This is a genomic window from Paracraurococcus lichenis, from assembly GCF_030657435.1.
Lineage (GTDB): Bacteria > Pseudomonadota > Alphaproteobacteria > Acetobacterales > Acetobacteraceae > Paracraurococcus > Paracraurococcus lichenis.
In genome coordinates, this window is sequence record NZ_JAUTWS010000024.1 from 1 (window position 1) to 89,157 (window position 89,157).

At 73.2% G+C, this 89,157-nt stretch carries 88 protein-coding genes and 1 pseudogene; 50 read left to right on the top strand and 39 right to left on the bottom strand.

Translation table 11 applies throughout. The annotated features are described in order from the left end of the window. Nucleotides 1-120: 120 nt before the first annotated feature. Both Q7A36_RS22045 and Q7A36_RS22050 read right to left on the bottom strand, forming a co-directional pair. Complete coding sequence (locus Q7A36_RS22045; protein ID WP_305105910.1) at nt 121-669, bottom strand: PEP-CTERM sorting domain-containing protein; 549 nt, start codon at nt 667-669, stop codon at nt 121-123. Between the two features lie 460 nt (nt 670-1,129). Next, a complete protein-coding gene (locus Q7A36_RS22050) occupies nt 1,130-2,107 on the bottom strand; it encodes a Bug family tripartite tricarboxylate transporter substrate binding protein (protein WP_305105911.1) in 978 nt (325 codons plus the stop codon). Nucleotides 2,108-2,235: 128 nt separating this feature from the next. Here Q7A36_RS22050 and Q7A36_RS22055 point away from each other — a divergent pair, with 128 nt between their 5' ends. Then, a complete protein-coding gene (locus Q7A36_RS22055; RefSeq protein WP_305105912.1) occupies nt 2,236-3,186 on the top strand; it encodes an alpha/beta fold hydrolase in 951 nt (316 codons plus the stop codon). A gap of 90 nt (nt 3,187-3,276) precedes the next feature. Continuing rightward, nucleotides 3,277-3,621, top strand: coding sequence for a hypothetical protein (locus Q7A36_RS22060; protein WP_305105913.1), 345 nt, complete (start codon nt 3,277-3,279; stop codon nt 3,619-3,621). 117 nt (nt 3,622-3,738) lie between these two features. On the opposite strand, the gene Q7A36_RS22065 is transcribed toward Q7A36_RS22060, so the two are convergent. The 3 genes from Q7A36_RS22065 to Q7A36_RS22075 all read right to left on the bottom strand — a co-directional run bounded on the left by Q7A36_RS22065 (nt 3,739) and on the right by Q7A36_RS22075 (nt 8,383). Further along, the gene (locus Q7A36_RS22065) at nt 3,739-4,593 is read right to left on the bottom strand and encodes an NUDIX hydrolase (RefSeq protein WP_305105914.1); all 855 of its coding nucleotides are present in this window, start codon (nt 4,591-4,593) and stop codon (nt 3,739-3,741) included. 461 nt (nt 4,594-5,054) lie between these two features. Continuing rightward, nucleotides 5,055-6,770, bottom strand: a complete 1,716-nt coding sequence (locus tag Q7A36_RS22070; RefSeq protein WP_305105915.1) for a thiamine pyrophosphate-binding protein — start codon at nt 6,768-6,770, stop codon at nt 5,055-5,057. Between the two features lie 53 nt (nt 6,771-6,823). Then, complete coding sequence (locus Q7A36_RS22075) at nt 6,824-8,383, bottom strand: class I adenylate-forming enzyme family protein (RefSeq protein ID WP_305105916.1); 1,560 nt, start codon at nt 8,381-8,383, stop codon at nt 6,824-6,826. A 318-nt stretch (nt 8,384-8,701) separates the two neighbouring features. On the opposite strand from Q7A36_RS22075, the gene Q7A36_RS22080 reads away from it, so the two are divergent. After that, the gene (locus tag Q7A36_RS22080) at nt 8,702-10,699 is read left to right on the top strand and encodes a cache domain-containing protein (protein WP_305105917.1); all 1,998 of its coding nucleotides are present in this window, start codon (nt 8,702-8,704) and stop codon (nt 10,697-10,699) included. Between the two features lie 333 nt (nt 10,700-11,032). Further along, nucleotides 11,033-12,928, top strand: coding sequence for an ABCB family ABC transporter ATP-binding protein/permease (locus tag Q7A36_RS22085; RefSeq protein ID WP_305105918.1), 1,896 nt, complete (start codon nt 11,033-11,035; stop codon nt 12,926-12,928). A gap of 3 nt (nt 12,929-12,931) precedes the next feature. On the opposite strand, the gene Q7A36_RS41615 is transcribed toward Q7A36_RS22085, so the two are convergent. Both Q7A36_RS41615 and Q7A36_RS22090 read right to left on the bottom strand, forming a co-directional pair. Beyond that, complete coding sequence (locus tag Q7A36_RS41615; RefSeq protein WP_370655693.1) at nt 12,932-13,387, bottom strand: transposase; 456 nt, start codon at nt 13,385-13,387, stop codon at nt 12,932-12,934. Further along, a complete protein-coding gene (locus Q7A36_RS22090) occupies nt 13,293-13,727 on the bottom strand; it encodes a hypothetical protein (protein ID WP_305105919.1) in 435 nt (144 codons plus the stop codon). The genes Q7A36_RS41615 and Q7A36_RS22090 overlap by 95 nt, the downstream gene beginning before the upstream one ends. A gap of 368 nt (nt 13,728-14,095) precedes the next feature. Between Q7A36_RS22090 and Q7A36_RS22095 the strand changes: the two genes are divergently transcribed. The 4 genes from Q7A36_RS22095 (at nt 14,096) to Q7A36_RS22110 (ending at nt 16,500) form a co-directional block, all read left to right on the top strand. After that, entirely contained in the window at nt 14,096-14,362 is a 267-nt protein-coding gene (locus Q7A36_RS22095) for a hypothetical protein (RefSeq protein ID WP_305105920.1), read from the top strand. Nucleotides 14,363-14,526: 164 nt separating this feature from the next. Beyond that, entirely contained in the window at nt 14,527-14,832 is a 306-nt protein-coding gene (gene rpmB / locus Q7A36_RS22100; RefSeq protein ID WP_305105921.1) for a 50S ribosomal protein L28, read from the top strand. A gap of 66 nt (nt 14,833-14,898) precedes the next feature. After that, nucleotides 14,899-15,675, top strand: coding sequence for a sensor histidine kinase (locus Q7A36_RS22105; protein ID WP_305105922.1), 777 nt, complete (start codon nt 14,899-14,901; stop codon nt 15,673-15,675). Nucleotides 15,676-15,963: 288 nt separating this feature from the next. Continuing rightward, entirely contained in the window at nt 15,964-16,500 is a 537-nt protein-coding gene (locus Q7A36_RS22110) for a DUF3455 domain-containing protein (protein WP_305105923.1), read from the top strand. 796 nt (nt 16,501-17,296) lie between these two features. On the opposite strand, the gene Q7A36_RS22115 is transcribed toward Q7A36_RS22110, so the two are convergent. From Q7A36_RS22115 to Q7A36_RS22140, 6 genes are all read right to left on the bottom strand, one after another. Next, nucleotides 17,297-19,294, bottom strand: a complete 1,998-nt coding sequence (locus Q7A36_RS22115) for a DUF6212 domain-containing protein (protein WP_305105924.1) — start codon at nt 19,292-19,294, stop codon at nt 17,297-17,299. After that, nucleotides 19,291-21,996: a glycosyltransferase gene (locus tag Q7A36_RS22120; RefSeq protein WP_305105925.1), complete on the bottom strand. Its 2,706-nt coding sequence runs from the start codon at nt 21,994-21,996 to the stop codon at nt 19,291-19,293. Before Q7A36_RS22120 ends, Q7A36_RS22115 begins: the two co-directional genes overlap by 4 nt. Then, complete coding sequence (locus tag Q7A36_RS22125; RefSeq protein WP_305105926.1) at nt 21,989-23,155, bottom strand: glycosyltransferase family 4 protein; 1,167 nt, start codon at nt 23,153-23,155, stop codon at nt 21,989-21,991. Before Q7A36_RS22125 ends, Q7A36_RS22120 begins: the two co-directional genes overlap by 8 nt. Next, nucleotides 23,152-23,757 carry a 16S rRNA (guanine(966)-N(2))-methyltransferase RsmD gene (rsmD, locus tag Q7A36_RS22130; protein ID WP_305105927.1) on the bottom strand — a complete coding sequence of 202 codons (606 nt, stop codon included), beginning with the start codon at nt 23,755-23,757 and terminating at the stop codon, nt 23,152-23,154. Before rsmD ends, Q7A36_RS22125 begins: the two co-directional genes overlap by 4 nt. An 89-nt stretch (nt 23,758-23,846) precedes the next feature. Then, on the bottom strand, nt 23,847-24,662 hold the full coding sequence (locus tag Q7A36_RS22135) for a pseudouridine synthase (protein WP_305105928.1): 816 nt from the start codon (nt 24,660-24,662) through the stop codon (nt 23,847-23,849). After that, complete coding sequence (locus Q7A36_RS22140; protein WP_305105992.1) at nt 24,655-25,371, bottom strand: gamma-glutamyl-gamma-aminobutyrate hydrolase family protein; 717 nt, start codon at nt 25,369-25,371, stop codon at nt 24,655-24,657. Before Q7A36_RS22140 ends, Q7A36_RS22135 begins: the two co-directional genes overlap by 8 nt. An 84-nt stretch (nt 25,372-25,455) precedes the next feature. Here Q7A36_RS22140 and Q7A36_RS22145 point away from each other — a divergent pair, with 84 nt between their 5' ends. The 5 genes from Q7A36_RS22145 (at nt 25,456) to Q7A36_RS22165 (ending at nt 30,614) form a co-directional block, all read left to right on the top strand. Further along, a complete protein-coding gene (locus Q7A36_RS22145; protein WP_305105929.1) occupies nt 25,456-26,085 on the top strand; it encodes a TetR/AcrR family transcriptional regulator in 630 nt (209 codons plus the stop codon). Between the two features lie 107 nt (nt 26,086-26,192). Continuing rightward, a complete protein-coding gene (locus Q7A36_RS22150) occupies nt 26,193-26,762 on the top strand; it encodes a DUF2852 domain-containing protein (RefSeq protein ID WP_305105930.1) in 570 nt (189 codons plus the stop codon). Nucleotides 26,763-26,899: 137 nt separating this feature from the next. Beyond that, the gene (locus Q7A36_RS22155; protein WP_305105931.1) at nt 26,900-27,892 is read left to right on the top strand and encodes a TRAP transporter substrate-binding protein; all 993 of its coding nucleotides are present in this window, start codon (nt 26,900-26,902) and stop codon (nt 27,890-27,892) included. Nucleotides 27,893-27,896: 4 nt separating this feature from the next. After that, nucleotides 27,897-29,885 (top strand): methyl-accepting chemotaxis protein, encoded by a 1,989-nt coding sequence (locus Q7A36_RS22160; RefSeq protein WP_305105932.1) that lies wholly within the window; start codon nt 27,897-27,899, stop codon nt 29,883-29,885. A 288-nt stretch (nt 29,886-30,173) separates the two neighbouring features. Beyond that, on the top strand, nt 30,174-30,614 hold the full coding sequence (locus Q7A36_RS22165) for a nucleoside deaminase (RefSeq protein ID WP_305105933.1): 441 nt from the start codon (nt 30,174-30,176) through the stop codon (nt 30,612-30,614). Nucleotides 30,615-30,827: 213 nt separating this feature from the next. Here Q7A36_RS22165 and Q7A36_RS22170 read toward each other — a convergent pair whose 3' ends face one another. Further along, complete coding sequence (locus Q7A36_RS22170; protein ID WP_305105934.1) at nt 30,828-31,007, bottom strand: hypothetical protein; 180 nt, start codon at nt 31,005-31,007, stop codon at nt 30,828-30,830. A gap of 283 nt (nt 31,008-31,290) precedes the next feature. Between Q7A36_RS22170 and Q7A36_RS22175 the strand changes: the two genes are divergently transcribed. Together Q7A36_RS22175 and Q7A36_RS22180 are read left to right on the top strand one after the other, a co-directional pair. Continuing rightward, a complete protein-coding gene (locus Q7A36_RS22175; RefSeq protein ID WP_305105935.1) occupies nt 31,291-32,286 on the top strand; it encodes a Bug family tripartite tricarboxylate transporter substrate binding protein in 996 nt (331 codons plus the stop codon). 528 nt (nt 32,287-32,814) lie between these two features. Further along, the gene (locus tag Q7A36_RS22180; protein ID WP_305105936.1) at nt 32,815-33,948 is read left to right on the top strand and encodes a CBS domain-containing protein; all 1,134 of its coding nucleotides are present in this window, start codon (nt 32,815-32,817) and stop codon (nt 33,946-33,948) included. A gap of 198 nt (nt 33,949-34,146) precedes the next feature. Here Q7A36_RS22180 and Q7A36_RS22185 read toward each other — a convergent pair whose 3' ends face one another. After that, on the bottom strand, nt 34,147-34,413 hold the full coding sequence (locus tag Q7A36_RS22185; protein WP_305105937.1) for a hypothetical protein: 267 nt from the start codon (nt 34,411-34,413) through the stop codon (nt 34,147-34,149). 46 nt (nt 34,414-34,459) lie between these two features. Then, on the bottom strand, nt 34,460-34,921 hold the full coding sequence (locus Q7A36_RS22190; protein WP_305105938.1) for a DNA polymerase III subunit chi: 462 nt from the start codon (nt 34,919-34,921) through the stop codon (nt 34,460-34,462). A gap of 119 nt (nt 34,922-35,040) precedes the next feature. Between Q7A36_RS22190 and Q7A36_RS22195 the strand changes: the two genes are divergently transcribed. After that, complete coding sequence (locus Q7A36_RS22195; protein WP_305105939.1) at nt 35,041-36,138, top strand: methyl-accepting chemotaxis protein; 1,098 nt, start codon at nt 35,041-35,043, stop codon at nt 36,136-36,138. A gap of 240 nt (nt 36,139-36,378) precedes the next feature. On the opposite strand, the gene Q7A36_RS22200 is transcribed toward Q7A36_RS22195, so the two are convergent. After that, complete coding sequence (locus Q7A36_RS22200) at nt 36,379-36,909, bottom strand: ankyrin repeat domain-containing protein (protein WP_305105940.1); 531 nt, start codon at nt 36,907-36,909, stop codon at nt 36,379-36,381. 450 nt (nt 36,910-37,359) lie between these two features. Here Q7A36_RS22200 and Q7A36_RS22205 point away from each other — a divergent pair, with 450 nt between their 5' ends. Next, entirely contained in the window at nt 37,360-37,596 is a 237-nt protein-coding gene (locus Q7A36_RS22205) for a hypothetical protein (RefSeq protein WP_305105941.1), read from the top strand. Nucleotides 37,597-37,727: 131 nt separating this feature from the next. Continuing rightward, nucleotides 37,728-39,626 carry a sulfatase-like hydrolase/transferase gene (locus Q7A36_RS22210; protein ID WP_305105942.1) on the top strand — a complete coding sequence of 633 codons (1,899 nt, stop codon included), beginning with the start codon at nt 37,728-37,730 and terminating at the stop codon, nt 39,624-39,626. A gap of 149 nt (nt 39,627-39,775) precedes the next feature. Here the strand turns inward: Q7A36_RS22210 and Q7A36_RS22215 are convergent, their stop codons facing one another. Together Q7A36_RS22215 and Q7A36_RS22220 are read right to left on the bottom strand one after the other, a co-directional pair. Beyond that, nucleotides 39,776-41,194 (bottom strand): leucyl aminopeptidase family protein, encoded by a 1,419-nt coding sequence (locus Q7A36_RS22215; protein ID WP_305105943.1) that lies wholly within the window; start codon nt 41,192-41,194, stop codon nt 39,776-39,778. A gap of 24 nt (nt 41,195-41,218) precedes the next feature. After that, a complete protein-coding gene (locus Q7A36_RS22220) occupies nt 41,219-42,733 on the bottom strand; it encodes a leucyl aminopeptidase (protein ID WP_305105944.1) in 1,515 nt (504 codons plus the stop codon). Between the two features lie 106 nt (nt 42,734-42,839). On the opposite strand from Q7A36_RS22220, the gene cysQ reads away from it, so the two are divergent. From cysQ to Q7A36_RS22250, 6 genes are all read left to right on the top strand, one after another. Continuing rightward, a complete protein-coding gene (gene cysQ / locus Q7A36_RS22225; protein WP_305105945.1) occupies nt 42,840-43,610 on the top strand; it encodes a 3'(2'),5'-bisphosphate nucleotidase CysQ in 771 nt (256 codons plus the stop codon). Beyond that, nucleotides 43,607-44,581, top strand: coding sequence for an L-threonylcarbamoyladenylate synthase (locus Q7A36_RS22230; RefSeq protein WP_305105946.1), 975 nt, complete (start codon nt 43,607-43,609; stop codon nt 44,579-44,581). The genes cysQ and Q7A36_RS22230 overlap by 4 nt, the downstream gene beginning before the upstream one ends. Before the next feature lie 177 nt (nt 44,582-44,758). Beyond that, nucleotides 44,759-45,682, top strand: a complete 924-nt coding sequence (locus Q7A36_RS22235) for a heme-dependent oxidative N-demethylase family protein (protein WP_305105947.1) — start codon at nt 44,759-44,761, stop codon at nt 45,680-45,682. Nucleotides 45,683-45,736: 54 nt separating this feature from the next. Further along, entirely contained in the window at nt 45,737-46,951 is a 1,215-nt protein-coding gene (locus Q7A36_RS22240) for an acyltransferase family protein (RefSeq protein ID WP_305105948.1), read from the top strand. A 104-nt stretch (nt 46,952-47,055) separates the two neighbouring features. Further along, nucleotides 47,056-48,276, top strand: coding sequence for an ABC transporter substrate-binding protein (locus Q7A36_RS22245; protein ID WP_305105949.1), 1,221 nt, complete (start codon nt 47,056-47,058; stop codon nt 48,274-48,276). Further along, nucleotides 48,273-49,202 carry an NAD(P)-dependent oxidoreductase gene (locus tag Q7A36_RS22250; RefSeq protein WP_305105950.1) on the top strand — a complete coding sequence of 310 codons (930 nt, stop codon included), beginning with the start codon at nt 48,273-48,275 and terminating at the stop codon, nt 49,200-49,202. Before Q7A36_RS22245 ends, Q7A36_RS22250 begins: the two co-directional genes overlap by 4 nt. Nucleotides 49,203-49,255: 53 nt before the next feature. Here Q7A36_RS22250 and Q7A36_RS22255 read toward each other — a convergent pair whose 3' ends face one another. After that, on the bottom strand, nt 49,256-49,639 hold the full coding sequence (locus Q7A36_RS22255) for a VOC family protein (RefSeq protein ID WP_305105951.1): 384 nt from the start codon (nt 49,637-49,639) through the stop codon (nt 49,256-49,258). A 247-nt stretch (nt 49,640-49,886) separates the two neighbouring features. On the opposite strand from Q7A36_RS22255, the gene Q7A36_RS22260 reads away from it, so the two are divergent. The 3 genes from Q7A36_RS22260 to Q7A36_RS22270 all read left to right on the top strand — a co-directional run bounded on the left by Q7A36_RS22260 (nt 49,887) and on the right by Q7A36_RS22270 (nt 52,085). Then, on the top strand, nt 49,887-50,801 hold the full coding sequence (locus Q7A36_RS22260) for an alpha/beta fold hydrolase (RefSeq protein ID WP_305105952.1): 915 nt from the start codon (nt 49,887-49,889) through the stop codon (nt 50,799-50,801). A 32-nt stretch (nt 50,802-50,833) separates the two neighbouring features. Beyond that, nucleotides 50,834-51,586: a DUF7168 domain-containing protein gene (locus Q7A36_RS22265; protein ID WP_305105953.1), complete on the top strand. Its 753-nt coding sequence runs from the start codon at nt 50,834-50,836 to the stop codon at nt 51,584-51,586. A gap of 64 nt (nt 51,587-51,650) precedes the next feature. Then, nucleotides 51,651-52,085 (top strand): SprT family zinc-dependent metalloprotease, encoded by a 435-nt coding sequence (locus Q7A36_RS22270; protein ID WP_305105954.1) that lies wholly within the window; start codon nt 51,651-51,653, stop codon nt 52,083-52,085. Nucleotides 52,086-52,156: 71 nt separating this feature from the next. Here the strand turns inward: Q7A36_RS22270 and Q7A36_RS22275 are convergent, their stop codons facing one another. Continuing rightward, nucleotides 52,157-52,861 carry a hypothetical protein gene (locus tag Q7A36_RS22275; protein ID WP_305105955.1) on the bottom strand — a complete coding sequence of 235 codons (705 nt, stop codon included), beginning with the start codon at nt 52,859-52,861 and terminating at the stop codon, nt 52,157-52,159. Between the two features lie 133 nt (nt 52,862-52,994). Here Q7A36_RS22275 and Q7A36_RS22280 point away from each other — a divergent pair, with 133 nt between their 5' ends. Both Q7A36_RS22280 and Q7A36_RS22285 read left to right on the top strand, forming a co-directional pair. Then, nucleotides 52,995-54,059, top strand: a complete 1,065-nt coding sequence (locus Q7A36_RS22280; RefSeq protein WP_305105956.1) for a ketopantoate reductase family protein — start codon at nt 52,995-52,997, stop codon at nt 54,057-54,059. A 342-nt stretch (nt 54,060-54,401) separates the two neighbouring features. Then, nucleotides 54,402-57,005, top strand: coding sequence for a hybrid sensor histidine kinase/response regulator (locus Q7A36_RS22285; protein ID WP_305105957.1), 2,604 nt, complete (start codon nt 54,402-54,404; stop codon nt 57,003-57,005). A 138-nt stretch (nt 57,006-57,143) separates the two neighbouring features. On the opposite strand, the gene Q7A36_RS22290 is transcribed toward Q7A36_RS22285, so the two are convergent. Further along, entirely contained in the window at nt 57,144-57,527 is a 384-nt protein-coding gene (locus Q7A36_RS22290; RefSeq protein ID WP_305105958.1) for a c-type cytochrome, read from the bottom strand. Between the two features lie 55 nt (nt 57,528-57,582). Continuing rightward, complete coding sequence (gene htpX, locus Q7A36_RS22295) at nt 57,583-58,524, bottom strand: zinc metalloprotease HtpX (protein ID WP_305105959.1); 942 nt, start codon at nt 58,522-58,524, stop codon at nt 57,583-57,585. Nucleotides 58,525-58,607: 83 nt separating this feature from the next. Between htpX and Q7A36_RS22300 the strand changes: the two genes are divergently transcribed. Then, on the top strand, nt 58,608-58,931 hold the full coding sequence (locus Q7A36_RS22300; RefSeq protein ID WP_305105960.1) for a DUF1674 domain-containing protein: 324 nt from the start codon (nt 58,608-58,610) through the stop codon (nt 58,929-58,931). Nucleotides 58,932-59,144: 213 nt separating this feature from the next. Here the strand turns inward: Q7A36_RS22300 and Q7A36_RS22305 are convergent, their stop codons facing one another. The 6 genes from Q7A36_RS22305 to Q7A36_RS22330 all read right to left on the bottom strand — a co-directional run bounded on the left by Q7A36_RS22305 (nt 59,145) and on the right by Q7A36_RS22330 (nt 64,224). Beyond that, nucleotides 59,145-59,897 (bottom strand): Crp/Fnr family transcriptional regulator, encoded by a 753-nt coding sequence (locus Q7A36_RS22305; protein WP_305105961.1) that lies wholly within the window; start codon nt 59,895-59,897, stop codon nt 59,145-59,147. Nucleotides 59,898-60,189: 292 nt separating this feature from the next. Continuing rightward, nucleotides 60,190-62,121: an acetate--CoA ligase gene (gene acs, locus Q7A36_RS22310; protein ID WP_305105962.1), complete on the bottom strand. Its 1,932-nt coding sequence runs from the start codon at nt 62,119-62,121 to the stop codon at nt 60,190-60,192. Between the two features lie 158 nt (nt 62,122-62,279). Then, nucleotides 62,280-62,621 carry a hypothetical protein gene (locus tag Q7A36_RS22315; RefSeq protein ID WP_305105963.1) on the bottom strand — a complete coding sequence of 114 codons (342 nt, stop codon included), beginning with the start codon at nt 62,619-62,621 and terminating at the stop codon, nt 62,280-62,282. A gap of 306 nt (nt 62,622-62,927) precedes the next feature. Next, the gene (locus tag Q7A36_RS22320) at nt 62,928-63,293 is read right to left on the bottom strand and encodes a Rieske (2Fe-2S) protein (protein WP_305105964.1); all 366 of its coding nucleotides are present in this window, start codon (nt 63,291-63,293) and stop codon (nt 62,928-62,930) included. Beyond that, the gene (locus Q7A36_RS22325; RefSeq protein ID WP_305105965.1) at nt 63,290-63,784 is read right to left on the bottom strand and encodes a GFA family protein; all 495 of its coding nucleotides are present in this window, start codon (nt 63,782-63,784) and stop codon (nt 63,290-63,292) included. Before Q7A36_RS22325 ends, Q7A36_RS22320 begins: the two co-directional genes overlap by 4 nt. A 23-nt stretch (nt 63,785-63,807) precedes the next feature. Beyond that, complete coding sequence (locus tag Q7A36_RS22330; protein ID WP_305105966.1) at nt 63,808-64,224, bottom strand: EVE domain-containing protein; 417 nt, start codon at nt 64,222-64,224, stop codon at nt 63,808-63,810. Nucleotides 64,225-64,309: 85 nt separating this feature from the next. On the opposite strand from Q7A36_RS22330, the gene Q7A36_RS22335 reads away from it, so the two are divergent. The 7 genes from Q7A36_RS22335 to ccmI all read left to right on the top strand — a co-directional run bounded on the left by Q7A36_RS22335 (nt 64,310) and on the right by ccmI (nt 69,992). Continuing rightward, a complete protein-coding gene (locus Q7A36_RS22335) occupies nt 64,310-65,149 on the top strand; it encodes a heme ABC transporter permease (protein ID WP_370655694.1) in 840 nt (279 codons plus the stop codon). 148 nt (nt 65,150-65,297) lie between these two features. Further along, nucleotides 65,298-65,453, top strand: coding sequence for a hypothetical protein (locus tag Q7A36_RS22340; protein ID WP_305105967.1), 156 nt, complete (start codon nt 65,298-65,300; stop codon nt 65,451-65,453). Then, entirely contained in the window at nt 65,450-65,974 is a 525-nt protein-coding gene (gene ccmE / locus Q7A36_RS22345) for a cytochrome c maturation protein CcmE (RefSeq protein ID WP_305105968.1), read from the top strand. The genes Q7A36_RS22340 and ccmE overlap by 4 nt, the downstream gene beginning before the upstream one ends. Nucleotides 65,975-66,101: 127 nt before the next feature. Further along, the gene (locus Q7A36_RS22350; protein WP_305105969.1) at nt 66,102-68,066 is read left to right on the top strand and encodes a heme lyase CcmF/NrfE family subunit; all 1,965 of its coding nucleotides are present in this window, start codon (nt 66,102-66,104) and stop codon (nt 68,064-68,066) included. Next, on the top strand, nt 68,063-68,674 hold the full coding sequence (locus Q7A36_RS22355; RefSeq protein ID WP_305105970.1) for a DsbE family thiol:disulfide interchange protein: 612 nt from the start codon (nt 68,063-68,065) through the stop codon (nt 68,672-68,674). The genes Q7A36_RS22350 and Q7A36_RS22355 overlap by 4 nt, the downstream gene beginning before the upstream one ends. Next, a complete protein-coding gene (locus Q7A36_RS22360; protein ID WP_305105971.1) occupies nt 68,671-69,189 on the top strand; it encodes a cytochrome c-type biogenesis protein in 519 nt (172 codons plus the stop codon). The genes Q7A36_RS22355 and Q7A36_RS22360 overlap by 4 nt, the downstream gene beginning before the upstream one ends. Further along, nucleotides 69,186-69,992, top strand: a complete 807-nt coding sequence (ccmI, locus tag Q7A36_RS22365; RefSeq protein ID WP_305105972.1) for a c-type cytochrome biogenesis protein CcmI — start codon at nt 69,186-69,188, stop codon at nt 69,990-69,992. The genes Q7A36_RS22360 and ccmI overlap by 4 nt, the downstream gene beginning before the upstream one ends. 172 nt (nt 69,993-70,164) lie before the next feature. Here ccmI and Q7A36_RS22370 read toward each other — a convergent pair whose 3' ends face one another. After that, the gene (locus Q7A36_RS22370; RefSeq protein ID WP_305105973.1) at nt 70,165-71,331 is read right to left on the bottom strand and encodes a CaiB/BaiF CoA transferase family protein; all 1,167 of its coding nucleotides are present in this window, start codon (nt 71,329-71,331) and stop codon (nt 70,165-70,167) included. A 66-nt stretch (nt 71,332-71,397) separates the two neighbouring features. Here Q7A36_RS22370 and Q7A36_RS41620 point away from each other — a divergent pair, with 66 nt between their 5' ends. Further along, on the top strand, nt 71,398-71,613 hold the full coding sequence (locus tag Q7A36_RS41620; RefSeq protein ID WP_370655695.1) for a cysteine-rich CWC family protein: 216 nt from the start codon (nt 71,398-71,400) through the stop codon (nt 71,611-71,613). Nucleotides 71,614-71,927: 314 nt separating this feature from the next. On the opposite strand, the gene Q7A36_RS22375 is transcribed toward Q7A36_RS41620, so the two are convergent. Continuing rightward, the gene (locus Q7A36_RS22375; protein WP_305105974.1) at nt 71,928-72,932 is read right to left on the bottom strand and encodes a hypothetical protein; all 1,005 of its coding nucleotides are present in this window, start codon (nt 72,930-72,932) and stop codon (nt 71,928-71,930) included. A 361-nt stretch (nt 72,933-73,293) separates the two neighbouring features. Here Q7A36_RS22375 and Q7A36_RS22380 point away from each other — a divergent pair. Continuing rightward, a pseudogene (locus Q7A36_RS22380) lies at nt 73,294-73,682 on the top strand (IS630 family transposase); the annotation flags it as partial. 57 nt (nt 73,683-73,739) lie between these two features. Here Q7A36_RS22380 and Q7A36_RS22385 read toward each other — a convergent pair. The 3 genes from Q7A36_RS22385 to Q7A36_RS22395 all read right to left on the bottom strand — a co-directional run bounded on the left by Q7A36_RS22385 (nt 73,740) and on the right by Q7A36_RS22395 (nt 75,696). Beyond that, the gene (locus Q7A36_RS22385) at nt 73,740-74,042 is read right to left on the bottom strand and encodes a hypothetical protein (protein ID WP_305105995.1); all 303 of its coding nucleotides are present in this window, start codon (nt 74,040-74,042) and stop codon (nt 73,740-73,742) included. 220 nt (nt 74,043-74,262) lie between these two features. After that, nucleotides 74,263-74,718: a hypothetical protein gene (locus Q7A36_RS22390; RefSeq protein ID WP_305105975.1), complete on the bottom strand. Its 456-nt coding sequence runs from the start codon at nt 74,716-74,718 to the stop codon at nt 74,263-74,265. 105 nt (nt 74,719-74,823) lie between these two features. Beyond that, on the bottom strand, nt 74,824-75,696 hold the full coding sequence (locus tag Q7A36_RS22395; protein WP_305105976.1) for a helix-turn-helix transcriptional regulator: 873 nt from the start codon (nt 75,694-75,696) through the stop codon (nt 74,824-74,826). Nucleotides 75,697-75,798: 102 nt separating this feature from the next. On the opposite strand from Q7A36_RS22395, the gene Q7A36_RS22400 reads away from it, so the two are divergent. The 10 genes from Q7A36_RS22400 (at nt 75,799) to Q7A36_RS22445 (ending at nt 83,727) form a co-directional block, all read left to right on the top strand. Continuing rightward, nucleotides 75,799-76,503: an ABC transporter permease gene (locus tag Q7A36_RS22400; RefSeq protein WP_305105977.1), complete on the top strand. Its 705-nt coding sequence runs from the start codon at nt 75,799-75,801 to the stop codon at nt 76,501-76,503. After that, on the top strand, nt 76,503-77,225 hold the full coding sequence (locus Q7A36_RS22405; RefSeq protein ID WP_305105978.1) for an ATP-binding cassette domain-containing protein: 723 nt from the start codon (nt 76,503-76,505) through the stop codon (nt 77,223-77,225). Before Q7A36_RS22400 ends, Q7A36_RS22405 begins: the two co-directional genes overlap by 1 nt. A gap of 22 nt (nt 77,226-77,247) precedes the next feature. Beyond that, a complete protein-coding gene (locus Q7A36_RS22410; RefSeq protein WP_305105979.1) occupies nt 77,248-78,102 on the top strand; it encodes a substrate-binding domain-containing protein in 855 nt (284 codons plus the stop codon). Between the two features lie 70 nt (nt 78,103-78,172). Then, nucleotides 78,173-78,385: a TOBE domain-containing protein gene (locus tag Q7A36_RS22415; RefSeq protein ID WP_305105994.1), complete on the top strand. Its 213-nt coding sequence runs from the start codon at nt 78,173-78,175 to the stop codon at nt 78,383-78,385. A gap of 5 nt (nt 78,386-78,390) precedes the next feature. Next, nucleotides 78,391-79,431: an ABC transporter substrate-binding protein gene (locus Q7A36_RS22420; protein ID WP_305105980.1), complete on the top strand. Its 1,041-nt coding sequence runs from the start codon at nt 78,391-78,393 to the stop codon at nt 79,429-79,431. Further along, complete coding sequence (locus Q7A36_RS22425; RefSeq protein WP_305105981.1) at nt 79,428-80,456, top strand: FecCD family ABC transporter permease; 1,029 nt, start codon at nt 79,428-79,430, stop codon at nt 80,454-80,456. The genes Q7A36_RS22420 and Q7A36_RS22425 overlap by 4 nt, the downstream gene beginning before the upstream one ends. Further along, nucleotides 80,453-81,268 (top strand): ABC transporter ATP-binding protein, encoded by an 816-nt coding sequence (locus Q7A36_RS22430; protein ID WP_305105982.1) that lies wholly within the window; start codon nt 80,453-80,455, stop codon nt 81,266-81,268. The genes Q7A36_RS22425 and Q7A36_RS22430 overlap by 4 nt, the downstream gene beginning before the upstream one ends. A gap of 151 nt (nt 81,269-81,419) precedes the next feature. After that, nucleotides 81,420-82,436 (top strand): SMP-30/gluconolactonase/LRE family protein, encoded by a 1,017-nt coding sequence (locus Q7A36_RS22435; protein WP_305105983.1) that lies wholly within the window; start codon nt 81,420-81,422, stop codon nt 82,434-82,436. Between the two features lie 188 nt (nt 82,437-82,624). Next, nucleotides 82,625-82,855, top strand: coding sequence for a hypothetical protein (locus tag Q7A36_RS22440; protein WP_305105984.1), 231 nt, complete (start codon nt 82,625-82,627; stop codon nt 82,853-82,855). Between the two features lie 374 nt (nt 82,856-83,229). Continuing rightward, complete coding sequence (locus Q7A36_RS22445) at nt 83,230-83,727, top strand: cupin domain-containing protein (protein WP_305105985.1); 498 nt, start codon at nt 83,230-83,232, stop codon at nt 83,725-83,727. Between the two features lie 15 nt (nt 83,728-83,742). Here Q7A36_RS22445 and Q7A36_RS22450 read toward each other — a convergent pair whose 3' ends face one another. From Q7A36_RS22450 to Q7A36_RS22470, 5 genes are all read right to left on the bottom strand, one after another. Then, a complete protein-coding gene (locus Q7A36_RS22450) occupies nt 83,743-84,711 on the bottom strand; it encodes a tripartite tricarboxylate transporter substrate binding protein (protein WP_305105986.1) in 969 nt (322 codons plus the stop codon). Further along, nucleotides 84,704-84,880 carry a hypothetical protein gene (locus tag Q7A36_RS22455; protein WP_305105987.1) on the bottom strand — a complete coding sequence of 59 codons (177 nt, stop codon included), beginning with the start codon at nt 84,878-84,880 and terminating at the stop codon, nt 84,704-84,706. The genes Q7A36_RS22450 and Q7A36_RS22455 overlap by 8 nt, the downstream gene beginning before the upstream one ends. A gap of 137 nt (nt 84,881-85,017) precedes the next feature. Then, complete coding sequence (locus Q7A36_RS22460; protein WP_305105988.1) at nt 85,018-85,842, bottom strand: uroporphyrinogen-III synthase; 825 nt, start codon at nt 85,840-85,842, stop codon at nt 85,018-85,020. Next, on the bottom strand, nt 85,839-86,675 hold the full coding sequence (locus tag Q7A36_RS22465; protein ID WP_305105989.1) for a class II glutamine amidotransferase: 837 nt from the start codon (nt 86,673-86,675) through the stop codon (nt 85,839-85,841). The genes Q7A36_RS22460 and Q7A36_RS22465 overlap by 4 nt, the downstream gene beginning before the upstream one ends. 193 nt (nt 86,676-86,868) lie before the next feature. Continuing rightward, on the bottom strand, nt 86,869-87,447 hold the full coding sequence (locus tag Q7A36_RS22470) for a transposase (protein ID WP_305105990.1): 579 nt from the start codon (nt 87,445-87,447) through the stop codon (nt 86,869-86,871). A 487-nt stretch (nt 87,448-87,934) separates the two neighbouring features. Here Q7A36_RS22470 and Q7A36_RS22475 point away from each other — a divergent pair, with 487 nt between their 5' ends. Continuing rightward, complete coding sequence (locus Q7A36_RS22475) at nt 87,935-89,008, top strand: DUF6402 family protein (RefSeq protein WP_305105991.1); 1,074 nt, start codon at nt 87,935-87,937, stop codon at nt 89,006-89,008. Nucleotides 89,009-89,157: the final 149 nt, after the last annotated feature.

Sequence of the window (89,157 nt, forward strand, 5' to 3'; positions counted from 1 at the left end):
CTAGTTTGGTAACTGGATCTCGATGCAGTACGGATGCGATTTGCTGATGGGCATGCGCTGTCTCGCCGATGTCTATGCGGTGGCGGGAAGTTTTGAGCGCGCACGCCCATCAGTCGGAGTTCAGGCGACTCGCCGCCAGTAACAGCAACTCGCAAGCCCGAATAAAGCAGCACCCAACAATAATACCGACGCAGGTTCAGGGACACGAACAATGGATACCGCAGCCGAGAAACTCACATTGGCAAGCTCTGAGATTCCGTCTCCTATTTCAAAATGACCAACCCACAATGATGGATTTTGTTGCAAGTACATCGTGTAACCCCCTAAATACTGCGCGTACGTCGCGCCATACAGGTCTCCGTAAAATTCTGGTGTTCCCATATCTCCAGTGATCCATCCAAGTCCTGCCATGTTAATATATGATCTAGATACACCATCTATAATGACCGTAGTGGAGCCAGTCTGGTAATTTGATGAATCTCCAAATAAAACGCTGGATAAATGGAAGCTCTTGCCGGTCACATCGCCCAGTCCACCAAATTCTCCATTGTCAGAGCCCGATGAAATATAACCATCCGTGACCAAATATAGAGAAGCCTGCGCAGAGCGCATATCAACAAGAAAGAAAGAAAATAACCCAACAAATAGCGAAAGCGCTGACGCTCGCATGACACGAAACCTCTTTGAAGCACAAATCATTTTTGATTTGGTCGGGCCCCATTGTCAATACGTCATAAATGTTATATTGTATTCAGCTCCCCATAGGGCAATGTCTACTTGAATTTCTAAATGTCTGTCTCGAAAGAACGTGGGTGAAATGAGCCACTTGCCATTGGAGATTCATCGCAACAGCCCGCGGCCACATATAGGCCCAAACAACTCATTTTCAATCCGACTCAAATACAAGCCATTAAGAAATCATGGCATGTTCCTTTACAGACGTTTAGGACTTGAGGCGAATTAAATGCTTCAGCCTTGGGCTCCGAAACGGCTTCCAGCGGTGGGCGGTGAGCGTCCGACACGGCCCCTCGCTAGGAAAATCCTGCTTTTTTTGGAACGGAAGATCTGGAGAAATTATTCCAGTTCGAATCCTTAGGCCCGCCCGCGGCCCTCGTGCGGCCCGCGCCCGTCACGCCTTCGCCAGCCCCAGCTCGCGCAGCAGCACGGCCGAGGTCTCGGCGAAATTCGCCACGAACCCCGCGAAGGCCTGCGGCCCGTCCCAGACAGGCACGATGCCGCGGGCGCGGAGCTGGTCCTGCACCTCCGCCCGCGCATGCGCGCGCTGCGCCGCGGCCAGCAGCACCTCCCGCAGCGGCGCCGGGATGCCCTTCGGCGCCACCAGGGAGAACCAGTTGGCGTAGGCCCAGGGCAGGCCCGCCTCGCGCAGCGTCGGCACGTCAGGCATGGTGGACAGGCGCTGCTCGCCCATCACCGCCAGCACCTTCACCCGCCCGGCGGCGGCCAGCGACTGCGCCTCGATCGGCGATCCCGTGAAGACGCCGATGCCGCCCGCCACCAGGTCCTGCAGCGCCGGCGCGCCGCCATTGCTCGGGATCCAGCGGATGCGGTCCGCCTCCAGCCCCAGCGCGCGGCACAGCCCGGCCGCCGCCAGGTGCCAGGCCCCGCCGGTGCCGACGCCCGAGCCGGTGATGCGGCCGCGCGGGCTCTCCTTCAGCGCGCGGGCGAAGGCGGCGACATCGCCCCAGCCCGATTGCACCGAGACGGTCACGCCCGCCGGCAGCGCGGCGATGCGCGAGAGCAGGTCGAACTGCTCCGGCCCGAGATCGGCGAGGCCGAGCGTGCGGTAATTGGCGAATTCCGAGGTGCCGGTGCCGATCGTATAGCCGTCCGGCGCCGCGGTCGCGACCGCGGAATGCCCGGTGATGCCGCCGCCGCCGGTGCGGTTCACCACGTTCACGGGCTGCTTCAGCTCCTGCTCGAAGCCCTGCGCGAAGATGCGGGCGACGATGTCGGTGCCGCCGCCGGCGGCCCAGGGGACGACGAGGGTGACGGGCCGGGCCGGCCAGGCCTGCGCGCGCGCGAGCCCCGGCGCGGCGAGCAGGCCGGCAGCGCCCGCACTGCCCAGGAGATGTCGGCGCTGGATCATGTCGTGGTTCCTCCCCTTGCGCATAGCGGCGCGGTTGCGCGCAGGATGCGGGGAAGCCGAGACTGCGGCAATCCGCGCGCGGCTGCCGGCGCGGCAGGCCGCGCCGCGGGAAGGAGGGGACGGCCGCCATGGAGATCCGCCACCAGACGATCCTGACCAACGGCATCCGCATGCATGTCGCGGAGGCCGGCGAGGGCCCCGCGGTCCTGCTCTGCCACGGCTTCCCGGAGGCCTGGCATTCCTGGCGCCACCAGATGCAGGCGCTGGCCGAGGCCGGCTACCGCGCCATCGCGCCCGACATGCGCGGCTATGGCGAGACCGCGGCGCCGGCGGCGATCGCCGACTACACCCTCCTGCATCTCGTCGGGGACATGGTCGGGCTGCTCGACGCGCTCTCGATCGACCGGGCGGTGATCGCCGGGCATGACTGGGGCGCGCCGGTCGCCTGGAACGCCGCGCTGATGCGGCCGGACCGCTTCCGCGCCGTCGCCGGCCTCTCCGTGCCCTATGCCCCGCGCGGCCCGGTCAGCGCCTTCGAGATGCTGCGCCGCGCCGGCCGGCACCGCTTCTACCAACTGTACTTCCAGGCACCGGGCGTGGCGGAGGAGGAGCTGCAGCGCGACCCCGCATCGACCCTGCGGCGGACCTTCTGGTCGCTCTCGGGCGATGCGCCGGAGGGGCAGCGCTGGAGCCCCGACCTGCCGGAGGCCGGGTTCCTGGCGAGCCTCCACGAGCCCTCTGCCCTGCCCGCCTGGCTGCCGGACGCGGAGCTCGCGCTCTATGCCGAGACCTATCGCCGCACCGGCTTCCGCGGCGGGCTGAACTGGTACCGCAACATCGAGCGCAACTGGGAGCTGCTGGCCCCCTTCGCCGGCGCGCCCATGCCTGTGCCGGGGCTTTTCATCGCCGGCAGGCGCGACCCGGTCCTCGGCTGGAGCGGCCGCGCGCTGGAGGCGCTGCCGCGCGCGGTGCCCGACCTCCGCGGCACGGTGCTGGTCGAGACCGCCGGCCACTGGGTGCAGCAGGAGGCGGCGGCGGAGGTCAACCGCGCGCTGCTCGGCTTCCTCCAAAGCCTGTGACCCGACCGCCATAATCCGCCCGGGTCCCGCCATGATCCCGGCGCGATCGGGGCGTTTCCTCTCATGAACAGACCCAGGAGGGTCCCGACCATGACGTATCGCATCGCCGCCGCCGCCCTGCTCGCGGTCGCCCTCGCCGCCCCGGCCGCCCAGGCCCAGGGCTGGCACCGTGGCTATGGCCCCGGCCCGGGCTGGGGCGGCCCGCCGCCGCGCGCTTACCACCACCACGGCAATGGCGGCGCGGTCGCCGCCGGCATCATCGGCGGGCTGGCGCTGGGCGCGCTCGCCGCCGGCGCGGTCGGCGCCTATGCGCCGCCGCCCCCGCCGCCCGTCTACTACGCGCCGCCCCCGCCGCCGGTCGCCTATTACGCCCCGCCGCCGGCGGTCTATGCGCCGCCGCCGGCCGTGGTCTACCGGCCGGCCTGGGGCTGGTAGGGTCATACCGGCCAGCATAAATGCTGCCCGATATGACTTTATGATTGGCGCGCAGCCGCCACACCAACCCTGCGCGCGATACCGGCCTGCAGAAGCCACGACTTCTGCAGGTCGGTATCATGCCCCCTGCTCGAGACCGGCGCGGAGGCCCTGCCCCTCCGCGCCGGCCGGGTCGATCAGCCCTTCCCGCAGGAAGAGGTCGATCAGCACCAGGTTGACGTTGAACTTGACGTCGTCGGTGTCGCGCACCGCCTCGTAGACCCGGCGCACCGGCCATAGCTCGAAGCGCTCGACCTCGTCGTCATTGGGCCTCGGCACGAAGCCCTCGGGCAGGTCGAGGTCGAAGCAGTGCAGCAGGTCCCGCCGGATGCCGCCCTCCCCGCGCATGACATAGGAGACGCGGCCGACCCGCCGCGCCTGCCGGGCGAGGTCGGGCGGGACGCTCGCCTCCTCCCCGGCCTCCTTGACCAGCGTCTCCTCGATGCCGAGGCCGGCCGGGACGCCGCCGGCGATCAGGTTGTCGAGCTTGCCCGGCGCGACCGACTTGTGCTTCGCGCGCCAGCCGACCCAGAGATGCAGGCCATCCCGCCGCATCACCCGGCCGTTCACATGCACCCCGGCCGCCCGGATGCCGAAGGCCGGCAGGGCGCCGCGGTCGAGCCGGGCGAGGACCGGCCCCTCCTCGCCGGCGCGGACGTCGAAATCCTCGCCCCGCAGCCGGAAACGGCCCTGCTCCGCGAGGGCGCGGGCGATGGCGGCCAGCGCCTCGGTCCGCGCTGCGGGGCTGCGCAGCCGGCCGGCCAGCGCCGCGCCCCCGGCATCGACCTCGATGGCCTCCGGGAAGGCGCCGAGGGCGCGGACGAGATCGGGGCCGAGCCAGCCGACCTGGTCGCCCCCGATCCGGAAGGGCAGCAGCCCGGCCAGGGAGGGCAGGTTGTTGCAGGCGTCGATATGGCGCTGGAAGGGGCTCATGGGCGCGGGGAACACCGGGTGCGGGTTTCGGACGGATCGCCGGGAAACGCGGCGCGGCGGGATTCGAACAAAGGGGCGGGGGGAATTGCGGCGGGACGGTGGCGGCGCGGCATGCGGACGCGGCGGGTGACGGCCGCGGGTTTCTGACACTGCGGGGCGAGCCGCGGCGCATCCGGATGCGGCAGGCGCCCGTGGCGGGGGATCTCGATGGGGAGGGATGCCGAGGGCCATGGGACGCTCCGTCGCGGCGTAGGGCGGAGGATATCAGAAAATATTCCTAAATGCCAGTCGAAACCTGGCCAGCGCCGCGTCGGTCGGCGGCTGGCCAGCGGAGGTCGCAGCCGGCTCCCGTGGCATGCCGCAGGGCCGCGACATGCGCCACCCGCTGCGGCTCGGCGGGGACCGCGCGCCGGCCCCGTCCGCGACCAGGCCCGATCCCCGGCCCCGGCGCGACCCGCGCTTCAGCCGCCCTCGCGCCAGCGCCGCTCCGCCGCGTCCCAGGCCGCGAGCGGCTGCAGGTCCGGCACCCAGGCGAGGCCGGTCTTGGCATCCGAGGAGACCGCCTCCGGCGTCACCACGGCGTCGATCAGCGCGGGGCGGTTGGCCATGGCGCGGGCGATCGCCGGCCCGAGCTGCTCCGCCGTCTCCACCCGCTCGGCATGCATGCCGAAGGCGCGCGCCATGGCCGCGTGGTCGGCGAATTGCAGCGTGGTGCCGACCACCTTGCCATGCGTCACCTTCTGGTCGTGCACCTCGATCTGCCAGGCACCGTTGTTGGCGACGACGATCAGCACCGGCGCCTTGTGGCGGACGGCGGTGTCGATCTCGATGGCATTGAAGCCGAAGGCGCCGTCCCCGGTCGCCACCACCACCGGCCGCTGCGGGAAGGCCAGGCTCGCGGCGATGCCATAGGGCAGGCCGATGCCGATGCAGCCGAAGGGGCCGGGATCGAGCATGGTGGGCGCCGAGAGGCCGACGCGGGCGAAGCTGAGGAAGTCGCCGCCATCCGTCACCACGATCGCCTCCGGCCCCAGCGCCTCCTGCAGCGCCGCCAGCACGCGGTTCGGGTGCAGCCGGCCGTCGCTGCCATTGGGCGCGGCCGCCATGGAGTGCCGCAGCTTGCGCGCGCGCTCCTCATGCCCGGCCCGCAGCCCCGCCGCCCAGTCGCGGTCGAGCGCCGGCGCCCGGTTGCCCGCCGCCTCGACCAGGGCGCGCAGCGCCTCGGCTGGGGAGGCGAGCAGCTCCACCGCGCCGCGCCGGTTGTCCCGGAGCTCGCCCGGGATGTCGCCGATGCGGATGAATTGCGCCGCGCCGAAGACCGCGGGCGAGCCATAGGCGAGCTGGAAGTCGAGCCGGCGCCCGACGGTCAGCACCACGTCGGCATCGCCCATGACGGCGCCGCGCATGGCCGCGACCACCGAGGGGTGCGCGTCCGGCACCAGGCCGCGGCTCTCGCCGGTGTCGAGATAGGCGGCGCCGAGCCGGTCGAGCAGCGCCACCAGCTCCGGCCCGGCGCCGCGCGCGCCGCGGCCGGAGACGACCAGCACGCGCCGCGCCGACCAGAGCAGCTCCACCGCCTCCTCGACCCGGGCCGGGTCGGGGCGGGTCAGCGGCCGCGGCTTCGGGCGCAGATGCTCCTCGAGCTGCAGCGCCGCCGGCACCGGGGCGCGGAGCGTATCGGTCGGGACGTCGAGATAGGCCGGGCCGGGCTCGCCGCCCTCCCCCATGGCGCGGGAGATCGCCTCGTCCAGCTCGGCCAGCGCCAGCGCCGGCTCGCGCACCGTGCGGGCGTAGCGGGTGATGGGGCGGAGCAGCAGCGTGTGGTCGAGGTCCTGCAGCCCGCCGCGGTTCTCCTGCGGCCGCGGGCTGGTGCCGGAGAGCACGAGGACCGGGGCGCGCGAGACATGCGCGTTGGCGATGCCGGTCATGGCATTGGTGACGCCCGGCCCGGCCGTGACCAGCGCCACGCCGAGCTCCCCCGTCAGCTCGGCATGCGCCTGCGCCATGTGCACCGCCGCCCGCTCGTCGCGGACATCGACGATGCGGATACCCTCGGCGTCGAGCCGCATCCAGATCGGCATGATGTGGCCGCCGCAGAGGGCGAAGACCCGCTGCACGCCGCGCCGCTTCAGCAGCCGCGCGATGAGGCCGGCCACGCTGTCGGGATCGATTGCCATGCCGCGTCTCCTCGGGATCTCGTTGCCTCGCGCCGCGCCGGGCCGGCGGATCGTCAGCCGCCCAGAGTCGCGGCGAGCTGCGCCTTCAGCACGCGGTGCAGCACCTTGCCCGTCGCGTTGCGCGGGATCTCCTCGTCGCGGAGGAAGGAGCAGGAGCGCGGGCGCTTGTAGCCGGCGAGCCGCCCGCGGCTCCAGTCCAGCAGCTCCGCCTCGGCCAGCGCCGCGCCCTCGCGCGGGACGATGACGGCATGCACCCGCTCGCCCCATTTGGCGTCGGGCAGGCCGATCACGACGGCATCGCGCACCGCGGGATGCGCGGCCAGGACCGCCTCGACCTCGGCGGGATAGACGTTCTCGCCGCCGGTGATGATCATGTTCTTCTTGCGGTCGAGCAGGCGGATGAAGCCGCCCGGGCCGCGCACCGCGATGTCGCCGACCGTCAGGTAGTCGCCACGATAGGCCTCGGCGGTCTTCTCCGGCAGCTTCCAGTAGCCGTCGAAGGCATAGGGGCTGCAGGAGAAGAGCTCACCCGGCGCGCCATCCGGCACCTCCTGCCCGGCATCGTCGAGCAGGCGGATCGGCGCCGAGCCGACCACCTCCCGCCCCACTGACCCGAGCTGCTCGAACTGCTCGTCCGGATGCAGCATGGTCACCCAGCCGGCCTCGGTGGAGCCGTAGAGCTCGAAGAGGCCGGAATTGGGGAACATCTCCATCACGGCGCGCTTGGTCTCGGCCCGCGCCGGTGCCGAGGAGACCAGCAGCTTCTCCACCCGGCCGAAATCGCCGCCCGCCCGGGCGCGGCAATCGAGCATCATCTCGTAATGCGTCGGCACCAGCGAGGTGAAGGTCGTGCCCGTGCCCGCCAGCGTCCGCAGGCAGAGCCCGGCATCGAAGCTGGGGCGGGAGAAGATGCCGACGGCGGAGCCGCCGAAGAGGAAGGCCGAGAAGAAGTTCAGCGAATTGGCATGGCACATCGGCATGACCAGCAGCGCCTCGTCATGCCGGCGCAGGCCGAACTCCACCCGCGTCATCATGGCGAGCATGGACATGCCGCGATGGCCGCGGATGGCGCCCTTCGGATTGCCCGTGGTGCCGGAGGTGTACATCAGGCACCAGGGATCCTCCGGCGCGACGGCGATGCCCGGCGCGGCCGCGGCGGCCGCCTGGATCAGGTCCTCGTAGCCGCGCCAGCCCGCGGGCACCCGGCCGGCGCCGAGATGGACCAGCCGGTCCGCGGGGATGTGCAGGTCGCGGCCGATCTCCTCGACCGGCCCGAGCAGCCGGTCCTCCGCGATCAGCGCGGCGGCGCCGCAATCCTCGAGGATGAAGCGGATCTCGGGCGCGGTCAGGCGGAAATTGATCGGCACGGCCACCAGCCCGGCCTTGGCGGCCGCGGCATAGATCTCGGCCCATTCGATGCGGTTGTAGGCCAGCACCGCGACCCGGTCGCCCTTGGCGAGGCCGAAACCGAGCAGCCCGTTCGCCAGCCGGTTCGCCCGCTCCTCCCATTGCGCGAAGCTCATGCGCCGCTCGAGGTCGAAGGCGCCGATCCGCTCGCCCTGCAGGCGTGCCTGTACGCCGAGCATCTGCCCCAGGGTCAGGAGCCCGCCCATGCCTCACCTCGTGCCGCGCGACGTTTCAACCCACAGCCGTATCGGGCTGCCCCCTGATCCGACCCTGCCGGCACGGGCTTGTCCACCAAAACCGCGCCTGGCGGCCTGCCCGGCACTCCTGCCTGCCCCCCCTGCCCCCGGTCGAGGTCGGATGGAAATCGGTAAGGATCCCCGAATAACAGGAAGCAACCGCGGCAGGTTGATCTCCCGCAGGCCGACCGGCGCCGCAACGCCCAAGTCCAGGCGCCGCGATGCGCAGGTAAATGTCCCGGTAATGCTGTCATGCGCACACTGCACGGTTCGCAGAGGACGTCGCGCGTGTTGAGCAAAGCCAGGATTGGCCTTCGGATCCATCTCACCACGATGCTCGCGGTGGTCGGGCTGCTCGGGCTCGCAGGCCTGCAGGCGCTGGACCACGTCCGCGACCTCGAGCGCGACAGGGTGGCGATCCTGCAGAGCATCACCCAGGCCGCGGCCTCGGTCATTGCCGCCTACCACGCCGAGGAGACGGCCGGCCGCCTCGACCGGCCGGCGGCGCAGGCGGCGGCGCTCTCGGCCGTCCGGAAGCTCCGCTACGGGGCGGACGAGTATGTCTGGGTCAACGACCTCGCCTCGCGCATGGTCATGCACCCCGCCCGCCCCGAGCTCGAGGGCAAGGACATGGCGGGGTTCAAGGATCCGACCGGCTTCGCCCTGTTCCAGGCCTTCACCGAGACGGTCCGGCGGCAGGGCGCCGGCATGGTCGGCTATCGCTGGCCACGGCCGGGCGCCGACGAGCCGGTCGAGAAGCTCTCCTACGTCCAGGGCTTCGCGCCCTGGGGCTGGGTGCTCGGCACCGGGGTCTATGTCGACGACCTCCGCGCCGCGCAACGGCAGGCGCTGTTGCGGGCGATGGCCGAGGCGATTCCCGCCGCGCTGCTGGTCGGCCTCCTCGCCTGGCGGGTGGCGCGCGGCATCGTCCGGCCGCTCACGGCCGTCACCGCGGCGACGGAGCGGCTGGCCGCGGGCGAAGTCGAGACCCAGGTGCCCGGCCGCGACCGCGGCGACGAGGTCGGCATCCTGGCCCGCGCCGTCGAGACCTTCCGCCTGCAGGGCGTCGAGAAGCGCCGGCTCGAGGCCGCGGCCGCGGCCGAGCAGGCCAGGCGCGACCGGCGGCAGGCGGCGATGGACCGCCATACCCTGGACTTCGGCGCCACCGTCGCCGGCGTGATGGAGACGCTCCGCGGCGCGGCCGAGGAGATGCGCGGCGCCGCCGAGCGGATGGCGCGGGTGGCCGAGCAGACCCGCGACCGCAGCGCCTCGACGGCCGCCGGCGCCGAGGCGAGCGCGCACGACCTCGGCACGGTGGCCGCGGCGGTCGAGGAACTCTCGGCGAGCGTCGGCGAGATCGCGCGGCAGGTGACGCATGCCGCCGCCGCGGCGCAGCAGGCGGTCGGCCGCGCCCGGGCCACCGATGCCACGGTGCGCGGCCTGTCGGAGGCGGCCGGGCGGATCGGCGAGGTCGTGCAGCTTATCAGCGACATCGCCGGCCAGACCAACCTGCTGGCGCTGAACGCGACGATCGAGGCGGCGCGGGCCGGCGAGGCCGGCAAGGGCTTCGCCGTGGTGGCGGGCGAGGTGAAGACGCTGGCCGAGCAGACCGCCCGGGCGACCGAGCAGATCGCCGGCCAGGTGGCGGCGATCCAGGCGGCGACGCAGGAGGCGGTCGGCGCGGTGCAGGAGGTCGGCGCGGCGATCGGGCAGGTGGATGCGGTGTCGGCGGCGATCGCCGCGGCGGTCGAGGAACAGGGCACGGCGACGCGCGAGATCGCGTCCAGCGTGCAGGCCGTCGCCCGGCAGAACGGCGAGGCGACGCGGGCCATGCGCGAGGTCTCCGGCATCGCCGAGGATGCGGGCGGGACGAGCCGCTCGGTCCTGTCGGCGGCCGAGGGGGTGTCGCGCGTCGCCGGCGAGCTGCGCGGGGAGGTCGACCAGTTCCTCGCCGCCATGCGCGCCGACGAGAGCGAGCAGCGGCACTACGAGCGCGTCCCGGGCGGCGGCGCCAGCGCCCGGCTGCGGCCGGGGCAGGGCGGCGCGGCGGTGCAGGCCGAGATCCGCGACATCTCCCGCGGCGGCGCGGCGCTGGTCTGCGCGCTGGCGCTGCCGGCCGGGGCGGAGGTGGAGCTGGACCTGCCCGGAGCCGGCATGCCGGTCGCGGCCCGCGTGGCGCGGACCGATGACGGCGTCCTGGCGGTGACCTTCCGGCAGGACCCGGCGACGCTCGCATGCATCGACCGCACGATCGAGACCATCGCCGGCCGGGCCCGGGCGGCCTGAGCAGGGCGCCCGCGGTTCGCGTCCGGCCAGGCGCCTGAGCGGGCGCCGCCTGGCGGGATCCAGGCGGGTGGCAGCGCCTGCTGCCGGAAAGGGGTCCTGGTTCTTCGACGCGGGGCGGCGAAGGCGCTGCCGCTATCCCGGCCTCGGCCGGCACCGGGCCGCGGGCGGAGTGCCCTGCCCTGCCGGGCGGCGCCGCGGCCGCGTCCCGGGGCCCGGCACCGGCCGGGGTCCCGGCGCTGCGGGCCGCCCGGCCGGCAACCCCGCCCACACGGCCCGTTTCCCCTCCCCCCATTCGGCCCTATGTCCCGGGCCCGCCCCCGGAGATACTGCCCAGTGCGACGTGCCGCGCCCCCGACCTCCGACTTCGTGCCCGAGCGCTCCCACTGGCAGACCCTGGCGAACCTCCTCCCCTGGCTCTGGCCGGCGCAGGAGCCGGGGCTGCGCGCCCGGGTGGCCATCGCGGTCCTCTGCCTCGTCGCCTCCAAGGCGGCGAATGTCCTGGTGCCGCTCGTCTATGCCCGGGCGGTCGATGCGCTGGCACCGAAGCATGGCCCGGCGGCGCTGCTGGCGATCCCGGTCGCGCTGGTCATCGGCTATGGCCTGCTGCGCATGGCGAGCAGCGCCTTTGGCGAGTTGCGCAACGCCGTCTTCGCCAAGGTGCAGGCCCGCGCCGCGCGGCGCATCGCCCTCGCGGTCTTCGCCCACCTGCATGCGCTCTCGATGCGCTACCACATGGACCGGCAGACCGGCGGCCTCTCCCGCGTCATCGAGCGGGGGACGCGCGGCATCACCTTCGTCCTCAACTTCCTGCTCTTCAACATCATCCCGACGATCCTCGAGATCTTCCTCGTCGCCGGGATCCTCTGGGGGATGTTCAGCCTCTCCTTCGCCGCGGTCACGCTGGTGACCATCGCGGTCTATGTCGCCTTCACCCTGATGTTCACCAACTGGCGGCTCCGCTTCCGGCGGGAGATGAACCAGACCGACCAGGAGGCCAATACCAAGGCGATCGACAGCCTGCTGAACTATGAGACGGTCAAGTATTTCGGCAACGAGGCGCACGAGACCCGCCGCTACGACGAGAGCCTGACCCGCTACGAGCGCGCCTATGTCCGCTCCGAAACCACGCTGAACATGCTGAACTCCGGCCAGGCGGCGATCATCGCGCTCGGCCTCACGGCGGTCATGCTGCTGGCGGCGCGGGGCGTCACCGCCGGGCAGATGACGGTCGGCGACTTCGTGCTGGTGAACACCTACCTCATCCAGCTCTACATGCCGCTGAACATCCTCGGCTTCGCCTACCGCGAGATCAAGCAGGGCCTGACCGATACCGAGGCCATGTTCCACCTGCTGGCCGAGCAGCAGGAGGTCGCTGACCGGCCCGGCGCGCCGGAGCTGGTGGCCGGCCCCGGCGAGCTGGTCTTCGAGGATGTCCGCTTCGCCTACCGGCCGGACCGGCAGATCCTCAAGGGCGTCTCCTTCCGCGTGCCGCCGGGGCGGACGCTGGCGATCGTCGGCCCGACCGGCGCCGGCAAGTCCACCATCTCCCGCCTGCTCTTCCGCTTCTACGACGTGACCGGCGGGCGGATCCTGGTGGATGGCCAGCCGATCGACGGCGTGACGCAGCAGAGCCTGCGCGCCGCGATCGGCGTGGTGCCGCAGGACACCGTGCTGTTCAACGACACCATCCGCTACAACATCGCCTATGGCCGCCCCGGCGCCGCGGAGGAGGAGGTGGTCCGCGCCGCGCGGCTCGCGCAGGTGCACGACTTCGTCACGCGCCTGCCGGAGGGCTACCGCACCCGGGTCGGCGAGCGCGGCCTCAAGCTCTCGGGCGGGGAGAAGCAGCGCGTCGCCATCGCGCGGACCATCCTCAAGGACCCGCGCATCCTCATCCTCGACGAGGCGACGAGCGCCCTCGACACGCGGACCGAGCAGGAGATCCAGGCGGCGCTGCGCCAGGTCTCGGCCAACCGGACCACGCTGGTCATCGCCCATCGCCTGTCCACCGTGGTGGAGGCGGACGAGATCATCGTGCTGCAGGAGGGGCGGATCGCCGAGCGCGGCACCCATGCCTCGCTGATCGCCGCCGACGGCCTCTATGCCGAGATGTGGCGGCGGCAGTCGGAAGCGGTGGCAATGGCGGAAGCGGCCGCGGCGGCGCAGGCGGCGGCGGATCTCGACCAGCCGCGGGTCGGTCGCGCGGCGGAGGTTGCCATCCGTGGCTAGTGCTCAGAACCAATCAGAAGGTACATGCCACGTCGATAAGGGGCCGTTCAGGGGTGGGCGGCGCTCCACTGACAGCCCGTTAGCGAAGTCATAGGGTGGGCCGCCACTCTCCGTGGTCTTCACGCTCTGGGTGTCGACGATCGCCGCCATGGGGCTGGCCTCCCGCCCGGCGCTCTCGCGCAGCATCACCACAAGGCGGTGGCGGATGCTCTCCCACACGCCGTCCTGCAGGAAAGCGCGCGTGTACCGGTACACCGTGCGCCAAGGCGGAAAAGCCGGAGGCGGCGGCAGGTACCGCCACCGGCAGCCGGAGCGGACGAGGTAGCACAACCCGTCCAGCAGATTGCAATATCTGTCGAGCGCGCTACCACTCCCAGGGTCTGACCGTAGCACAAGAAAACTCGCGGAAAGAATTGTAGAAGCAATACAGCAACACTCTTTTTTGCTCGGTCCTACCATTTACGTATGTAAATGTCGTCTGGGCTCGGACTGGATAGAATGTCGTATTGTAGGTGGTGTTGGATATTCCCTCCTTACCAATGCCCCATGGTTCTGGATCGCCGACCTGCGTGGAGGAAATCTGCCATGCGTCCATGCGGTAATTATTGCTTGATGCGCTTCTGGCCATGGCGGCGACGTACCGATTCATCTCGGCAGTCACTGCGTCCACGAACATCTTGCCGTCGGGCATATTCCCTTGAGCTGCGGCTTGGCCTGGGTGGTCCCCGTTTCCTGGATTGAACGTTGCCATGATCGCTCCTCCAAGAGTCACCGCAATGAAATGGCGGCGGTCCTTCATGTCCGGCTCCGAACCTGACGTGCCCAGCCTAACAGTGCATGGTTGCACACTTCCAAGTCTTTGGTGTTCTTGCTAACCGAACGCAGCGGGGCTTGGCTTGCGGAACTGGCTATCGGTCAATGCTTGGCCGGAGCCGCATTTCCCAACCAACGCGCGATCAGCAGGCATCCACATGGCGGTATCCCTGGCGAAAACCGTTTGCAACGCCGCCTGAAGCGCCAGGATCAGCCCGTCAAACCAGCCCCCGTCATCCCTTCGCAAACACGCCCTGGGGCGCAACGCCCGGATGACGCAGGGTTGCCCTGCATGGCGAGGGGTTTCAGGCCGTCGCCCGCGCCCCCAATTGCCCAGCGACAGGAGGGCGCTGCATGCAACTAGACCCCCAGGGCGTGGCCCCGGACGACCTCAGCCATGCCGGATCGGTGGTGGACAAGGCCATCGAATACATGATGGACCAGAAGATCGCGCCCATTTCGGTTGCCTCGGCGCTGCTCGGCGGCGCGCTTGGCCTGCTCGCCCGCAGCATGGACGACCGTGCCATCGCCGGCGTGCTGCGCAACGCGCTGCTCTCGGTGGAATCGGGCGAGTTGCGGGAGATGCGGGACCAGCTTCCGGGCGGCCAGCAGGCGCTGTGACCTCGGCGGCCGCCAGGGCATGACGGGGGCCAGCCCTCCGATGCGCCGCGCGGCCGCCGGTCCTGCTTGACTTGCCGGGCGCCGCGCGCCATACGGCCCGACCTTCTTCGCCCACTCGCACGCGGCGGCCTCCGCCGCGTGCTGCCGTTTTCAGGAACTGCACCATGGCCCGCCGCTGCGGCATCACCGGCAAGGGCGTGCTGACGGGGAACAACGTCAGCCACGCCAACAACAAGACGCGTCGCCGCTTCCTGCCCAACCTGCAGGAGACGTCCTTCTTCTCCGACGTCCTCGGCAGCAGCATCCAGCTGCGGCTGACCACCAACGGCATCCGGACCATCGAGCACAATGGCGGCCTCGACGCCTTCCTGCTCGGCACGCCGAACCGCAAGCTGCCCGAGGAGGCGCAGTCCCTGAAGCGCCGCATCCAGCGCGCCCAGGCGAAGAAGGCCCAGGCCACCGCGGCCTGAGACCTTGGCCGCGGCGGCGGGGGCCTAAGGCTTCCTTCACGCGCGCCGGGATATGGAGCCGGGCTCATGCCCGGCTTTTTTCTTGCCCTGCTGCTGACCCTGCCGATCGCCGGCCTGGCGATCCGGCGGGCAATCCGCCTCTCCGGCCGCCTCGGGGCCGCCGAGGCCGCGGCCGGCGCGGCGCGGCGGCAGGCGGAAGGCCGCGGCCGCGGCCTCGCCCTGCTGGCGCGGGAGATCCAGGGGCCGGGCCTCGCGCTGCTCGCCGAGGCGCCGGCGCTGCCGGAGGCACCCGGCCGCGCGATCGCCGCCGTGGGGCAGCACCTGCTCCGCCTCTCCGACGACATCGCGGACTACCTCGCGGCGGATGCCGGCCCGCGCCGGCTGGCGCCGGAGGCGCTCGCGCTCGCCCCCCTGCTCGAGGAGGCGGTGGCGCAGGTCATCGCCCAGCTCGGCGCGGGAGGGCGCGCCTGGCGGCTGGCGGAGGGCTTCGCCGGCCTGACCCTGCAGGCGGATCGCCGCGCCCTGCTCGGCGCCCTGGTCCAGGTGCTGGCCCGCGCCGCCCGCATGACGCGGGAGGGCGATGCGATCGACCTGCGCCCGGTCGTCACCGGGGACGCCGTCTCGATCCTGGTGGAGGATGAGGGAGCGGGGCTGCCGGCCGCCGACCTCGCCGCCGGCGCCCCCGATGGCGAGGCCCCGGGAACCCGCGGCCTCGGCTTCGGCCTCGCCATCGCCCGCGCCCTGGTCGAGGCGCATGGCGGCAGCCTGCGGCTCGAGGCCCTGCCCGGCATCGGTGCGCGCGCCTGGCTCACCCTGCCGCGGGAGCGGCTGGTCGGGGGCTAGGGGAAGTGGGGACGAGGCCGCGGTTGCGGCCGCGATCCGGCCTGCCGGGCGGAAGCGCGGGAGACGCGCCGGAGCGGGCCCGGGGCCTTGGCCCGGCGATCACCCTCGACCGGGGACAGGACACGGCCGCGCTGCGCCGGCCAGGCAAGGGGCCTCGGAGGTGTGACCCCGGACCCCGCTGCTCCCGCAGGACTCCCGCCGCCCGCCACGTGTACGGGAGGGCTGCCCGGCGTGGAGGACCGGATCCGGGCCCCGACGCCTGGGCAAGGCCCTGGGAAGGATGCCGCCGTGACTGCCACCGCACCGCCTTCGGCGCGCCGGGCCGCCTGTCTCCTGGCGCTCGCCGGGTTCCTGATCGCCTCACCCGGATCCGCGCCGCGGGCGCAGCAGTCCTTGCCCGACGGCATCGCCGCACCGGGCACCCGGCCCGTCCTGACGGTGCATGCCGCCGGCGCGCAGATCTACGAATGCACGGCCGATGCCGATGGCCGGCCCGGCTGGCGCTTCCGGGAACCCATCGCGGCCCTGTTCGTCAACGGCGTGACGGCCGGCCGGCATTTCGCAGGGCCGAGCTGGCAGCTCACCGACGGGGCCCTCGTCCTCGCCCGGGCCGCGGCCAGCGCGCCGGGTGCGACCACCGAGGACATCCCCTGGCTGAAGCTGGCGGTCATCCCGGGGCAGGCGAGCGGACGGCTTGCCGCCGTGACCGTGGTCCAGCGCATCAACACCCACGGGGGTACGCTCGCCGGCCCCTGCGACACGGTCGGCGCCCTCAGGCCCGTGCCCTATTCGGGCGACTACGTCTTCCTGGCTCCGGGGGGCTGATCGCGACGCCTTCCGCAACCCTTTGCCGTCCGGCGCGGGCGGCCTCTTGCGGCCGGGCGGAGGAGACCGGCCTGGCCGGGATGACAGGCAGGCGCGGCGCCCGATCCGGCGGCGCCGGGTCGTGTCGGACGCCCACGGCATCCGCAGGCCGACCGCGCAGCGCGCCGAGGCCCCCGGCCCCGGCCCGCCATCCCGCGCGGGCGGCCAGCCGGGCCATCGTCTCCGGATAGGCGAAAACGCCGGGAAGGCCGCCGGCTTGGATCCACAGGACGGTCTCCCCCCGCGCGAAGCGGCCCTGGCGCGCGAGCCCGATCAGTCCGGCCATGCATGATGCCGAGATGGCATCCGATCCCCAGGCTGGCGCAGGCCGCGGCGACCTGCCGTGCGGCGTTCGACTGCACGACACCGCCGCAGACGACGCAATCGGCCCCCTCCTGCAGGGCGGCCGCCAAGTCGAATTCCAGCTTCCTGCCTTGTTGCCGCCGGCGCCGAGGCCCCTGCAGCCGTCCCGCTTCACCCGGAGGGAGGCCAGGCCGAGCATGGCGCCGAGGCGGCGCATCCGCTCCGCCCTGGTCGGCAGATAGGCCAGGTCCAGGCGGGGGCACCGGGCCGTGAGGCCGGCCGGGCTTGCTCCTGCGATCATCGGCGTCACCCGTTCGAGGAGCGCCATCATGTCATGGAGGCCCGATCCGGGGACAGGGCCGCGAAGAGCGCGGCCTAGCCGCCGGAAGCCGCAACCCTGCCCCGGCGCAGGCGCCCGGAGGTCGGCGTCCGGATGCCGACCCCGGCCGCCGCCCTACCCCCCGGCCACCGCCAGCCGCCGCGCGCTGGCGATCCAGCGCTCGTAATCCTCGGGATCGGTGGTCGCGTCCCGCGCCGCCGTGGCGACCGCCGAGGGCAGCAGCCGCAGCAGCGTCGCCAGCGTCACCCGGTCCCGCTCGCTCTCCAGCCTCGCGGCGAAACCGCCGGCCAGCGCCTCCTCGCCGATCTGGAGGAAGGGTCCCGCCGCATCGGCATCGCTCGGCGGCCAGTGCTCGAACACCACCGGCCAGTCCGGCCGCTGGCGGATCTCCAGCACCGGGCTACCGGCGCTGACGGCCAGCTTGCAGCGCAGGCGCGGCCAGGCATGCTCGCCGGCGCGGATGCCCTCCAGCAGCAGGTCGAGGTGGCGGTAATTGCCGCCATCGGCGGCGAAGCGCTCCAGCAGCCGCACCGCCGCCGCAGCCGGCGCGCCGGCCGGCCTGGCGGGCAGGATGCGCAGCGGCGGCGGCTGGCGGCGCGCCGCCTCGGGCGGCGGCTGCACGGCGCGCAGGCCGTGCAACCGGGCGATCTCGACCCGCAGCACCGCCTCCGGCGCCTCGGCCCGGTTGCGCAGCACGATCGCCACCCCGCCCCGCCGCGGCGGGTTCACCGGCAGGGCGAGCGCCAGGCGCAGCACCCCTTCGCCGAAGGCGCCGGCATGCCAGCCGGACCAGCGGGCGCCCGGCGCGGTGACGGAAAGGTCGCCCTCGGCGCTGATCGTCGTCCCCTCCGGCTGCAGCCAGAGCGCGGCCTCGAGCGCCGCCGCATCGCCGAGCGTGACGGCGAGTTCGGCCTGCAGCAGGTCCAGCCCGTTCAGCGGCACGGCGGGCAGCACCACCAGCGCCTGCTCGCCGCCCGCGAGGCTCGCCACCAGCCGCGCCGGCTCCCGGCCGATGGCGACGCGCTCCACCCGGCCCACCGGCACGCGCGCGGTCTGCCAGACCTGCTGCGGCATGTCCGCCGGCACGCCGGTGGGCGGGGCGGACAGGCCGATCGCCTCGGCATCCCAATAGGCGGCCTGCACCAGTCGCCGCCCCGGCTGGGCGGTCCAGAGGCCGAAGGCGAGCGCGCGGCTCTCGGCCGCGCCGCCGGCGACCGCGACGGCGGCGCCGGCGACCGCGACGGCGGCGCCGGGCATCGGCGGCTCGGCCGAGAGCGAGAGGGCGAGGCGGTCGAAGGCCCCGAGATCCGCCGCCACCTCCAGCCAGGCGGTCTCGCGCAGGGCCCCCAGCGGCTCCGGCAGGTCGAGGGTCAGCCAGCCCGCCACCAGCGCGCGCCCCGGCAGCAGCCAGGCGCCGGCGATGCGGCCGCTCTCGGCGCCGATGAGGCGGATGCGCAGCGCCGCCTCGGCCCCCGCCCGCGCCTCCTTGAGGTGCAGGGCGATGGCGGCCAGCCCCTCCAGCTTCGTGCCGAGCGACTGGCCGAGCGCCAGCCGGCCGCCATGGGCCGCGACGGCGTGCCCGCCGGCGGAGGGCTCGGCCGATGCGACCAGCACCGGCGGGGCCGGCGGCGGCAGATGCGCGCTCGCCAGCCGGAGCGCGGCCTGGGCGACCCGCAGCGCCTCGTGCTCCTCGCGCAGCGCCACCAGCCCCTGCAGGGTGGCGGTCGCCTCCTCGGCACTCGCCGCGAGGGCGGCGATGGCCCGGGCGGCGACCGCGGGCATCGCGGCATTGCCGGTCGCCGCCTCGATCACCGGCGGCAGGGCGGCCGGCGCCGTCTCCCGCCACCAGCCGAGCAGCCCGGCGCTGTCGTCCGCGGCGGCGGCGACGATGCCGAGCACCAGGCCGGGCGCCGCCGGCAGCGGCTGGCCGGCCTCCCCGGCGGCCTCGCCGAAGGGGTGCAGCAGCGGCGCCCCCTCCCCCGCCCGCACCGTCCAGAGCGAGAGGCCGGGCAGGGCCAGCGCCTGCGGCGCCTTGACCCCGGGCAGCACGATCAGCTTCGGCCTGCCGTCGCAGAAGGCGGCCAGGCGGCCCGCCGCCACCTGCGGGATCATGGCGCGACCCGGGCGCTGCCGCGCATCGCGGCGTCCGCGATCATCGGGACCGCCGCCGGGACGGGCGCCAGGACAGGCGCCGGGCCGGGCGCCGGCACCAGCGCCTCCAGCCGGTCCAGGAACTCACGCATGCTGTCTTCCCATGTCAGGGCGCCGGCCCGGGCGGCGGCGCGGGCGCCGAGCGCACGCAGCGCCGCCCGGTCGGCGGCCAGCCGCTGGATGGCCTCGACGAAGCGCTGGATGATGGCCTCCTCCGGCAGGTCGGCGGGCACCAGCACGCCGTCCTCGCCCTCCGTCACGATCTCCCGCACCGCCCCGACATCGGTGGCGGCGACGGCGCAGCCCATGCGCTGCGCCTCCAGGATGACCAGCGGCACGCCCTCGAAGCGGGAGGGCAGGACCAGCAGGTCGGCCCAGGCATAGAGCGCGTCGAGCTCCTCCGGCGCCTGCACCGGCGGCGCGACCGGCACACCGAGCAGGGGCCGCGCCCCGTCGGCCAGCACCTCCCGCCCGACGACGCGCCAGGCGACCTCCGGCATGTCGGTCGCGGCGAGGATGGCGGCGAGGCGGTCGATGCCCTTCTGCGCATCCAGCCGGCCGAGGAAGAGCACCCTGAGCGGGCCCGTCCGCTCCGCGCGGTCGCGCAGCGCCGCCGCGACGCGGTCCGGATCGGCGGCATAGCCCGGGGCATTGCGGACGAGGCAGAGCTTGTCGCGCGGCAGTCCCTGGCCGATGCACCAGCGGCGCAGCGCCTCCGAGATCACCAGCACGCCGTCATAGGCGTGCTCATAGGCGGCGAGGGTTTGCGGATTGCCGTTCGGCTCGCCCCAGGCGGTGCGCTCGACCAGGTGCAGCGCGCCGAAGGCCTTCACGCCGAGCCGCCGCAAGGGCGCCATCAGCGCATGGCAGCCGACGGCATGGGTATTGACCACCACGTCGCAGAGCGCCAGCAGGCCGAGCGCATCGGCGGCCGCCGGATCGCGGTCCATGCGGGAGGTGACGCCGCCGAAATAGCCGGTGTCGAATTCCAGCCGGTCCTCGCCGAGGCCCTGGAAGAGCGTGACGGTATCGAAGCTCTCGGTGACCTCGGGGCCCCAGTCCATGGACAGCGCGCCGGCGACGACCAGATGCGTCCGCCAGCCGCGCCCGCGCAGCACGCGCGCCTGGCGCATCACCACCTTCTCGAGGCCGGCGAAGGCGAAGAGCGGCAGCAGGAAGCCGATCTCGCGCCGCCCGGGCTCGGGCAGCAGCGGCAGGGTGGTACCGAGGCCGATGGCGGCGCGGGCCGCCATCGCCATGCCGCGGCGCGCGCCGCGCCAGTCCGTGCGCCAGGGGCCCGGCATGCGGGCCGTGGCGAGGTGCAGCCGGCCGAGCGCGGCGATCTCCGCCTGCAGCCGCCGCAGCGCGCCGCTGCCCGGCGCCGGCAGTGGGCCGGGCAGCGTCAGGCGCAGCCGGGCGAGGGCCGGCAGCGGCACCTCGCCGTCGAGGCTGACGACCTCGGGCGAGAGCGGGTCCTCGGCGAGGCGCACCAGCCGCTCGCCGGTGAGCAGCAGCAGGGCGCTGCGCGCGACCGGCGCCGAGGGGCCATGCCGCAGCTCGAGCTCGAGGCCGGCCTCGCCCGGGACGATCTCGAGGGCGACCAGCTCATGCTCGCGCAGCAGCCGCTCCGCCCACCAAAGCAGCATGGGCAGCAGGCGCTGCCCGCGGAGCAGGTCGAGCGCCTCGCCCTCGGCGAAGAGGCAGAGGGCCGGCGCATGGACCGCGCCCGGCGCGCGCGCCGCGGCGAGCAGGCGGCGGCGGAGCTCCGGCGCCGCGACCTCCGCCGCCCGGTCGGGGTCGAGGAAGAGCAGCGCGCCGGGCCGCTCCGCCTCGAACAGCGCGATGCGCGGCGCCTCCGCGGCCTCGAGCGCGGCGAGGGCGCGCGGGGTCAGCAGCGGCGCATGGCGCTCCCGCAATTGCCGCAGCAGGTGGTCGCGCTGGCGCTCGGCGGCGGCGAGCATGCTCTCGGGGCGGCGGCGGTAGAGGAAGCCGGCCTCGGGCAGGTGCTGGCCGCGGAAGCCGGCGCGGGCGCATTGCAGCCAGAAGTCCCAGTCCTCGAAGCCGGCCCGCATGGCTGTCGTGTCGAAGCGCAGGCCGCGCTCGAGGACCTCGCGCCGCACCAGGCTGCCGGCCTCGCAGTAGTTCTGCACGATGAGGTGCAGCAGCGAGAAGTCGCCGCCGCAGGCGTTGTTCTGCTCGGCGCCGAACTCGTCGATGTCGGGATAGAACCAGCCGGTCGCGACCGGTGCCGCCTGCAGCGCCGCCCAGGCGCGCGCCAGGAAATGCGGCCGCAGCCGGTTGTCGGCATCGAGGAAGAACAGGGCGCGGCAATTCGGGAAGGCGGCGAGCGCGAAGTCGATCCCGGTATTGCGCGCGGCCGAGAGCCCGCGGTTGCGCTGGCGCAGCAGGAAGACCCGGCCGGGACAGGCCGCGGCATAGTGCAGCGCGACGGCGGCGGTCGAGGGCGAGGGGCAGCCGTCGTCGACGACGACGGCGGCCAGCGGCGGCGCGTCCTGCTGCCCCAGCACGGCCTCGATCGCCTCGGGCAGCAGGCCGGGCTGGTTCCAGGCGGGAATGACCACGGCCACCGCGACCGCGGCCGGATCCTGGGGCAGCATCGCCCGCGGCATGGTCACGGGACGCACGGGCAGGGAATCAGGCAAGGATCGTCCGCATGAAGCTGGCGTAACGGCGGAGCATGGCGGCCTCGTCCTGATCGAAGACGAAGCGGAAGGCCGCGTCCACGGCGGCTCTGGCGGCCGCGGGATCGTTCAACCGCATGGCAGCTTTGCCTGTCAAGTCACTGACACCACCGGTTGGTGCCACGGCCGCCAGGCTCGACGCGTCGGAACCATAGCACTCCAGCGCATCGCCCGAGGCGATGACCGGGCACCGCCGCGCCGCGGCCTCGAGGAAGACGAAGGGGCAGCCCTCGTTCCTCGAGGGCAGCAGCAGCGCGTCGGCGGCGAGCAGCCAGTCCGGCACGTCCTCGACATGGCCCGGCAGGCGCAGCGGGCCGAGGCGGCGGCCGGCCCGGCTCGCTTCCAGCTTCGGACGCAGCGAGCCCTCGCCGAGCGCCGCCAGCGTCGCCCCGGCCATGGCCTCCAGCCGCTCGGCGATCTCCGGCAGCAGGTCGGCCCCCTTCGACAATTCGAGCCGGCCGGCGAAGACCACCAGCCGCGCCGCCGGCGCCAGGCCGAGCCGGCGGCGCTGCCGCAGGCGGAGCGCGGCGCGCAGGCCGGGATCCTCCCGCGGCACCGGGACGCCGTTCGGGATGACGGTGAAGGCGGCCTCGGCCAGGCCGAGCAGCGCGGCGCTGCGGGCGGCGACGGGGGCGGAGACCGCGACCCAGTGGAAGGGCGCGGCGGGCAGCGCGGCGATCACGGCGCGGGCGGCCGCGGGCAGGGGCGGCTCCGGGTCATGCGGCGCCAGGTGGTGGATGACCAGCGCGCCGCGGCCCAGCGCCAGCAGCCCGCGCATGAGGCCGAGGCCATGGGTCGGCCAGGGGAGCGGCAGGATGACCAGGTCGGGCCGCGCCGTGGCGACGAGGCCGATCACCGCCTCCTCCTGCGCGGCGAGGTTCGCCTCCACCGCCGCCTTGGGGCGCCAGGCGAAGGGGCCGGGCCGGAACCGCACCGCGCTGCCCGGCCCGAGCAGGCCGGCGAAGCCGGGCTGCAGCGCAGGCTCGAGCGCGATGGTCACCTCGGCGCCCCTGGCCGCGAGGTCGCGCGCGAGGATGGCGGTGTGCTTCTCGGCGCCGCCCAGCTCGGTCGAGGGCAGCAGCACGAGGGCGCGGGCGAGGCGGTGGTCGGGTGGCTTCACGCGGCGGGCTCCGCCTGCAGGATGAGGAGATGCGCGGGGCCATGCGCGCGCTCCGCCAGGACCGCGAAGCCCGGCGGCGGCCCAAGGGGCGAACCATCGGGGCGCGAACCATCGGGGGGCGCACCATCGGGGGCGGCGCCGTACTCGGCCGCGACCAGCGCGCCGGGGGCGATCCAGCCGGCGGCGCGCAGGCCGGCCAGCGCCGCCTGCATCAGCCCCTCCCGGTAGGGCGGGTCGAGGAAGACGAGGCCGCAGGGCATGGCGGCGCGCGGCGGCCTGGTCGCATCGGCCGGCAGGACGCGGCAGCGCGCCTCCTCCCGGCAGGCCGCGATATTGGCGCGCAGCGCGGCCAGCGCGGCCCGGTCGGTCTCGAGGAAGGTCGCCGCGGCGGCGCCGCGCGAGAGCGCCTCCAGCCCGAGGGCGCCGGTGCCGGCGAAGGCGTCCAGCACCTGCGCGCCCTCGATCCGCGCCCGGCCCGCCCAGGGGGCATGCCAGAGCATGTCGAAGAGCGCCTGCCGGACCCGGTCGGCGGTGGGCCGGGTCCCCTGCCCGGCCGGGGCCTGCAGGCGGCGGCCGCGATGCCGGCCGGCGATGATGCGCATGGGCTAGCGGGAGAGCGCGTGGCGGGAGGGCGCGCGCCCCCTGGTCTCGGGGCGGCCCATCCGCAGGACGTGGAGGCGCCGGAGCGGCATCACCCCTCCCCGCCCTTCTCCGCCGCCTTCGCCGCGCGCCGCCGCTGCTGCGCCGGCGTCTCGGTCTTCAGCCCGAGCTGCTCGCGCAGCACCTTCGGGTTCACCTCCTCGATCGCCCCGCGCGGCAGGCTGCCGAGCTGGAAGGGGCCATAGGCCGTGCGGATCAGCCGCGACACGTGCAGGCCGAGATGCTGCATGACGCGGCGGATCTCGCGGTTCTTGCCCTCGTGCAGGGCGACGGTAAGCCAGGCATTGGCGCCCTTGCGGCTGTCGAGCCCGGCCTCGATCGGCGCGTAGCGTACGCCCTCGACCGTCACGCCGCGGGCGAGGTCGGCCAGCGCTGCCTCGTTCACCGCGCCGTTCACGCGCACGCGGTAGCGGCGGAGCCAGCCATTGGAGGGCAGCTCCAGCCGCCGCGCCAGCTCGCCATCGTTGGTCAGCAGCAGCAGGCCCTCGGAGTTCAGGTCGAGGCGGCCGACCGAGACGACGCGCGGCAGGCCGGGCGGCATCTGCTCGAAGACCGTCGGGCGGCCCTTCTCGTCGCGGTGCGTCGTCACCAGGCCGGCCGGCTTGTGGTAGCGGAAGAGGCGGGTGCGCTGCGGCTCCGCGACATGGCGGCCATCGACGGTGACGAGGTCGCCCGGACGGATGAAGGTGGCGGGGCTCTCCACCACCTTGTTCTCGAGCTTCACCCGCCCCTCGGCGATCAGCTTCTCCGCGTCGCGCCGGCTGGCGATGCCGGCGCGGGCCAGCCACTTGGCGATTCGCTCGCCGCGCTCGGGCGACTCGCCGGCGTCCTCGGGCTCGTCAGCCACGGCAGGCCTGCACGAAGGCGGAAAAGATCAGCGGGTCGGCCGGGTCCACGGCGTATTCCGGGTGCCACTGCACGCCGAGGGCGAAGCGGTGGCCGGGATGCTCCAGCCCCTCCACCACGCCATCCGGCGCCACGGCATTCACCACCGCGCCGGGACCAGGGGTCGCGACGGCCTGGTGGTGCGCGCTGTTCACCGCCATGCGCGGCCGGCCGACGATGCTGGCGAGCAGGGTATTGCCGGCGATCGAGACCTCATGCCCCGGCTCCGTCCGCGGGTTCGGCTGCTCATGCGGCAGGGCGCCCGGCACGGCATCCGGGATGTGTTGCACGAGCGTGCCGCCGAAGGCGACGGCCAGGAGCTGCTGCCCGCCGCAGATGCCCAATACCGGCAAGTCCTTCGCCAGCGCGGCGCGGGTCGCGGCCAGTTCGAAGTCGGTGCGGCCCGGCTTCAGCGTCACGCTCGGGTGCAGCGGCTCCTCGCCCCAGAGGGCGGGGTCGACGTCGAAGGCGCCGCCGGTGACCAGCAGGCCGTCGATGCGCTCGAGGTACTCGGCGGCGAGGGCGGGCTCATGCGGCAGCGCGACGGGCAGGCCGCCAGCCGCGATCACCGCCGCGAAGTAGTTCTGCCGCAGCGCGTACCAGGGGAGCTTCGACCAGCCGCCGGCCGGCTCCGAATCGAGGGTCAGGCCGATCAGGGGGCGACGGGTCATGCCGCGAGATAGCCGCGCCGCCCGCGCCGCGTCCAGCGCGGCGGGGCTGGCGGCGCGGCGCTTCGCCATGTAATTGCTGCTCACATGACCTGGTCCGGACAGCGGCGCGGCTACCATCACGGCAACCTGCGGGAGGCGCTGGTGCAGGCCGCCGTGTCGCTCATCGCCGAGCATGGGCCGGCCGGCTTCAGCGTCGCGGAGGCGGCGCGGCTGGCCGGCGTCAGCCCGGGCGCGCCCTACCGGCATTTCCGCGACGCCGAGGCGCTGCTGGCCGAGGTCGCGCGGCAGGGCTTCGAGCGCTTCGCCGAGGCCCTCTCGGCGGCCTGGCAGGACGGCGCGCCGGAGCCGCTGGCCGCCTATGAGCGGCTCGGCCGCGCCTACCTGGAATTCGCCCGCACCGAATCCGCCTACTACGCCGCGATGTTCGAGACGCGGCTGGCGGCGGAGGACCATCCCGGGCTGCAGGCCGCCGGCGACCGCGCCTTCGGCGTGCTGCGGGAGGCGACGGAGCGGCTGATCGCCCGCGCGCCGGACATCCGCCGCCCGCCGGCGCTGATGGTGGCGCTGCATGTCTGGTCCATGGCGCATGGCATCGCCTCCCTCTTCTGCCGTCCCGACCGGTCGCGGCGGAAGCTGCCGATGACGCCGGAGGAGCTGCTGGAGGCGGGGCTGCTGATCTACCTGCAGAGCCTGGGGCTGGCCGGCGGGCCCTGAGGCCGCCGCGCTGTGCGGTCCGTCACGGCGGGCGCGCGGATTTCCCTTGAAACCGCGGGGCGCCAGGGCCAATGTAAGTATGTCTTGCATACACGAGGAGCATGCAGATGCCTGCCACCGCACAGCCTGGCGCTGTCCCGCCCGGCGCCTATGGAAACGCCGCGGCCGGACCCGCCGGCTGGGGTGCGCCCCCCTGGGCCTCGAACGGCCGCCCCGATCGCGGCTTCGACCATGGCTTCAACCATGGCTTCAACCCTTGGGCCTTCGTCTGGTCGGTGCCGAAGCCGCTGCTGATCGCGGCCATGGTGCTGGGCTTCATCGCCTTCTGGCCGATCGGCCTCGCGGTGCTGTTCTTCCTGATCGGCAGCGGGCGGATCGGCGGCCGCTGGTCGCGCCGCTATGCCGCCAATCAGGCGCCGGGTCCCTGGGCAATGCCGGGTGGCTGCGGCTGGCGCGGCTGGGCGCGGCAGGAGGCACCGGCATCCGGCAACCGCGCCTTCGACGAGTACCGGCAGGAGACGCTGCGCCGGCTGGAGGAGGAGCAGCGCGAGTTCGGCGAGTTCCTGGAGCGCCTGCGCGTCGCCAAGGACAAGGCCGAGTTCGACCAGTTCATGGCCGAGCGCCGGCAGCGCCCCGCCTCCCCGCCGCCGGCGCCGGAGCCGCCGGCCCAGGGCTGACGCGGCCCGCTGGCCGGAAGGCCGCAGGAATCCCCACGAAGCGCCGCTTCGTGGGGATTTTTGCATTGGCGCGCAGGTTGTTAATCTCTGTTCAACTCTAAGCCGACATGGCTCGCGCCCTTCACCAAGGGCCTACCATGCCTGACCCGACCAGACGCGGCCTGCTCGCCGGCAGCGCCGCGCTCGCCACCGCCCTCGCCCGCCCGGCTTCCGCCGCGCCGCGCAGCCTGCGGCTCGGCCACATCAACGGCGCGGGCTCGCAGCTCGGTGCCGCCTGCACCGCCTTCGCCGCCGCCGTCGCCGCCTCCCCCGTCCTCGCGCCCGTCCTCAAGGTCGAGGTGCACCCGAACGGAGCCCTGGGCGGCGAGGCGGAGATGGTCCAGGCCTGCCTCGACGGCACGCTCGACCTGGTCTTCACCACCTCCGTCGTGGCCGGCGCCCTGGCGCCGGAGGCCGGCCTGCTCGATGCCGCCTACCTCTTCCGCGACAAGGCGCATGCGCGCGCCGCGCTCGACGGCAGCATCGGCGAGGAGATCGCGGCACTGCTCGGCCGGAAGAACCTGCCGATCCTCGCCTGGGGCGAGAACGGCCCGCGGCATGTCACGGCGAACAAGCCGGTGCGCAGCCCGGCCGACCTGCAAGGCCTCCGGATCCGCGTGCCGCAGTCCGAGGTGATGCTGGCCGGCTTCCGGGCGCTCGGCGCCCTGCCCGAGCCGCTGGCCTTCCCGCAGATCTTCGAGGCCCTGCGCACCGGCCGCTTCCAGGCGCAGGAGAACCCCGTCTCCACCATCGTCGCGGCCGGGTTCGAGAAGGTGCAGAGCCACCTGTCGCTGACCGGCCACATCTACAGCGCCGCCTTCTTCGCCGCCTCCGGGGACCTGATGGAGGACCTCGACGAGGCGCAGCGCGCCGCGCTCCGCGACTGCGCCCGCGCCGGCGCGCGCGCCTCGCGCGAGGCGGTGGACACGGCCGAGCGCGATGGCGTCGCGAAGCTGCGGGCCGGCGGCATGACCATCGTCACGGATGTCGACCGCGCGGCGATGGCCGCCGCGGCGCGGCCGGCGCTCGAGGCGCTCGGCCGGCAGCACGGCGCCGACCTCATCCGCCGCATCCAGTCCCTCGGAGCCTGACACGATGCGACGATTGCGCTCGATCCCCTTCCGCATCGCGGGAGGCTTCGCGGTCCTGCTGGCGATGCAGCTCGGCGTCGCGGGCATGGTGCTGCTGAGCGACCGCGCCTCCGAGGAGGCGCTCCTCGCCGATACCGCGGCGACCCAGGCGATGACGCGCGTCACCGCGCTCGAGGCGTCGTTCGGCACCGCGCTCCGGCGACTCGATGCCTATCTGCGCAGCGCGGGCCAGGCCGAGCAGGCGGCCCTCGGCGAGGCGCTCGGCGCGCTCGAGACGACGGCCCGTGGCCTCGGGGGGGATGGCGGGACGGTCGGCCTCCCGGCGCTGGTCGGGACGGCCCGGACCGCCGTCGCCGCCGTCTCCGAGGCCGGCGAGATGCAGCGGGGGGCCATCGCCGGCCTGACCGCCGCGATCATCGCCAGCGGCAATGCCCTCGGCGCGCTGGCCGAGACGGCGGCGCGGACCGCCGGGCGGGAGCAGGCGGAACCGGCCACCGCGGCACTGGTGGCGGCCGGCCGGGCGACCGCCGCCGCGACCCGCTTCGGCATGACCGGCGTGGCGGCGGAGCGCGAGGCGGCCGCGGCCGACATCGCCCGGGCGCGGGAGGCGCTGGAGACGCTCCGCCAGCCGGATGCCGCCGGCGCGCGGCTGCAGCGCCTGGCCGGGACCTCGGCGAAGGCGCTGGAGGCACTCTCGCGCTCGCTCGCCGCGACGGCGGCGGCGCTCGAGGCGCGCGCGACGCGGCTCGAGGCGCTGGAGGCGGCCGAGGCCCGCGTCGCGGAGGCGGTGGGCAGGGCCAGGACCACCCTCGCGGCGGAGCGGACGAGCCGGCGCGGCGCGCTGCAGGCGGCGCTCGGCGCCATCCGGGCGACGACCCTCGCGGCGGCCGGCGCGGCCCTGCTGGCCGGCCTGGTGCTGGCCCTGCTGGTCGGGCGGTCGATCACCCGCCCGGTCGCGCGGCTGCAGGCGGCCATGGACCGCATGGCCGCCGGCGCGCTCGACACCGCGGTGCCGGGGCGCGAGCGGCAGGACGAGCTCGGCGCCATGGCGCTGGCGCTGACCGGCCTGCGCGACGCGGCCGCCCGGGCGCGGGAGCTGGAGGCGGCGGCCGCCGGCGAGCGCGAGCGGATGGAGGCCGCGCGCCGCGACTCGCAGCACCTGCTGGCGGCGGAGATGGAGCGCAGCGTGCAGGGCATCGTGGTCGCGCTGACCGGCGCGGCCTCCGAGCTCGGCCGCACCACCCGGGCGCTGGAGCAGACGGCCGATGCCACGGCCGAGGAGGCGCGGGCCGCGGCCGGCAGCACCGCCACCACCACCGAGAGCGTGCAGGCGGTGGCGGCGGCGGCCGAGGAGATGGCGACGAGCATCGGCGAGGTGACGCGCCAGGTCGCCGAAGCCGTGCGGGTCACCGGGCGGGCGCTGCAGGAGGCGCGGGCGACCGACGGCACGGTGCGCGGCCTTGCCGAGGCGGCGGCGCGCATCGGCGAGGTGGTGCACCTGATCAGCGACATCGCCGGCCAGACCAACCTGCTGGCGCTGAACGCGACGATCGAGGCCTCCCGCGCCGGCGAGGCCGGCAAGGGCTTCGCCGTGGTGGCGAGCGAGGTGAAGGAGCTCGCGGCGCAGACCGCCAGGGCGACCGAGGAGATCGGCGCCCAGATCGGCGCCATGCAGCAGGCGACGGAGCAGGCGGTCGGCGCGATCCGCGACATCTCCGTCACCGTCGCGCAGACCAGCGAGATCGCGGGCAGCATCGCCGCGGCGATCGAGCAGCAGGGCGCGGCGACGCAGGAGATCGCCCGCAGCGCCGCGCAGGCGGCGGCCGGCACGAGCGAATCCTCGGCGAGCGTCGGCCAGGTGACGCGGACGGTGGGCCAGGCGAGCGAGGCGATCCACGGCATCGTCGGCTCCACCGCCGAGGTGGCCCGCCAGGGCGAGGTGCTGAGCCGCGAGGTGACGGCCCTGGTCGCGCGCCTGCGCGCGGCGGCCTGAACCGGCCGGCGCCTGTCCCGACGCCTGCCGGCGGGCATGGCGCGCGGGCCGGAGCGGGCCGCCGCAGGGCGGCAAAGCCCGGAGGCGTGACGCCGCTCCGCAGGTTGGAGTCCCGGCGCATTCCCACGCTGCACGGCCGGCGTGGGAATGGGAGCGGCGGCGGTTCATGCCTGTCGGCATGAGCCGCTGTCGCGGGCCGGGGGTCCTGCCGGACGCGACGCGCGGCCTGGCGGCAGGGTGGTCCGCGGCGGCCTGCCGCGGCGCCGGCCGCCATGCGATGCTGCGGGCATGACGCCGATCGAGCTCGCCCTGGAGGAGGCCCGCGCCGCTGCGGCGCGCGGCGAGGTGCCGGTCGGCGCGGTGGTCACCGATGCCGCAGGCGCGGTGCTGGCGCGCGCGGGCAACGAGGTGGAGGCGCGGCACGACGCTTCGGCGCATGCCGAGCTGCTGGCGCTGCGCGCCGCGGCGGCGCGGCGCGGCAGCAAGTTCCTCGCGGACTGCACCCTGACCGTGACGCTCGAGCCCTGCCCGATGTGCGCCCAGGCCGCGAGCTTCTTCCGGCTGCGGCGCGTGGCCTTCGGCGCCTATGACCCGAAGGGCGGCGGGGTGGAGCACGGCGCCCGCGTGCTCGCGGCGCCGAGTTGCCACCACCGGCCGGAGGTGGTCGGCGGCCTGCGCGAATCGGACTGCGCGGCGCTGCTCCGGGGCTTCTTCGCGGCGCGGCGCTGAGCGGACCGGCGCCGGGCGGCGCGAATCGGCCCGGGACCTCCCTGGCCGGCGGCCTTGCCGGAGGGCAGGCCCGGCGCGGTCATGTCCGGGTCCGGCGGCGCGGCCTGCCGGCGTCCGGGATGCGGCTGGCATGGGACGCCCGGCCCCGCCCGGCGCGGCCGGCGGGCGGCCTGGCGGGCCTCCCTCAGCCGGCGCGACGGCCTCGCGCGGCGGTCAGGTCCTGGCCTCCTCGACGATCGCGATGGGCTGGGCCGGCGTCTCCGCTTCCTCCATCTCGGCGGGCGGCGAGTCGGGCTCCTCGGCCGCCGCGGCGGGCAGCGCCGAACTGGCGAGGCTGGCCGAGAGCAGCAGCCGCCGCAGGAAATCGCCCCAGGGATCGGCACGCTTCTCCATGCGCCTCACCTCCGGCCCGTGCTGATGGCGGTCATGGCAACGCCCGACATGCTTCGTTCCCCTGCCGTCGGCGCCAGTATTGCACGGTCCATGTGGCGCGATCACGGCAGAAACAATACTGAATGTTTCTAGGGCCCTTCCGGGCGGATCTTCATGTTTCACATGATCGTGAGCTTGATTGCTGAAAGGTTCATCGCTTCTTCGGAGCACCGGGGCGACGCCGGCCGTGGCGCAGGTTACAAGCCCTGCCGGATCGTCCGCCAACTCGAAGGAACATGCGTCCATGATCGCCCGCCGCCGGCTCTTCGCCGCCTCCCTGCTCGTCCCCGGGATCGCGCGGGCCCAGGCGCAGGCCGATCGGGGGGCAGCGCCCGACACCTGGCCGGCCCGCCCGGTCCGCATCCTCCTCGCCTACCCGCCGGGCGGGAGCACCGATGTGCTGGCGCGCACATTGGCCGAGCGGCTGGCGGTCGCGATCCCGGGACCGGGCTTCGTGGTGGAGAACCGGCCCGGCGGCGCGGCGGTGGTCGGCACCCAGGCGGCAGCGACCGCGGCGCCGGACGGCCATACCCTCGCCCTCGGCAACAACCAGACCCATGCGGCCAATGCCGCCATGGTGCGCGACCTGCCCTATCGTCCCGTCGAGGATTTCGCCGCCATCGGCCGCCTCGCCGAGGTGCACCATGCGCTGGTGGTGCCGGCAACCTCGCCGGTCCGGACGCTGGCGGAGCTTGCCGCGCGCGGGCGGGGCGGCGGGCGGCTGACCTATGCCTCCTCCGGCGTCGGCTCCGCCAGCCACGTCATCGCCGAGAGCTTCGTGCGGCAGGAGGGGCTGGAGGCGACGCATGTGCCCTATCGCGGCGGCGCCCAGGCCACGACCGACACGGTGGCGGGGGTGGTCGATTTCTTCGTCTCCACCTGGCCGCAGGTGATGGCGCTGGTGAAGGAAGGGCGGCTGCGGGCGCTCGGCATCGGCGCGCCGCGGCGGCTGCCGGAATTCCCGGAGGTCCCGACTTTCGCCGAGGCGGGGGCGTCCACCATGGCGGTGGATGCCTGGTTCGGCCTCTGGGCGCCGGCGCGGACGCCGGAGGCGATCATCGCCCGGCTATCCGAGGCGCTGCCGCGCATCCTGGCCGAGCCGGAGACCGCCGCGCGCCTCGCCGGGCTCGGCTTCACGCCGGCGCCGCTGCCGGCCGCGGAATTTGCCGCCTTCCAGCGGGCCGAAGTGGAACGCTGGCGTCGCCTCGTCGAGTTGACCGGCATTCGCCTGGAGGGCTGATCAACCCCAAGGTCACGGCTCGCCCACCGCAAACGGTCACTGGCAGAAGACCTGAAAAGGACCGGTATTTTTCTGGTCCTGTTTTCATTTCCGACTGGCGCCATATCGAGGAACTTAGGACGACAACTTTCCTCACTTGAGCTTCTTCATCGCTTTGACACAATTGACACGGATTTTTTAGCTGCGCTGCGGCACCGGCCTTGGGATGAATGCTGCATCGCCGCAGCAGGCGCGGAGCCTGTTGCGACGACGCCTGTGCCGCGGAGCCAGCCCCGCGCAGGACGAAGATCCCCGGGGACCGGGAGGCTCCGGGAGATCGTCTGGCCGCACCGCCACCCCGCGGCGGTGTCAGTGGACCTGCTCGACGCTGTCCCGGGACGCGAGCGGCCGGCGCATCGGCGCCGGTAGCCGCAAGGGGGACGCGCGAGCCGAAGACCAGAACCGATCCGGATGGCGTGGGCAGGCCCCTCGCCCCAAGGCGAGACGGCGTCCGGATCACTGCATGCTCCAAGAAGAAGGAAGCATCCAATGGCCGACACCAACAGCAAGTCCTCGCAGGACACCAGGACCGCCGCCGTCGAGGCGACGCAGCGCGCCGCCGGCGCCGCCAATGATGCGGGCCAGCGCGGCTTGGCCGCGGCGGGCGAGGCGGCCAGGGCCGCCGGCGGCATGGCGCAGCGCGGCGCGGCGACCGCGGCCGAGACCGCGCGGCAGGGCGGCCGGGCCTCGGCCGAGGCGGTCCGCCAGGGCGGCGCCGCGCTGGCCCGGACCGGGCAGGCCGCGGCCGAGGTGACCGCGCGTGGTGCGCAGGCCGGCGCGGAAGGCCAGCGCCTGCTGGCCGAGGAGGCCGCCGACCGCTTCGAGGAGATGGGCCAGCAGGTGGCCGAGGCGATCCAGCGCGGCACGCGCGAGATGCGCCGGATGATGGTGCTGCCGCACCTGGCCGAGGGCGGGTTGCGCGACATGCAGCAGGCGCTCAACGGCCTGGTCGAGGGCGTGGTCCGGACCAACCTGCGGACCATGCAGGAGATGGTCCGGCTGGCCAATCCCGGCGGCGTCGTCGAGTTGCAGCAGCGCTTCGCCGCCGAGTATCTCGGCGCGCTGATGGAGGGCGGGACCGTCATCCTGCAGGCGGCGCGGCGCACCGCCGACGAGGCCCTGCAGCCGCTCGAGCGGCAGCTCGAGGCGCGCCGGGGGCAGGCCGGGGCGCAGGGCGGCCGGGTGGCCGACGTGATGAGCCGCGAGGTGCGCGTGGCCAGCCCGGAGGACACCGTGCAGCAGGCGGCGCGGCTGATGCGGGAGGAGGACACCGGGGTCCTGCCGGTCGGCGAGAACGACCGCCTCGTCGGCATGGTGACGGACCGCGACCTCGCGCTCCGCGTCGCCGCCGAGGGCCGCGACGCCGCGAGCACCAAGGTGCGGGAGGTGATGACGCCCGAGGTGCGCTACGTCTTCGAGGACGAGGACCTGCACCAGGCGGCCGACAGCATGGCCGAGCAGCAGGTGCGGCGGCTGCCGGTGGTCAACCGCGACAGGCGGCTGGTCGGCATCCTCTCGCTCGGCGACATGGCGCGGGAGGGCCGGACGCCGCGCCTGGCCGGGCGCGCGCTCGGCGGCGTCGCGCGCGAGGGCGGGCTGCACACCCAGACGGCGGCGGAGTAGCGGCATTCCCCGGGGCGGCCAGCGGCCGCCCCGTCCCGCGCCCACCCCTCGGGGCGTGGTCATGCCGGCAGACGTCAGGACGTCTGCCGATGTCGGTATCGCAGGCAGGGTTGCCGGGTCCCTGCCGCAGCCGGGCCGCGATGGGGACCCGGTGCGGCAGCCGCGCGCCATGCCAGCCTGCACCGATGCCGGCCGCTGTCAGAGATACCGGCCGCGCTCCAGGATCTCGAGCGTGTATTCCCGGTAGGTCATGCCGAGTTCCTCGGCCCGCGCCAGGCGGCGCAGGGCGATCTCGCGCGGCGCCTTCCAGGCCTGCTTCACCTTCTTCCGCCAGACGTAGCCGCGCCAGGATTCCTCGGGGTCGAGCGGCGGGCCGTTGTTGTGGCCAGGGCGCGGCAGGGGTGCCGTGCTCTCGGGCAGCGGCGGCAGCGGGCGGCGGCGACGCGGACGTGGGAGTGGGCGCATGCGCGTGATCCTCCGGCAACGGTCGAGCAAGCGCCAGGCCAGCCGGTCATCCCGCCTTCCTCTCCCAGCCGCGCTGGCCCTGCTGCCAGTAGGAGAGCGCATGGCCCGCCGCCTTGGCCGCGCTCCAGCGCCGGCGCGCCGCCTGCACCGCCGCCTCGTCGGCGCCGTCGAAGAGGTCCAGCACCCGGTCGAAGAGCGCGAGGCGCGCGCTCTCGGCGCCGTCGACCAGGAACAGGAATCGGGCGCCGTTCGGCGCCCCTTCCTCCCCCACATCCTCGGCCGTCAGCCAGATCGGCTGCTGCGCCGCATGCCCCATCGCCTTGCTGCCATGCGGCAGCCAGTCCGGGTCGGTGCCGAGCCAGAGCGCCGAATCGAGCGCGGCCACCCGCTCCTCGCTGCCGCAGAGGACGAGGGCGCGGCCGCCCGTCGCCAGCACGCGGCCGAGCAGCTTCGGCAGCGCCTGGTCGAGCGGGGTGCGGGTCAGGTGGTAGAAGGCGATGTCGGTCATGCGGTGGCCAGGGCCAGCCTTACCACGGGACGCGCCCGGCGCGGAGCCGGGACGCAGGTTGCGGAACAGGCGGGCCGTTAGCGGTTTCGCAGCCTCTCCGGGGCGAGGAATGGCGCCGGTTGCAACAGGTCGGCGCGATGGACGGCAGCATTCTTCCCCAGGGCAGGACGAGGCCAGGGCGGCAGGAGGGCGGGGAGGCGACGCCCGAGCGGGTGCTCGCCCTCGCCGACGAGGCGGCGGGGCTGGTGACGGCGCGGCTGCGGGCCATCCGCGACATCACGCGGCAGACCCGCATCCTCGCGCTCAATGCCACGATCGAGGCGGCGCGGGCCGGCGAGAGCGGCCGCGGCTTCGCCGTGGTGGCCAACGAGGTCCGCGGCGTGGCCGGCGAGGTCGCCCGCCTCTCGGAGGACATGGAGAGCGAGTTGCGCGGCGCCTTCGATGCGCTGCGCGATGTCGGCCTGCGGATGGCGGAGACGGTGCGCGGGCAGCGGCTGGTCGACCTGGCGCTGAACGCCATCGAGATCATCGACCGCAACCTCTATGAGCGCACCTGCGACGTCCGCTGGTGGGCGACCGATGCGGCGGTGGTGGAGGCGGCGGCCGATGCGGCGCCGGCGCGGCTGGCGCATGCCGCGGCGCGGCTCGGCGTCATCCTCGGCGCCTATACGGTCTATCTCGACCTCTGGCTTTGCGACCTCTCGGGGCGGGTGATCGCCAATGGCCGGCCGGATCGATGGCAGGCGGCGGGCCTCGACGTCTCGGGCGAGGGCTGGTTCCAGGCGGCGCTGCGATCGGGCAGCGGCGAGGAATTCGCGGTGGCCGATGTGGCGCGGCCGGCCGCCGTCGGCGGCGCGCCGGTCGCCACCTATGCCGCCGCGGTGCGGGAGGGCGGGGAGACCCGGGGCCGCGTCATCGGCGTGCTGGGCATCCATTTCGACTGGGGCCCGCAGGCGGAGGCGGTGGTGCGCGGCGTGCGGCTGACGCCGGAGGAGGCGGGGCGGACGCGCGTGCTGCTGCTGGATGCGGAGGGGCGGGTGCTCGCCGCCTCCGACGGAAAGGGCGTGCTGGAGGAGCGGGTCCCGCTCGCGGCCGGCGGCCGTGAGTCCGGCTTCTACCGCGACGGCGGCCGCACCGTCGCCTTCCACCGCACGCCGGGCTACGAGACCTACAAGGGCCTCGGCTGGTACGGCGCGCTGGTGCAGGCGGCGGGGTAGCACCCGCAACCGCGAAGGCGTCCGTGGCGCCTTCGACGGCGTCGAAGGCGACCATTGCGTCGAGCCATGCGGCAGGCGCGGCGTCAAGGATGCGCCGAAGGCGCACCGCGCGTCGTTCTGAAGGCGCGCTACTCGCGCGACGCGCGGCTTCGTCCTTGACGCCGCGCCTGCCGCATGGCGTTTGCTTGGGGTCGCTCGACGGGGTCGAGCGCCCGCATCGGGCCCTCACGATAAGGGCGCTCAGCCGCCCGTCTCGGCGAGGCGCCCGGCGGTGTCGGCCGCGCCCATCTGCTCCGCCGCGGCGCGCGCCGTGTAGCCCGCACCGTCCTCGACCAGGGGATTGGCCCCGCGCGCCAGCAGCAGGTCCAGGATCTCCAGGCGATTGAACATGGCGGCGACCATCAGGGCGGTCCGCCCGCCCTCCCCGCGCCCGTCCACCGCCGCGCCCTTGTCCAGCAGCAGCCGCACGATATCGGCCGCGCCCTTGAAGGCGGCCGCGGCCAGCGGCGTCTGGCCACGGTCGTTCGCCAGGTCCGGATCGGCGCCGGCGTCCAGCAGCACGCGCACCGTCCCGGGATGCCCGTGATAGGCGGCCAGCATCAGCAGGCTGTCGCCCTTCTCGTTGCGCAGGTTCGGCGGCAGGCCGCGGTGGAGCACCGCGGCCAGCGCCTCGGCCTCCCCGCCGCGGGCCGCCTGGAAGACGCGGCGGGCGAAGGCCAGGGTCTCGGCGTCGAGACCCTGCTGCGCCCCCGGGGCTGCCGCCTCGCTCATTCCGCCGCCTGCTGGCCGGGCTGCAGGCCCTGCGGCGCCTCGCGCCGGCCGCTGGCATAGGTCGGGCCCTGGCGCGTGGTGAGGAAGGGCTGGTCGTCCTGCTGGCGCATGCATTCTCCCTGGAACATGCCGCAGGCCCGGGGGGCGGCGGCACGCGATGCGGTCGGGTCCGGGGCGGATGGGGCAGGGCCGCCCGGCCGGTTGCGGCCAGGCAGGGCGCGACCTCGGCCGCCGGTGGGTTGGCAAACGCCGCATACCGGGGAGGTTTCCACCGGGCGTCGAGCGTCATCGCGACAGAACACGCGAAACGTGAGCGGCAGCCGCGAAGAGGAACGGACCGGAATCGCAGGGAAGATGAAGGGCCGGCGCCCTCTGCCACCGGATGCGGACGCACTGTCCCATCCGCCGCTCTATGGGTCGAAAAGATAACCATTTCGTGATGACGCCGAGATGATCCATTCTGGTTTTGACCAAGTCCATGCGCCTATGCTGCTGCATGGGTGCAAAGAAGAGAGTATTTCGCAGAACATACCGGACCTGCTTTGCACCGAGGCGGAAACCGACCATCCCGGCTTCCTGACGTCTCTGGCATTATCGCGCGGCAGTCTTGTATTTGGCCATTCGTTTCGATGTCTTGGCTTCGACTGGGTGCATTCCATTCGGAAGGCAAGGCTGCCGGCAGGCTGATCGGCCGGCATTTCATGAGAGGCGGTTCGTCGAGGACCCGGCCGGAACGGTCCGGTGGCCGGCAGCGCCCCGCACGTCGCGCGGCGCCGGGCCCCGGCACCGTCGCGCCCGGCCAGGATGGGAGGACAGGCATGGAACGTCGGAATTTCCTCAAATCGGCAGGCATGGCGGCCGCGGCGGGGGCCCTCGCCGGCAAGGAAGGCATCGCCGGGTCCGGCGACGCGCCACCCGGCCCGGTGCCGGGGCCGCAGCCCAACATCCTGTTCATCCTCGTCGACGAGATGCGCTTCCCGTCGGTCTTTCCCGAAGGCGTCACCGATGCCGGCGGCTTCCTGCAGAAGTTCATGCCGAACGTTTATTCGCTCTGGCAACGCGGCGTGAAATTCGGGCAGCACTACACCGCCGCATCGGCCTGCACGCCCTCCCGCGGCGTCCTCATCACGGGCCTCTACAGCCAGCAGAGCTGGCTGATGCAGACGCTGACGAACGAGCCGGGCCAGGTCTCCGCCACGCCGCCGCTGAACCCGGCCTACCCGACCTACGGCAAGCTGCTCCGCCGGGCCGGCTACCAGACGCCCTATGTCGGGAAATGGCACGTCTCGTTCGAGGTGGTGACGGGCCTCGAGCCCTATGGCTTCCGCGGCCTCACCACGCCGGACCCCGTGGGCTACAACCTGCAGGGCACGGTGGGCCAGAAGCCCGGCACGCCCTACTACCAGTACACCTTCCTGAACGACGAGGACATCGCGCAGCAGGCCGTGCAGTGGCTCGGCCGCCGCCGCGCCGACGACCGCCCCTGGTGCCTGACCGTCAGCTTCGTCAATCCGCACGACCAGGAGTTCTTCTGGGCCGGCACCGAGTTCCAGACCTACAACAACCTTTTCCCCGACGGATCGGCGCTGCAGCCGGTCAAGAAATACTCGACGCCGGGCGATCCGCCGGTGGTCGCCTGGGACGACAACCCGCTGAAGTCGCCCGGCTCCTACGGCTACCCAGCGCTTCCCCCCAACTGGGAGAGCGCGGCGACGCTGCAGGCCAACAAGCCCTCCACCCAGGTCATGGGACAACTGGCCTCGGCCGCGATCTTCAGCGGCATCGCCCAGGAAACGCCCGACCAGACCGGCTTCTCGGTCCGGCGCTACCCGATCCCGGACAGCAGCGTGAACATCGGCTACGGCGTCGCGCCCTTCGGCTACTGGCAGCGCTGCCTCGACTCCTACACCGCCATCATGCAGATCGTGGACCAGCGCATCGGGGAGGTCCTGCAGGCCCTGCCGCGCGAGGTGGCCGACAACACCATCATCGTCTTCGCCTCCGACCACGGCGAATATGCCGGGGCGCATGGCTTCATGTCGGGCAAGATCCTGACCTGCTACGACGAGGCCTTCCACGTGCCTCTCATCGTCGTGGACCCGAGCCACCGCTTCGTCGGCGAGACGGAGACGCTGCGGACCGGGCTGACATCCTCGGTGGACATGCTGCCGCTCCTCGTCAGCCTGGGCAACAACGGCACGCAGGACTGGCTGTCCGGCCGCCTCGACAGCATCTACGGGGCCCGGCACGACATGCTGCCGATGCTCCGCTCCGCCTCGGCGCCGGGGCGGCCCTATGTGCTCCTGGCCTCGGACGAGCTCATTCCGGCGAAGTTCAACTTCAACGACTCCCCGATCCACATCGCCGGGATCCGCACGTCATCGGCCAAGCTGGCGACCTATGCGACATGGACGCCGCGGACGGGGCGGATCGAGCCGGGCACGGTCGAGCTGGAGTTCTACGACTACGCCACGCCCGAGGGCGTGGCGGAGCTGGCGAACACGCCCGGCGACGAGCGGGCGCAGCAGATGTCGCGCCTCCTGCTCGACGACCTGATCCCGAACGAGTTGCGCGCGAGATTGCCGGGCGCCCTCGCCGCTGCCCAGGACCTCTCGAAGGCCGCCTATCTCTTCACCGAGGCGCAGGCGCTCGACACGAGCGCGCCCACGCCCGTCCGCGACCTCCTCGCGGGGTTAGGCTACGGGCGGGAATTCTGAGGCCCGGCGGCCGCCCGCCGCGGCGGGCGGCCGTCGAAGCCGGAGGCCGGTCCGCGGCGATCCCGGGCCTGCGGCGGCGGATCCAGGCGGCCGGGCGTCCGCGTAAAGCCATATCGGCCAGCATGCATGCTGGCCGATATGGCGACGCTCTAGGGACCGTCCGGCGCCTCGAAGTGATGCGCCACCAGCGCATCCAGCAGCCGCGCGCCGAAGCCGCTCGGGCCCCGGGGCCCGAGCGCCTCGGCCTCCGCCCGCGCCGCGACGCCGGCGATGTCGAGATGCGCCCAGGGCGCCTCGCCGGCGAATTCGCGGAGGAAGGCCGCGGCATGGCTCGCATCCGGCAGCAGCCGCCCGCTGAGGCACTGCTTCAGGTCGGCGATGCCGCTCTTGAGGTCCTCGCGGTGCCGCTCGCCGATCGGCAGGCGCCAGAGCCGCTCGCCCACCGCCTCCCCGGCCGCCGCGGCCTGCGCCATCAGCGCCGCATCGGTGCCGAACATCCCGGCGCGGTGATGGCCGAGCGCGGTGACGACCGCCCCGGTCAGGGTGGCGAGGTCGAGCATCGCGGCCGGCCGGAAGCGGCGCGCGAAATGCAGCGCATCCGCCAGCACCAGCCGCCCCTCGGCATCGGTGTCCACCACCTCCACCGTGGTGCCGGCGCCGGTGCGCAGCACGTCGCCGGGGCGATAGGCCTCGGCGCCCAGGCTGTTCTCCGCCAGCGCCAGCACGGCGACGGCCGGCGCCGGGGAGCGCCGCAGGGCGAGGGCCAGCATGGCGCCGGCGCAGGCGGCGGCGCCGGCCATGTCGCCGCGCATCGCCTCCATCCCCTGCGCCGGCTTGATGCTGATGCCGCCGGTGTCGAAGCAGATGCCCTTGCCGACGAAGGCGATGGGCGGCACGGCGTGGCAGCCGCGCCAGCGCAGCACCGCCAGCCGCGGCGGGTTCGCGCTGCCGCCGCCGACCGCGAGCAGCGCGCCCAAGCCCTCCCGCGCCAGGCGCTTGCGTCCCAGCACGTCGACGGCGATGCCGTGCTCGGCCAGCGCCTCCAGACGCGCGGCGAAGGCGCGGGTGGTCAGGTGGTTGCCCGGCTCGGCCGCGAGGTCGCGCGCCAGCAGGCAGCCCCGCACCCCCGCCGCGGCCCGCTCCCAGAGCGGCTCGACCGCCTCGGGGCTGTCCACCAGCAGGTCGAGATGCGCGAGCGCCGGCCCCTCCGCCCGGCGGTGGCGGTCGAAGCGCCAGGCGCGCAGGCAGGCGCCGGCGGCGAGCGCCGCGGCGGCCTCGGGCGGCAGGCCGCGGGCATCGAGGGTGAGGCGCTTCGCCCGGCCGGCGGCGGCAACCGCCGTGCCGCCCGCCACCTCCCAGTCCAGCGGCCGGCGCGCCGCGCCGGTGCCGAGGAGCAGCACGCGGCCCTCGGGTCCGGGCAGGTCCGCCACCTGCTCCGCAGCGCCGGTGAAGCCCGCCGCCTCCGCCGCCGCCCGCCATTCGTGCGGCACGGAAGCGGCCGCGGCCAGCGGGATGGCGCGCGGGCCCGGCTGCTCCCGCGCTGCCCGCCGCAGCCTGACCTTCAGCATCACGGGCCCCGCGCGGGCGGCCGCCTATCCCTCGTAGTGCTCCGCGACCAGGCGGTCCAGCAGCCGCACGCCGAAGGCGGTCGCGCCCTTGGGCACGGTCGGCAGGTCCTTGCTGCTCCAGGCCGTGCCGGCGATGTCGAGATGCGCCCAGGGCGTGGGCCCGTCCTTCGGGCCGACGAAGCGCTGGATGAACTGCGCCGCGGTGATGGAGCCGCCGGGGCGGCCGCCGACATTCTTCATGTCCGCGATGTCGGACTTGATCTGCTTGTCGTAGGCATCGCCGAGCGGCATGCGCCAGAGCTGCTCGCCCACCGCCTTGCCGGCGGCCGTCAATTGCTGCGCCAGCGCGTCGTCGTTGCTGAACAGCCCGGCATGCTCGTGGCCGAGCGAGATGATGATCGCGCCGGTCAGCGTGGCGAGGTCCACCATGAGGCGCGGCGCGAAGCGGTCCTGGCAGTAGTGGATGACGTCGGCGAGCACGAGGCGCCCCTCGGCATCGGTGTTGATGACCTCGACCGTCTGGCCGCTCATGGTCCTGACCACGTCGCCCGGCCGCTGCGCATCGCCCGAGGGCATGTTCTCGACCAGGCCGACCAGCCCGACCGCATCGACCTTCGCCTTGCGGCCGGCGAGCGCCGCCATGGCGCCGATGACCGCGCCGGCGCCGGCCATGTCCCACTTCATATCCTCCATCCCCGCCGCGGGCTTGATGGAGATGCCGCCGGTGTCGAAGGTGACGCCCTTGCCGATGAAGGCGACCGGCTTGCCCGAGGCCTTCTTCCCCTTGCCGCCATTCCCGCCGGCGCCGTTCCACTGCATGACGACCAGCCGCGGCTCCTTCGCCGAGCCCTGGGCGACGCCGAGGATCGCGCCCATGCCGAGCTTCTTCATCTCCTTCGGGCCCAGCACCTCGACCGCGATGCCGAGCTTCTCGAGCTCCTTGCAGCGCTCGGCCATCTCCTCGGGGTGCAGGATGTTCGGCGGCTCGGTGACCAGGTCGCGCGCGAGGAAGACGCCGTCGGCGACGGCGCGGAGCGGCGCCCAGGCAGCCTTGGCGGCGGTGGCCGCGTCGCTGGCGATCTCGACCCGCTCGAGCTTCGGCCTGTCCTCCTCCTTCTCCGTCGTGCGGTAGCGGTCGAAGCGGTAGCTCTTCAGCAGCAGGCCCATGGCGAAGGCGGCGGCCTGCGGCGCGGCGAGGCTTTCCGCCGCCACCACCGCCTCGCGCTCGCCCGAGACCAGCGGCAGCGCGGCGCCGCCGGCGGCCTCCAGCCCCTCCGGCGTCAGGTCACCCGGCTTGCCGAGGCCGATGACGACCAGGCGGGCGGGGCCGCTGCCGCCCTCGACGGCCGGCGCCCAGATGGTGCAGCTCTGCCCCTTCCGGCCCTTGAAGGAGGCTGCGGCCAGGGCGCGGGCGACGGCGCCGTTGCTCGCGGCATCGATCGCCTGGGCGAGGCCCGCCAGCTCCGCATCCTCGGCGAGCGGCAGCACCAGCGCGCCGTGGCGGGGCAGGGCGGGCTTCACGAAGGCGATGTCGAGCATCCGGCTGAGGTCCTTCCCGTGGCGTTTCCGGGGCAGGATAGCACCCGGCCGCCCTGCCGCCAGGGCCGCGGTTCTGCCGGCGGCGCCGGGCTGCTACATCCCTGGGATGACCGATCCCGACCTGCTCGAGCTTGCCGCCGGCCTGGCCCGCCGCGCCGCCGCCGCCATCGAGGCCGTCCGGCGCGCCGGCTTCGCGGTGGAGCGCAAGACGGACGAGAGCCCGGTGACCGAGGCCGACCGGATCGCCGAGGCGCTGATCGTCGAGGCGCTGCGCGCGGCGACGCCGGACTGGCCGGTGGTCGCCGAGGAGGAGGTCGCCGCCGGCATCGTCACCGCCGCCGCGCCGCGCTTCTGGCTGGTCGATCCGCTCGACGGCACGCGCGACTTCGCCAAGGGCCGCAGCGAATACGCCAGTTGCATCGGCCTGGTGGAGCATGGCCGCGCCATCCTCGGCGCCATCGCCCTGCCCGCGACCGGCGAGGTTTTTGCGGGTTTGCTCGGCGCCGGGGCCTGGAAGGAGGACGCCGCCGCACCCCGCCGGGCCATCCGCGTCCGCGCCGTGCCGCCGGTGGGGCTAACGGTGCTGGCCAGCCGCACCTATGCCGATGACCCGCGCATGGCGCCCTTCCTCGCGGGACGGCCGATCGCGGAGCGCCGCGCGGTCTCCTCGGCGCTGAAATTCTGCCGCGTGGCGGAAGGTGCGGCCGATCTCTACCCGCGCTTCGGCGGGACGATGGAATGGGACACCGCCGCCGGCCAGGCGATCGTCGAGGCCGCGGGCGGCGCGGTGACGATGGTGGACGGCGCGCCGCTCCGCTACGGCAAGCCGGGCTGGCTGAACCCGGACTTCGTCTGCCACGGGGGCACCGGGACGTGACGGAGCGGCTGGGACCGGACGCGGTCGCGCGCGCCGCGGACCTCCTGCGGGGCGGCGCGCTGGTCGCCTTCCCGACCGAGACGGTCTATGGCCTCGGCGGCGACGCGACGAACGGGCAGGCGGTGGCGGGCATCTTCGCCGCCAAGGGCCGGCCGCATTTCAATCCGCTGATCTGCCACTACCCGGATGCCGAGGCCGCCTTCGCGGACGTGCGCGCCGACGACCGCGCGCGGGCGCTGGCGGCGCGCTTCTGGCCCGGGCCGCTGACGCTGGTGCTGCCGCGGCGTCCGGAATGCCGTGTCGACCTGCTGGCCGGGGCGGGGCTGGACACGCTGGCGGTACGGGTGCCGGACCATGCGCTGGCGCTCGCCCTGCTGCGGGATGTCGGGCGGCCGGTGGCGGCGCCCTCGGCCAATCGCTCCGGCCAGGTCAGCCCGACGACGGCCGGGCATGTGCTGGAAGGGCTCTCGGGCCGCATCGCCGCGGTGCTGGATGGCGGTCCCTGCCCGGTCGGCGTGGAGAGCACGGTGCTGGACCTGACCGGCACCGGTGCCGTGCTGCTGCGTCCGGGCGGCGTGCCGGCGGAGGCGATCGAGGCGCTCATCGGCAAGGTCGGCCGCGCGCTGCCCATCACCGCGGCGGCGCAGACGCAGAGCCTCCGCTCGCCGGGGCTGATGCTGTCGCATTACGCGCCGGGCCTGCCGGTGCGGCTGGGCGCGACGGGCGTCGCGGCGGACGAGGCACTGCTCGCCTTCGGCCCGCCGCTGCCGGGCGCCGCCGTCACCTGGAACCTGTCGGAGGCGGGGGACCTGCGGGAGGCCGCGGCGCGGCTCTTCGCCGGGCTGCGCTGGCTGGATGCGGAGGGCACGGCGCGCGGCTGCGCGCGCATCGCGGCCATGCCGGTGCCGGAGACGGGCCTCGGCGCCGCCATCAACGACCGCCTCTCCCGCGCCGCCGCGCCGCGCGGATAGCGCGGGCGCGCCATGCGCGCTCGACCCCATCGAGCGCACCTCGAGCGAAAGCCACGGTGCCGGAGCGGCATCAAGGACGCAGCCGCGCTTCGCGCGGTCGGGCGAAGCCCGATCCTTGACGCCGCTCCGGCACCGTGGCCAGGAGCATTGGTCGCCTTCTGGGACGAGGTGAGCAGGATGGAGTGCGACGCGAGCCTGCCCGAGGAGGTCGTCCACCTGCCCTTCGAGGACGGGCCCTTCCGCATGGCCATGGGCCTCGTCGCCTGCCCCGAGGCGGCCTGGTTCGAGATCGACGCACGCTATCCGGCCGAGATGGCGGAGCGGCGCGAGCTGCTCGCCACGCGGCGCGCCGATGTCCTCGCCGTGGTCCCGGGCAGCGAGGCGGCGCGGGCGGAGACGCTCGCCGTCCTCGCCGCGCACCTGCCGCGGCACCACCCCGCCTGGTTCCGCCGCGACGGCCAGATCCTGCACAACCGGCTGACCGGCGAGCGCTGGGACCTCGCCGCCCCGCCCTGCGACCCGCTCGAACTCGCGGGACGGCTGGTGCAGGAGGATCTCTGCCTGATCCGCCCGGAGGCCGACGGCCCGGTGCTGGAGGCCGGGCTGGTCTGCGCGCCGAGCCGCTGGCGACTGACCGAGAAGGTCGGCCATCCCCTCCTGCAGGTGCACGCCCCGGTGCCCCTCTACGCCGAGCGCCTGGGCGCGCCGGTGGACCGCTTCATGCACCACCTGAAGGAGGGCCGCATCGCCTCGCGCATGAACTGGTCCGTGGTGGACAGCCCGGCGCTGTTCCAGCTCGGTGGCAAGCACCGGACGGAGCGCGACCCCGGCATCACCGCCGCCAATGCCGGCGAGAAGCTGCACCTGCGGACGGAGCGCCAGAGCTTCCGACGCCTGCCCTCGACCGGCCGCGTGCTCTTCGGCATCCGCGTGCACAGCTACCCGCTCGCCCGCATCGCCGCCATTCCCGGCGCGGCGGCGCGCCTCGCCGCGGCGGTGCGCGCCCTGCCGGCCGAGATGGGCCGCTACAAGAGCCTGCCGGTCTACCGCGAGGCGCTGCTCGGCTTCCTGGACGCGGCGGCCTCCAGGACCTTGGGTTAATCAGCCGCAAAGAGAATCCGCCTATCCGGCGATCCCATCCAGCCCGGATCGCCGATGCCCACCCTCCCCGCCACCATGCCCCGGCATGGCTGGCTCGAAGCCCTGCGCGGCGTCGCCGCGCTGCAGGTCCTGTTGCTGCACCTCCTCGGCGCCTTCTGGCTTCCGCTCGTGACCGGGGAGGGCGGCGGGCCCGCCGCCTGGCTGGCCCGCTCCCCCCTCGCCCTGCTCTGGGACGGGGAGAGCGCGGTCTACCTCTTCTTCACCATGAGCGGGGTGGTGCTGGCCGGCGCCTTCGCCCGGCAGGTCGAGGCCTCGGGGGCCGCCTTCGCCGCGCGCCTGCTGCGCCTCGGCCTGCCCGGCGCCGCCGCCTGCCTGCTGGCCTTCCTGGCCTTCCACGCCTTCCCCGGGGCGCATCGCGCGGCGGCCGAGCGGCTCGGCGCCTCCTGGCTCGGCGGCAACTGGACGGGCGACGGCTCGCTCGCCTCCCTGTTCTGGGAAGCGGGGCCGGGCCTGCTGCTGCTCGGCTTCGACCCGGCGCTGGCGCCGCTGCCGAGCATCGCCTCGGCCTATAACGGTCCGCTCTGGACGCTGGCGATCGAGCTGCGCGGCTCCCTGCTGGTGCTGCTGCTGCTGCTCGCGCGGCGGCGCTGGCCACGGGCCTGGGCCTGGGGCGCCGCGCTCGCCCTCGCCTGGCTCTGGCGCAGCGCCTATGGCGGCTTCCTCGCCGGCGCCCTCGTGGCCCTCGCCGCGCCGCATCTGCCGGCCGCAGCGGCCCTGCGCCGGGCGGCGCCGGCCCTGGGGCTGGGTGGTGCCCTGCTCTCCTGGCTGGCGCTGCGCGAGTTGCCGGACGGGCTGGCGCTGCCGGGCGGCGGGCCGGGCTGGCCGGCCGCCCTGCCCGCCGCGGACCTGCTGCGCAGCCTCGGCGCGGCGCTCGGCCTCGGCGCCGTCGCGGCGCTGCCGGGGCTGCGCCGTTGGCTGGAGAGGCCCTGGCTCGCCGTGCTCGGCCGCCTCTCCTTCCCGCTCTACCTCGTGCACTGGCCGATGATCCTCGGCCCCGGCGCGGCCGCCTTCGTCGCGCTGGAGCCCCGGCTGGGCGGCGCGGCGGCGCGGCTGGCCGGCATGGCGGCGGCGGCGCTGCTCTCGCTGCTGCTCGCACTCGCCTTCCGCCCGGTGGACGAGGCGGCGATCCGCTGGTCGCGCCGGCTGCGCGCGGCGCTCGCGGCCCGGGGCAGCGTGATGCCGGCTGCGGCGCTGGCGCGGCGGCCCTGAGCGGGCCTGCCGCGCACCGCAGCGTTTCCCCCGGAGGACGGGTGGTCTAGCCTCCCCGGGCAAGGCGCGCGGCCCGACGCGCCGCAACCGCACAGGAGGAAACCATGTCCCACTGGAGGGGCGCCGCCGCGGCGCTCGCCCTCATGCTCGCGCCGCTTCTATGGCCCGGCGTGGCGCCGGCGCAGGTCTCGGACGAGGCCGTGCGCATCGGCGTGCTCACCGACCTCTCTGGCCCCTATGCCGATTTCGCCGGGCCGGGCTCGGTCCTCGCCACCCGCATGGCGATCGAGGACCACGGCGGCAAGGTGCTCGGCAAGGCCGCCGAGGTCGTCTCCGGTGACCACCAGAACAAGCCCGATGTCGGCGGTTCGCTGGCGCGGCGCTGGATCGACACCGACCGCGTCGACATGATCATCGACATGCCCAACAGCTCCGTCGCGCTCGCCGTGCAGCAGGTGGGGCGGGAGCGCAGCCGCATCATCATCAACAGCTCCGCCTCCACCACCGAGCTGACGGGACGGCAATGCTCCCCCGTGGGGTTCCACTGGACCTCGGACAGCTTCGCGCTGTCGAGCGGCACGACGCGCGCCGTGATGCAGCAGGGCGGGAAATCCTGGTACTACCTGACCGTGGACTACGAGGGCGGCTACGCGCTCGAGCGCGGCTCGGAAGGCGTGGTGAAGGCGAATGGCGGCACCGTGCTCGGCCATGCGCGGCACCCGCTGAACACCGCCGACTTCTCCTCCTTCCTGCTGCAGGCGCAGGCGTCGCGCGCGCAGGTGGTGGCGCTGGCCAATGCCGGCACGGACACCATCAACGCCATCAAGCAGGCCGGCGAGTTCGGCCTGACGCGGCAGGGCCAGCGCATCGCCGGCATGTTCGTCAACATCAACGACATCAAGGCGCTCGGCCTCGCCACCGCGCAGGGCGTGGTGACGGTGGAGGCCTGGTACTGGGACATGGATGACGAGACCCGGGCCTTCGCGAAGCGCTTCGCCGAGCGCAACCGCGGCACGCCGCCGAGCCAGTATCAGGCCGGCATCTACAGCGCGGTGCGGCACTACCTGAAGGCGATCGAGGCCGCGGGCACCGACGAGGCCATGGCGGTGGCGGCGAAGATGCGGGAGCTGCCGGTGAACGACGTCTTCACGAAGAACGGCCGCGTGCGGGCGGACGGGCGGCACGTGCACGACCTCTACCTGGTCGAGGTCAAGGCGCCGGCGGAGTCGAAAGGACCCTGGGACCTCTACAAGGTGCTGGCGACGGTGCCGGCGGAGCAGGCCTTCAAGCCGCTCGATCCCGCCTGCCCGCTGGTGAAGCCGTGAGCGCGCCTCTCGGCTTCGTCGGCCTCGGCGCCATGGGCGCGCCGATGGTCCGCCGGCTGCTCGGCGCCGGGCACCGCGTGCTGGTGCACGACGTGAACATGGCAGCCGTCGCCGCCGCCGTCTCGAAGGGCGCGGAGGGGCGCACCAGCCCGGCCGCCGTCGCGGCTGACGCGGAGGTGGTGCTGGTCAGCCTGCCGACGCCGGACGTGGTGCGGCAGGTCGCGCTCGGCCCCGGCGGCCTCATCGAGGGCAATGCCCTGCGGATCTATGTGGACCTCTCGACGACGGGCGCGCAGGTGGCGCGGCAGGTCGCGGCGGGCCTCGCGCCGCGCGGCGTCACGGCGCTCGACGCACCGGTTTCGGGCGGCGTGGCGGGGGCGGAGGCCGGCACCCTCGCGGTCATGGCGGCCGGCGACCGCGCCGCCTTCGACCGCGTGCGGCCGGTGCTGGAGGTCATCGGCGCCAATACCGTCCTGGTCGGCGAGCAGGTCGGGCTCGGCCAGACCCTGAAGCTGGTGAACAACCTGCTGGCCGCGACCACCTGGGCGGCGGCCTGCGAGGCGCTGGCGATGGGCGCCAAGGCCGGGCTCGACCCGGAGCTGATGGTGGGCGTGATCAACAAGAGCTCCGGCCGCAGCTTCGCCACCGAGCGCTTCGTCCCCGGCGCCGTGCTGACGCGCCGCTTCGACTTCGGCTTCCGGATGGAGCTGATGGCGAAGGACATGCGCCTCGCGCTGCAGGAGGCGGAGGCGCTGGGCCTCGTCATGCCGACCAGCCGCGCGGCGCAGATGCTCTACGGCCTCGCCATGGCGGGCGGCGGCGGCAAGGGCGACGTGACCGAGCTGGCGAAGGTCACGGAGGGCTGGGCGGCGGTGGAACTCGCCGCGGCGCGCCGGAACGAGGCCGGCGAGGGCCCGGGGGCCTGACCTCGGGCCGCCGGACCGGCAGGGCGGGGGCCGCCGCGTGGCCCCCGCATCCATCAGGCGGGCGTGCGCTCCAGCAGCTCGATGGTGATGTCCTGCGGGCCCTTGATGAAGCAGATGCGCACGCCGGGGCGGGCCTGCTTCGGCTCCATGGTGAACGCGACGCCCTTGGCCTTGAGGTCGGCCACCGCCTCGTCGAGGCCCTGCACCGCGAGGCCGAAATGGTCGATGCCGTTGTAGGGGGAGACGGGCGGCGCCGCGACGCGGTTGTCGGACTGCGAGATGAAGAGGTCGAGGCCGCCGAGCGTCATGTCGATGCGGGGCGCCTCGCCCGTGACGCGCCGCACCTCCTCGGCGCCCAGCTTGTCGCGGAACCAGGTGGCCGTCGCCTCCAGGTCCGGGCTGCGCAGGTGGATGTGATCGAAGCCGTAGCGGGCCATGGGTCCCTCCCCTCGTCATGTCGCCAGCCTGGAGCATTCCCGGGCTGACCGTGCCGCGTGAGAATGCTCCAGGCTTTTGATGTGTCGAGCGGATTCACGCCTCCGGGCGTTTCCACTCCGCGGCGATCCGCCCCGGCATGGCGGACGGGCCTGCCCGGGAGGCCGGTCCTTGCGGCAGCTCCCGCCCGGCCGCATCTGCCTGGGGCCTGCCGGAGCCCCCTGCCATGTCCCTCCCTTGCGCCCGCGCATGACGGCCGCGCTGCTCCTCCTGCTCGCTGCGCTCGGCGGCGCCGGCTGGTACCTCTACGATCCCGACAGGCCGCGCGCCGCGCTCGAGGCGCGCTGGGCCCCGCCGCCCTCGCAATTCGTCGACGTGCTCGGGGTCCGCCTGCATATCCGCGACACCGGCCCGCGGGAGGGGCCGGCGGTGCTGCTGATCCACGGCTTCGCCGCCAGCCTGCACACGTGGGAGGCCTGGGCGCCGCTGCTCGAGGACCGCTTCCGGCTGATCCGACTGGACCTGCCGGGCTTCGGCCTGACCGGCCCCGATCCCGGCGGCGACTACACCGATGAACGCTCGGCCGTCCTGCTGGCCGCGCTGCTCGACCGGCTGGGCGTGGCGCGGGCGGCGGTGGTCGGCAGTTCCATGGGCGGGCGGATCGCCTGGCGCTTCGCGGTCGCGGCGCCGGCGCGCGTGGCGAAGCTGGTGCTGATGGCGCCCGATGGCTTCGCCAGCCCCGGGCGGGACTACGACACCGTCCCCCGCGTGCCGGCGCTGATGCGCCTGCTGCCCTGGACCCTGCCGCGGCCGCTGCTGAAGCACGCGACGGCGGGCGCCTATGCCGTGCCCGGCGTGCTGACCGCGGCGGTGGTGGACCGCTACCGCGACATGCTGCTGGCGCCGGGCGTGCGGCAGGCGATCCTGGACCGGCTGCCGCAGACCGTGCTGCGCCGGCCGGAGCCGATGCTGGCCACCCTGCGCATGCCGGTGCTGCTGCTCTGGGGCGAGGAGGACCGCGCCGTGCCGGTCGCGCATGCCGCGGATTACCTGCGCGTCCTGCCCGATGCGCGCGCGGTGGTGCTGCCCGGCATCGGCCATGTGCCGATGGAGGAGGCGCCCGCGGCCTCGGCCGCCGCGCTGCGGCAGTTCCTGGAGGCTTGACCGCATCGGCCCTGCCCCGCCAGCTAGCGCGCATGGACCAGCAGACCGAACTCGCCAAGGTGAAGGCCCGCATCCGGGCGCTCGCCGCCCGGACCGTGGAGCGCGGCTGCTCCGAGGCCGAGGCGCTGGCCGCCGCCGCCAAGGTGGGCGAGCTGCTCGAGGTCTATGGCCTCTCGATGTCCGAGGTGGAGCTGCGGGAGGAGGCCTGCCTGCAGCGCCGCGTCACCGTGCCCGGGCCGCAGCGCCTGGCGTTGCGCTGGCTCTACCCGAGCCTGCTGCGGTTCTGCGAATGCCGCGGCTGGACCGACGGACGCGCCGATTTCGTGCTCTACGGGCTCGAGCCGGACGTGCAGATGGCGGAGTACCTGCTGAAGGTGGCCGAGGGCGCGCTGCGCTTCGAGGAGGCGCGCTACCGCGAGAGCCCGGACTGGCTGCGCAGCCGCGCGACGCCGCAGACAAGGCTGCGCAGCTTCCGCTACGGCTTCGCGGACCGGCTGGGCAAACGGCTGGAGGCGATGGTGGGCGAGCGCGAGGCGGCCGCCGAGGCGCGCCGCGCCGCGGCGCCGCCGGCGCAGGCGAGCGCCTCCACCGCCCTGGTGCTGGCCAAGGAGAAGAAGGTGGAGGAGGGGTTCCGCGGCCTCGGCGTACGGCTGAAGACCATCTATTCCACGGCGACCGTCCGCGACCGCGGCGCCTATGGCAAGGGCCAGGCCGCCGGCGGCCGCGTCGGCCTCGACCGCCCCGTCGGCCGTGGCCCGGGCGCCGGCCGCCTGCCGAGCGGCTGATGGCAAGGGGGGTCTCGAAGGGGGGCTCCGCCCCCTTCGCGGGGTCCGGGGCGGAGCCCCGGCTATGAGCCGCGGGGACACCGCGGCCCGCCGGTTGTACGCCTGGGAGGACGCCGAGGTCGCGCCGCGCGACCTCTCCCGCGTCCCCTTCGCGCAGTTGCAGGCGCTGGTCGACCATGTCTGGGCCGCCGAGGGGCTGCGCTTCCCGCCGCGCATTCGCCCCCTGCCCCGCCAGGCCCGCGCGACCGTCGCGCGCGCCACGCGCCTGGCGATCGAGGCGCCGGCGGAGCTCCCCACCTGGGTCCTGCTGCACGAGCTGGCGCATAGCCTGACCAGCACGGCCGAGGGCACGAATGACGGCCACGGCCCGCGCTTCGTCGGCATGTACCTGCATCTGCTGGTGCACCACGCGCGCATGCCGCGGGAGGCCTTGGCGGCTTCGCTCGAAGCGGCGGGCATTCCCTTCGATCCGGCCCCGCGGCCGGCCTTTTTCGGGTGATGCCGGATCGCGGACATGCTGGCGCATGGCAGCGCTCGCCGGTCAGCCTGGATGCGGCCCGGCGGGAAACGTCAGGCGCGCAGCCTGCGGTAGTGCAGGACCGTCTCGGCCTGCGTGCGGAGTTGCAGGCGCATCTCCGCGCCATCCATCCGGAACTTCTCCAGGACCCCGCGGCGGGCGAGCTCCGCCACGACATAATCGATGTTGGCCAGGAGGTGCGGCCCGCCGAAGCCGCCGCCATGGATGTTCGCGTCGATGCTGAGCGCCTTGACGAGCTGGAGATAGGTGAAGCGTCGATAGGGTCGATTGGCGTTGCCGCTGCCCACCATGTCGCCTTCCATCAGCGCGCCGAAACTCTTGTTCACCCCGGCGTCCACCAGCAGCATGCGGACGAGGGTGGTGACCGGCAGCCGGTCGTCCTCCAGGCCCGTCGGGGTCTGCACTCGCCCCTTGCTGAAGAGGTGGTCGACATTGTAGCGGCCCGGCACCGCCGCGATCGGGAAGCCGCAGACCTCCCTGGCGAAGGCGAGAAAGGGGCCCGTGTAGACCGGGCGGCGCGCGCGCACCCAGAGCTCGGCGTGACCGTTGCGGCGGACCAGCATCGCCTCCTCCCGGCCATAGCCCGGCAGCGCGGCCGCCGTGGCGCCGCGCTGCGAGGCAAGCTCCTCCAGCGCAGAGGCGCTGGTTGCCGCGCAGATGCACCAATCGTCATCGAGGAAGGATGCGATGGCCGAGGCATCCTGCTCCGCCAGGTAGGTCTGCAGCGTCTTCGCCATGGGTTCGCAGCCATGTTCGCGATCGCGATGCTACCGCAGGCATGGAAGTTGCGCCACGCGCGATCTCGACGGGCGCTGCCCGGGATGACGCGGCGGTGACTGAAGGATAGCCTTGCGCCGGGGAGGATCTGCCATGCGCCCAAGGATCGTGTTTGTGGGGGCCGGCGCGGTCGGCGGCTATCTCGGCGGGCATCTCGCCCGGCTCGGCCATGACGTCACGCTGATCGATGCCTGGCCGGCGCATGTCGAGGCGATCCGGGCGCAGGGGCTGCGGCTGACCGGGCTGGAGGAGAGCCAGAACGTCACCGTCGCGGTTCCGGCGCTGCACCTGTCGGACGTGCAGCGGCTGTCCCGGGAACGGCCGATCGACATCGCCTTCATCTCCGTCAAATCCTACGACACGGTCTGGGCGACGCACCTGATCGCGCCGCATCTCGCGCCCGGCGGCTTCGTCGCCAGCCTGCAGAACTGCATCAACGAGCCGGCGATCGCCTCGGTCGTCGGCTGGGGCCGGACCATCGGCGTCATCGCCGGCACCTATTCCGGCGAGTTGCACGCGCCTGGCGAGGTCATGCGCACCGTCCCGCTCGGCGGCACCCAGCGCGTGGTCTATGCGGTGGGCGAGCCGCATGGGCGGATCACGGCGCGGGTCGAGCAGGTGCGCGACATGATCGCGGCCATCGACAGCGTGCAGGCCACGACCAATCTCTGGGGCGAGCGCTGGTCGAAGCTCTGCGTCAACGTGATGCGCAACGGCGTCAGCGCGGCGACCGGCCTCTCGGGCAACGAATGCGACCGGGACGACCGCATCCGCCGCTTCTCCATCCGCCTCGGCGCCGAGGCCGTCCGGATCGGCCAGGCGCTGGGCTATGCGCTGGAGCCGATCCAGAAGATCGCGCCCGGGGTGCTGGCGGCGGCCGGCGCGGGCGATGCGGCGGCGCTCGATGCGGCGGAGGGGACGATCCTGGCCACCCTCGCCGCCGGCCAGCGCAGCGCGAAGCAGCGGCCCTCCATGGGGCAGGACATGCTGAAGGGCCGGCAGACCGAGATCGACCAGATCAACGGCTTCGTGGTGGCGGAGGGCGCGAAGGCCGGCCTCGCCGCGCCGGCCAATGCCGCCATCACGGCGATGGTCAGGCGGGTCGAGCGCGGCGAGATCGCGGCGCGGCCGGAGAACGTCACGGGCATCAATGCCTGAGCAGGCTGTCGCGGGTCGGGCCACGCTTCGTGCGGCCCGGCCCTTCGAAGCGAAAGCCTGCTCAGGGTTGTGTTGCGGCGCAAAACCTGAGGGATTTGCCGAGGCCGCCCGGCCTGTCCACCCCGGGACGGCCGTCGGCGGACCCTGTCCCCAGGGGGGAGCGCCATGCACCATCCAGGATTGAGTCATGCTTTCGCAGGCTAACGCTGAAGGCGAAAAGCCGGCTAGCTTGCCCACGTCCCCTGCATGTCCGATCCCGCCGCACCGCCCGCCGACCATCTGCCGCGCCCCGCTCCACCCGCCGGGGGCGGCAGGGCGGGCGCGCCCCGGAGGATCTGGTCCGTGCGCAGCCGCGGGCTGATCCTCGGCGGCGTCCTCCTCGCCCTCGCCATCCTCGGCGGCGCCGGGCTGATCCTCTGGCGCGCCCGGGAGGCGGCGATCGAGGAATGGAAGCTCCGCGCCGCCGGCCTGACCACGATCCTCGCCGAGCATGCCGGCCAGACCGTCCGCGCGGCCGACCTGGTGCTGCGGTCCCTGCAGCGGGAGGTGGACGAGGCGCAGATCGAGACCGGCGAGCAGCTCCGCGCCCGCATGGGCACGCGCGAGTTCTGGGAGCTGATGCGCAGCGCCACCAAGGGCGCGCCGCAGATCGACGTCGCCACCGTCATCGCCCCCGACGGCAACATCGTGAACTTTACCCGGAGCTGGCCGGCGCCGCCGATCAACCTGGCCGACCGCGACTACTTCCAGGCCGCGATCCAGCCGGGCTTCGAGGGCGTGACCATCTCCATCCCCGTCCCCAACCGCGGCACCGGCAGCCATGTCTTCTACCTCGCCCGGCAGCTCCGGAATCCGGCCGGCGCGCCGATCGGGGTGGTGATCACCGGCATGCGCTCCGACTTCTTCATGGACTTCTACAAGGCGATCCATGCCGGGCCGGACTATGCCATCTCGCTCTTCCGCGGCGACGGCATCCTGCTGGCGCGGGAGCCGCTGCAGGGCGACCATCTCGGCCGGTCCTTCGCCGGGCAGGCCGTGTTCCGCGACGTGCTGAAGCCGGGCGTTGCCGCCGGCGTGCAGGTCACCCGCAGCATCCGCCTGGTCGACGGCCGCACGGAGCTGCGCATCGTCTCGCCGCGACGCCTGCCCGATGTCCCGCTGGTCTCCAACGTGACGATCACGGAAGCCACCATCCTCAGCGACTGGGAGGAGACGGCGCGCTGGACCATCCTGCTGGTCGTGCCGGCCGCCCTGGTGCTGCTCGCGCTCAGCGTCATGCTGGCCCGCATGGTCGCGCGACGGGACGGGATGCTGGCCGAGGTCACGGTGGCGGGCCGGCTTGCCGAGCAGGCGAATGCGGGCCTGCGCCGGGCGATGCAGGAGGCCGAGGCGGCGAGCCGCGCCAAGACCGACTTCCTGGCCAACATGAGCCACGAGATCCGCACGCCGATCAACGGCATCATGGGCATGAATGCCCTGCTGCTGGAGACCGCGCTGACCGAGGAGCAGCGGAAATACGCGCTGCTGACACGCGATTCCGCCGATGCCCTGCTGACCGTCATCAACGACATCCTCGACATCTCCAAGCTCGAGGCCGGGCGGGTGGAGCTCGAGGAGGTGGAGTTCGACCTGGTCGCGCTGGTCGAGGACTGCGCCACCCTGCTCGCGCCGCGGGCGGCGGAGAAGCAGGTGGACGTCTCCGCCTTCGTCGATCCCCGCCTGCCCGGCCGCCTGCGCGGCGATCCGACCCGGCTGCGGCAGGTGCTGCTGAACCTCGTCGGCAATGCGGTGAAGTTCACCGAAGCCGGCTCCATCGCCGTGCAGGCCACGCCCGAGGCCGGCGGCGCCCTGGTCCGGTTCGAGGTGCAGGACACCGGGATCGGCATCGCGCCCGGGGTGCAGGCGCGGCTCTTCGACAAGTTCAGCCAGGCCGACAGCTCGATCACCCGGCGCTATGGCGGCACCGGGCTCGGGCTCGCCATCTCGCGGCAGCTCGTCCAGCTTATGGGCGGGACGATCGGGCTGGAGAGCGCGGCCGGCCAGGGCTCCCGCTTCTGGTTCACCCTGCCGCTGCGCCCGGCCGCGGCGCCGCTGCCGCCGGTGCAGCCGCTGCCGGAGACCTGGCAGGCGCCGCGCGTGCTGGTGGTGGACGACATCGCGCTGAACCGGGAGATCCTCGGCAAGCAGCTCAGGGCGCTCGGCGTCCCGGTCGAGGAAGCGGCCGATGCGCTGCAGGCGATCGCCGCGGTGGAGCAGGCGGCGGCCGGGGCGCGGCCCTTCGCGGTGGCGCTGCTCGACCACATGATGCCGGGCATGTCCGGCCTCGCGCTGGCGGGCCGGCTGCGGACCCTGCCGGGCGGCGAGGCGATGCGGCTGGTCCTGGTGACGTCGGCCGGCGTCCCGGAGTCCCGCCGCAGCCTCGGGGCGGTGGTGGACGCGGTGCTGGAGAAGCCGGTGCGCCGCGGCGAGCTGCTGGCCTGCCTCGGCCGCCTGACGGGGACCGAACCGCCGGTCCCGCCCGCCCCGCCCCCGCCGATGCCCGCGGCCGAGCCGGAGGCGCCCCCGGCCGGCCCGACGGTGCTGGTCGCCGAGGACATCCCGGTCAACCAGCTCGTCGTCGCGGGCATGCTGCAGAAGGCCGGGTTCCGCGTCCGCATCGCCGCCACCGGGGTGGAGGCGGTGGCGGAGGTCGAGGCGGGCGGCATCGACCTGGTGCTGATGGACGTGCAGATGCCGGAGATGGACGGCATCGAGGCGACGCGCCGCATCCGGGCCCTGCCCGGGCGGCTCGGCCAGGTGCCGGTCGTCGCGCTGACCGCCGATGCGATGACCGGCGCCGAGGCGCATTACCGCAAGGCCGGCTTCGACGACTACCTCGCGAAGCCGCTCCGCAAGGACGAGCTGCTGGCCAAGCTCGCCGCGCTGCGGGAGGCGGTCCGGGACTGAGGCGCCGGTGGCCCCCGGGGCCGGGCGGGCCTACTCAGACCTCCGCGCCCTGCGGCGCTCCGGCCATCGGGTCGCCTTGCCTGTCGGCGAGCCGATTCAGACCTCCGCGCCCTGCGGCGCTCCGGTCATCGGTCCGGCTCAGCCCTGCGACTTGAGGAAGGCGATCAGGTTGTCGAGCTGCTCCTCGTTCTTCAGGCCGGGATAGGACATGGCGCCGGCCGGGAGCACGGCCTTCGGATTGGCGATATAGGCGCGCAGCGTCGGCTCGTCCCAGGTCAGGCCGGCCTCGGCCTTCTCCTTCAGGTTCGCGGAGTAGCGGAACCCGTCGATGGTGCCGGCCTTGCGGCCGACGACGCCATGCAGGTTCGGGCCAACGCCGTTGCGGCCACCGGCCTCGATGCTGTGGCAGGCGCGGCACTGGTTGAAGACGCGGCGGCCGGCCTCGGCATCCTGCGCCGCCGCGGGCAGCGCGGTGCCGAGCGCGAGGGCAAGCGTCAGGGCGACGGGGGCGATGCGGTTCATTGGCGTCTCCGGCCGTTCGGGCTGCCGCTTCGAATGCGTGCCGGCCCGCCCGGCGTCAACCCCAGGGGTTGCGCCGGCCGCTCCCCCATTGGGAGGATGCCGCCGGCCCGGCCCAGGGCCCCTCGCCCAGGGCCGGGCGGGATGGCGCCGGCGGCACCATGGCCAGCAGGCGGCGGATCCGCTCCTCGGTCGGCGGGTGGGTGGTGAAGAGGCTGTCCATGCGCAGGCCCGAGAGCGGGTTGACGATGAAGAGATGCGCGCTCGCCGGATGCGCCTCGGCCGTCGGGTTCACGATCCCCTGCTTGTAGTGCTCGAGCTTCTCGAGGCCGCGCGCCAGCCAGCGCGGGTCGCCGCAGATCCCGGCGCCGAGCCGGTCGGCCTCGTATTCGCGGGAGCGGCTGATCGCCATCTGCACCAGCATGGCGGCGATCGGCCCGACGATGACCAGCAGCAGCGCGCCGATCGGGCCGAAGGGGTTGCGCCGCCCGTCCTCCGCCCGGCCGCCGAAGAGGAAGCCGAATTGCGCCAGCATGCCGATCGCGCCCGCGAGCGTCGCGGTGACGGTCATGATCAGCGTGTCGCGGTGCCGGATATGCGCGAGCTCGTGCGCCACGACGCCGGCCACCTCCTCCTCCGACATCAGGTCGAGCAGGCCGGTATTCACCGCGACCGCGGCATGCTCCGGGTCGCGGCCGGTGGCGAAGGCATTCGGCTGGTCCTCGTGGATGACGTAGAGCGCCGGCATGGGCAGCCCGGCACGGTCGGCGAGTTGCCGGACGATGGCAAACAGCCGCGGCGCCTCGGCCGGGGTGATGGGCTGGGCATTGTGCATGGAGAGCACGACGCGGTCGCTGTTCCACCAGGCCCAGAGATTCGTCCCGCAGGCGAGGAGGAAGGCGATCACCATCCCCTGCCCGCCGCCGAGGGCATAGCCGATGCCGATGAACAGCGCGGTGAGCCCGGCGAGCAGGATCGCCGTCCGCAGGGTGCCAGCCATGTCCCGTCCCTTTCGGCGCAGCCACGCCCCCAAACCCGCGTTGGGGGTGGCGCGACCCCGCCCCGAGACCCCAGATGAGGCGCATGACCGAAGCCAGACAAGGGGCGCCGATGGCCGCCCCGGACACCGCGAACGCCTTCGAGGCGCAGGTGCCGATCTCCCCCGACCTGCCGCCGCAGCCCGTGCCGCCCATCCCGCCGCCCCCGCCGGGGCCGGACCTGCCGGAGGTCCCGGTCGAGGACCCGACGGGGCCCGAGACGCCGCTGCCCGGCGATCCCGGCCTGCCGCCCGCCGGCGACCCGCCGCCGGACGCCCCGATCCGGGTGAAGGAGATCGGCGGCCCGGCCGGGCCGGAGCCGACCCGCTACGGCGACTGGGAGCGGAAGGGGCGGGTCAGCGACTTCTGACCCGCGACTCGGGCCGCGGCCCGGCGCCTGCCGGGACCGGAGCGCGAACGGGCTTGTGTCCCGCCGCGTCTTCGGCCTACCAGGGATGGTGTCGGGCCGGTCGAGTCGGTCGGCGGCGCGGGGTCAGCGATTCGTTCGCGCGACTCGGGCCAAGCCGTTGCTTCGGCGGCCGCCGCCTCCGGCCGGTCGCGGCGCCGATTCCTGCCTTGTTCCTCAGTCGGGGTAGAGCGCCGGCGCGACTCGGCGCAGCCGCGTCAGCAGGGACTTGTGGCAGCCGCAGGCCACCGCCTCCAGCCCGGGCCGATCAATCACCGTGACGCGACTGCGGCGGTGCCGGATCAACCCCCGATCGGTCAGTTGCGCCATGACGCGCGTGACCGTGGTGCGCCGGACCCCCAGCATCGCAGCCAGCAATTCCTGGGTCACCGGCAGGTCGGGCTGCTCGCGGCGGTCCTGGGCCAGCAGCAGCCAGAAACTCGCCCGCGCCTCCACCGGATGCAGGGCGGAGCAGACCGCCGCCTGGACCAGCCGGACCATCAGGGCCTTGCGCTGCATCTCGAGCGCATCCCGCAAAGGGGCGCTGTCTGCGGCGACATGCGCCAGCGCATCGGCCTGGATGCGCAGCGCCCGGCCGGGCATCTGGACCAGGACATGGCCGAGCCCCGGCAGGCCGATCAGTTCCGGCCCGAGCTGGCCCTCCTGGCCGATCGAGACCGCCTCGGCCGCGCGGCCTTCGTCGCAATCGACCACCAGGGAGAAGACCGTGCCGGCGCAGGGGAAGAAGGCGCAGGTCATCGCCTCCCCCGTCTGCCCGACGATATGGCCGGACTGCAGGGTCAGGGGTTCGAGCAGCGGCGTGAGCAGCGCGGCATCGGCCTCCGGCAGCAGGTCCAGAACGCGGTTGCCGCTCGGCCAAGTCTGCGGCGGCGCGCCGCCTCGCGGCCCGCCGGTCCATTCCCCCGCCATGTGAACGACTCCTGATCCAGGTCCCGATTGCTAGGGGACCTACAGCGAACCGTTCCAGTGTCAACAGACCAGGGAACGAGGACGGGTGTCTCGCGACGGCCGATTGCCTGGAACGGTCACAATCCCGATCCCGCCATGCCCGGTCCTTGGGCATCCCGGGCGCGTCCCTGCGCCCGGGCGGGCCGGTCCAGGGCATTGCCCTGGACGATGTCCGGGCCATCGGCCCGCCTTGTATGTTGGGCGAGCCGATTCAGACCTCCGGGCCATCCGGCCCTTCGGTCATCGGCACGCCTCAGCCGACCCGGTTCGCCACCAGTTCCTGCACCACCGAGGGGTCGGCGAGGGTCGAGGTATCGCCCAGGCTCTCCGTCTCGTTGGCCGCGATCTTGCGCAGGATGCGGCGCATGATCTTGCCCGAGCGGGTCTTCGGCAAGCCGGGCGCCCACTGGATGGCATCCGGCGAGGCGATGGGCCCGATCTCCTTGCGCACCCAGGCCACCAGCTCCTTGCGCAGCGCCTCGGTCGGCTCCTCGCCGCTCTTCAGCGTCACGTAGCAGTAGATGCCCTGGCCCTTCAGGTCGTGCGGCATGCCGACCACCGCGGCCTCGGCGACCTTCGGATGCGCGACCAGCGCGGACTCGATCTCGGCGGTGCCCATGCGGTGGCCGGAGACGTTGATCACGTCGTCCACCCGGCCCGTGATCCAGTAGTACCCGTCGGCATCCCGGCGGGCGCCGTCGCCGGTGAAGTACATCCCCTTGAAGGTGGAGAAGTAGGTCTGCCCGAAGCGCGCATGGTCGCCATAGATGGTGCGCATCTGGCCGGGCCAGCTATCCAGCAGCACGAGGTTGCCCTCGGTCGCGCCGTCCAGGATCTTGCCCTCGCCATCCACCAGCGCCGGGAAGACGCCCGGCAGCGGCAGCGTCGCCGAGCCCGGCTTCTGCGCGACGGCGCCCGGCAGCGGCGAGATCAGGATGCCGCCGGTCTCGGTCTGCCACCAGGTATCGACGATCGGGCAGCGCTCGTCGCCGACGACGCGGTAGTACCAGAGCCAGGCCTCCGGGTTGATCGGCTCGCCGACCGAGCCCAGGATCCGCAGCGACCGGCGGCTGGCCTTCTTCACCGGCGCCTCGCCGTCGCGCATCAGGCTGCGAATGGCGGTGGGCGCGGTGTAGAAGATGTTGACCTGGTGCTTGTCCACCACCTCCCAGAAGCGGGAGACGGAGGGGTAGTTCGGCACGCCCTCGAACATCAGCGTCGTCGCGCCGTTCGCCAGCGGGCCATAGACGATGTAGGTGTGGCCGGTCACCCAGCCGACATCCGCCGTGCACCAGTAGATCTCGCCCGGGCGGTAGTCGAAGACCAGCTCATGCGTGTAGCTGGCCCAGACCATGTACCCGCCCGTGGTGTGCAGCACGCCCTTCGGCTTGCCGGTGGAGCCGGAGGTGTAGAGGATGAAGAGCGGATCCTCCGCGCTCATCGCCTCGGGCTCGCAGGTCGTCGCCTGCCTGCCGCAGAGCTCGTCCCACATCATGTCGCGGCCGGCCTGCATCGGCACGGCGCCGCCGGTGTTCTTCGCCACGATCACGTGCTTGATCGAGGGGCAGTCGCGCAGCGCCTCGTCCGCATTGGTCTTCAGCGGCACCTTGCGCCCGCCGCGGCGGCCCTCATCGGCAGTGATGAGGACGGTGCACTCGGAATCCTGGATGCGGGAGGCGAGGCTGTCCGGGGAGAAGCCGCCGAAGACGATGGAGTGGATGGCGCCGATGCGGGCGCAGGCCAGCATGGCGACAGCGGCCTCGACGATCATCGGCAGGTAGATGCAGACGCGGTCGCCCTTCTTCACGCCGAGTTCGCGGAGCCCGTTGGCGAGGCGGCAGACGCGCTCATGCAGGTCGCGGTAGGTGACCTTGGCGTCGCTGTTCGGGTCGTCGCCCTCCCAGATGATCGCCACCTGGTCGCCCCGGGTCTCGAGGTGCCGGTCGAGGCAGGAGACGCTGGCGTTGAGCACGCCGTCCTCGAACCAGCGGATGGTGACGTCACCGGTGAAATCGACGTTCTTGATCCTGGTCGGCGGCTTGATCCAGGCGAGGCGCTTCGCCTCCTCGCGCCAGAACCCCTCGGGGTCCTTCGCCGCCGCTTCCGTCATGGCGCGATGGCGTTCGGTGTTCACAAGCGCCTTGGCGGCGATCTCCGGTTTCACGGCGATCAGGTCGTCTGCCATGCCTGGCCTCCCCTTGGGCGTATGAGTCTGCCTGCCAGGAGATAGGGCATGCTGCCTTGCGCTGCGTCAATCGGTCCCCCTGCTCCTGCTTAAGTCGCAAGGGTTTGTGGGAGCGGCAGCGGAGCCCCGCCCGGCAGGGTGCCGGGCGGGGTGCTTCCTCAGTTCGTCCGGGTGGCGGCAGGGCTGCCCGGCGCGGTCGCGGCGGGCGCGGTGACGGCGCCGTGCCGCTCGGTGCCGGCGGGCTTCTGCGCCTGGGCCGGATGCTGCGGCTTCGCCTCGCCGCCGGGATGCGCCGGGGTGGCGGGGCGGGCGGCCTCGATCGTCGCCGCGGCGCTGCCGGCCGGCCGCGGCGCGAGCGTCGCGGCGGGGCCGGCCTGGACCTGGCCGGCGGGCTGGGAGGCCGGGGCCTGGGCGGGCGCGGTGCCCTGGGCGAAGGCCGGGACGGCGAGGACCATCAGGCCGGTGGCGAGCAGGCTGCGGCGAAGGTTGATGCTGTGCATGGTAGCCTCCTGTGCGCTGGGCACGGGAGGAAGACTGGCCTCCGGGCGCGGCGGCGCTTCGGCGGCTTCGGGGTCATTTCGCGTCGATCGGGGCAGGCCCGGGGCGATGATGGCGGGCCGCCACGATCCGGCGGCGGGCTAGGGCGTGTCTGCAAAGGGACCGGCGAAGGATCGGCGAGGGATCTTTCGGCCTGACCAGGACGTGGCCGCAGCCGATGCTGGTAGCATCGGCAAGGCCGCGGACGCCGTCGGGACGGAAAAGACCCGCCGAGACGAGCCGCAGCCCATTGCAGACACGGCCTACACCTATTGCCCCGCCTTCGCCGGGACCACCACCTGCCCGTCCAGGATCCGCACCGGCACGGCCTCCAGCGCCTCGCCGATGCAGGGGCCGGTGACGCATTGCCCGTCCTCGATCCGGAAGCGGGCGCCATGCACGGAACAGAGGATCACCTGCCCGCGCGGGTCGAGGAAGCGGTGCGGCAGCGGCTCGAGCGGCAGGCCGACATGCGGGCAGGCATTTACATAGACGCGGACCTGCCCGTCCTTGCGCACCGCGAAGAGCCCGATGGCGCCGCCGGGCGCCGCCGGGAAGCCCTTCGCCTTGCCCTCCGGGATGTCCTCCACCCGGCAGAGGATGCGCTCCTCCGCCTCCATCGCCTGTCCCATCATGCTCCTTCGTCGAGGCCGTGCCTCGCATGCCATTCCGCGATGCTCTCCTCCGGATAGCGGTCGCAGCGGCGGTCCTGCGGCCCCGCCTCCACCGCCACCCAGGGCGCCTTGAACGCGAGCATGATGTGGGTCGAATCCGGCGCGGCCGGCAAGGGCGTATCGATCGCCGAGGCGAAAGGGTGAACCAGCTCCGGCCAGCGCGCGTCGTAGAGCCAGAGCGCCGAGCCGCAGAGCGAGCAGAAATGCCGCTCCGCCGGGCTGCGATGCGCGCGCGCGTCCCCCGGCTCCTTCATCCGGGCGTGGTAGATCGTGACGTGCTGCCGCCCCGTCACCCGCAAGGTGGCGTTGTCGGCGCCGAGGTTGATGGCATAGCCGCCCCCGCCCTGGGTCTTGCGGCAGATGGAGCAGTAGCAGCGCTGGTAGGGATAGGGATGCGGGCTCTCCACCCGGAACTTCACCGCGCCGCAATGGCAGGAGCCTTCGAGCCGCATCGGGACCTCCTCTCGGGTGGCGGCTATTTCCCCGTCCAGCCGCCCAATGCGCACAGCTTCGCCCAATGCGCCGCGCCGACCGGCATCACGGAGAGGCGGGATTGCCGCACCAGGGCGAGGTCGGCGAAATCCGGGTCGGCCTTGATGGCGGCGAGCGTCACCGGCCGCGGCAGGGGCCCGACCGCCTTCATGTCCACGCAGACCCAGCGTCCCGTCTCGTCGGTCGGGTCCGGATAGGCCTCCCGCGCCACCTCGACGATGCCGACGATCTCGCGGCCCTCGTTGGAGTGGTAGAAGAAGGCCCGGTCGCCCTTGCGCATGGCTTTCAGGTTGTTGGCGGCCAGCGCGTTGCGGACCCCGGTCCAGGGCTCGGTGCCGTTCTGGACCTGCTGGTCCCAGGAAAAGGCATCCGGTTCGCTCTTCACCAGCCAGGTCGCCATCGGTTCCCCCAGAGACTCCGTTGCGTAGGGTAACCGGCGCGACGGGCGCTTCAATCCGGCGCCTTCCGGCCCTAGGGTGCTGCCCGTGGAAACCGCCGACACACGCCCCCTCGGACCGCCGCTCGCCGGCCGCCCCGCCGCAGGCGGGACGAGCCTGCACCGCTTCGCCAATCCCGGGCGCTTCCTCCGCCTCGCCGCGCGGGTGCAGCCCTGGCTGACCGGCGCGGCGCTGCTGGTGCTGGCCATCGGCCTGCCCTGGGCGCTGGTCTTCTCCCCGCCGGACTGGCAGCAGGGGGAGACGGTGCGGATCCTCTACATCCATGTGCCGATGGCCTGGCTCTCCATGGGCGGCTATGCCGGCCTCGCCATCGGCTCGGCCATGGCGCTGGTCTGGCGGCACCCGCTGGCCGACCTCGCCTGCCGGGAGCTTTCGCCGGTGGGCGCCACGGTCACTGCGCTCTGCCTCGCCACCGGCAGCCTCTGGGGCCGGCCGATGTGGGGGACCTGGTGGGTCTGGGATGCGCGGCTGACCAGCGTGCTGGTGCTGTTCTTCCTCTGGCTCGGCCATGCCGCCCTGGTGCGCGCCTTCGACGATGCCGAGCGCGGGGCGCGCATGGGCGCCATCCTGGCGCTGATCGGGGCGGTGAACCTGCCGATCGTGAAGTTCTCGGTGGACTGGTGGAACACCCTGCACCAGCCCGCCAGCGTGACCAGGATCAATGCGCCTGGTCTGCACGTCGATATCCTTTATCCGCTGCTGGTCTGCGCCCTCGGCTTCACCCTCGCCTTCGCCGCGCTGGTGCTGGCCCGGACGCGGGCGGCGGTGATGGAGCGACGGATCCGGGCGCTGCAGATGGCGGCGGCAAGGCGGGCGGAGGCGGCGCCATCCGATGGCCGGAGCGCCCTTCAGGGTGCGGAGGGCTGAATCGGATGGCCAAGGCGTGCTTCCGATGGCCGGAGCGCCCTTCAGGGCGCGGAGGGCTGAATCGGATGGCCAAGGCATGCGCCCGATGGCCGGGGCGCCCTGCAGGGCGCGGAGGGCTGAATCGGATGGCCCAGGAGCAAGGGCTGGCATGACACTCCACTGGGCCCATGTGACGGCAAGCTATGTGCTGGTGCTCGGCGGCTTCGCGGCGCTGACCGCCGCCACGATCCTGCGGCTCTCCGCCGCGCGGCGGCGGCTGGAGGCGCTGGACCCGCGGGCCCGGCGGATGCAGGACACGACATGACACGAAAGCGCCGGCGGCTCTGGCTGCTGCTGCTGTGCGGGCTGGGGCTCGGCAGCGCCACCGCCCTCACCCTGACGGCCTTCCAGGACAACCTGGTCTTCTTCCGCAGCCCCTCCGACATCGCGCGGGAGGCGCCGCCGCCCGGCCGCGCCTTCCGCCTGGGCGGGCTGGTGGAGCCCGGCAGCGTGGCGAAGGAGACCGGGCCGGACGGCCGGCCCGAGGCCCGCTTCCGGGTGAGTGACGGGCCGAACGCCGTCGCCGTCACCTATGCCGGCGTGCTGCCGGACCTGTTCCGGGAGGGCCAGGGCGTGGTCACGCTCGGCAAGCTCGGCCCCGACGGCGTCTTCCGCGCCAGCGAGGTGCTGGCCCGGCACGACGAGACCTACATGCCGCCCGAGGTGGCGGAGGCCCTGAAGAAGAGCGGCCACTGGAACCCGGCCCAGGGCGCGCCGCCGCCGGCCGCGACCTGGAACACGCTCGAGCCCGGGAAGTCGCCGGCGCAAGGGCGGAGCGGGTCGTGAGGCCAGGGATGGGCCGGACGCTGCGGCAGGATGCCGCCATGGCCGGGCGCGACCCGGCCATCCTTCCCGGGGCGCGTGGCTTCGCCGACGTCGCAGAGCGGCCCGGCTCGCCGCGAGGAATGCGCGCATGATCCCCGAACTCGGCCATTTCGCGCTCGCCCTCGCGCTCGCCCTCGCCCTCGCCCAGACCCTGGTCGGCCTCTGGGGCGCGCACCGGGCGGAGGCGCGGCTGATGGCGGCAACCGGCCCGATCGCCGCCGGCATCCTGATCGCGGTCGCCGCCGCCGCCGGCTGCCTGGTCTGGGCCTATGTGGTCAACGACACCACCGTCCTGAACGTCGTCCAGAACAGCCATTCCGCGAAGCCGCTGCTCTACAAGATCAGCGGGACCTGGGGGAACCATGAGGGCTCGATGGTCCTCTGGGTCCTCATCCTCGCCCTTTGCGGCGGCGCGGTGGCAGCCTTCGGGACCAACCTGCCCTCGGCCCTGCAGGCGCGGGTGCTCGCGGTGCTGGGGCTGATCGCCGCCGCCTTCCTCGGCTTCATCCTGGCGACCTCGAACCCCTTCAGCCGGGTCTGGCCGCCGGCGCCGGACGGCCAGGGGCTGAACCCGATCCTGCAGGACCCCGGCCTCGCCTTCCATCCGCCGCTGCTCTACCTCGGCTATGTCGGCTTCGCCGTGACCTATGCCTTCGCCGTCGCCGCGCTGATCGAGGGGCGGGTGGACGCGAACTGGGGACGCTGGGTCCGCCCCTGGGCGCTGGCGGCCTGGTCCTTCCTGACCCTCGGCATCGCGCTTGGCTCCTGGTGGGCCTATTACGAGCTGGGCTGGGGCGGCTACTGGTTCTGGGACCCCGTCGAGAACGCCTCCCTCCTGCCCTGGCTGGCCGGCTGCGCCCTGCTGCACTCCGCGGCCGTGGTCGAGAAGCGGGAGGCGCTGAAGACCTGGACCGTCTTCCTCGCCCTCGTCGCCTTCGGCATGAGCCTGCTCGGCACCTTCCTGGTGCGCTCGGGCGTGCTGACCAGCGTGCATGCCTTCGCCAACGACCCGGCGCGGGGCCTCGTCATCCTGGCGCTGCTCGCGGTCTTCATCGGCGGCGGCTTCGCGCTCTTTGCCTGGCGCGCCGCGGCGATGGTCCCGACCGGCGTCTTCGCGCCGCTGTCGCGGGAAGGCGCGCTGGTGCTGAACAACCTGCTGCTCTGCTCCATCGCCGCGGTGGTGCTGGTCGGCACGCTCTACCCGATGTTCGCCGACCTGCTGCTGAAGGAAAAAATCTCGGTCGGGCCGCCCTTCTTCAACCTCGCCACCCTGCCGCTCGCCGTGCCGCTCATCCTCGGCATGGGCGTCGGGCCGCTGCTGGCCTGGAAGCGGGCGCGGCTCTGGCCGGTGCTGCAGCGCGTCTGGTGGGCGGCGCTCGCCGGCCTCGCGGCCCTGCTGCTCTGCCGGGCGCTGGCCGGCGAGCGGATCGGCCCGGCGCTCGGCTTCGGCGCGGCGCTCTGGACCATCGCGGCCGCCCTCGCCGACATCGCCGACCGCATCGCCCTGTTCCGCCGGCCGCAATCGGCCTGGGCGCGCGCCCGCTTCCTGCCGCGGGCCGCCTGGGGCGGGGCGCTGGCGCATGCGGGGCTCGGCGTCACCATCCTCGGCCTCGCCGGCATGGGGCTGGCCACCGACAAGCTCGCGCTGCTCAAGCCGGGCGAGGCGACCACGCTCGCCGGCGTCGAGTACCGCCTGACCGGCATCACGACGGTGCAGGGCCCGAACTGGACCGCCCGCCGCGCGACGGTCGAGCTGCGCGAGGGCGGCGCGCTGATCACCACCATGCAGGCGGACAAGCGCAGCTTCGCCGTCTCCCGCATGAACACGACCGAGGCCGCGATCCACACGACCTGGGCGCGCGACCTCTACCTGGTCATGGGCGAGGAGCGCGACGGCGGCGCCGTGCTGCGCATCCACGACAACCCGCTGGCGCCCTGGATCTGGCTCGGCGCCGCCATCATGGCCCTCGGCGGCGGCCTGTCGCTCAGCGACCGGCGGGTGCGCGTCTCGGCGCCGGCGGCCAGGGCGGTGCGGGCGGAGGCGCGGGCATGAGCGAGGCGAGCGCCCGGAACGCTACCCCAGGCGCCACCCCTGGCCCGGCGCCCTCGCGCCGGCGCCTGCTGCTGCTGGCGCCGCTCGGCGTCGCGGTCGCGGCGGGGGCGGGCTTCTACGCCATGCTGCGGGGCCTCGGCACCGGCAGCTACAACCCGAAGGGCGTGCCCTCCGCCCTCATCGGCAAGCCGGCGCCCAACTTCACCCTGCCGCCGCTCGACGGCGCGGACCGCCCGGCGCTCGCCGCCGCCGACCTGCGCGCGGCCGGCCGGCCGGTACTGGTGAACTTCTTCGCCTCCTGGTGCGTGCCCTGCGTCATCGAGCACCCGGAGCTCATGAAGCTCTCGCGGGGGGGCATCCCGGTCCTCGGCATCGCCTACAAGGACAAGCCCGCCGACGCGCTCGGCTTCCTGCAGAAGCACGGCAACCCCTACCAGCGGCTCGGCGTGGACCAGCCCGGGCGGGTCGCCATCGACTGGGGCCTCTACGGCGTGCCGGAGACCTATTTCATCGACCGGGACGGCATCATCCGCTGGCGCTGGGCCGGGCCGGTGACGGAGGAGACGGTGGCGCAGCAGCTCCGCCCGCTCCTGAAGACCTACGCATGACACACCTGTTCCCCGCCCTGCGGGCGGCCGCCACGCTAACCCTGCGTGCAGGGCGGATCATCGTGATCGGCGCCCTGCTCGCCGCGCCGGCGCTGGCCGCCGTCTCCGACCCCGCGGAGATGCTGCGCGACCCGGCGCAGGAGGAGCGCGCGCGGCAGATCGGCCGCGAGCTGCGCTGCATGGTCTGCCAGAACCAGTCCATCGAGGACAGCGATGCCGAGCTCGCCCGCGACCTGCGGCGGATCGTGCGGGAGCAGGTCTCGGCGGGACGCAGCGATGGCGACATCATGGCCTACCTGCACGACCGCTACGGCGACTTCGTGCTGCTGCGCCCGCCGGTGAAGCCGGAAACCTGGCTCCTCTGGGGCACGCCGGTGCTCGCGCTCGGCCTCGGCCTCGCCATGATCCTCACCGCGCGCCGCCGCCGCACCGCCGCACCCGCCGCGGCGCCCGAGGAGCTCTCCGCCGCGGAGCGCGCGCGGCTCGCCAGCCTCGAGGACGGCCGAAGCGCGTGAGCTGGTTTCCCTTCTGGCCGCTGCTCGGCCTGCTGGCCGTGGCGGCGCTCGCGCCGCTCGCCTTCGCGCTGCTCGCCCCGCCCCGCGCCCGCGGGCGGCGGGAGGCCGACCTCGCCCTCTACCGCGCCCAGCTCGCCGAGCTGGAGCGGGAGAAGGAGGCGGGACGGCTGGACGAGCCGGCGCACCGCGCCGCGACGCTCGAGGTGCAGCGGCGGCTGCTCGCGGCGCCGGCCGAGGCCGGGCCGGAAGCGACGCGCGGCGGGCGCCGGCTGCTGGGCGCGGCGCTGCTGGCGGCGCCGGCGCTCGCCCTCGGCCTCTATTGGCTAGGCGGCATCCCGGACATGCCCTCCGCCCCCTACGCGCTCCGGCAGGAGGCGGCGACGCGCGACGAGGAGATCCTCGGCCGGCTGCGGGAGCGCCTGGCGCAACTGCCGGCCGACAGCGAGCAGGCCCGCCAGGGCTGGGAGCTGCTGGGCAATGCCGAGCGCAGCCGCGGCAACCTGCCCGCCGCGGCGGAGGCCTATCGCCGCGCCCTGCGCGGCAGCTTCGATGCCGAGCTGACCGGGCAGCTCGCCCAGGTGCTGCTCGAGGACGGTAAGGTGGAGGAGGCCGGCTCCCTGCTGCGCGCCGCCCTGCCGCAGGCGCCGCAGAATATCGGCCTGCGCTTCCTCGCGGGGCTGGCGGAGGCACGCGCCGGCCGCAACGACAGTGCGCGCGCAGCCTGGCGGGCGCTGATCGCCGATGCGCCCCCCGAGGCACCCTGGCGGGCGATGGTGGAGCGGCGGATGAACGAGCTGCCCTGAAGGAAGCAAGAGCGGGGGAAGGTATTCCCGTTGGACGCCTTCGGCGTCCAACCCCCTTCTATTTCTCTGAGTCGATACTCGCCGCGCGGCGGCGACCGACTCAGAAAAAGGAAGGGTGGGGCTCGGGGAGGGAACACTTTTCCCTCCCCGACCTGACCGCGTCGAGCAAGGATCAGCTCGGTCCTTCGTCGGCCTCCGCCGCCGCCAGCCAGGCGCGGATCTCGGCGCCGTGCTCGCCAAGGTCCGGGGCGCGGCGGCGGATGACGGCAGGCATGTCGGCGAGGTGGACCGGCGGCGCGAGGTGCTGCAGCGGCCCGCGCTCCGGATCCTCGAAGACCGCCACCGCCCCGCGCGCCACCGCCTGCGGGTGCGCCAGGGCCTCATCGTAGGAGAGCACCGGCTCGCTCGGGATGCCGGCCTCGCTGAAGGCCGCCAGCCAATGCGCGCTGTCCTGCCGCGCCAATGCCGCCTGGATCAGCGGGATGAGCTGGTCGTTGTGCTTCACCCGCTCGGCATTGCTGGCGAAGCGGGGGTCGGCGGCGAGCTCCGGCTGGCCGATGATGCCGCAGAGCGCCCGGAAGAATTTCTCCTTGCTGGCGCCGAGGGTGATCCAGCCGTCGCGCGTGCGGAAGACGCGGTAGGGCGCGCTGCCGCGATGGAGCTGCCCCAGCCGCTCCGGCCGCGTGCCATGGGTGAAGACATGCGCGGCCTCATAGACGCCGAGCGCCAGGCCCGCCTCCAGCAGCGACTGGTCGATGTGCTGGCCGCGTCCCGTGCGCTGCCGCGCCTGCAGCGCGCCGAGGATGGCGATGGCGCTGAACATGCCGGCGGTGACATCGGTGATGGCGATGGGCAGGCGATAGGGCTCGCCCTCCGGCGGGCCATTGCCGGCCATGAGCCCCGACATACCCTGCGCCATCATGTCGAGCCCGCCATGCGTGGCCCAGGGGCCGGTCTGGCCGAAGCCGGAGATGGAGCAGGTGACGAGTCGCGGATTGGCCGCCCGCAGCGCCTCGGGTCCCAGTCCCAGCCGATCGAGCGTGCCGGGGCGGAAATTCTCGACCAGGACATCGGCGCGCAGCGCGAGGCGCCGGACCAGCGCGACGTCCTCCGGGTTCTTCAAATCGGCGGTGATGCTGCGCTTGTTGCGGTTCCAGACGGCGAAGGGCTGGCTGCGCCCGTCGACGAAAGGCGGCATGCGGCGGGCGTCGTCGCCGCCTTCCGGGCGCTCCACCTTGATGACATCGGCGCCCATGTCGCCGAGCAGCATGGTGCAGTAGGGGCCGGAGAGGAAGTTGGTGAGGTCCAGCACCACCAGCCCGTCGAGCGCGCCCTGCATCGCCTGTCCTCCCGCCTCTGCGGCGAGTAGACCGCGGCGCGCGGGGGCTGGCAAAGGGGCGCGGCGATGACGACGGGTGGGGACGAGCAAGCGCGCTGCCCGCGCTGCGGCGCGGGGTTCCGCTGCACGCCGGCAGGCCGCTGCTGGTGCATGGACCTGCCGCCGGCCGGGCTGCCGGTGGCAGCAGGTGCGGGCTGCCTCTGCCCGGCCTGCCTGGCCGCGGCGGCGGGAGCCAGCACGGGTCCGACACCGCGGCCACGCAATCTGCCGGACCGCACCTGACGCCATGTCGCGGCGTGCGGTCCTGTCGGGAATGTCCTGTCCGGCCATCGGCAGTCCGATGCGCCAGGCTTTTGATTTACGACCGGATTCACGCCTCCAGGCGTTTCCGCCCTGCGGCGATCTGCTCCAGTGTACCGACCCCAACGGAGGATTCACGGCGGCTGCCGCGGTGGAATCCTCCGCCTGGGTCAATGCATCAGCGGCGGCCGCACGCCGATTTCCGGACAGGACGGCTGAGCAACGCGCCCAGTCTGCCAGGTGCGCATCACGCGGCGCCGTCGACCGCATGCAGGGGGCTGACAGCGGCTGCTATGTCAGCTCCAACCATTGTTCGGCATGGTCTGCCAGATGTGCCGCAGGTCGGCCGGGGCGGCAATGAATGCGCCGCCTCGGGTGAACACCTCCAACCGTCCGTCCCAATTCACACCGACGGCCGGTTTGTCCCACATATGGTCGCCCTGGAGACTATCCCACGCGCTCCAGCCGCCTTCCGGTTGCTGCCAGATGTGCCACAGGGTTCGATCAAACCGAATGGCGAAGGCCTCCAGGCGCCCATCCTCGTTCGATGCCACGGCGGGTGGGGTGTTGAGGTCGCCGCCCAGATCTTCCCAGGCGCTCCAACTGCCGCCCGGCACGTTCTGCCAGATGTGGAGAAGTCCACCTTGGGGGCTCCGCGCGAAAAGCTCGAGCCTGCCGTCCGCGTTGCGCCCGACATCGAGGATCGGGTCGACCTGTCCGCCCAACGGTGCCCAACTGCTCCAGGCGCCTCCCGGGGTAAGCTGCCAGATGTGGTACACCGCGCCATCACTGCCGCGGACAAACACTTCCAATCTGCCGTCGAGATTGCTGGTGACGGCTGGCGCATAGACGTAGCCACCCAGCGACACCCAGTTGCTCCATCCCCCTTCGGGCTTCTGCCAGATGTGGAACAGGTCGTGCCCCTGGCCGACCGCGAAGACCTCCAACCGGCCATCAAGGTTGTTGGCCACGTTCACCCCGCCAACCACGCCGCCCAAGCTCTCCCAGCCGCTCCAGTTGCCTCCCGGGTAGACCTGCCAGTTGTGCACCAATGCACCGTCCGGCCCATTGACCGAGAAGACTTCCAGCGCCCCATTGCCGTTGCGCCCGATGGCCAGGTCGCCCGCTCTCAACCGGCCGCCCAAATTATCCCATACGCTCCAGCCACCGCCTGGCGTTTCCTGCCATATGTGCAGCAGCTCACCATTGCCGTTGCCTGCGAAGACTTCGAGGCGACCGTCGCCGTTTCGGCTCACCTTGCACGGCCATGCAAGCGATTGGCCCAGGCTCAAATCTCCCATCTTTCTTTTCTCCTGCGATGAAATGCAGAGCGAACCGCGCTGCTGAGCCGGCCATCAGGATGTACGCGACGCAACGCGCAGAGCGGTTTGTGTCATGATGCAGTCGTTGGCGTTGGCCGGGGCGCAATGCGCGTATCCTGTCCATGGTCGGACCCTGCGCCAACCAGGGATGACGTTGCTCCCCAGCCTCAATGTACTGTCTGTATTCTGGCGCACGGATCGACGCCAAGACCGCCGGAGAGCATCTCCACCTCGTAACTGCCGAGGTTGTCTATTAATTATAAATGATGTACTATGCTCGGAACTGCTGTGCTGAGCATTGAGGATTGTGAATGAGCGGCACGATTCGGAGAGCCGTGCCGGCCGATGCACGCCGCGGCACGCCCACAAGGGGTACGTCCGCTTCCTCGACGCCGTCGAGCGTGCCGGCCACGCCGGCACGGTGATCCACGCCATCCTCGACCACTGCGCCACCTGCGCGCACCGGAAGTTCCAGCAGTGGCTGGCCGGCCATCCGCGCTGGGTCTTCCACCTCGCGCCGAGATCGGCGTACTGGATCCAGGCTGTCGAGGGCTTCTTCTCGGCGATCACCCGCAGGCGCATCCGCTGCGGGGCCTTCAAGTCGGTCCCCGCCTGCAGGACGCCATCACTCACCACATCCGCAATCTCGATACCGGCGCCAAGCCCTTCGCCTGGACCAGGCCTGCTGAAACCATCCCGGGCAAGCTGGCCAGGCGTCCTGCACCTTCTGTTCGAGTCGATGCACCAGGGCCGCCGGCGGCGCTCCATCGCCGCGGCCGGCCCGTCTCAGGCGCCGGGTTCCTCGGGCTCGCTCAGCGCCCGCGCGGCGCGGATGGCCTCGCTGATCTCGGTGCAGCCGGACCGCTGCAGGCTCTGCAGGAATTCCAGGGCGAAGCGCTGCGCCGGCCGGTCCGGGCCCGGGCCGCGGCTGCGGCCGCTCTCGGCCGCCCGGCCGATGGCGTCGTCGTTCATCGTCCGCCGGGGCGCGCGCCCTTGGGTCTGCTGCCAGGCCTGGTTGAGGATCTGGCCGTAGCGCTGGGCGGTGAGGGTCGAGGCGGGAGGCAGCGGCTGTAGGTTCGGCATTTCCATCCACCTTTCGTCGCCGGATCCACCGGCTGGCAGAGGGATAGGCCGCGAAGCCCCCGCAGGCACACACAACTCAGAGTTAGACAATTTGCTGGTTTCTTGCCGCTCCTGGCCGGGTGTCCTGCCTGGCCGATCGACAGCCTGCTCTGCAATGCCGGGCAAATGGTGACCGCACGCCGCCCAGCGACGACGCGTCGGCCTCGGAGTCCGTCGCGCCACGCACTCAGGCACCCGGAGCGGGTGGCGGAGGGAAGCGCTTCAGAAAGGCCACGGCACGCGGCAGCGCGTCATGAAGGAATTGGTCCGGCTCGCGCAGCCAGAGCCCGTCATAGGTCCTGGACTTGGCTTCCGAAATCAGGACATCCGCAGGCAGTTCGATCGGCGTCGCGTTCCAGCCGGGCCACCAGCGTTGCGCCTTGCGCCATGTGTGAGCACGGTATCGCTCGGCATCGGAATAGCCGTGATAGTCGAAGACCCAGCCACCCGAGGCAACGTAGATGTGGTTGCCCGTGAACCCCGCATCGGGCTTGAGCCAGATCGCCCGCAGCGACCCTGTCCGGTACCGCTCCATGAAAGCGTAAGCCAGGATATGGCAGGCGCCGGCGGCGAAGAAGACGCGATCCGGCAATGCCCATCGCAGGTGCGGATCGCGCTTCTTCAGCCTTTCGATGCGATACATGCGGACAGCGTAAGGCCCATGGCCTTGGCTGGCGACGCATGACGCCTTCCCGTTCGTGCCGGCATTCTTCATCGGCTGAGCAGGATGCGTCCCGCGTCATCCTGGCTACAGGTTGAACGCCACGCTCCCCGTCGAGGCCGTGTCGTAGCCGCCCATCCGCGCCGCCCGTGCCGCGAACCCCGTCGTCCGCGTGAAGGCCCATAGCCGCTGCATCGGCACCTCGAAGAAGTGCCGCCGCGGCATCACCAGGTCGAAGCGCTCGCGCAGCAGCGGCACGAAGCCGAGCGCCCGCGCCGCCGCCTCCGCCCGGATGCCGAAGCCGGCATCGGCGCGCCCCTCCGCGACCGCCGCCGCCACCTCGTCCTCGGCCAGCGCCGGGTCGGCCAGGAAGCGCACGGCGTCCAGCCGCACCCCGGCCTCGGTCAGCAGATGGGTCAGCAGCACATGGCTGCCGGCGCGCGGCTGCCGCCCCACCACGCGGATGCCGCCGCCCGCCAGGTCCGCGGCGCGCGCCAGGCCGCGCGGATTGCCGGGCGGGACGATCAGCCCCTGCTCCCGCCAGGCCCAGGTGAGGCCGACCACGCCGCGCCCCGCCAGCACCTCCCGCACCGCCGGTTCGTTGAAGGCCCCGGTATCGGGATCGACCAGATGCGTCGCCGCCGCGACAGCCGTCCCCTCCGCGACCGCCGTCAGGCCCTCCAGGCTGCCGCCTGCCCGCAGCGCCAGGCCGCAGCCGGATTGCCGCACCGCCCAGTCCAGCAGCGGGTCGTGGCTGCCCGCCAGGATCGGCGGCGGGTCGGCGGGCGCCGCGCCCTCGGCCTGCGCCGCCAGCCAGCGCTCCAGCCGCGCGCGCGGGAAGAGCCATTTGCCGCCCAGTTGCGCCGCCGGGACGCGGCGCGTGCGGGCCAACTCGTAGAGCGTCCGTTCGGAGAGGCGGAGCCAGGCGGCGGCCTCCCGCAATGTCAGCACATCCGGCATATGGCGGCAGAATCCGGCAGATTCCGGCAAGGTGCCGGGCACCTCCGGCAATTGACCCCTGCCGCTGCCGCCCGCAACTAGGCAGGCAGTCCGGAGCGCATCGTGAACGACCTTGGCAGTGCCCTCTCGACCGCCCTCGGGCTGGTCGTCTCCGCCGATCCGGCGGTGGCGCAGGTCGTGCTGCTCAGCCTGCGCGTCAGCCTGGGCGCGGTCGCCGTCGCGGCGCTCATCGGCCTGCCGCTCGGCGCGCTGCTGGCCGTCGCGCGTTTCCCCGGGCGCGGCGGCCTGGTGGTGGCGCTGAACGCGCTGATGGGCCTGCCGCCGGTCGTCGCGGGGCTGCTGATCTACCTGCTGCTCTCGCGCTCCGGCCCGCTCGGCCCGCTCGGCCTGCTCTTCACCCCGACCGCCATGGTGATCGCCCAGGCCGCGCTGATCGCGCCGATCCTCGCGGCCCTCGCGCGGCAGGTGCTGGAAGGGCTGTGGGAGGAATATGCCGAGCAATTCCGCTCCTTCGGCGCCGGGCCCTGGCGCGCCGTGCCGACGCTGCTCTGGGACGGCCGCTTCGCGCTGCTGACGGTGCTGCTGGCCGGCTTCGGCCGCGCCGCGGCGGAGGTCGGCGCGGTCATGGTCGTCGGCGGCAATATCGAGGGCTTCACCCGCGTCATGACCACCGCCATCGCGCTCGAGACCAGCAAGGGCGACCTGCCGCTGGCCCTCGCCCTCGGGATGGTGCTGATGGCGATCGTGCTGGTGGTGAATGCGCTGGCCCAGGGGCTGCGCGAGGCCGCGCTGCGCCGGGCCGGCTGATGCGCGCGCCGGAGACCATCCTGCCGCTGCGCGCCGAGGGGCTCGGCTTCGCGGCGAACGGCGTCGCCATCCTGCGCGACGTGTCGCTGACCATCGAGGCCGGCGACCCGACGCTCATCATCGGCCCGAACGGCGCGGGGAAGAGCGTGCTGCTCCGCCTGCTGCACGGGCTGCTGGCGCCGAGCGCGGGGCGCATCGCCTGGGCAGGCGCGGCCGGCGATCCGGCGCGCGGGCAGGCCATGGTCTTCCAGCGCCCGGTGCTGCTGCGCCGCTCGGTCCTCGGCAATGCGCTCTATCCGCTGCGCCTCGCCGGCCTCGCGCGGGCGGAGCGCGCGCGGCGCGCGCGCGAGGCCCTGGCGCTGGTCGGCCTCGACGCGCTGGCGGACCGCCCGGCGCGCCGCCTCTCGGGCGGGGAGCAGCAGCGCCTGGCGCTGGCCCGCGCCGCCGCGCTGCATCCGGAGGTGCTCTTCCTCGACGAGCCCTGCGCCAGCCTCGACCCCGCCGCGACGCGGGCGGTGGAGGAGATCGTCGCGACCCTCGTCCGCCGCGGCACCAAACTCGTCATGACCACGCACGACCTCGGCCAGGCGCGCCGCCTCGCCGGCGAGGTCGTCTTCCTCCATCGCGGCCGGGTGCTGGAACAGGCGCCGGCCGGCCGCTTCTTCGCCGCCCCCGCCACGCCCGAGGCCGCCGCCTTCCTCCGCGGCGAGTTGGTGTGGTGAGCCAGGACAGACAAGGGACGCCATGACCTGGATCCGCCGGACGCTCCTCCTCGCCCTCCTCGCCTACGCCGCGCCGGCGCTCGCACAGGAGCGGTTCGTCGCGCCGGAGGCGCGCGGGACCATCGTCGTCGCCAGCACCACCAGCACGGAGCAGTCCGGCCTCTTCGGCCGTATCCTGCCGCTCTTCACGCAGCAGACGGGGATCGCGGTGCGCGTCGTCGCGCTCGGCACCGGCCAGGCACTGGATGTCGGCCGCCGCGGCGATGCCGACGTGGTCTTCGTCCATGACCGCGCGGCGGAGGAGAGATTCGTCGCCGAGGGCGCCGGCGGTCCGCGGCACCACGTGATGTACAACGACTTCGTCATCGCCGGCCCCTCCGCCGACCCCGCGAAACTCGCCGGCCTGCGCGACAGCACGGAGGCGCTGCGCCGCATCGCCGCAGCGAAGGCCCCCTTCATCAGCCGCGGCGACCGCAGCGGCACCCATGCGGCGGAGCTGCGGCTGTGGCAGGCGGCGGACGTCGATCCCGCGACCGGCCGCGGCCAATGGTACCGGGAGATCGGCCAGGGCATGGGCCCCGCGCTCAACACCGCCGCAGCGCAGGACGCCTATCTCCTCGCCGACCGCGGCACCTGGCTCTCCTTCCGCAACCGGCAGGGGCTGACGGTTCTCGTCGAGGGCGACACGCGGCTGTTCAACCAGTACGGCGTCATGCTGGTGAACCCGCAGCGCCATCCGCATGTGAAGGCGGCGGAGGGACAGCGCTTCGTGGACTGGATCCTCTCGCCCGCCGGCCAGGCCGCCATCGCATCCTACAAGATCAATGGCGAGCAGCTCTTCTTCCCCAATGCGGCGCAGCCGGAGTCGGCCTCGTGAGCCCGCCCTGGCGCCGGCGGCGCGATCGACCCATGTCACCCATGCCAAGGCCGGAGACACAGGCACCATGCTGAAGCTGTCCGCCCGCAACCAATTCCCCGGCACGATCCAGGAGGTCCGCAAGGGCGCCACCACGACGCATGTGCGGATCGAGGTCGCGCCGGGCGTGGTCTTCACGGCATCCATCACCAACGAATCCGCCGAGGAGCTCGGCCTCGCCCCCGGCCAGCGCGCGGTTGCCGTGGTGAAGGCCTCCGACGTCATGGTCGGGACGGAGAGCTGAGCGCCATGCCCGCCGGCCGCCGCGCGCTGCTCGCCGCCTCGCTCGCGGGCCTCGCCGCGCCGGCGCGGGCGGAGCGGCGGGTGGGCGACGCGACGGGGCGGCGCATCGGCGTGCCGGACCGCATCGCGCGCGTGGTCCCGGCCGGGCCGCCGGCGGCGATCCTGCTCTATACCCTGGCGCCCGAACTGCTCGCGGGCTGGCCCGCCCGTCCCCCGAGCCCGGCCGAGGCCGCCTTCCTCACGCCCGAGGCCGCGACGCTGCCGCAGATCGGCCGCCTGACCGGCCGCGACAACACCGCCAATCTCGAGGCGGTGCTGGCGCAGCGGCCGGACCTCGTCCTCGACTACGGCGCCACCGGCCCGACCTACGTGTCCCTCGCCGAACGCATCCGCGAGCAGACCGGCCTGCCCGCCCTGCTGCTGGACGGCGCCCTGCCGAAGATCCCGGAGACCTACCGCCTGCTCGGCGGGATCCTCGACCGCCCGGCCGAGGCCGCGGCGCGCGAGCAGGACGCGACGCGCATCCTCGCCGGCGCCGCCGAGGCAGCCGAGACGCTGCGCGCCCGCGGCCGGCCGCGCGTGCTCTATCTGCGGGGCCCGCGCGGGCTGGAGACCGGCCTCGCCGGCTCCATCAACACCGAAATCATCGAGGCCGCGGGGGCGGAGAACGTCGCGGGCAGCGCCCTCGGCCCCGGCGGCCTGGTGCAGATCAGCCTGGAGCAGGTGCTGGCCTGGGCGCCCGACTGGATCATCTGCCAGCACCCGGATGCGCTGGCCCAGGCGCGGCAGGACCCGCTCTGGCGCGCCCTGCCGGCGGTGCAGGCTGGGCGGATCGTCCTGCTGCCCGGATTGCCTTTCGGCTGGATGGACTTCCCGCCCTCGGTGAACCGGCTGCTCGGCCTGCTCTGGCTGCCCGTGCTCTTCGGCGTCCGGCCGCGCGAGGGACTGGCCGAGGCCGTCGCCGGGTTCCACGAACGCTTCTACCACCGCCGTCCCGCGGCATCGCAGGTCGAGGCCCTGCTGCGCCCCGCCCTGCCCCCGGCGTGAGTGCATCGGCGGTCCCGGCGCCGCGGCCGCGCGCGCTGCGCGGTGCGCTCGCCTGGGGGATCGGGGTGGCGGCGCTGCTGGCGGCGGTGCTCGGGGCGCTGGCGGTCGGCCGCTTCCCCATCGCGCCGGCGGAGTTGCCGGCAATCCTGCTGGGGCGGGCGGAGGGGCCGGCGGCGCTGGTCTTCTGGAACATCCGCCTGCCGCGCGCCGCCGCCGCCATGCTGGTGGGCGGCTGCCTCGCCGCGGCGGGCGCCGCCTTCCAGGGCATGTTCCGCAACCCCCTCGCCTCGCCCGACCTGCTCGGCGTCTCGGCCGGCGCCTCGCTCGGCGCGGTGCTCGGCATCTTCCTCGGCCTGCCGGTCGCGGCCATCCAGGGTCTCGCCTTCGCCGGCGGCATCGCCGCGGTCGCCGCCGTCGCCGGGCTGGCCGGGGCGGTGCGGGGCCAGGGAGACCCGGTGCTGGTGCTGGTGCTGGCCGGCATCGCCCTCGGCGCGCTGCTGGGCGCCGCGATCAGCCTGCTGAAGGTGCTGGCCGATCCCTACAACCAGTTGCCCGCCATCACCTTCTGGCTGCTCGGCACGCTCTCGGCGGCGACGCGCGGCGATATCCTGGCCGCGGCGCCGCCGGCGTTGCTCGGGCTGCTCGGCCTGCTGCTGATCCGCTGGCGGCTGAACCTGCTGACGCTCGGCGAGGACGAGGCACGCGCGCTCGGCGTCGAGACCACGGCGCTGCGGGCCGCGGCGGTCGGCTTCGCCACGTTGGCGACCGCCGCCGTCACGGCCCTTGCCGGCGCCATCGGCTGGGTCGGGCTGGTGGTGCCGCACATGGCCCGCATGCTGGGCGGGCCGGACCTGCGGCGGCTGGTGCCGCTCTCGGCCCTGCTCGGCGCCGCCTTCCTGCTGGCGGTGGACACCATCGCCCGCAGCGCCGGACGGGTTGAGGTGCCGCTCGGCATCCTGACCGCCGTGCTGGGGACGCCGCTCTTCCTCTGGCTGCTGGCCCGGGCACGGCGGGGCCTGGCGTGACGGCGCTGCTCGAGGCGCGGGACCTCGCCATCGGCCATGGCAGGCGGGTGGTGGCGGAGGGCATCTCGCTGGCGCTCAAGGCCGGGCGGGTGCTCTGCCTGCTCGGGCCCAATGGCGGCGGCAAGACGACGCTGCTGCGCACGCTGCTCGGCCTGATCCCGCCGCTGTCGGGCACGGTGCGGCTCTCGGGCGAGGACCTGCGCGGCCTGCCGCGGCGTGAGGTGGCGCTGCGCCTCGCCTATGTCCCGCAGGCCGCGCCGGGCGGTTTCGCCTTTCCCGCGCGGGAGGTGGTGGCGATGGGCCGCGCCGCCCGCCTGCCGCTGCTGGCCGCGCCCGGCCGCCGCGACCGGGAGGCGGCGGAGGCGGCGCTCGCCCGGCTCGGCATCGCGCATCTCGCGGACCGGCCGGTGACGGAGCTTTCGGGCGGCGAGCGACAATTGGTGCTGATCGCCCGCGCCCTGGCGCAGGAGGCCGCCTGCCTGGTGCTGGACGAACCGACCGCGAGCCTCGATTTCGGCAACCAGGCGCTGGTGCTGCGGCAGATCCGGGCGCTGGCGGCGCGCGACGGCCTCGGCGTGCTCATGACGACGCACCATCCCGACCACGCCTTCCTCGTCGCCGATGCCGCGGCGGTGCTGCATCGCGGCGGGCTGGACGGCCCGGCGCCACCCGAGGCGATCGTCACGCCCGCCAGGCTGCGCGCGGCCTATGGGGTGGAGACGGTGATCGGTACGGTGGAGACGCCGGAGGGGCCGCGCCGGGTCTGCGCGCCGGTGGTCGCGGGCGGGATGGCGGCCACGCCGCCGCGCTGACCCCGCCGCGCGTCGCGGCGGCCGTGATAGCCTCGGCCCTGCCGGTCCCGCCGGCCCTGGAGCGGCCTCGCGCCGCGTCATGCCCTTGCCTGCCGAGCAGATCCACGCCCCCGCGCGCACCGGCACTCTGCTCCAACCGGAGGAAACAACCATGACCGCCACCCGCCGCGCCCTGCTGGGCGCCGCCGGCCTCACCCTGGCCGCGCCCGCCCTGGTGCCGCGTGCGCTCGGCCAGCCGGTCGACCGCTACCCCGACCCGGCCGTGCAGATCCTCGACCCCGCCTTCGCCCGCTACCGCTTGCCCGCCGCGGCGGTCGAGCGGCTCTGGACCGGGGCGCGCTGGAGCGAGGGGCCGGTCTGGTTCGGCGACCAGCGCTGCGTGGTCTGGTCCGACATCCCGAACAACCGGATGCTGCGCTGGTCGGAGGCGACGGGGCAGGTGGACACCTTCCGCCAGCCCGCGAACAACGGCAACGGCAATACCCGCGACCGGCAGGGACGCCTGATCACCTGCGAGCACCTGACGCGGCGCGTGACGCGCACCGAGCCGGACGGCGCCATCACTGTCATCGCCGACCGCTTCGAGGGCAAGCGGCTGAACAGCCCGAACGACGTGGTGGTGAAGAGCGACGGCAGCATCTGGTTCACCGACCCGCCCTTCGGGATCCTCGGCTTCTACGAAGGCGAGGCGGCGCAGCCGGAACTGCCCACCAACATCTACCGGGTGGACGGCCAGACCGGGCAGGTCACGGTGGCGACCGCGGAAGTGAACCGCCCCAACGGCCTCGCCTTCTCGCCCGACGAGTCGAAGCTCTATGTGGTGGAATCCGCCGCGACGCCGCGCGTCATCCGCGTCTTCGACGTGGACGGCGCGACCGGGCGGCTGTCCAACAACCGCGTCTTCTTCCGCTGCCAGGAGGGCGAGACGCCCGATGGCTTCCGCCTCGACGTTGACGGCAACATCTGGTCCGGCTGGGGCATGGGCCGGGAGGAGCTGGACGGCGTGCGCATCATCAGCAAGGACGGCGCGCCGATCGGTCATGTCCGCCTGCCCGAGCGCTGCGCCAATCTCTGCTTCGGCGGGCGGCACCGCAACCGGCTCTTCATGGCGGGCAGCCGGTCGCTCTATGCGCTCTACGTGAACACTCAGGGCGCGCCCGGCGGCTGACATCGACGCGCGCGACGGCTGGCGCCTGCCCGCGGCCGCCGACGCCGCGCGATGTTCGATCGCGATACGGGCGGAGGCCGGCGCGGTGCCGCCGCGAACCGGCCCGCCCGGGCATCCAGGCACCTGCGCCTTGCCGTGGCCGGCGCCGCTGGTATCGATGCCCGCGGCACCGAAGGGGGAGCACTGCCATGTCCGTCCAGGGTCCGGTCTATCTGCGCTGGCGCGCCGGGCGCCCGCTGCCGGAGGAGGAGCGCTTCGAGACGGCGGACGACGCGCTGGACGCGGTGGAGGCGCGCTGGGAGAGCCTCCAGCACCAGGCGCCGCAACTGCTCGATGCGCGCCGCGTGCTGCTGCTGAGCACCGCGGAACTGGCGGCCGTGGTCGCGGAGAGCCAGGAGGGGCCGGCGGAGGGCGACTGACCCGGCGCTGGCGGGCGGGCGGCAGGGCGCGTCGCCAGCCCGGTCACCTGTCGGTCAGCGGGCCGGAGGGAGCGCGGGCGCGTCCCATTCATGAAGCAGCAAGGAGTCCGGCGCCACGGCAGGGTCGGCCCACAGGCGTGTCCACATGTATGTCCACAAGCCTGGGGATAAGTTCGCGTCTTGCGGTCCGCGGGGTTTCGCCTGGCGCGCGGCGGCCCGGCGCGGCAGGCCCAGACCCATGGCGGATCGGGCGGGGCCGCGGGCTGGGAAGGCCATGTCCTGGTGGCGCCGCCGCTGCCGATCGCTCCGGCATGGCCGCCCCGCGCGCCGCGGCTATACTGCCGCAGGGACGAGACCCGCAGAGGAACCGCGTCATGCCGCATGACGGCCACCACAGCCACGACATCCCGCCGGACAGTTGGAAGCATACCGGCGTGCGGGTGATCCCCGGCGACCAGCTCGACACCAACACGGCGCAGACGCCGGGCATGAACCGCGCGGCGGCGATCAATGCCGCCCGCGTCGGCGCGCAGAAGATCTGGGCCGGCACGGTGCACATCCATCCGAATGCCAAGACCGGCGCCCACCATCACGGCGCGCTGGAGAGCGTGATCTACATCGTCTCCGGCCGCGCCCGCATGCGCTGGGGCGAGCACCTGGAATTCGTCGCCGAGGCGGGGCCCGGCGACTTCATCTTCGTCCCGCCCTATGTCCCGCACCAGGAGATCAATGCGAGCACGGAGGAGACGCTGCGCTGCGTCCTCGTCCGCTCCGACAACGAGGCCGTCGTGGTCAACCTCGACATCGAGCCGGTGGAGAAGCCGGAAGAGGTCCTCTGGATCGACCCGATCCACAAGAACGGCGGGGTCTGAGGCGCCAGCGGCGTCTCAATCCACCCGCGCACCGGCGAGCGTCACGACCCCCGGCCAGCGCGGCACATCGGCCGCGAGGCGCGCCGCCAGCGCCTCGGGCGGGCCGGGCACGGGCTCGAAGCCCTGGGCGGTGAGCTGCGCCGCGACCTCCGGCAGCGCCAGGATGCGCGCCACCTCGGCATTCAGGCGGCGGATCACCGCCGCCTCCGTCCCGGCCGGGGCCAGCAGCCCCTGCCAGGAGGTCACCTCGAAGCCGGGAAGGCCGCTCTCGGCCAAGGTCGGCACCTCGGGCAGCGCCGGCGCGCGCGCCGCAGTGGTGACGGCGAGTGCCCGGAGGCGGCCGGCGCGCACATGCTCGGTCGCGGCCGGCAGGGTCAGGAAAACCGCGTCGATATGCCCGGCGATCAGGTCGGCCATGGCCGGACCGCCGCCCTTGTAGGGGATGTGCGTCCACTCGGCGCCGACGCGCGCCTTCAGCAGCTCCGCCGCCAGGTGGCCGATGCTGCCGTTGCCGGGCGAGCCCAGGGTGACCGCCCGCCGCCGTGTCAGGTCGAGGAACGCCGCCAGCGTCGCCGCCGGCAGGCCCGGGCGGACCACGAGAAGCTGCGCCGTCCGCACCGTCTGGATCACCGGGGCGAAGTCCCGCAGCGGGTCGTAGCCGACCCTGGGGTAGAGCGCCGGGTTGATCGCCAGGCTGTCCCAGCCGACCAGCAGCGTATGCCCATCCGGCTTGGCGCGCGCCACCATCTCGAAGGCGATATTCCCCCCGGCGCCGGCGTGGTTCTCCACGACCACCGGCTGGCCGAGGGCATCCGAGAGGTGGCGGGCGATGAGCCGCGCCAGCGGATCGACGCTGCCGCCCGGAGCGACGGGCACGATGAAGCGGAGCGGCCGGTCCGGCCAGGCCTGCGCCGCAGCGGGCCGGGCCAGCGCCGCCAGTGCGGCGGCGCCGAGCAGCGCGCGCCGGCCGCGCGGCTCAGACATGGCCGTGGAAGGCGAAGATGGCGGCGGTGGTCACATCCTCCGAGGGCGGCGTCTCCGCCGGCCCGGCCGCGGCCAGCAGCGCGAGCGCGCCGGCCAGCGCCAGCACCAGCGCCGCCTCCGGCGGCAGGACCGGCAGGGCGAGGCTGGCGAGCAGCAGCGACAGCGGCATGGGACACCTCTCGGGCATTCCCGGCGGCCGGGGCGGCGCGCCGGCAGGGCGGCAGGCCCCACCGGACGCCGTCCCGCGGCGGATGATTCACCGCCATGATGCGTGCGTCAATCCAATGGACGACACACGAGCGCATTTTAGGTCCCGGTCTCCGCGCCGGCCTCGCCGAGCGCGGCTAGGATGGCATTGACCATCGGCTTCATGTGGAAGCTCTCCTCCGGCATGACGGCGACCTCGGCGCCCGCCCGCGCCAGCGTCTCCGCCACCACCGGCCCGACGGCGGCGATACGCGTGCGGCCGAGCGCCGCCCGCAGCCGCTCAGGCCCGGCGATCTGCTCCAGTCGCCGCACCTGCGGCGTCGAGGTGAAGACGGCGAGATCGACCCGCCCGGCCTCCATCGCGTCCAGCATCGCCGCGACCCGCGCATCGTCCTCCTTCGAGGCATAGGCATAGGGCAGCACCGGGTCCGGCTCCGCCCCCGCGCCGCGGAGGAAGTCGAGCAGCAGGTCGTTCGGGTTGTCGGGGTAGAGCTGCACGCCGACCCGCCGCCCCCGCAGGTCCTGCCCCTTCAAGGTCTCGATCACCCCCGCGGTGGTCGGCTCGGCCGCCGAGAGGTCGGCGCCGAGGCCGACCGCGCGCAGCCGCGCCTGCGGCTTCGGCCCGCGCACGATCCGCCGCACCCCGCGCAGCGCGGCGAGGAAGGCCTCCTCGATCCCGGCGCGCTGGGCGACGCCCTGCAGGCGCGAGAGGCCCTCCCCGGTCAGCAGGATCAGGTCGTCGGGCGGGGTGGCGATGAAGCGGCGCAGCCAGGCCTCGACCGGCGCCGGGTCGGGCGCGTCGATGATGGCGACCAGCGGGCAGCGCAGCGCCTCGGCGCCGTGGCGCTCCAGCATGCGCGCCAGCACCTCCAGCTCCCGCGTCTCGGGCACCATCACCCGCCTTCCCGCCAAGGATCCGCTCATGCCGCCTTCCCTTCCATCACCGCCGAGGCCGCGCGCCGCGGCGCCCGCCGCGTTGCCCGTCCCATGGGCTGCTTCGCCACCTCGCCATGACGGAACACCACGAGCTCGCCGGGTTGCATCACCGTCCAGGCCTCGTCGCGCGTGAGCGGCCGGGTGGCGACCACCGTCACCACGTCGCGCGGCGTCGTCTCCTGCTCGAAATTCACCGTCAGGTCCTCATCCACCAGCGTCGCCGGGCCGAAGGGGGCGCGGCGCGTCAGCCAGGCGAGCCTGGTCGCGCAGTGGCAGAAGAGGCTCCGCCCGTCCGAGAGCAGCATGTTGAAGACGCCGAGCGCCGAGAGGCGCCCGGCCAGGGCCGCCACCGCCCCGGCCAGCTCCCGGTCCGAGGGTGCGGTGGGGAAGCGGGTGCGGAGCTGCTCCATCAGCCAGCAGAAGGCGTGCTCGCTGTCCGTGCTGCCGATGGGGCAATAGGCGCCGAGCCGCCAGCGCTTCACCCCCTTGAGCTGGCCATTGTGCGCGAAACTCCAGGGCCGGCCCCAGAGCTCCCGCTGGAAGGGGTGGGTGTTCTCGAGCGCGATGCGGCCGCGATTGGCGCGGCGGATGTGGCAGATGACGATGTTGGACTTGATGGGATGGCTGCGGACGAATTGCGCGACCTCCGACCGCGCGGCGGGGCGCGGGTCGTGGAAGGCGCGGCAGCCCTTGTCTTCGTAGAAGGCGATGCCCCAGCCATCGGCATGCGGCCCGGTCTGCCCGCCCCGTCGCATCAGCCCGGCGAAGCTGAAGGTGATGTCGGTGGGGACGTTGGCGCTCATGCCGAGGAGCTCGCACATGCGGGCAGCCTAGTCCCGCGGAGCGCGGGCCGGAAGCGGCGGGGAAGGCTCTGCCTTCCCCGCACCCCATCCGCCAAGGGCTCAAGGCCCTTGGATCCCGCGATTTTATCCGCGGGCGGCGGGATTCGGACAAAGGTCCGGCCCGGATCGTGGCGGAACGGGGGCAGGCTCACGGCTCCGCCCAGCGGCGGTCTCAGGGCCTGCCGGCATAGTGGCGGAGGATGCGGAGCCATTCGCGCAGGTCCTTGAAGGGCAGCGAGAGCGGCGCGTCGCGGTGGGCGCGGAGGATCTGGGCGATCGCGCCCTCGGCCTGCGCGAACCAGTGGGGGCGGCAGAGATGGACGGGCAGCACCGGCATGGCTGAGAGGATCCCGACGCGCTCCGCCATGACGGCCGCATCCATGCCGAGGACGCGCATGGCGCGGCGGGCCGCGCGGACGACGAAGAACTCGATGGCGCGGAGCGGCGCCGGGGCGGCGCGGTCGGCGCAGGCGCCGACCAAGCGCATCCAGAACCCCATGCGGGCGAGGCGGCGGAAGTGGCGGCTGACCGTGTCCGGCTTGCCGTACTCGGGCGGGAGGGTGTGCCAGGGCTGGCCGGAAGCGGCGATGCGGAACATGCCGTCGATGCGGTGGCGTGCATCGGCCAGGGGGCGGCCCTGGCCCATGACGACGGTGCGGAGGTGGGGGAGGATGGCGGCCCACTCAGCATCGGTCATCGGGGCCCAGGGGCGCTTGGGGGTGTACCGGCGGTGGGAGGGTGGGCGGGGCATGGGGGACTCCCGGGGTGGCGGGCGGGAGCCATGAGAGTATAGGATTTTTTTCCGTTTAGGAAGGGGCGATTGCATGACGGGTGCCGTCTTGCTCAATGCCCCCCCAGAGTAGTCGATTTGTTGCGATTTAGCTTTGATGCTAAAGCCGGCCGGCGTTCGCGCATGCGTATTCAGGGTACTCGGAAGGTCGGCACTCGACCCCAAGCAGACATTCGTACCGGACTTGTGCACCGCGAAAACCGAGCTTGGCTCACGGGTGAATTCCCGCTGCAGAAGTCTTAACTTGTGCAAGAAGGGCATGCGTTCGGGGCGGCGAAAGTGGAGCCGGCTTATATTGAGCCGAAAGGTAGGAGATGTTCGCCCAGTCCGGCTCCCGAGGCTAATGCTCGATCGAGGCGCTTTTCTGGCGATTGCTGGGGCCGGCCCTGTTCCCCAATCTTGTAGAAAGGTCCGCACGGGTGGCTATACTACCTTTGTGACGGCCAAGTTGGTCTTTGTCGAGGTCCAGGCTAAGATGGTCGACGTTGCGAAGATCCCAAGTTTGATGCGGGCACAAAGTCCGAGCTGGGGCAATGCGGCCCGACTCCAGGATGTTTGGTTCGGCAATCCCAGCGCAATTGCTCCAGCCTACGCCTCTCCCGACACCACCACAATTAAAATGGATTCTTGGCTGCTGACCTTTCCGCGAGCCAAGAAGATTTATGACTTTGAAATTGTTGCTGGTGAGTACTGGAAAACCCCTGCTGCGGAAGCATCGCTGCGCAACAAGATCGAAAAGCGCGGCATACTGTCGGGCGGTCCGCTGCGCTTCGGCGATTTAGGGCGGCCGGTCGATGTTCAAGACCGTGAACACTATCAAGGCATGCCGGTGTCGAGCAGGATGGCCTCCGACCCGCTAGACGATCTATTCGGCGCTCTTGGCGACTATAACCTTCGCTTTGTGGCCGAGGGGCGAGCCGAACCGCAGGGCGGCAGCGACTGGCTGATAACGGTGGAGCGGGTTGGCATTTATGTGCAGGACAGCTTTGACTTCAACGGCCATCAGCCGTTAGGATTCTGGAACGAGGTGTCGAGGCAGGTTAGTAAGACGCCGGGCTTTGGCTATGACCTTGTGGACAATGGCGACTATCGTGATTGGCGTATCGCGCATAGCGCAGGCGGTGATTTTATCGTCTTTTCCGACGTAAAGGTTATCTCGCAAGCAACCCCCTGGAGCTTTCACGCCACAGGCGGTACCGGCACTCCGACGATGCCGCCCACTCCGACGATGCCGCCCACGTCCTCGCCGTCTGCACTGCCCCCCTCCATCGCGCCCTCCGTCTCGGAGCTAACGGTGCGGCGCGGCGACACACTCTCTAGTTTGGCGCAGCAACATTACGGAGATTGGCGGCTGTGGCCCCTGATCTGGGACCAAAACCGGACTGCAATCGGCCCTCAGCCCTCGGCAGTAAGCATCGGCACGCGATTGCGTCTTGCGTCATTAACAAGCTTCTCCTCGGTGCTTATCACCGACGCTCGCAGGCGCGCGCCAAAGTGGAAAAACAACGAGATCATCCCTTAATCGCAAGCGGCGTTCAAAGCACCTTTTCCGAAAGTCTTGATTTACGCGCCAGCTCCTGTGGCTCTTCGTAGCGGGGTTCGTTCGGGTCACCGAAGGTCTGCAATCCGCCCAAATCGGATCCTCGCCGTGCAGAGCGCCCGCACGGTCGA

Bases quoted from the DNA above. Each gene is read 5' to 3' on its own strand.
- Q7A36_RS22045 (WP_305105910.1), bottom strand. From the start codon at position 669: ATGCGAGCGTCAGCGCTTTCGCTATTTGTTGGGTTATTTTCTTTCTTT.
- Q7A36_RS22050 (WP_305105911.1), bottom strand. From the start codon at position 2,107: ATGATCCAGCGCCGACATCTCCTGGGCAGTGCGGGCGCTGCCGGCCTG.
- Q7A36_RS22055 (WP_305105912.1), top strand. From the start codon at position 2,236: ATGGAGATCCGCCACCAGACGATCCTGACCAACGGCATCCGCATGCAT.
- Q7A36_RS22060 (WP_305105913.1), top strand. From the start codon at position 3,277: ATGACGTATCGCATCGCCGCCGCCGCCCTGCTCGCGGTCGCCCTCGCC.
- Q7A36_RS22065 (WP_305105914.1), bottom strand. From the start codon at position 4,593: ATGAGCCCCTTCCAGCGCCATATCGACGCCTGCAACAACCTGCCCTCC.
- Q7A36_RS22070 (WP_305105915.1), bottom strand. From the start codon at position 6,770: ATGGCAATCGATCCCGACAGCGTGGCCGGCCTCATCGCGCGGCTGCTG.
- Q7A36_RS22075 (WP_305105916.1), bottom strand. From the start codon at position 8,383: ATGGGCGGGCTCCTGACCCTGGGGCAGATGCTCGGCGTACAGGCACGC.
- Q7A36_RS41615 (WP_370655693.1), bottom strand. From the start codon at position 13,387: ATGGTAGGACCGAGCAAAAAAGAGTGTTGCTGTATTGCTTCTACAATT.
- Q7A36_RS22090 (WP_305105919.1), bottom strand. From the start codon at position 13,727: ATGAAGGACCGCCGCCATTTCATTGCGGTGACTCTTGGAGGAGCGATC.
- Q7A36_RS22095 (WP_305105920.1), top strand. From the start codon at position 14,096: ATGCAACTAGACCCCCAGGGCGTGGCCCCGGACGACCTCAGCCATGCC.
- rpmB (WP_305105921.1), top strand. From the start codon at position 14,527: ATGGCCCGCCGCTGCGGCATCACCGGCAAGGGCGTGCTGACGGGGAAC.
- Q7A36_RS22105 (WP_305105922.1), top strand. From the start codon at position 14,899: ATGCCCGGCTTTTTTCTTGCCCTGCTGCTGACCCTGCCGATCGCCGGC.
- Q7A36_RS22115 (WP_305105924.1), bottom strand. From the start codon at position 19,294: ATGATCCCGCAGGTGGCGGCGGGCCGCCTGGCCGCCTTCTGCGACGGC.
- rsmD (WP_305105927.1), bottom strand. From the start codon at position 23,757: ATGCGCATCATCGCCGGCCGGCATCGCGGCCGCCGCCTGCAGGCCCCG.
- Q7A36_RS22140 (WP_305105992.1), bottom strand. From the start codon at position 25,371: ATGACCCGTCGCCCCCTGATCGGCCTGACCCTCGATTCGGAGCCGGCC.
- Q7A36_RS22145 (WP_305105929.1), top strand. From the start codon at position 25,456: ATGACCTGGTCCGGACAGCGGCGCGGCTACCATCACGGCAACCTGCGG.
- Q7A36_RS22150 (WP_305105930.1), top strand. From the start codon at position 26,193: ATGCCTGCCACCGCACAGCCTGGCGCTGTCCCGCCCGGCGCCTATGGA.
- Q7A36_RS22155 (WP_305105931.1), top strand. From the start codon at position 26,900: ATGCCTGACCCGACCAGACGCGGCCTGCTCGCCGGCAGCGCCGCGCTC.
- Q7A36_RS22160 (WP_305105932.1), top strand. From the start codon at position 27,897: ATGCGACGATTGCGCTCGATCCCCTTCCGCATCGCGGGAGGCTTCGCG.
- Q7A36_RS22165 (WP_305105933.1), top strand. From the start codon at position 30,174: ATGACGCCGATCGAGCTCGCCCTGGAGGAGGCCCGCGCCGCTGCGGCG.
- Q7A36_RS22170 (WP_305105934.1), bottom strand. From the start codon at position 31,007: ATGGAGAAGCGTGCCGATCCCTGGGGCGATTTCCTGCGGCGGCTGCTG.
- Q7A36_RS22175 (WP_305105935.1), top strand. From the start codon at position 31,291: ATGATCGCCCGCCGCCGGCTCTTCGCCGCCTCCCTGCTCGTCCCCGGG.
- Q7A36_RS22180 (WP_305105936.1), top strand. From the start codon at position 32,815: ATGGCCGACACCAACAGCAAGTCCTCGCAGGACACCAGGACCGCCGCC.
- Q7A36_RS22185 (WP_305105937.1), bottom strand. From the start codon at position 34,413: ATGCGCCCACTCCCACGTCCGCGTCGCCGCCGCCCGCTGCCGCCGCTG.
- Q7A36_RS22190 (WP_305105938.1), bottom strand. From the start codon at position 34,921: ATGACCGACATCGCCTTCTACCACCTGACCCGCACCCCGCTCGACCAG.
- Q7A36_RS22200 (WP_305105940.1), bottom strand. From the start codon at position 36,909: ATGAGCGAGGCGGCAGCCCCGGGGGCGCAGCAGGGTCTCGACGCCGAG.
- Q7A36_RS22205 (WP_305105941.1), top strand. From the start codon at position 37,360: ATGATCCATTCTGGTTTTGACCAAGTCCATGCGCCTATGCTGCTGCAT.
- Q7A36_RS22210 (WP_305105942.1), top strand. From the start codon at position 37,728: ATGGAACGTCGGAATTTCCTCAAATCGGCAGGCATGGCGGCCGCGGCG.
- Q7A36_RS22215 (WP_305105943.1), bottom strand. From the start codon at position 41,194: ATGCTGAAGGTCAGGCTGCGGCGGGCAGCGCGGGAGCAGCCGGGCCCG.
- Q7A36_RS22220 (WP_305105944.1), bottom strand. From the start codon at position 42,733: ATGCTCGACATCGCCTTCGTGAAGCCCGCCCTGCCCCGCCACGGCGCG.
- cysQ (WP_305105945.1), top strand. From the start codon at position 42,840: ATGACCGATCCCGACCTGCTCGAGCTTGCCGCCGGCCTGGCCCGCCGC.
- Q7A36_RS22235 (WP_305105947.1), top strand. From the start codon at position 44,759: ATGGAGTGCGACGCGAGCCTGCCCGAGGAGGTCGTCCACCTGCCCTTC.
- Q7A36_RS22240 (WP_305105948.1), top strand. From the start codon at position 45,737: ATGCCCACCCTCCCCGCCACCATGCCCCGGCATGGCTGGCTCGAAGCC.
- Q7A36_RS22245 (WP_305105949.1), top strand. From the start codon at position 47,056: ATGTCCCACTGGAGGGGCGCCGCCGCGGCGCTCGCCCTCATGCTCGCG.
- Q7A36_RS22255 (WP_305105951.1), bottom strand. From the start codon at position 49,639: ATGGCCCGCTACGGCTTCGATCACATCCACCTGCGCAGCCCGGACCTG.
- Q7A36_RS22260 (WP_305105952.1), top strand. From the start codon at position 49,887: ATGACGGCCGCGCTGCTCCTCCTGCTCGCTGCGCTCGGCGGCGCCGGC.
- Q7A36_RS22265 (WP_305105953.1), top strand. From the start codon at position 50,834: ATGGACCAGCAGACCGAACTCGCCAAGGTGAAGGCCCGCATCCGGGCG.
- Q7A36_RS22270 (WP_305105954.1), top strand. From the start codon at position 51,651: ATGAGCCGCGGGGACACCGCGGCCCGCCGGTTGTACGCCTGGGAGGAC.
- Q7A36_RS22275 (WP_305105955.1), bottom strand. From the start codon at position 52,861: ATGGCGAAGACGCTGCAGACCTACCTGGCGGAGCAGGATGCCTCGGCC.
- Q7A36_RS22280 (WP_305105956.1), top strand. From the start codon at position 52,995: ATGCGCCCAAGGATCGTGTTTGTGGGGGCCGGCGCGGTCGGCGGCTAT.
- Q7A36_RS22290 (WP_305105958.1), bottom strand. From the start codon at position 57,527: ATGAACCGCATCGCCCCCGTCGCCCTGACGCTTGCCCTCGCGCTCGGC.
- htpX (WP_305105959.1), bottom strand. From the start codon at position 58,524: ATGGCTGGCACCCTGCGGACGGCGATCCTGCTCGCCGGGCTCACCGCG.
- Q7A36_RS22300 (WP_305105960.1), top strand. From the start codon at position 58,608: ATGACCGAAGCCAGACAAGGGGCGCCGATGGCCGCCCCGGACACCGCG.
- Q7A36_RS22305 (WP_305105961.1), bottom strand. From the start codon at position 59,897: ATGGCGGGGGAATGGACCGGCGGGCCGCGAGGCGGCGCGCCGCCGCAG.
- acs (WP_305105962.1), bottom strand. From the start codon at position 62,121: ATGGCAGACGACCTGATCGCCGTGAAACCGGAGATCGCCGCCAAGGCG.
- Q7A36_RS22315 (WP_305105963.1), bottom strand. From the start codon at position 62,621: ATGCACAGCATCAACCTTCGCCGCAGCCTGCTCGCCACCGGCCTGATG.
- Q7A36_RS22320 (WP_305105964.1), bottom strand. From the start codon at position 63,293: ATGATGGGACAGGCGATGGAGGCGGAGGAGCGCATCCTCTGCCGGGTG.
- Q7A36_RS22325 (WP_305105965.1), bottom strand. From the start codon at position 63,784: ATGCGGCTCGAAGGCTCCTGCCATTGCGGCGCGGTGAAGTTCCGGGTG.
- Q7A36_RS22330 (WP_305105966.1), bottom strand. From the start codon at position 64,224: ATGGCGACCTGGCTGGTGAAGAGCGAACCGGATGCCTTTTCCTGGGAC.
- Q7A36_RS22340 (WP_305105967.1), top strand. From the start codon at position 65,298: ATGACACTCCACTGGGCCCATGTGACGGCAAGCTATGTGCTGGTGCTC.
- ccmE (WP_305105968.1), top strand. From the start codon at position 65,450: ATGACACGAAAGCGCCGGCGGCTCTGGCTGCTGCTGCTGTGCGGGCTG.
- Q7A36_RS22350 (WP_305105969.1), top strand. From the start codon at position 66,102: ATGATCCCCGAACTCGGCCATTTCGCGCTCGCCCTCGCGCTCGCCCTC.
- Q7A36_RS22355 (WP_305105970.1), top strand. From the start codon at position 68,063: ATGAGCGAGGCGAGCGCCCGGAACGCTACCCCAGGCGCCACCCCTGGC.
- Q7A36_RS22360 (WP_305105971.1), top strand. From the start codon at position 68,671: ATGACACACCTGTTCCCCGCCCTGCGGGCGGCCGCCACGCTAACCCTG.
- Q7A36_RS22370 (WP_305105973.1), bottom strand. From the start codon at position 71,331: ATGCAGGGCGCGCTCGACGGGCTGGTGGTGCTGGACCTCACCAACTTC.
- Q7A36_RS41620 (WP_370655695.1), top strand. From the start codon at position 71,398: ATGACGACGGGTGGGGACGAGCAAGCGCGCTGCCCGCGCTGCGGCGCG.
- Q7A36_RS22375 (WP_305105974.1), bottom strand. From the start codon at position 72,932: ATGGGAGATTTGAGCCTGGGCCAATCGCTTGCATGGCCGTGCAAGGTG.
- Q7A36_RS22385 (WP_305105995.1), bottom strand. From the start codon at position 74,042: ATGGAAATGCCGAACCTACAGCCGCTGCCTCCCGCCTCGACCCTCACC.
- Q7A36_RS22390 (WP_305105975.1), bottom strand. From the start codon at position 74,718: ATGTATCGCATCGAAAGGCTGAAGAAGCGCGATCCGCACCTGCGATGG.
- Q7A36_RS22395 (WP_305105976.1), bottom strand. From the start codon at position 75,696: ATGCCGGATGTGCTGACATTGCGGGAGGCCGCCGCCTGGCTCCGCCTC.
- Q7A36_RS22405 (WP_305105978.1), top strand. From the start codon at position 76,503: ATGCGCGCGCCGGAGACCATCCTGCCGCTGCGCGCCGAGGGGCTCGGC.
- Q7A36_RS22410 (WP_305105979.1), top strand. From the start codon at position 77,248: ATGACCTGGATCCGCCGGACGCTCCTCCTCGCCCTCCTCGCCTACGCC.
- Q7A36_RS22420 (WP_305105980.1), top strand. From the start codon at position 78,391: ATGCCCGCCGGCCGCCGCGCGCTGCTCGCCGCCTCGCTCGCGGGCCTC.
- Q7A36_RS22435 (WP_305105983.1), top strand. From the start codon at position 81,420: ATGACCGCCACCCGCCGCGCCCTGCTGGGCGCCGCCGGCCTCACCCTG.
- Q7A36_RS22440 (WP_305105984.1), top strand. From the start codon at position 82,625: ATGTCCGTCCAGGGTCCGGTCTATCTGCGCTGGCGCGCCGGGCGCCCG.
- Q7A36_RS22445 (WP_305105985.1), top strand. From the start codon at position 83,230: ATGCCGCATGACGGCCACCACAGCCACGACATCCCGCCGGACAGTTGG.
- Q7A36_RS22450 (WP_305105986.1), bottom strand. From the start codon at position 84,711: ATGTCTGAGCCGCGCGGCCGGCGCGCGCTGCTCGGCGCCGCCGCACTG.
- Q7A36_RS22455 (WP_305105987.1), bottom strand. From the start codon at position 84,880: ATGCCGCTGTCGCTGCTGCTCGCCAGCCTCGCCCTGCCGGTCCTGCCG.
- Q7A36_RS22460 (WP_305105988.1), bottom strand. From the start codon at position 85,842: ATGAGCGGATCCTTGGCGGGAAGGCGGGTGATGGTGCCCGAGACGCGG.
- Q7A36_RS22465 (WP_305105989.1), bottom strand. From the start codon at position 86,675: ATGTGCGAGCTCCTCGGCATGAGCGCCAACGTCCCCACCGACATCACC.
- Q7A36_RS22470 (WP_305105990.1), bottom strand. From the start codon at position 87,447: ATGCCCCGCCCACCCTCCCACCGCCGGTACACCCCCAAGCGCCCCTGG.